Raw genomic sequence first — 109416 nt, 5'->3', positions numbered from 1 at the left:
GACGACGAGGTTCCGGCTATCGGCGAGGAGGACCCCGAGGACATCCCGAGCGCGTCGGACCTCTTCGACCCCGGGACGACCGGCCGCGTCGTCCTCATGCAGAACGTCGTTCCGATGCTGGCGACTATCGGCGCCTACCTCACGTTCCGCTTCGTCCCCATTTTCGGGTTCTGAGCGTTACAGCGTCCAGAAGACGGCGATGCCGCCGACCGTGACGAACGACAACAGCAACTGCAGCGGCATCCCGACGCGGACGTAGTCTCCGAACTTGTAGCCGCCCGGCCCGTACACGAAGAGGTTCGTCTGGTAGCCGACCGGCGTCATGAACGCCGTCGACGCCGCGAACGTCACCGCGAGCACGAACGCGAACGGGTTCGCGCCGACTTCCAGCGAGGCCTCGACGGCGACGGGAATCATCAACACGACGCTGGCGTTGTTCGAGATGACGCCGGTGATGAGACTCGTCGCGACGTAGAACACCCACAGCACGCCGATTGGGGGAAGGACCGTACCGGTCGCCGCGACGAGCGCGCCCAAGAGGTTCGCGCCGCCGGTCTGCTCTAAGGCGATGCCGAGCGGAATCACGCCCGCCAGCAGGAAGATGACGTTCCAGTCCACGGACTCGTAGATTTCGCCGGGGTGCAACACGCCGGTGGCGACCATCGCGACGACGCCAGCGAGCGCGGCCACGACGATGTTGACCGGGAGCAGCGTCGCCGCGCCGATGACGCCGACGATGGTGGCGACGGCGTACGGAATCTTCTCGGTGCGGTAGTCGGGCTCATCGGGCTCGTGCGCGAGGATGAAGTCCGGGCTCTGCGAGAGCCGGTCGATGCTGTCCTCGGGCGCCTGAATCAGCAGCGTGTCGCCGACGCGGAGCTTGAGTTCGTCCATGCGCTGGCGGACGGTCTCCCCGCGCGAGCGGTACGCCAACACGTTCGCGTCGTAGCGCCCGCGGAACGACGACGACTTCAGCGTCTCGCCGACCAGCGACGACCCCGACTGGATGACGAGTTCGACGAGCGTCTGGTCTTCTTCGGTGCTAGGCTCCAGTTCGGGGTCCGTCTCGGGCGCGCCCGTCAGCGCGAGGTCGTCGACGTTCGCGATGGCGGCCAGCGTCTGCCGGTCGGTCCGAATCGTGAGCACGTCACCGGGCTTGATGACCTTCTGCCCGATGGGCTCGATGAATCGCTCCCCGCCGCGCACGAGCTGGAGGACGTCGGCGTCGAAGCGCTGCTCGTCGATGGCCTCCGAGACGGTCTTCCCGACGAGCGGCGAGGACGCCTGCACGACGACCTCGCTGAGGTAGTCCTGCATGTCGTACTCCGCGAGATAGTCCTCCTCCGGGGGGACGCGCTCGGGGAGCAGCCAGTAGCCAATCGTCATCAGGTAGGCTGCGCCGACGACGAGCACGATGATGCCGAGGTGCGTGAACTCGAACATCGAGAACGCGTGGAGGGCGTCGATTCCCCGCGCCGTCCCGATGCGTTCGGCGGTCTGACTCGCGAGGATGTTCGTCGACGTCCCGATGAGCGTCAACATCCCGCCGAGCATCGACGCGTAGGACAGGGGAATCAAGAGCTTCGACGGCGATGTCCCGCCCTTGTGCGCGAGGTCGCTGATGACCGGCACGAGGATGGCGACCACGGGCGTGTTGTTGATGAACCCCGACGCGGGGCCGGTCGCGAGAATCGTCGACGCGAGCTGGCGGCGCTTGTTCGTGCCCGCGAACGCCGACATCCAGCGCCCGATAATCTGGACGACGCCCGACCGGGAGACGCCGTGGCTCAGGATGAGCATCGCCAACACCGTGATGGTCGCCGGGTTCGAGAACCCCGAGAGCCCCTCGGTGACGGTGATGTTCGTCCACGGCTCTAGAATCATCAGCGTCACCATCACGAGAATCGCGGTGACGTCCAGCGGCAGCGCCTCCGTCACGAACAACACCAGCGTCACCGCAACGAGTGCGAAGACGACTGCCATCTCGGTCGTCACCGGGGGAAGGTCCCCGAGCGCGGCGAGCGGCAGAGACGCGAACATGAGAGGACTGTCGGCGGTGGGTCACAACAGCCTGACGGTCGCTACGCTGGGCGCGAGAAAAACAACGGAGGGGTGAGTGTTGCGGCCGCCGCGTCGAGGAACGCCTCGGTTACGCGCCGGCTTCCTTGAGGGCGTCCTCGAGCTGGTCGCGCTGCGTGACACCGACGAAGCGCTCGACGACGCCGTCGTCGTCCTCGACGACGACAGTCGGAATCGAACGCACCTGGTACTCGTTGGCGACGTCTTCGTTCTCGTCGACATCGATTTTCTCGAAGGTGACGCTGTCGCCGTAGTCCTCCTCGAGGTCTTCGAGGATGGGGTCTTGCGTCTTGCAGGGGCCACACCAGTCGGCGTAGAAGTCCTTGATTGTGACAGTCATCGGTCCCTTCGTCCTTGCCCCGCGCCCCGCATAAGGGTTACTCACGGGACGGCGCTCGCCGCTTCACCGCGGAGAGCGCCGCGGCGCCGTTCCAGCGGCGAGCCGCCCGGACACGAAAGGTTTACGCGGGTTCGGGTCGGAGTCGGGTGTATGAGCAGTGGTGAGAACTCCGGCGGGCTGATGTCCAGCGCAGGACTAGTCCGGTACTTCGACTCCGAGGACCCGAACGCCATCCGCATCGACCCGCGCTCCGTGGTGGCGACGGGCGCGTTCTTCGGCATCGCCGTACTCCTCCTGCAGTTCTTCGCCTGACCGGACCCCGAGAGGCTTTTTCCGCGGCGGCTCGTACGCGAGTGCATGACTGTTAGCGCCGGCGTCGTCGCCGTGCAGGGCGACGTCTCCGAGCACGCGGACGCCATCCGTCGGGCCGCCGACGAGCACGGACTCGACGCCGACGTCACCGAGATTCGGCGCTCCGGGCTCGTCCCGGACTGTGACATCCTGTTGTTGCCGGGCGGGGAGTCCACCGCGATTTCGCGGCTGCTCGCCCGCGAGGGCATCGACGAGGAGATTCGCGCGCACGTCGACGCCGGGAAGCCGATGCTGGCGACCTGTGCGGGCCTCATCGTCTCCTCGACGGACGCCAACGACGACCGCGTGCAGACGCTTGACCTCGTGGACGCGACCGTCGACCGGAACGCGTTCGGCCGGCAGAAAGACTCCTTCGAGGCACCGCTCGACGTCGAGGGACTCGACGAGCCGTTCCCCGCGGTGTTCATCCGCGCGCCGCTGGTCGCGGACGTCGGCGACGGCGTGGACGTGCTCGCGGATTGGGACGGCAACCCCGTCGCCATCCGCCACGGGCCGGTCGTCGGTACGTCGTTCCACCCCGAGCTAACCGACGACTCCCGGATTCACGACCTCGCGTTCTTCCTGAACGAGGAGGCAAGCTTTTGAGCGTCCTCGCGAAAACATGGGCATGAACGCACACATCGACGGCGTTCGCGTGGCCGGGACGCCGGACGGCCCGCTGCCGGTCGTGCTCGTCGGCGTCGACGGCGAGGACGACGTGCTCCCCATCTTCGTCGGCTTCGAGGAAGCCACCAGCATCGCGCACGGGCTGGACGCCACGGACATCGGGCGGCCGCTGACCCACGACCTCACGCTGGACCTCGTCGAGGAGTTGGGCGGCCGCATCGACCACGTCACGGTGTCGGATGTCGACGGCGGGACGTACTACGCGGACCTCCACGTCGACACGCCGCGCGGCGACGCCGTCGTGGACGCCCGACCCAGCGACTCGCTGGCGCTTGCTGCGCGGACTGACGCCCGAATCGAGGTCGACGACGCGGTCTTCGAGGACGGCCGCCGCGACCCCGGCGAGTTCGACGACCTCGACGACATCCGCGAGGTGATGGCGGCGTGAGCGACGACCTGCTCCGCGAGCTGTTCGAGGTCATCGAGGACCGGAAAGAGAACCTCCCCGAGGACTCCTACACGGCGGAGCTGTTCACCCACGAGAAGGGCGAGAACGCCGCCTTGGAGAAGCTCGGCGAGGAAGCGACGGAGTTCATCCTCGCCGCGAAGGACGGCGACGAAGACGAACTCGCGCACGAGGGCGCGGACATCGTCTACCACATGCTCGTCGTGCTCGCCCAGCACGACGTGGACGCCGACGACCTGCTGGACGAACTCGAAGCCCGGCGGTAGTCGCCGACTAGTGTGGCTCAAGTAGCCGGGCACGAAGCCGGACACATGCACACCACTTCTGCGGACGGGACGGAACTCGAATACGAGACGCGCGGCAGCGGCCAGCCGCTCGTGCTCGTCCACGGCACCAGCGCGCGCGAGGAGAGTTTCCGCCGCCTCGTCCCCCACCTCGAAGACGACTTCGAGGTGGTGACCTACGACAGGCGCGGGCGCGGCACGAACCGCACGGAGCGAGCGAGCGGCGACTACGACCTCTCGAAAGAAGTAGCGGACCTGCAGGCGGTCGTCGAATCAGTCGAGGGGACTCCCGTCGTCTTCGGGCACTCGTTCGGCGGGCTGACCGCGCTCGAAGCCGCCGACGGGATGGCCGTCGACCGCCTCGTCCTCTACGAGCCGTCGATTCTGTCGGGCGAACCACACGGCGGTGACCTCGCGGCGCGAATCCGCTCCCGTGTGGCGGCCGGCGACCCCGCGGGCGGGGTCGAAGCGTTCTTCGAGGCCGTCGGCGCGAACCACCTCGTCGGCGGGCCGGTGGTCGAGCAGGCCGCCGAAATTGTGGACACTGTCGCCCGCGAAATCGACGTCGTGGAGAACTACGAACTCGGGGACCCGGAGACGGGCGTGCCGACGCTGCTGCTCGCCGGCGAGGACGGCCCCGACCACCTGCAGGCGGCCATTCGCGCGCTCACGGAGCGACTGGACGACACCGAGCGCGTGACGCTCGCCGACACGGGCCACCTCGGGAACAACACCGCACCCGAGCGAGTGGCGGCGGCGATACGCGAGTTCGCGGCTTAGTCCGCAATCAGACCGGCGACCGCGCCCGCAATCGCGCTGTCGACAGCGAGCAGGCCGAAGGCGACGAGCGCGAACGCGCCGAGACTGAGCGTGAGCAGTCCGGCGGGCAGCAGGCCTGTCGCCGAGAACACGACCCCCAGTACGAGCACGAGGATCGCGACAAGGACGCCGCCGAGCGCGCCCGCGAGGAGGCCGTGGACGGCGCCGCCCCAGACGCCGTCGTCGGCCATCCAGCCCGCGACGAACCCGCCGACGAGGCCGGCCGCCGCGTGCCCGATTCCCGGTAGCGCGAACGCGAACACGCCCAGTACGAACTCCACGGCGAACCCGGTGAGGACCGCGCGCCAGTTGACCATACGGGAGGAACACGAGCGAGACCGAAAAGCCTCGCGGGCGGCCGTCGGCGCCGATACGTGGCCTTTTACGTCTCGCAGGCCTACTCCGGGGTATGATTTTCGAGAACCTGCCGACGACACCGACGTCGGAGGAGCTCCTCGACAAGGCGTTCTCGCGGGCGGCCCGGGCCGGACGCGCGAAGGGCGGCTACGAGGCCCAAGAGTCGATGCTGCAGACGTCCTCGAACATCCTCGGGGACAACCTCCGCAACGTCGTGACGGCGTGGCCGGACTTCGACTCCGTCGACCCGTTCTACTACGAACTCGCGGACGCCGTGCTGCGCAGGGAGTTCGACGACGACCGGGGAATCGACGCGCTCCGCCAGCACCTCTCCGAGATTTCGTGGGCGGCGAGAAAGACCCACGACCTCGGCCGCGAGTACATCGGGAAACTGCCGCGCGGCGACACCGACTCGATGCGGAAGGTCCGCAAGCAGGGGTTCGCGCGCATGGGCTCCGTGATGGACCAAATCGAGGACGACCTCGACGCCGTGGGACGCGCCCGCGACGCGCTGAAGAACCTCCCCGAGATCGACCCCGACGACCCGACCATCGTGGTCGCGGGCTACCCGAACGTCGGGAAGTCGTCGTTCGTCAACGCCGTCTCCACGGCGAAAATCGAGACCGCCGAGTACCCGTTCACGACGAAAGGCATCGAGGTCGGCCACCTCGACGTCGAGCGCGTGCGCTGGCAAATCGTGGACACGCCCGGCCTGCTCGACCGCCCTGCCGACGAGCGCAACGAAATCGAGAATCAGGCCGTCTCCGCGCTCGCGCACGCCGGCGACGTCATCCTGTTCTTCGTCGACGCCAGCGAGACGTGCGGGTACATGCTCGACGACCAGCGCGCGCTCCGCGCGGAGGTCGCCGACCAGTTCGGCGACGTGCCGCTGGTCACGGTCTGCAACAAGGCCGACCTCTCCGAGGACGTGGCGGCGGACTGCTACATGAGCGTGCAGAACGGCGAGGGCGTCCAAGAGACGCTGGACGCGGCGGTCGAAGCGGTCGGCTACGAGCCGACGCTCCCCCACGAGGAGTGAGTCAGCCGGCGCGCTCGCGGTAGACGTACCTGAGTTCCAGTTCGATGTCGTGGTTCGTCGTCGCGGCGACGCGTTCGTTCAGTCGCTCGTAGAGTTCGGGGTAGTCCGCGCCGGGCGGCACCCCGACGGTGACGACGACGCGCTGTGGCTCGCGCTGAATCAACCCCTGTTCGTACTCGTAACTGGTGTCCAGCAGCGCGGCGTCCGCGTACTCCGACTGCGAGAGGGTGTCGCCGAGGGCGTCGTTGATGGCCTGTTCCTCGGTGGCCGACTGGTAGGACGTGTACGTGACGCCGCCGAGGAACGCCGAAAGCACCACGATGGCGACGGCGAGCGCGGCGCCGCGCTTCAACAACGCCGACCGCGCCTGTCCGACCTCGAAGAACCGCTGCGGGCGGTACCCCGAGTACCACAGCACGACGAGCGCCGCGAGGTTGATGGAGAGCACGTTCACCAGCACGAGGACGCCGGACCCGACGGCGAGCGTCGGGACGCCCCACGCGATACCGATGCCGACGGTGGCTGCCGGCGGAATCAACGCGACGGCGATGGCGACGCCCACCAGCGCCGAGGAGACGCCGGTCATCAGGCTGAACACGCCCGCGACGCCGGCGCCGAGCGCGACCACCAGCGAGAGGAAGTCCGGGCGCAAGCGCTCGCTGACCTCCGAGAGCGACAACACGTCTAAGCCGGGTGGGACGACGTTCGTGAACTTCACGAAGAACGCGAACGCCGCCGCGCCCACCACGGCGAGCACGACGCCGACCAACTGGAGGTAGACGCCGCGACGGAACAAGTCCTCGTCGTCGACGACGGTGCCGACGCTGGCGGACATCGCGGGCCCCAGCAGCGGCGCGATGACCATCGACCCGACGACCGTCGCCGGCGAGTCCAACAGCAGGCCCGCCGTCGCGATGATGGTGCTGACCAGCGTCATCACGACGTACGTGAGCCGCGACGGTGCGAGGTCCTTGGCGCGCGCGACGAGTTCCTCGCGCGCGATTTTGTCGCCGTTCTCCTCCTCCTCGGTGTAGCGCTCTTCGAGTTCGTCGAAGTGCCTGGAGACGACTGTCTCCGCGCTCAGGACAACCGTGTAGGCGTCCTCTGAGAGGCCCGCCGAGCGGAGCGCGTCCAGCGCGTCCTCGACGCCCTCGGTAGGTATCGGGAAGTGGACGACGGCGTTGTAGTCGCGGCCGCTGGTCTCGTCGCTGACCACGTAGTCGATACCCTCCTCGTCGAGCGCGTCGAGGACGGCCTCGCGTTTGCCCGTCGGAACGGTTGCCTGAACGAGTCGCACGACTGCGCGTTCACGCGGGCGAAAGAAAAGCGTTCAGGCGACGGTGTCAGGCGACGGTCGCGTTGTACGTCACGCGCACGCCGGCCGTGACCGTGACCGGCCCGGACTCCACGGACGTCCCGGACACCGCGGCGCCGGACGTGAACGCGGCGGTTTCGACGCGGTACGCGCGGTAGTCGGTGTTCGTCGAGACGATGGTGTGGGTGTCGGTCACCGAGAGCCCGCCGGCGTCGGCGAGCGTCTGCGCGCGCGTCTCGGCGTTCCCCATCGCGTTCGTGAGCGCGTCCTGGTAGAGGGTCTCGCGCTTCTCGTCGGAGAGCCCGAACGAGACGCCGTCGACGCGGTCGGCGCCGTTGTTCACCGCGGTGTCGATGACCTCGCCCGCCGCGTCGATGTCCTCGACAGTGATTTCGAACGCGTGCGTGCCGACGTACTGGCCGCGCTCAGTTCCCTCGGGCGTCCGTTCGATCTCCTGCCGGATGTCGAAGTGCGCGGTGCGGACGTTCTCCGAGGGGATGCCGTCCGATTCGAGCGCCGACCGCATCGTCTCGACGCGCTCGGCGATCTCGTCGCGGACCGCCGACGAGTCGTTCCCGGTCGCCGTCACCGCGACCCGGACGACCGCTTGGTCGGGGGACGCCTCGACGGTCCCGTCCGCGGAAACCGTAATCGACTGTCCGTCGGGCGCTGCCTGCCCGGCGGTCGCCGACCCGCTCCCGAGCGTCAACGCGCCGGCGACCCCGGCGGTCACCAGGAGGGCTGTACCGAGGACCGCAATCAGGACTGTTTGCTGTCGCATCACACGACCACCTACGACGCCACCCCCTATCAACCTCGCTCAGAGTGAAACCGTCGTTTGAGCGCGCGCCGGACGCGGGACTTAACCCCAGTGACCGGCTACACGCGGTATGTTCGACACCCGCCCCGACCGAAGCGACGAGGTCGTCCTCGTCGGCCGGTCGAACGTCGGTAAATCCACGCTCATGCGCGAGATTACCGGCCACAGCGTCGCGACCGGGCAGAAGCCCGGCGTCACCCGCAAACCCAACCACTACGACTGGGCCAGCGACGACTTCGTCGTCACCGACCTCCCCGGCTTCGGCTTCATGTCCGGCGTCGAGGACGACGTCCGCGAGCGCATCAAGACCGACGTCGTCCGCTACCTCGAAGACAACGCCGAGAACATCATGGTCGGCGTGCTCGTCCTCGACGGCAAAGCCGCCGTCGACATCATCGACCGCCACACCAGCGACGAAGAAATTCCCCACGTCGTCGAACTGTTCTACCTCCTCGAAGACCTCGGCATCGCGCCCGTCGTCGCTGTCAACAAGATGGACAAAGTCGACGACCGCGACGAACGCCTCGACGACGTCGCCGACCGCCTCGGCCTCCACCCGCCGTGGAAACAGTGGCAGGACACCATCGCCCCCATCGCCGCCAAACACGAACGTACCAGCGCCTTCGACGACGCCGTCCGCACCCACCTCGAAGCCGAGAAACGCGACGACCTCAAGAAGTTCTTCTGAGGTACCTTTTGCTGCGGTCGCGCGCCTCCGGCGCGCTCTCTGCTCACGGGCGCGGAGCGCCCGTTCGCACGGCCAGCGAGACCTCCGGTCTCGCTCGGCTGGCAAAAGCTACGCTAAAAGCGCTCCTCGTCGTTCGAAAGACGGCTCCGCCGTCTTTCGTGATGACGAAAGGCGCGAAGCGCCTTTCGAACCACTCCCTACGGTCGCTCGTCGGCCTCCACTCGTTCGCTGCGCTCACTCGTGGAGTGAACCGCGAGCGCCGTATGGCGCTCGCGGATGCTTGCTCGTCGGTTACGTAGGTTCAAGTAGGAGAGCGGAGCCACCCCTGCGCGTGACCTGACAGTCGCCGCGGGCCGGCGGACGCGGAACGGTGGCGGACCGGCTCGCGGATTCGAACGCCGCCTGCGAGCCACAGCCGTCGCTGACTCGTTCTGAGACGGGCGACTCGGGAGAAAGGCCTCGTCACAAGGGGCTCGGAGGGGGTAACTCCTCGTCACCGTCGCCCGGGAGTTCGGTAGGGGCTCCCGGGAGAAGAGCCTTTCACTCCCAGTCGGGCCAGCCGCGGTGCTCGTCGGTAACCGGCGCCAGCGCCCGTACGTGCCCGGGTGGCCGGCGTGTCCGGTACCGCCGGGGCTTTTGTGAGGGGCGTCGAAGGTCGAGTATGCACGCGTTCGCGGTGCCGGAGTTTCCGGAGGTGCGTTCGGGCGACAGTCTCGCTGACCTCGTGGCCGAGCGCGCCGAACTGGAAGACGGCGACGTCGTCTGCGTCGCCAGCACGGTCGTCTCGAAAGCGGAGGGGCGGACGGCGTCCCTGTCGGACTACCCGGCGGGGCCGCGCGCTCGCGAGGTCGCCGACCGACTGGCCGACGTCACGGGCGAACAGAAGGACCCGCGGTTCGCGCAGGCCGTCCTCGAAGAGTCCGTGGACCTGCTACTGGAGGCGCCGTTCCTGTTGACCGAGACCGCGTTCGGTCACGTCGGCGTGAACGCCGGCATCGACCGCTCGAACACGGGCGGCGCGGAACTGTTGTTGCTGCCCGAACGCCCCGCGGAGAGCGCGGAGCGCATCCGCGAGGGGCTGGACGCGGACGTCGCCGTCGTCGTGACGGACACGTCCGGGCGGCCGTTCCGGCACGGCCAGCGCGGCGTCGCGCTCGGCTGGACGGGGATGCCGGCTTCTCGGGACTGGCGCGGAGAGACCGACCGCGACGGCCACGAACTCGAAGTGACCGTCGAGAGCGTGGTGGACGAACTCGCGGCGACGGCAAACCTCGTCTCCGGGGAGGGCGACGGCGGCACGCCGGTGGTCGTCGTGCGGGAGTTCGAGTTCGGCGACCACGACAGCAGCGAGGAGCTGTACCGAGAGGTCGACGGTGACTTCGTGCGGCAGGCGCTCCGGGGGTGGGAGTATGCGCGGAATTGAGTTGACACCGGAAATCCCGGTTTCGGAGGTCGCGTCGCTGGCGGCGAACGCGGAGGCAGCGGGCTTCGACGCGGTGTTCGCGTCGTGTCACTACAACAACCGCGACCCGTTCGTGGCGCTCGACCGCGTGGCCGAAGCGACGGAGACCGTCCAGTTGGGTCCGGGCGTGGCGAACCCCTACGACACGCACCCCGTGAAACTCGCGTCGCAGGTGGCGACCGTCGACGAGGTGAGCGGCGGGCGCGCCGTGCTGGGGTTGGGCGCGGGGGACGCGTCGACGCTGCGGAACCTCGGCGTCGAGCGGGAGCGGCCGCTCCGGCGGGTGTTGGAGGCGATGAAGGTCTCGCAGGACTTGTGGGCGGGCGAGCGCGTCGACCACGACGGAACGTTCGTCGCGCGGGACGCCGGCCTGAACTACGAGGTCGGCGAGGTTCCGGTGTACGTGGGCGCGCAGGGCCCGCACATGCTGCGGATGGCGGGCAAGCACGCCGACGGCGTGCTGGTGAACGCGAGCCACGAGAAGGACCTCGCGTGGTCGGCCGACCGCGTCGCGGAGGGCGTCGAGGACCGCGTGGTCGACGGGGACGTGGACGTGGCGGCGTTCGCGTCCGTCTCGATTGCCGAGGACGCGGACGCGGCGCTGGAGGCGGCGCGGCCGCCGGTGGCGTTCATCGCGTCCGGTGCGGCACCACCCGTACTGGAGCGCCACGGTATCGACGCCGAGCGCGCCGAGGAAATCGGGGAGTTAATCGAAGCAGGGGAGTTCTCGGCCGCGTTCGCGGAAGTCTCCGAGCGGATGCTGTCGGCGTTCTGTATCGCGGGCGACCCCGAGGACGTTGCCGAACAGTTGGGGGGCGTCGGCGAGCACGTCGACAGCGTGGTGGCGGCGTCGCCGCTCGGCCCCGACCGGGAGAAGGCGGTGTCGTTGCTCGCGGACGCGTTCGACGCGGCGGGCGTCTAATTAGTGGCGCTGGGTGGCGGTGTCGGGGACCAGCGATTCGACGAGCGCGCCGAGCGCGAGCGCGCCGAAGCCGCCGGCGGCGAGCGTGACGAGGGCGCCGCCGACGAGGACGAGCGCGGCGGAAATCGGGTCCGTGGTGGCCGCGGTGAGGATGTTCTCGGCGAGCGAGACGGCGTTGTCGATGAACCAGACCATGTGCGGCCGTGTGTGAGCCGGTACCTTAGGTGCTCCGGGACGGTTATGTCGGTCCCCGCCGAACGAGCGGGTGTGTCCGACGACGCCACCATCGACGCGTTCACTCGCGACGAACCGGAGTCCGAACACGAGGACGCGGACGCGGCGCCGGTGACGAGTTCGTGGGGCGACGCGTCGGTCTGTGAGTCCTGCGGGGAGGCCGCGGGCCGGCGCTGGCTGGACGACGGCGAGCGCGTGTGTACGGCCTGCAAGCGGTGGTCGTGAACCGGCACTGTCGCGTGTGACCGAGAAACATACAAGTGATTGCTCTCCTACGGTCCCACAACTGACGACCGCCGCCCGGCGCTCGCACACCATGACAGATGCACACGACACCCACACCGTCGCCGATTCGCGGGGCGGCGCGACGACCGCGATGTCGGTCCCGGACGCCAGCGACCTCGCGGGCCGCGTCGTCGAGAACATCGAGACGGTCATCGTCGACAACCGCGACGCCGTCGAGCACGTTCTGACCGCCGTCCTCGGCGGCGGTCACGTCCTCCTCGAAGACGTGCCCGGCGTCGGGAAGACGATGCTCGCGCGGTCGGTCGCGCGGTCGTTCGACGGCGACTTCCGGCGCGTGCAGTTCACGCCCGACTTGCTGCCGACGGACGTCACGGGCGTGAACGTGTTCAACGAGAAGACGCGGGAGTTCGAGTTCCAGCCCGGTCCCGTGTTCGCGAACGTGCTGCTGGCGGACGAAATCAACCGCGCGCCCCCGAAGACGCAGTCGTCGCTGCTGGAGGCGATGGAGGAGGCGCAGGTGACCGCGGACGGGGAGACGCGCGCGCTCCCGGACCCGTTCGTCGTGGTGGCGACGCAGAACGCCGTCGAGCGCGACCGCGCGTACGAACTGCCGGTCGCGGAGCTGGACCGCTTCATGAAGAAGCTCCGGCTGGGCTACCCGGACCGCGAGGGCGAAATCGACGTGCTGGACCGCGCGGTCGGCGGCCACCCAATCGACGACATCGAGGCCGTGGCGTCGGTCGAGGACCTCCGCCGCGCCCGCGCCGCAACCGCGGGCGTGGAGGTCGCCCGTCCCGTCAAGGAGTACGTCACGGAGTTAGCGCGGTACACCCGCGACCACGCCGCGCTCGGCGTCAGCCCCCGGGGCTCGATTTCGCTCCTCCGGGCGTCGCAGGGCCGGGCGGTGCTCGACGGCCGCGACTACGTGGTGCCCGACGACGTACAGGCGGAAGCCGAGCCAGTGCTCGCGCACCGCATCCGCGCGGAGGCCGGTGGGACGCTCGGCGGGGAGCCCGCGCGCACGCTCGTGCAGCGCGCGCTCCAGCGGGTCGACGTGGAATAGATGGCGTCGACGAAGCTCACGCGCCGCGGGAAGGCGGTGCTCGCGGTCGCCGTGGTCGGCGCGGCGCTCGGGTACGCGTTCGGCGGCCGCAGCCTGAACGCCGTCGTCGTGCCGGCCGCCGCGCTCCTCGCGGTGACGCGGCTGTACGTCCACTCGTTCTCGGAGCCGACCGTCGAGCGAACCGCACCCAGCGAGGGCTACCAGGGCGACCGGCGGACCGTCGAACTGGTCGTGGACGCGGCGCGGCCGTACCCGGCGACGATACGCGACCGACTCTCGGACGGTCTGCGAGGCGACAGCGAGCGGAATTCGGAGACCGACGGCCGCACACTGACCTACGACATCGAACTAGCCGAGCGCGGCGTGGACTCCGTCGGGCCGTGTTCGGTGCGCGCGACCGACCCGTTCGGGCTGTGGACCGTCGGCTTCGTCGCGGGCACGCAGGAGCGAGTGACCGTGTTCCCGCGCGTTCACGCGCTCCGGGACACGGCGGCGCTGCTGTCGGGGTACGTGGGCGTGACCGACGACCGAGAGCAGTTCGCGGGCGTCCGCGAGTACGAGCGCGGCGACCCGCTGCGGGACGTCAACTGGAAGGCGTCCGCGAAGCGACCGAACGAGTTCGCGGTCACCGAGTACGCCGGCGAGGGCGCGACCGACCGCGTAGTGGTCGCAGCCGAAGCAATCGGGCCGCGCGCGGACTCCGTCGCGGAGGCCGCCGCGAGCGTGGCCGTTCACCTCCTCGACGCGGGCGTCGCCGTCGGCGTGGCGACCGCCTCAGGGAGCGTCGAACCCGCGCACGGCGACCCGCACCGACGGCGGTTGCTCGGCGCGCTCGCGGCGTTCGAGCGCGGGCGGCTCCCAACTCACCTGCGCGAGGACGCCGACGTGGTCGTGCGAGCGCCGGAGAGCGGCGAACACGTCGTGGTCACCGTCGGCGGGACGGACTACCGGTACGCGGAGTTCGTCGGTAGCGGCGCCGGACCGGAGCGCGCGGATCGCCGGGAGCAGCCAGTGGGCGGGGAGGTGTCGGCGTGAGCACCGCGCGCGTCCGGGCCGCTGTGGGCGGCGAGTGGACTGTCTCGTGGCGGAACGCGGCGACAGGTGGCTCCGTCGCCGTCGTCGTCGCGGCGTACCTCTCGGTCCTGTACAGCGTCGTCACCGTGGTCGGCGACCCGACGCTGTTCGTCGCGGTGGTGGTCGGCGCAGTCGCGCTGGCCGGCGTGCTCCGGGCGCTCCCGAGCGCGTACGCGGTCGGTCTCGCGGCCGCGATACTCGTGGGTGGACTGGCGCTGTACCTGTCGACGGTCCCACCGGCGTACCTCGACGCGCTGTCGCCGCTGCGCGTCGTCGAAGACGCGGTCGCGTTGCTGACCGGGTACTCGGTGTTGCGGATGCCCGCCGCGGGCGCGTGGGCGACCGCAGTCGCACCAGCGCCGACGTTCCTCGCAGCGTACCTCGCGCTCCGGGGCCAGCACGCGCGAGCGACCGGGGTCGCGGCCGCCACGCTCGGATTCTTCGTGTTGACCGGAGACAGCACAACGACCACGACGCTCGTCGGGGTGCTCGGCTCGGCGGGCGCGCTCGGGTTCGGAACGCTCGCCGAGCACGCCGCGAGCGCGCGACAGACGCAGGTGGTGACGGTCGTGCTCGCGGTGATGATAGTCGGGTCCGCGACGGTGACCGCGGTGCCGGGCGGCCAGTCGCCGCTCGTCCCGGCGTCGTCGTCGAATCCGAGCGCGAGCAGCCTCGTGAGCGCGGACAGCTACGTCGGCGTCGGCGGCAGCCTCGACCTCGACCCGCGCGTGCAGTTCGTCGTCGAAGCCGACAGTTCGTCCTACTACCGGGCGGGCGTCTACGACCGGTACACTGGCGAGGGGTGGGTGCGGACCGCAGATGTCGGTTCGGCGCCGCTCCCGGCGCCGACCGGGGAGCGCGTCCGCCAGCGCGTCACCGCCGAGCGAACGCTCGACGTGCTGCCGTCCGCTGCCGTCCCGCAGTCGGTGCGCGGCATCGACGCCGAGGTGAGCGAGGGCGGCCTCCTCGTAGACGGGCCGACGCTTCGAGAAGGCGACAGCTACGTGGTCGAGAGCCGGCGGCCGGTCAACGACTCCGCCGTCCTCACGCGCGAGACCGGAGAAGTGCCCGATAGCGTGGCGTCGACGTACCGCCAGTTGCCGGACAGCACGGACGACCGCGTGGTCGACCTCGCGGCGTCGCTGACCGCTGGCGCGGACTCGAACTACGAGCGAGCGGTCGCCGTCGAAGGCTGGCTGGAAGTGAACAAGAACTACTCGCTGGACGCCCCCAAGCCCGACGGTGACCTCGTGACGGCGTTCGTGCTCGGGGAGACGCCGGGCTACTGCACGTACTTCGCGAGCGCGATGACGGTCATGCTGCGCTCGCAAGGCGTGCCCGCGCGGTTCGTCACGGGCTTCACGCCCGGCCAGCAGGTCGCCGACGATGAGTGGGTGGTGCGGGGGCTGGACTCGCACGCGTGGGTGGAAGTGTACGTGCCGGACCGCGGGTGGGTGCGCTTCGATCCGACACCGAGCGCCGAGCGCACGAGCGTCGAGCAAGAGCGCGTGGAGGCGGCTCGCGACGACGGGACCGAGGGCGTCGACGCAGCGGGCAGCGAGAACGGCACGTGGACGCCGTCGGACGACACGACTACGACGACCACGACGGCGACCGACGAGACGGTCGTGAGCGGCGAGTCGGACGCACCGACGGAGCAGTCGGCGTACGGCGTCGGGAACCTCGAAGGCGGTGCGGACCCCGCGAATGTGACCGCACCGACCGGCCCGGACACGGCACCGGGCGGCGGTAGCGGCCCGACGCTCCCGCCCGCGTCGAAGCTCGTGGTCTGGGGCGTGCTCGCCGCCGGCGTCGTCGCTACGGCGCGATACACCGGGGCAACCGAGCGCGCGTACCGGGCCGTGTGGCTGCGTTGGCTGCCGCGCGGCGACCCGCGCGCGGAAGTCGAGGGCGCCTTCGAGCGCGTGGAGTACGTCCTCGAACGCCGGTACCGCGAGCGCGAACCCGGGGAGACGGTCCGGCGCTTCGTCGCGGACGTGGCGACCGACGAGCGCGCCCGCCGGGTCGCAGCCCTCCGGGAGCGAGCGCGGTACGCCGGTCGCGTCGACGCCGAGGACGCCGCCGAGGCGAGACGGCTCGCGCGGTCGCTGGCCGCCGAAAACAGCCGCCTGCCCGCCCCTCGGCGATAGTGTTTAATAGGCGGATTTCGTACGCACATCTGTAATGTCTGAGGTGTGCTCGACGTGCGGGTTGCCCGAGGAACTCTGCGTCTGCGAAGACGTCGCTAAAGAGTCCCAGCAAATCGAAATCCGCATCGACGAGCGACGCTACGGAAAGGAAGTTACCGTCATCGAAGGATTCGACCCCAACGACGTCGACCTCGACAGCCTGTCGTCGGACCTCAAGTCGAAGTTCGCGTGCGGCGGCACTGTCGAGGACGGCGAAATCGAACTCCAAGGCAACCACTCGGGGCGCGTGGAGGACTTCCTCCGCGACAAAGGCTTCAACGTCGCCTAACTCGCGCGTCGACGACCACCACTTCTCACTGCACTCGCGTCGACAGCCGCAGCGCTGGGCAGGACAAACGCGAAAACTACGACGTAGCGCTCAGAAGGGAGACTCGGTCGGTGATTCGGTGTCCGGGCCTTCGTCGTCGGATTCGCTGGCGACGACGTCGCCCTCCCAGCCGGTGATGCCGCTGGCGAGACTCTCGACGCGCGCGTCCTCGCCGAGGCCCTCGTAGGACTGCACGAGGCGCGCAGCCTGCACGCTGGCTTGGCCGTGCGGGCAGACCGTGACAACGCGGTCGGCGCCTTCGAGCCGGTCGACGGACTGTGGGAGTTCGCCGAACGGGATGTTCTCGCTGTCCGGGATGTGGCCGCGCTCGAAGGCCGCCCGCGGGCGGATGTCGACGACGCGGACGTCCTCGCCGTCGTCGAGGAGCGCTTCGAGTTCGTCGGCGGAAATCTCGCCGTCCATGTCCCTTCGGTGGGTCTGCGCGGAGTTACGGCTTGCGGTCGGGGAAACGGGCGAGTCAGAGGTAGCCATCGGCCTGCGCCAACAGCAAGCCCTCGATGGTGGCGTCGTTGGCGGGCGGTGCGCGCGCCACCGACAGGGCGTCCTCGACGGGCACGCGCTCGACGGAGAGGAATTCGTTGTCGTCGAGGTCGTTCCCCACTTCGGTCAGCCCCTCGGCGAAGACGATGCCGCGCTTGTGCCGGAGCACGCCCGTCGCCGTCCAGAACGACTCCAGAAAGTGGACGTCGTCGGCCTCGTAGCCCGTCTCCTCGCGGAGTTCGCGGCGGCCAGCCGAGACGTACGACTCGCGGTCCGGGGTGGGTGCGACGTCCGCTGTTTCTTCACTCGATTCCTCTACGATTCCTGCAACCAATTCCATGCACTGCTCGCGAATCGTCGGCCGGTACTGGTCGACGAACAACACGTCCCCGTCGTCGACGGCGACGACGACGACCGCGGGCGGGAGGGCCGCCCAGTAGTAGTCTTTCAGCGAGCCGTCGGGCTGTTCGACGCGGTCGTAGCCGCCGTCGTACCAGCTCGTCTCGTACTCGGTCACGGCGTCGACGACCGGCCAGTCGTGGTCGCGCATAGCCGGCCGTACGCGCCCGCCCACAAAGCCTTCCAGGGACGCAGGCCGCCGGGAACAGCCTTTTCCCTCCGAGGGGCGGACGAACACGCGAGATGAGTGGGGGAGAGCTCTCGAAGACGGCGGGACGCTATCTCAGTGCTATCCTGCTCGTGTCGGCCCGCGAGGAGCGACCCGCCAAGACCGGGGAGGTCGCCGACCGTCTGGGCGTCGACCCGTCGACGGTCACCGAGCGCGTGGCGGACTTCGCGGAGCGCGGCCTCGTCGACTACGAGCGCTACGAGGGCGCGACGCTCACCGGCGACGGCGAGGCGGTCACGCGAGAACTCATGTGGAAGCAGTGCCTCGTCGAGAACTTTACGGGCGACGACCTCGGTCTCGACGGCGTCGACAGCGCGTCCATCGGCGACGCACTCTCCGAGGACGCCGCTCGCGCGCTCAAGCACCACATCGACCACCCCTGCACGGGGCGGTGTTCGGCGCCCGACGCTGACTTCGCGGAGTGCTGTCCGGAGTTTCAGGTGTCCCGGTAGCTCAGAGCGCCGGCTCGTAGAATTTGCTGAACGCGATGCGGCGAAGCGTCGCGACGGCGGCGTCGGGCTCGTTCTGGAACGTCGTCACCACCAGCGCGTCCGCAAACGGGACGTAGTGCCACGCAGCGTTGTCCACCTCGCTGCTGCCGTTCTCGTGGACGTCTGCGTCCGGGTGGTCGGCTCTCGCAGCCTCGAACTCCTCGTAGTCGCCGACCGAGACTTCCAGCAGCGACGCGAACATAGCTTCGCGGGCGGCGCCCACGACGTCGCTGGTGACGCGCTCGTCGTACTCCTCCTTGGAGAGCTCCATCGCGCGAGCGACTTCGCGGGTGACTGTCTGTGCGGCCGGCCCGACGCCCTCGAAGCGCTCGCGGACCGCCGCTTCGGTCTGCGGTGCGAGTACGCCACGCGTCTCTGTCATACCCGTGCGGTCGGCCCGCACTCCCTACTGGGTTTCGGAGTCGTCGTCCTCGTCGGTGTCCGGGGCGGTGACCGTGGACTCGCGGAGCTCCTCGGTGAGTTCCTGCGCGTCGTCGAGAATTGCGGCGGCCTCCCCGGAGAGGTCGACGTCGCCGCGCTGTTCGACCGCCGGCATCTCGTGGCCGTGTGGCTCGGTCACCGTCTCGGTGTCCGTCTCCTCGGCGTGCGGCGTCACGTCGGGCGCCAGCGACTCGGGGTCGCGGTCCTCCCAGTCGGAGACGTTCTCGTCGAGCCACGACTCGTGGTCGCCGCCGCGGACCAGCGCCGTGAACGCGAGGTGGTTCGCGAGGTGTTCGCCGTCCGCCTCCTCGACGCCGCAGACCGGACACTCGTAGCCCATACGAACAGCGAGGTGCTACCGCGTGAAATACCCTACCCTACTCGCTCACGGCTGACGCCGTTCGCTCCGGTAGAGTAGGGCTTCCTGCTTCCACGACGCGCTTTGCAGATACAGGCGTATCCACAGGGAGCGCAGTCTCCACAGGCGTTCGTTCGGAGTGTCCCACTCCTACATCTTGTAGACCGCGAGAAAGAATGTTCCATGCCGCATTCGCGTCCCTGTCCGCCTCAAACCCGCAGGCGGGACAGGCGTGTTCACGGACCCACAACGGCTTGTCGGTCGAAACGCCGCACGACGCGCACTCTTTGGTCGTTCCTCTCGGGTTGACCGCCACGAAGTGCGTTCCTTCACGCTCGCACTTGTATTCGAGCAACAAGAGGAACGTCCGCCACGCGGCAGACGCAGTGTTGCGGCTGTTCGACGGACTTTCCATCATCTCCTTCACGTTCAGGTCTTCGACCGCCACGAGGTCGTACTCGCGAGCGTAGTAGTTCGAGAGTTTGTGCAAGAAGTCGCGGCGCTTCCGTCGGAGGTCCGCGTGACACTCCGCAACGCGCCGCCGTTGCTTCTCGTAGTTGTTCGACCCATATTGCTTCCGCGAGAGCTTCCGCTGCTCGCGCTCCAAGCGTTCACGCTCGTCGGAAAGATCGAGCGACCCGACCGCCGTGCCGTCGGTGTCGTGGGCGTACTTCAGAATTCCTACATCGATACCGACGCACTGATCGGGATTCTCAGGTGGTTCGGGCGGTTCACGGTCCATTTGGACGCCGAAGGTGGCGAACCACTCGCCTGTCGGTTCCTTCTTAACCGTGACCTGCTTGAGTTTCGCGTCGTCGGGGATGGCGCGGTGGAGCCGAATCGGGATGTCTCCGAGTTTCGAGAGTGACAGCACAGCCTGACCGCCCTTCTTGTCGAGCTTGAAGCCAGACTGACTGTACGTGAAACTCCGATACTCGCGTGGGGGCTTCCACTTGAGGTGGCCGACACCGTAGCCGTTCTCCTTGAGCTTGGAGAGGCCTTTCAGGTTATCGAACAGCCGTTCGACGACGGTTTGGAGTACCTTCGAGTAGACGTCCGAGAGGTCGTCCCACCATCCCTTGAGGTCGGGGAGTTCCGACCGTAGCGTGGTCATGGACGGCAGTTCACCGTGTTCGTCTTGGTACTCGTTGAGACGGTAGAGCGTGTGGTTGTACAGCTGCCGACAAATATCGCGGTGGCGGTCCAACTCCTCGTAGTGGGCGTTGGACGGCTTGAGGCGGTACTTGTAGGCGTAGTACATTCTACTCGCGTTGGTCTTCGACGTACTGTTTCAGCACATCTAGCGACACCTGCCCTGTTGAGATGAGGCAGTACGAGTCGTTCCAGAACGAGTCTCCCCACAGTTCGGTCTTCAGTTCGTCCGCGTACTCGTTGCGGATACGGCGAGCGGTCGCGCCCTTGACCGTGTTGATGAACTTCACGAGGTCCGTGGTGGGTTTCGCTCGGAACAGGATGTGGACGTGGTCGTCCTCGCCGTCGAGGTTCGTCAGTTCGACGCCGTAGTTGTCCGTGAACCCGCTGATGACCCCGCGAATGAATTGGGTTCGCTCCTCGGTGAGCACTCCGCGCCGATACTTCGTGGTGAGTATCAGGTGGTAGTGCAGGGAATACGTCGAATGCGCTCCCGAATCGAGGACGTACTCCATTGGGTTCGGTCAATACTATATTACCCTATTGCAAAACCGTTGTGATTGCGTGGGCCTGTAGGCCTGCCACCGAATTGTGTATGAGAACTGTGCGGCGCTGTATCCCCTCCCTGCTCGCGCCTCCCGTTCGGTCGGCGCTCGCTGAGGAAGGGGGCTTAGCGCCTCAATTCAGCTAAAACGCGTCACGGTCTTCGAGGTTCGCCACAAGTACGTAGGCGTCCTCGCCGTCGGAGTAGTACTGCGGGAGCGTGCGCAGGTACTCGAAGCCGTGGTTCTCGTAGAGGTTCATCGCAGGGTCGTTGCTCCGCCGGACTTCCAGTTTCACGCTGCGGACGCCCTGTCGCCCGAGCGCGACCAGCGAGCGCTGCAGCAGCGCCGCGCCGATACCCTCGCCGCGGCTGTCGGGGCGCACCGCGATGTCCTTGACGTGGCCCAGCGGCTGGCGGTGGTTCGGAATCGTGTCCGCGACGACGAAGCCGGTGAGTTCACCGTCCGCGGCGACGGGGCCGCCGGTCTCGCTGACGAGGAACGCGGGCGTCCCGACCTGCCGCTCGAACGCCGAGTACGGCCACGGCTGGTCGAAGACCTGTTTCTCGATGCCGAAGACGTCCAGCAGGTCCGCGCGGGTCGCCTGCCGGATAGCCGTCTCCGAATCGGGCGGGGCGACAGTCGTCACGCCACACCCTAAGCACACCGCGGATAAAGGAGCTACGGCCCCAGCACTCCGCGCGGCGCCGCTGCTGGGCGCGCAAAAACAAAGAGAGAGAGAAAGTCGAGAGCGTTAGTCGTCGGCGGAGCTCGTCGCGCCACTGTCGCCGTGGCGCTGCTTCGTCAGCGAGAGCTTCCCGCCGGCCGCGAGCGTGCGGCGCTCGCGTTCGGACGCGTCGAGGTAGGCGGTGGCCTCCCAGTCGTCGTTCACGCGGATGGTGAACTCCTCCTGGCCGGACTCGACGCCCTCGCGGGCGTCGTCGACGATTTCGACGTCGTCGCCCTGCTCGATGCGCTCGTAGGTCTCCTCGTCGATGGTGAGCGGAATCAGGCCGAAGTTGAACAGGTTGGCCTTGTGGATGCGCGCGAAGCTCTGTGCGAGCACCGCTTCCACGCCGAGGAACATCGGGCACATCGCCGCGTGCTCGCGGGAGGAACCCTGACCGTAGTTCTCGCCCGCGACGAGCACGCCGTGGTCGGACGCCTTCGCGCGCTCGGCGAACGTGTCGTCGATGCGCGAGAGCGTGAACTCCGAGAGCCGCTCGATGTTCGAGCGGAACTTCAGGATGTCGGAGGTCGCCGGGATGATGTGGTCGGTCGTGATGTTGTCGCCCATCTTCAGGAGCGTCTCACCGGAGACGTCCTCGTCGATGGGGTCTTTGACCGGCACACTGGAGATGTTCGGGCCCTTGATGAGGTCGTCGTCGATGGCCTCGTCGGGCGTGATGATGTCCGGGTCGTCGGCGCCGTAGCCCGCGGAGTACTTGTCCGCGAGTTCGAAGCCGGGCGCTTCGAGGTCGCCGAGTTCGTCGGCGAGGTCGCGCGGGTCCACGATTTCGCCGGTGATGGCCGCCGCGGTGGCGACTTCCGGCGAGCAGAGGTACACCGAGTCGTCCTCGATGCCCGAGCGGCCCTCGAAGTTCCGGTTGAACGTCCGCAGCGACACGGAGTCGCTGGCGGGAACGTGACCGATGCCGATACAGGCACCGCAGGTCGCCTCGGAGAAGTTGACGCCGGCCGCCATCATCTCGGCGGTCCAGCCTTCACGGGCGAGCATCTCGGAGGCCTGCTTGGAGCCGGGCGCGACGATCATCTCGGTGCCGGCGTTGATCTGACGGCCTTCGAGCATCTTCGCGGACGGCAGGATGTCCTCGTAGGCGCCGTTCGTACAGGAGCCGACGATGACCTGCTCGACTTGTTCGCCCTCGACCTCGCGGACGGGGACGACTTCGTCGGGCATCGACGGTTTCGCGACGAGCGGTTCGAGGTCCGAGAGGTCGACGACGATTTCGTCGGCGTACTCGGCGTCCTCGTCGGGGCCGAGGTCGACGAACTCGTCCTCGCGGTCGAACTGCGCGAGCCACTCCTCGGTCTTCTCGTCGGTCGGGAAGATGGAGGAGGTGGCGCCCAGTTCGGTGCCCATGTTCGTGATGGTGGTGCGCTCGGGCACCGAGAGCGTCTCCACGCCCGGACCCGTGTATTCGAGCACCTTGCCGACGCCGCCCTTCACGGAGAGGCGACGGAGGAGCTCGAGGATGACGTCCTTGGCGGTGGCCCACTCGGGGAGCTCGCCTTCGAGGCGGACGTTGACGACTTCCGGCATCTCGACGTGGTAGGCGCCGCCGCCCATCGCCACGGCGATGTCGATGCCACCGGCGCCGATGGCGAGCTGACCGAGCCCGCCGGGGGTCGGCGTGTGGCTGTCCGAACCGAGGAGCGTCTTGCCGGGTGCGGCGAAGTTCTCCTTGTGGACGTTGTGACAGATGCCGTTCCCGGGCCGGGAGAAGTACGCGCCGTACGTACCGGCCGCGGAGCGCAGGAAGCGGTGGTCGTCCGTGTTCTTGAAGTCGAACTGATAAGTCTGGTGGTCGCAGTACTGGGCCGCGAGCTCGGTCTGGACTTCGTCCATCTCGAGGGCCTCGAACTGCAGCCAGACCATCGTCCCAGTGGTGTCCTGGGAGAGCGTCTGGTCGATCTCGATCCCGATTTCCTCACCGGGCTCGAGGTCGCCCTCGACGAGGTGGTCGTCGAGGATTTTCTCCGTAATCGTCTGTCCCATAGCGTCCGAAGATGCACCTTCGAAGATTATAAATCCCGCGTGTTTCAGGAACGTCCAATTCTCCTATTACGCGGCCTAACACCTAATTTGAAGCGTGTGAACAATACTCACGAAAGATAATGCGAGTTCGGCGACATTACTCGCACTCGACGACGACGGGCTATGGACTGTCCTGGCGTGGGAATCGACAGAGCATAGGTCCGGGAGACAGACCCCAACGCCATGTACGAGAGCGGCGCATTCGTCGCCGAATACATCGAGCCACTCACCGAGGAACAGATCCAGCCGAACGGCGTCGACCTCACCGTCGAAGCCGTCTTCGAACAGCGCGAACCCGGCCGCATCGGCAAGGACGGGAAGACCATCGGCGACCGCCAGCCAGTCGACGTCGAGACCGTCGACGGCGCAGAGACGTTCACGCTGTCGCCGGGCGGCTACATCGTCCAGTACGCCGAGACCATCTCCATTCCCGAAGACCACGTCGGCTTCCTCTACCCGCGCTCGTCGCTGCTGCGCAACTCCTGCATGCTCAACACCGCCGTCTGGGACGCCGGCTACACTGGGCGCGGCGAGGGGCTACTGCAGGTCCACCACGAAATCGAGGTAGAGCGCGGCGCGCGCGTCGCCCAACTCGTCCTCGCGGACGCCGAGCACGCCGACACCTACGACGGCTCCTATCAGGGCGAGCGCGTCGAGTAGCCGGCGGGGGTATTTTGGGGGCTGCCCGCGAGCACCACAGCATGCACTGGCTGCGAGCGGCCGGCGCCGCCGCGACCGCCGCGGGCGTCGCGGGCTACGTCGCCGGCACCGCCGTCGCGTACCCGGGGCGGGCGTTCAGCGTCACCGCGCTCATCGTCGGCATCACGCTGTTGAGCATCACTACCGGCCGGGAGGTCGAAGCGTGACCGTCGACTGCGTCGTCTACACGGCGGACGGGCTCGCAGAGTGGACGGACCTCGAAGCCGCGCGGGACGCCCCGGGGACGACGTGGGTGCGCGTCACCGACCCCAGCGACGCCGAACTGGACCGCGTCGCCGCCGCCTACGACGTCCACGCGCTGGAGGTCGAGGACGTCCGCGGGGACGTCCGCCCGAAAGTCGAGGAGTTCGACGGACACACGTTCGTGCTCGTGAAGGCGGCGTCGCTGCAGCGCGGCGACGTCGCGTTCGCGGACGAACTGCATGTCGAACAGGTCGGCCTCTTCCTCGGGGACGACTGGCTGGTCACCGTCGAACCCGAACGCACCGACACCCTCGACGACGTCTGGGCGCGCGTCCACCGCGAGGAACCGCGACTCGCCTCGCGGGGCGCGGACTTCACCGCGTACCGATGTCTGGACGGCATCGTCGACGACTACTTCGCGATTCTGGACGACATCGAGGACGACATCGAGGTCGTCGAGGACGAAGTCGTGGATGCCGCCGGCGAGGACGTCCTCGAACGCATCAACGATCTCCGGCGGGATTTGTTGTCAGTGCGTCGGCTGCTGTGGCCGACCCGCGAAGCCATCGGCGTGCTCGCGCGCGGCGACCCCGAGCAGGTCGGCGAGGACGCCGAGAAGTACTACCGGGACGTCTACGACCACCTCGTCCAGCTCGTCGACCTCGTGGAGACGTACCGGGATTTGACCAGCGGCGCGCGCGACATCTACCTGAACGCGCTGTCGATGTCCACCAACGACGCGATGAAGAAGCTCACCGTCGTCGCCACCATCATCCTCCCGTTGACGTTCGTCGCGGGCGTCTACGGCATGAACTTCGAGCACATGCCCGAACTCGCGTGGGAGCACAGCTACCCCGCAGTGATGGTGGGCATGGGCGCGATGGCGCTGATACTGGTGGCGTACTTCCGCCGCGAGGACTGGGTCTAGGGTTCACGGACATCCCCGAACAGTTCCGCGAACGTGGCAGGAACGTGCGGTGGCTGGTCGGTGGTGTCGAACCCGGCGACGACGCGGGCGTCGTTGGCGGCCGTACACGACGTGAGCGCGTGCGCGAACCGGAACGCCGTCTCCGCGGGCGCGGGGTCGAGCAGCACGGAGAAGTCGTCGACGTAGACGGTCGTCTCGTCGTCCCACGCCGACAGATAGTCGTTGACGAGCACGCCGACGCTGGCGACGTCCGTGACCTCCGGGACAGTCTCGACAGCGCTCGTCGCAGCGGCGTCGAGGTTGTCCGGCGGATCGACACCCGCGTCGGGCGTCGCGGCGGCGGCCGCCCGCGAGTGCTCCCCGACACTCACGACGGCCGTGCGCTCGCAGTCGGCCCGAAACTCCCCGAGCCACGTTTCAGCGTCAGTCTCGTAGGTGATGCCGAGCGCGTTCGACGACGGCGGGACGCCGGCGTCCGTGGCCGCCGCGTCCGCACCCGCGACGAGGACGTGTGGCGAACCGTCAGTGGGCTCCTCCCCTCCCATTCGTGTTCACGTAATAACCTTACTCTACCAACATAAGGTTTGACATATGGTTTCACGGGTGACACGGGCTGAGGCCACCGCCACACTTTTCTCCGCAGCGCGCCCGTTCGCGATATGCGGCTCAAGGAGTCACTGAAGAGCAGTTTTCTGGCGGGAGTAGTGCTGGTAGCGCCGTTGGTCGCGACGCTCGTCATCCTCCGGTTCGCCACGGACCTGCTGGCGGGGCAACTCCAACCAATCGTCGAGGGGACGCGGCTCGCCACGTACACGGCGAACAACGACCTGCTCGCGCAGTTGCTCACGCTCGCGGTGTTGCTCGTCGCAGTCACCGTCATCGGCGCGTTCGCCAAGCGCCCAATCGGCCGGCGGGTGTTCGGGCGCACCGGCCGACTGGTGAACTTCGTCCCCGTCTTCCGCATCATCTACGGGAGCATCAAGCAGATGGCCAACTCCGTCTCCTCGCGCAGTTCGGACTTCGAATCCGCGGTGTACGTCGAGTACGAGCGCGACGGCCTCTACCGACTCGGCCTACAGACCGGCGACAGCCCCCGTGACGTCGCGGACGTCGCCGGCGAACCCGCGCACAACGTCTTCGTCCCGGGAAGCCCGAACCCCACGCAGGGCTCGCTGTTGCTCGTCCCCGAGAGCCGAATCTACGACGCCGATCTCAGCGTCCGCGCCGCCATCCGCATCCTCATGACGACGGGGATGGCCGACGGCTCCGGGAGCGACGCCATCGAACTCGACGACGACGAACTCACCGCGATGGGCGTGGCACCGGACGCCGACGACGAGAACTGACCGGAACCGACCGTTCACCACACCGCGGGCCGGCGGCGCCGGCTCGTCCGCTCAGTCGTCCGCTTCCGGCGAGAGGGCGAACAGCCCTCTCGGACCGGCGACGAACGACGCGGAGACGACTCCGAGGGTGGAGGACTTGAACGCGGGGGACCAGAAGCCATCGCTGTGCGGGTTCGACGCCCCCGCGAAGTGTCTTGTGACGGCCCCCGGAGTGGGCGCAGCCGAGGATTCCGAGAGCCGGTATCAGTCGTTGCGTCCGCTCGAACCCGTCGCTCGTCGGTCCCGGCGGACGCGGCGGAGGTAGACCGCGAGAGGAACGGCGACGAGTGCGACCGTGCCGACGGCGCGCACCACCGGCAGTTCGACTAGCGGCGGTGTACCCCGGTGCAGGAGCAGGAACGCGGTCTCGGCGACCGCTCCACTCACGATGAGAGCCAGCACAGCGCCCCACAGCCACAGTATCGCGACGCCGACCGCGTCGAGGTGCCTTGTTTTCACCGCGTGACCGAGCACCACGACGCCGGCCAGCACCGGCACGGCGAGCAGGACGCGAACCGGGTCGATTGCGAACAGCCCGGCGCCGAGCGTGAACGTCGCGAAGTACACGACGAGCGCGACGAGACGACGGGCCGAGCGGCGCCAACTCACACTCGCCCGATACGACGCACGGACAAGTAAATCGTTTGCCAGTTCCGACGGTCGCTATCGAATCGCTGAGAAGCGGGCGCGAAGGGCGTTTGTTCGACACACGAACGAATCGCCTTTCGGGCGTGAGACGGCCAAAACGTGGAAGCTGAGAATTATACCTGAGAAGTCCTAGCTGTCCGGCGAGTCGTTTCACGCGAAAAAGCCCCGTATCGGTCACTGCGTCCTTGCTACTGGACGAAGAGAAGCGGCGAACCGACGGCTGGCTACTCGTCTTCGAGCGCGTCGTAGACGCCGCGGTTCGCCTCCCGGTCGGCGGCCGCCACTCGCCGTACCAGTTCGTGGCGGATGTCCTCCATCACCGCATCGAGCGGCGACTCCGACTCGACTCCCTCTTCGGTCGCCATACCACCACTACAGGCCGCGTGTCGTTAATCCTTCTGGTCGCCCGAGTCGCCCGTCAACTGCTCGGTACCGTATTGCAGGAGGTCACCGCGCCACCGCTCGACCTCCCCCGCCAAGTCCAACTCCTCGGTGTGCGTGCGGAGATACTCTACTCGGCACTATCCATCGTGTTTAGTTTAGCGAGTTCCACCAGACGGCGAAGGCTTGCAACCACGATTCCGCTGTTGTTGGCTCGACGTGGCTGAAACTATTACTGAACGAGGAAGTCCGTCGTTTTATCTCTCGAAAAACACGTTCGACAGCATTCCGATTCCCATGACGAACGGTTTGGAATCGGAGCCCGACTCGCTGGAGTGCTGTTTTGAGGTGCTGGGCGTGATCAACTAGAAACACGGCATCTTCGACGTCGTGTTTCTCGCGTAATTCCTGCAGAAATCGTTCAGTCAACGCCGTTGTTGTCGTCGGAAACAGCCGTACGTGCAGGAATTTGTTCGAGTCTGGATTGACGGCAGCGTACAGCCAGTACTGCTGGCCGTCGATACGGATCACCGTTTCGTCAACCGCAACCTGATCCGGGCTGGCGTCGCTGGCGGGCTGTAGATCAGCTTTCTGTACCCAATCATGGACCGCTTTCCGCGAGCGTTGGACACCGAACTTCTCAAGTTCTTTTACTGTATTCGAAAGTGAGAGACCAGCCAAATGAAGTCGAATACCAAGCTGCATCAGCTCGCTCGGTGTCCGCTCGCGCTCCACAAAATCTAACTCGATCCAGTCGCTACAGCCACTGAGGCGAGTGGTTTCAGCCATAGACAGCAGAAATCACTCTCGCCTCACTTTTCAGCCTTAACTAAACACGACCGCACTATCCGTAGGAGCAATCATCTTCCTACCCACCGACGACTTCACCGCCTTGTCGAGGAGGCTAAGCGAGGATAGGTTCGCCCCCATCCACTGGTACAACGACACGGAATACTGCACCAGAACGACGAATATCAGCCCACCCATCTCCGGCAAAGAGTGGATAACTCAAAGAACGCGGCTAGTGCGCCAAATCAAACCGCAACTGCTGGTGGAGGCTCATCGTCGTCCGTAGCCACAACCTCACCGCCGGCTATTGACGCTACGATCCCGCCGACAGACCCCACGAACGACCGTCTAGTCGTCACGCTCCACCTCGTCGCGCAGCTCAAGAATGTGGTCGCGGAGCGCCACGAGCTGTTCCTTAGTCAGGTACGACGGATTGTTCCCCGACGGCGAGAACTCGTCAACCGTGTCCGCCAACCATTGCACAATCTCGCGATTGCTCATATCCGCGGACGCACGCACATTACACTCTGCACAAATCTCGAGGGCGTCACCCGGATCAGAGAACCGACGGACATCACGGTCAGACAAGTCCAGTCCGCAAACCGTTTCGTCTTCGCTGTCGGCGTCGACGACGTGGTACGTCAGGCCACCAGCGCCCAAGTCCAGTACGTACTCCTCACTATCCGCCTGTGACCGTTTGGGCGACGGCGAGTCCGGCTGCGTAGAGACCGTGTCCGGTGTGGAGTCAATCCAGTAGCGCACAGTGTCACCCGGAGCAACGCCGATCTGCTGACGTGCTTTGAGCGGGAGTGTGACGCTGCGTCCGTTGGAGTGCAGTTTCCGCTGGACGGTGGTCTCATCACCGTCGGCGTTTTGGACACGTAGCCAGATGTACTCGCCGGGCTTTGCGCCGCTTGCAGCGCGCTCACCGTCGGTGATGGTTAGCGTCCCATCGATTTCGTCTTCGACCTCCTTCGTCGACTCACGTAGCTCGAACTCACCGCAGTACACCATTTCTTCTTTCGGCGGTACGTCCTCATCTTTATCCGCTTGGGAGTCTAACCTTGCCATTGCTGTTACCTCTAAAGGTGCAGCAGCACACGGGCACGGAACACTTCAAACCAGATTGTGCCCGTGTGACCTAACACCTTGATATAGCTATTGCTGCGCGTAGTGCAAAAGTCCTGCGGTCAGGGGAACGCACAACGTAAGTTCGCCGGTTGTACGTGTGCCGGGCTTACGCACTAGAAATCGAGTGGTACTACTAAAAGGCAGACTAATCGCCGCTGAATTCGAAATCAACCACGCGCCACGACTCCTCGCGCCTACCAGCACGCTTCGCCACACGCGTGCGCCGGCAATCCCGCCGGCCGGCAACTAAGTATCCGGATTGCAATAGCAGTCGATACCGCGCGACGAAATCGGATCGTAACACCCGAAGCTGCGGAATCACGACACACAATCCACGCCGGTTAAAAGGAAACCGCGTGACCTCGGAGCCGTCACGTGGATTCCAAGTACGTTCGGGAATGACGGGCGCGAAGGGGACCAGTAATACGCTGTGACGAAATTCAGATACGCAGACGTACTTGCTCCGCTCGTGGCCTTAACTTTGGAGGTGGCATTCGCGCGGCGCAGCCGCGCGATTCACTCGCACGAGCGAAGCGAGTGCGAGAACGTTTTTAGCGTAGATTTTTACGAGGAGAGGTTCCCGCAGCGAGCGAAGCGAGCGAGGGAACCCGACGAAGTAAAAAGGTACACGGGCGCGAAGGGTATTCACCACGAACCCGTGCGCGGCGCACAGGAGGTTCTGGTTTAACCCTTCGACGGTCGCCGCTGGGGTGCGGTCTACCGACGCATGTCACTCGAACCAATCACCCCAGAACACGCGCTCGAACTGTACCTCCAAGACAAGGAAGCAGAATTAGCCCGTTCGACCATCTACTCGCACAAGTCCCGCCTCAGCTACTTCGTAGAGTGGTGCAACGAAAACGGGATTAACAACCTCAACGACCTCACCGGACGGAAAGTCCACGAATACCGCATCTGGAGACGAAACGTAGGGGACCTCTCGAAGCCCACGGAGAAAACCCAGATGGACACTGTCCGTGTGTTCCTCCGTTGGTGTGAGGCAATCGAAGCCGTCCCAGAGGACCTCTCCACAAAAGTCCAATCACCGGATATCACACCAGAAGAGAACACGCGCGACGTTACCCTCGAAGCTGAGGAAGCTGACCAAGTGCTGGCGTACCTCCAGAAGTACCAGTACGCCTCTATCGAACACGTCACGCTCACGCTGCTATGGCATACGATGATGCGGCGAGGAGCAGTCAAATCACTCGATCTCCGCGACTACAACCCAGAAGAGCAGTACCTCGACACGAAACACAGGCCCGACTCGGGAACACCCCTGAAGAACAAGAAGGAAGGCGAGCGAATGATCGCTCTTGACGACCAAACCTGCGAACTACTGGACGATTGGATCGAAGACCGTCGGCCGGATATAACCGATGAAAATGGACGGAAACCACTGCTAGCGACGAATTACGGGCGAATACACGAGAGTACGGTACAAGCCTATGTGTACCGTTACACGCGCCCGTGTGTATATCAAGCTAGCTGCCCGCACGGGCGAGACAAGGAAAACTGCGAGGCCCTACCTCGTGATGCAGCCTCAAAGTGTCCGTCAAGCGTATCGCCGCACGCGATACGTCGAGGAGCAATCACCCACCACCTACGTCAAGATATCCCGGAACGGGCTGTGTCGGATCGGGCGAACGTTTCGCTTGATGTCTTGGAACAGCACTACGATCAACGGAGCAAGCGCGACAAAATGGAGCAACGGCGAGAGTTTTTAGATGAAATATAGCTACAAAATCGCGTAAAGGATAGCCTAACAACCGAATATTCTGGAGAACGTTTCGTAGGCCATACAGAATTAAGTGTTTGGGGGCGAATGAGACGATGTGATGGAACACCCACGATCAGACGTGGCATCCCTCGAAGTTGAATTAGAAAAGCTCGAGGAGGATGTCCTAAGGGTGCTAGAAGAAAAGGGGCCGATGAAGATCTCCGAAGTTGCGGAGGAGTTAGATTGCAGTCACGATACTGTCCGGGAGGCGATGAATAACCTTTCGCGGAAACGGCTGGTGGCCTCTCTTCCCAGCTTTGAGTACGAGTACGTCGGCGAGCAGACTCAGCGAAAGCCTGCATAAATCCCAATCTGATTCTTAATGACGGTAGATCTCGAGGCCAAAGAGAGGTATGAGCGTCAAACAGACAGTTCAGAAGGAATATTTCGGTCTCCGTCTCGACGTGACCGAGACCGTGTACGATACGCGCGGGAATTTCGGCGGCTAAAGGGAGTGACGCAGGTAGCACGGGCAGATGAGTCATACCTTTATCATGACCGCCTTACTCACTCTCTCAAGGTTGCACAAGTCGCGAGTTCTCTTACTCGTATTATCCACCAACGCCACGATATCCAAGCGGAGTACACAGAAGGTCGGGAGTTCCCTAAGGGGGACTCAGGTCTAAAGACTAGCCTTGATCCCTACGTGGTAGAGGCTGCTGCTCATGCACACGATATCGGTCATCCACCATTCGGCCATGCAGGCGAAGATGAGCTAGACAGCCTCGTTAGAGAATATTCGAAAAATAACGGATCAGAAAAGGAAATCGGGTTTGAGGGGAACGCACAATCGTTCCGAATCGTCACGCGACTCGCAGATCATAGAGATCCAGAAACAGGCCTGAATCTTACTCGTGCCACACTTAATGGGATGCTAAAGTACCCATGGGGCCGGGATAAAAATGATAGCAAGTGGGGTTACTACCCTAGTGACCGGGCAGCCTTCAGTTGGGCACGGCGAGGACTAGGGGACTACCGAGAGACAGGGGCTTACGACGACCATCGTCAGACCTTGGAGGCGCAGATTATGGACTACGCAGATGACTTGACGTATGCTATTCATGATCTGATGGACTTCTACCGGGCGGGATTAATCCCGCTTCATGAACTGTTTCGAGAGGCGATTGACGAGGGGAGTAATGACTCGTCTACAGGCCCGTACGAACAGTATAGCGTCAGTTCCAGAGACCACCTTGATAAATTCGAAGACTACTTAGACGAGAATACAGAGGTGGACCCGAATTCCTTCGACGTGGCGGGTCATCTCGAAAATCTCGCCAAGGAGTTGTCCGGGTCAAATCGAGCGTTGGTTACGCCGTTCGAAAATACGAGTGCGGAGAGACAGGCACTCAGCGAGTTCACAAGCGGTCTCGTTGAACGTTACGTGGAAGCAGGACGAGAAACATCGCCCGAAGCAGTATTCGTCGAAAACGAAGACGGACGATGGAATCTCAAAAAGGAAGAGTATATAGATGAGATCCGGATGCTGAAAGCGATGACAGAGTTCTATGTCATCAGTAATCCAACGCTGATGCAGCAACAACATGGTCAGCGTCGGATTTTACGGGAACTCTTTGAAGCTCTGTATTCCGAGGCAAACCCAAAAGACCTCTCAAAAAGCATCATTCCTTCTCCCTTCCACGATTGGGTGAAGACCCATGATGATTCACCTCGGTCTAGAATTGTTGCAGATATCATCTCGGCACTAACGGAACGGCAAGCAGTAGCACTACACCGGCGTCTATGCGGAGATACCCCAGATGCCCTCCAGAACGACATCGTTGGGTGATTGCCTATCTTCATCAACCTACGCCAGAATCTGTTAGCCGTTGTAAATCTCACAAAGGCCGGGTTGCTACTATTGGACTCTCATAGATATACTGCGAATTGCTAGGACGATTAGTAATCTAGGTGAGGAGGGAACTAGCACCTAGTACCTAGCAAAGAGCCTTTCTCTCGCCCGTTTATAACAATCTCCGGCCCAAACCAAGGAATAGAGCAAACCCACCATGGCATTAGACGATTATGACTCGCCCGACCTACGCAATAACACCGTCAACCAAGACCCATCCGAATACAGTCTGATCTATGAAGTCCTCGATGAGGTATTCGATAGCGGCTACGTGGACTCCCTCATCAGGGACGAACTGGAAGAACAGTTCGAAGCAGCAGGTATCTCGGTAGAAGATGATGCGACCCTTCCTAACACACCATACTCATGGAAAGCCACAGAAGCCCTGAAAGAAACATGGCCGGTATTCGTAGCTGAGTATATTCTCTCCAACGAGGCACGGTGTGACCGTCAATACCAGCAGGCGGCGGCTCGCGCGACGGAACACTTGTCGTGCAGTGCAGCAGAAACGGTCAAAAGTGCGCTAACCCGACGGACGTTCTATAAACCGTACACCTATGATCACGAGCAGTATGGAACTATCGAGGTGTCCTCCCCGTCAGCAAAACTCATTCGCGATATATTGGATGAAATTGAACGGCTTCTTCGCACACGTGAGTCGGATGTCATCGAGTAAATCAAGGCGCAACACGACACCGACGTCTGCCAGCAAATACTCCAGTAGTTCGAAAATAGTGTGTGGATAGCCGCGTACCGGCTACGGAAGAAGCAGCTAGTCTAAATCTGCGATATTACGACAGCTAGCTCGTTTCTAACGAGTCTTTCTCAGGCTCCTCAAGTGGAAGATCGCGTTTATCCACATCAAGCTAGCTGTCCGCACGGGAGAGACGAGAAGCGTTGCGAAGCCCTTCCTCGTGATGCAGCATCAAAGCCCGTCAAGAGTTCTTAGACGAGATATAGGTCGCTCAACTACAGTTACCGTTGGCCGAGGTCGTGTACACGCTCGAAGTGCGTGACAACGGCTTCAGTCGCTGACTCACTCGTCGCCTCAATCTCGGCACCACACTTGGTGCAGTTCATATCCGGCTCGCATTAGCGTACAATAATAAACGAACTGAAGTCGATTAGAGAATGTCGGCTTTTGTGAAATGCGATTTGTGACGAAACAGCCGGTAAGTGGGGTTGTAATTGCCCGCCAAATAGTGAACACAGTCACCACCAGATATTCTAACGCCGCTTCACATCTGACAGATAATGACGAACGGATATCCTTCTGATTGGGATACGCGAAGAAAAGAGGTGTATCAACGGGATAATTATAAATGCCAGAACTGCGGTTCGAAGGGGGGATCGGGTGGCGATGCGGAATTGCATGCTCATCATATCGTCCCGAAAAGTAAAGGTGGAACCCATCAGAAGAGCAACCTGAAAACACTCTGTAGAGAGTGTCATAATGCTATTCATGGCAATAGCATGGCCCCCTCCGAGACAGAAACTCAGAAGGGCACTGAATGGCAATTTCCACTCTCTATTGAACGCTACCCGTACGCTGTTTCCGATGAAGTCCAGCTGGGCAACCAACTTATAAAGACGGTCAATATAATCGACAGCTTTGCCGATGATTTGGAGGAACTAGCTGAATACGCCAAAATGTTTGCCATGCTCTCGGAAGAAGATGAGTCTGACCGGTTAAACATCAAATTTCGGGAAGTAGTGGAGGAAGTCACGAACAACTTAGAAGAGTTTGAACAGGCGACTTCGGAAGTTCGGGACATCCCACTTCCGAATGAACATCAAGGACAAGCACCTCAAGAGGCGTATCAAAACCTCTCCAGCATATCTCACGACGTTCAAACGGCTGTCGCGGATCACCGCGACATTTCGGTCCGCGTTAAGGAGCAACGGAAGATCGCTCAATCAGATATTGTCGATCTTAATATGGCAAGTGATGAATTGGAGAGAGTTGCCGAGCAGTACATTAATGCGTCTGAGGAAGTCATTCAGTTTCTCCTGCGTACTATCAAGGAGAAAACTGCGACCCTTAGTGGAAAATGCAGTCAAGCCGTTGTAAACCAACCTAATAACTGTCCTGTCTGCGGTGAGGAGCTTCACCAGAAGAATCTAGAAAACGTCGCTGGGCAATACCAACTGACTCTCGCACGTTGCGAAGATTGTCAAACAGAGTGGGGTTTAACGGAAACGAATATGGAAGTGATACATAGTCAATATGATATGCAGGGATTGAAGTTAGTTACAAAGGTGGTGGAGGAAGCCTGTAAGGAAGGGTACCGGTTGCCAGAAGACGTTACCGAGTATCGGAGACTGTCGAAGGAGTATAATAAAGCCGGGAATAAAATTGTGGGCGGAGCCGTTCTTCTCGGTCTTGGAATAATGGGAATATCGTACGCGGCCGGGAGTCTCGTGTTGTTCGTCCTTCTCGCTATTGGGTTGTTAATTGCGTCAAAATTGATTGGTGACTATTATCTCCAGAAAACGATCGAAAAAGAGATGGCGAAAATAGCCACGCAACAGCCCTCCTAATCCGGCAAGAATATTATCATCAGCAGAAAGGACAGCTAGCTCGTTTCTGACGAGCCGTTCTTAGGCTCCTCAAGCGGGAGGTCGCGTTTATGCACAATCGCGAGGTTTGAATCGGTGTCTTGGGCGACCTGTATCCGGTCGAGAATTTCGCGTGCTGTATCGAGTTCGGTCGTCTCTTCGAAGTCGTCCTCGTCTGAACTTGCTCGCCCCTCACAGTAGGTGATATAGAATTTGAGTTGATAGTCCGTACCAATAGTCGTCCAGACGGTGTCTTCTGAGCCGGTAAGCTGTTCGCTCCACAGTTCGATGATTTCGCGGATTTCACTACGGCGCTCTTCAGGTGATGGGAGTCCACCGGCAACATCGCCAATTTGGTCTTCAACAATTTCCTCGAAGTCTTCCCGGCTCAGAAGAGGCGAATTATCCCACCCGTCTGGTGCTTTGCTTTCCATTTCCAAGAGATTGACTAGGTCTTCGAGTTCTTGGCGGTGAATGACAATAGGGTATCCCGGCCCGTAGGTGTGGCGTGGAAACCGTTCGTCACGCTCTGGCCGGGCGTCTTCGATACTGGTTCCATTCGGGGAGAGAAGATTGCGAATCCAACCCATTACCAAAATCATCCAGACGTAATTATATTAACTTTCTGTAGGACAGAATAATATAGATGGTGCGGGAGTTGTGTTTAGTTTGAGTGTTTTACCGGGGATTTTATGCACCTTCCCACTGCGTTTCAATTGATGTCATACCAAGACAAAGAAGCGATGTTTAATCACTTGGGGATGTCAGCCCCATCGGCTACTCTCAAGCAACTCTGGAAGGACGGCTATGTCCTTGTCCACTACGAGAATCAAACTTCATTCGATAAGGAAGACTACGACGAGGAACCACAAGACATCGAGGACCTGAATGACGCAATTACGGATGACGAGGCACATCTATGCCTTACACGTCTTGCCAATAGGCACGCAGGAACTACTGCGCGGAAGCTTGGTGTAATTCCGAAAGATGCGGATAAGCTCATAGTCGGCATTCCAGATGAATCACCCCATACACCAGAGATTATTTCGGATATTGAAACAGCCGAGTCACGGGTAGACGAGTTCGAATACGTGTATAAAGGCACAAAGCTCGAAGAAGATAGCCTGAAAGAGCTACGCGGTGCAGACTACTTCCTATCCGCATACGAGCCGCCATATACGTCATTCACTGCATGGCCGGTGGTCGAACATCAACTTCAAGCACTCATGGCCGGAGAATCACTCCCACCAAAGGACCCGGTCTCCTATGCTACGAACCAATTAGAACTTCTTTGTGAGGAGTACCTCCGACTTGTCGATCCAAGCTACTGCCCCCTCATGGATACTGGAGGGCCAACAGGAACCCACCAAGTGGACTTATTAGGCGAATCTGAGGGACGAACAGTCTACGGTGAAGTCAAAAACACCCAATCTCAGCCGGATACTGCTGTAGAGAAACTTGGTGAAATCGTGCGAGAACACCCCTCTAGTGAGCAAACTACCGTCGATACATATCTATTCACGCGAACACAACCAGATACAAAGGACGACGCAGTTACCGTCCTTTCGCTCCGTAGCGTTTTAGAAACACTGTGGGAACACGAACGGACTCGTCGTGTGATGGCTCGTATGACGGCGAACGACGCCACTAGCTAGTTCACCCTCCAACAAGACGAGGGATCATCCCGCGTCGGGAACTATACGCAGAGAATTAGCGGTGAATAGTAGTCAGGTGGACTCAGCGGTTGACTCGCCTTCACGACGTGCTTGGCGAATCCGCTGACGGCGGACCTTCATTTTCTCGTCCTCCGAACGCTTGTCATAATGTTTGACAAGGACTGGCTTGGATAGGTCACAGCGGTCCGCAAGGACGTCCTTCGGAACTTCCTGTTTCAGCTCGTCAGTGATATACCCACGCCGAAGTGCGTGTGGCGGAACCGAAGACGGGCACTGAGATGCTTTGTCCGCCGGTAGAGAGTCGCAGTCGGCCATATCCTCGCCATGGGGACACTCCTTCCCAATTTGGCACGGACGCGACCACTTATACACATATTTCCGGATCGTGGACGCCGCGATTCGTCCGTGAGTTGAGGCCAATAACGGTTCACGACCGTGATCGTCGGTAACATCCGGACGACGGTTTTCGAGATAGTCGTCGATAACGGCACAGAGGTCATCGGTGAGGAAGATACTTCGCTCACTGTCATTTTGCTGCTTTAGAGGAGTGTCTGTGTCCGGCCGGTGGCGGAGTTCAACACGAGGAACATCCTCCTCGGGATGATAGTCCCGGAGGTCAATCGAACGAGCGGCTCCGAGACGCATACCCGTGGACCAGAGAAGCGCCCAACAAACGTGTTCCACTGAGGCGTACTCGTACGTCTCGAGCCAGTCCAATATCTCCTCTGCGCGTTCTTCGTCCAGAGCTTGGACGCGTGAATTCTTGTTGTTGGTGTCGGGGGATGGGACTTTGTCTGAAAGCCCCTCGCGAACCATGTGGTTGCTCTCGCAAAACCCGATGAAGCTCCGAAGGATGTCCATCTGAGACTTGTCCGTCTGTCTGCTGAGGGAATCAACTTTCTCCGTCGCGTCCAACCGTCGCCACTGATGATAGTCCTCAAGGTCGAATCCGTCAAGTTCGCAGACGAACTCGATCTCGTTCTGATCACACCACTGCGAGAAAAACGCGAGTGCATACCGGTGTGTCTTGATAGTCGCATCTTGGAGTTCACCCCGTAGCGAACGGAAATACCGTCGGATGGCCTCAGCAGGAGGTTTTTCACGCAGTACGTCGTGACTCGGAGAGGAATGTTCGTTAGACATTATTGTATTAGTTAGTGGATACGGCAAGCGGCAGGGCTAGTAGACGGACGATGCTGGCAGACCGGTCGTCGAGATCGGACGCGAGAGTTGCTTGCATATTTGGCTATAGTTGTGACTGGTTGTCTTGCTTCAGACTGGGTGGTCAACTGGCTGTTCGGTACGGCAAATCAGGGCGCTCGCCCCGTATGCCGCCGTCCCACGACGGGACATCGAATCGTTCTGGCTATACACTAATAAGAGTACGCCCACCCCCACCCGATTTTTCCACAAGAGGAGACTCCATTCTACTGTTAGCGGAAGTGAATATTCCAGTCGCGGTACCGGACATTCATACACAACAGGTAACAATCCACACTCGCCGATGTCACGAGTCAACATCGAAATCCCAGACGACCTGCACGACAACCTCCGAGACGAAAGCGACGACTCCGGAACACCAATCAAGTACCTAATTATCGACGCTCTCGACAACGAATTCGGGAGCGAACAGGAGCGCGACGACATCAGTCACCAGTCGCGAAACATCTAGCTCTCCGACAGTAGCTGCTCGAACTGCGGGGCAATCTCCCCCCATAGCTCGCGATACCCGAGAAAGTGCGACGGCTCCACGCGAAATGCCACCGAGTACCCGTGAGCTAGCTGGCGGTCGAATTCACTGTGCGACCATACTGCCGAGTCAAGAACCCACCCGACGTGACTAATTTTGAGCGCGACGACGACGCGCTCCTCATCTGGATGCGTCCGGCATGCACTCATCAACTCTTCGAGCAACGGAGTTGGCTCTCCAACGATAACCCCAGCACGTGCGCGGTGATACAAGCTCTCCAGTAACTGGTCCTCGTCGGACATTCTTAGACCTCTAAATCATCGAAGACGGTCCGTGAGAGGTGTTCCAGCACGGCCAAATGGTTTTGTTTGGCTGCCTGCTCCAGCGTCATCTCACCGGCATCAGCAGCTAATGCAGTATTGAGCAGAGTTAATCGCCAGAGATTGTCATAATCACCATAGCGTGAATGTTCGCCCTCTATTTGCTGTGTCCGACGCTCAATCTCCTGCAACCGGTCATGGAGGTCTTTCATCTTCTCGCCCTGCTCAGCCACGAAAGAGTTGATGCGCTCATCTACCACCTCCTCAAGTTCTTCGACACGAGTCTCCGTCTTCGCAACCCGGTCATCAATCTCACTGTACGCAGGAAGTTCACGCTCACCATTCCGGGCCTCAAGCTTGTTGAGCCGCCGAATCACCGCTCCAAGACGTCCAGATATACTATCGAGACGGCTGGACAGCTGGACAATATCGTCATCATCGAGAGACTCTGCAAGAGCGCCTTCGCCTGCTGCTACCGACGTTAACTCCGACACCTCACGTTTGAGTCGGTTCATATCGGCCAAGAGAACCGCTAACCGACGTTCCTCGGAAAGCGCACTGAGATCATTCCGTTCCTCACGGAGGTCCTCGACGAGACTGTCACCGAAGAGGAGGTCGCACGCGTGATTCGTCAGATAGTATTCGTTGTATGGGACGCCGTTGTCGGCTGTCTGGTCGGATTCACGCTTCTCGATGAGGTCGGTTTTATCGGCACGATAGCTAATCTTCGACCCGAGGCTGTCCTCTCCAAGTAGAGGTTCGAGGTCGTCGCGGAGTTCTGGAACAGTCGCCGTACCGCCTGCGTCAGCTATCGCGAGGAGAACCATGCGGTCCTTCCATTTATCGAGATCAAGAGAGCCAGTCATAGCAGTCTCCGGTCGCATTCCAGCGAAAATAAAGCTGAATCCGAACCCCAAAATCACGGCTAATTAGCCGTGACGAGAGGGCGCAGCATCCCGACCAGTATACCCAATAGGGTCGGAAAGGGGTATCCGGAATTAGCGAAGAAGAGGGTGGCGGTTGTCACCGGACGCCAGCAAAAACTAGCTCTCGTTGTCTGTTTGCCCGTCCGAACGGTGGTGCTTGTATTCCCTTTCCACGGTAGGAAGCAGAACAAATGAACTGAATAAGGCATTAGCTACGATAGTTCTGGATTGGGTCAAATACACGATTGACTGCGTCCGAGTTCTACAACAAAGAATTGTCCGCTTCGGCTAAAGATGTATGGTGGCGTAGAGTATCGCGTTACGTAATGAAGCCGGAAATCCGGAGAACAGACACGTGGTCGTTCAACGGCGGACGAGACATCGTAGAGCGAAAGGGACTGAAACAGGAGTTACCAGCAATTGCGGAGGCGTATATCGAACACGGGGGAGGGAATCAGAACCTAAGTGAGCGACGAGAACTGCTCAATCCAGTTAACTGGGTGCAGGAGGTCTCTGTGAAGTTCGAGACGACAACGGATTTTGATCTAGTCTCGCGGCGAGCTAGCTTTGATGCGTACAAAGATGGGGTGGTCGTTGAACACGAAAGCGGGGAGCAGATGCGGGCTAACTGGCATCTGATGAAGATGGAAGCCGCTCACCGTGACCCGAGTGTATTCTCTAGCAAGAGAGTAGCTGATGTAGGTGTCTTGTTGATTCCATCCTACGTGAATTTCCCGACACTCGGACGTACAGAAAACGACGTTCAAGCGGTGTTAGAGCAGTACTTCAATTTCTCAATTCCACTCTTCGTCTGGGAATATCCGACCACGTAACACCCAAGCTAGCTGGGTACGGCGAGATAGCGGGAATGTCGATGAACGTCTCTAGTGGCTCTGTTGAAATTCTCAGCGTCTAACATATTTAACCCGACGTTGGCAAATACAGGGAAAGCAGTTATCGAAATGGGGATTGATCTATCCGAACGATGCCATTAGTGCCTGCTGGATATAGAGGCTGGGTCGGTCACAGGCTCTGAAACTATCTCTGGCTGATGGTTTCAACAAATTCGCTAGACCGAGAACTCCATCAACATCGGGGCATGGTCGCTACACTCGTAACCGTCGTGGTCGTACCAGCACCGCTCAGGGTTCAGTGACTCGGACGCGAAGATGTGGTCAATTCGCCTCGATTCGTGACTGGTGTCCTCGGTATCAAGGTCTCCATAACCGTGGACGTGCCTGAACGCATCCACCAATCCGACATCCGAAAAACCCGTCATGACATCCAGTTCTGCCGATATCCACCGCTCGCGGATGCTCTCTGGCTTATTCTCGCCCCACGAGACTACCGCCCCATCTGCTTGCTCGGCCTTAGGGATATTGAGGTCGCCCGCCAGTATGCACCTCTCCGGGTCGGACTTGGTGATTCGGGCGTAGACGTTCTCCAGTATCTTGATTTTCTCCTCCCCGTACATGCTCCCCGGCACGGTGCGGACGTTCCAGAGGTCAACCGATTGTCCGGCAATCTGGACCTCCGAATTGAGAATCTTCTCCGGGAAGTTCGTACTCCAGTCTTTCATCTCCGAGTTCTCCCACGGACCACTCCTGATGCTCGGACGCCGACGTTCGAGGTCTCCCACGTCCGCATTCTCATGGACGGCGGTGATTTGTCCGCTCGTATGGATGAACTCGTGGTGGGGAGGAACGTTGCTCTCACGGAGTTCCTGCCCCCAATCGAGCGTATCCACAATCTTGGTGTACCCCTGCTCTTCACAAAGCAGGTCCAGCCATAGTTCGCGCTGGACGGTTGTCACCTCGTTGAGCATCACGATGTCTGGCTGATCCAACTGCTCCCCGATGAACGACACCTGCTTTCTAATTCGGTCTTTGCTCCCCGCAGGCGGGACAGACCCCTGCACGTTCCACGACAAGAGTCTCACGACTGCACCGCCCCGATTGAGTCCGTCCCGGTCCCACGCTGGTTGGCCGCCGAAATCATACACCGCATAGGAACCCCATTCAGAACCTACCCTCTTAGAAATTTTTTCTTACCGACCTGAGTTCTATCGAAACCATCTCCGCTGACCAACTCGCGCCCTGTATTCAGCAGGATGCAGAGAACATCAACGAAACTTAGCAGAAGATTCGGTGGTACGTTCGCACACCAACCTAACGGATACTCCATCACCGATAGCGCCTAATTAATGGAGTTTTGATAGGACCTACTCTGACCTAATTCTCGATCCATGAAGTGAGTGACTAGCTGGCTAACCCCTAACCAGCAGCCGCTCAAACGGATTCCTACAGCAGTGCGCTGAACCACTTAATCAGACGATACACCGCCATAGAACCGGAATCTGTAGCCTGAATATCCACCACCCTTCCAAAATTATGCAATCTCCGAATTCGATCGAACGTCTCGACGCAGGCATTACCTTCCAACCAATTACCCCAGAATCCGACTCAACCATCGTTATCGACGATGTCGGGCCTACAGCCTCCGACTGGCTCCCTCGCTGCCTCAACAAACTCCTTCCCCATCTCGCCGACGACCTCCTCACCGTTTGTCAAGCCACTCTCGACCTTGACCCAACAAAGGGCTACGAGAAAGAGCTAGCTGAATTTCTCCAGAACAACAGTATGGAGGCCTACGGCGGAGAGTTTGCCCGGCTTCTCGCACGCTATACACTACGCTATCATCGACTGGAGAAGCTTGGCGATGCCCGTCAAGCGCAGAAAGCTAGTGCGGAATCTCTCCTCTCGAACTTCGCAACCGGCCGAGCGACCTACCTATTGGGCGACCCAACGTGGGAGGAATTCCAACGGGGATACGGAATCCTGTTCCTCATCCTCGAGAAAAACTTGGACGAGTGGACGCTCCCGCACCTCGTTTTCGACTTCGACGGTGACGAGTGGCTAGACTCGACTCATCCCCGCACACGTAATCGTTCGCTCCAATATCTGCTCGCACTTGGACGGGTTGCCCCAATCACCATCTGTACGACACCAGCCGTCGAACGGCGCATCCGCTTACGCCACGCCGACTGGATTGAGGCTGTTACCGAATATTGCAACCCGGCACACCGGCCGCCCCACGGTGTCGCATCTACACCCCTCCGGGAGGCCTACGACCAGCTCGTCACGATGAAGAGCCGAACAGGGAAGGTCAGCATCCTCATGCCGTTTGAAGACCGGTCTACCGCCCCACTAAGCCATCTCTACGGAGTTCTTGGAGATGCGTACTCCCGAAGTACAATCCGCCGATATGCAGGTGAGCTAGCTGACGACCACGAATTCCTCCAGCATACGCAGAACGGCAATACGACTCGGTATTCACTAACTACACGCGGAAGAGCTGCCATCGGCCTTGTTGACGACGATTCCAGCGAAATTCGGATACGGCATCCTCTGTCCCTGTCGGAGGAAGCCGGTTACAACTCGGCAGCATGTACAGTGTATGGGACGCGCCGCGACAAGACCGGGTTACAACCCGACAGGACGTACAGTGAAAACGAGGAGCGCCACACGGAGGGAGACCAATGACTACTCCCGAACAACTACTGGCCGAGACTGGGAGTGCTGGGGAGACGTCGAAGTTTGTGCAGTGGCTTCCGAAGTATAACGGGAGTTCGTGGCCGCTCCATGCTCGGGTGCTTGCAGCCGCTCAAAACGAGGGCGTGAGTTTCGTCGATTATCCGGTTGAGGAGTGGAATGACCCACGGGTGACCTATGTGAGTCTCCTCGATGATTCACTTGTTGTCTCGGTGCAGTATACGGGAGCGTTCCAGACGTTGTTACGGTTGGCGTCAGCTGTGTTTTCGGATAAGCTGTGGCGGACGGGATTGGCAGCTGATAACCTGTGGGCTACCTGTAGGGGCGGATTGGAATCTGAGGTAACGCGCGAACTCCTCCGGGACGCCAGACAGGTCGGCTATCTCCAGCAAGATGATTCGTATGAGTCATTCCGTGAGCGGGTGAAGACGGCACGGAATGGGTTGCGTGGTTCCCTTGGGACAGTATCGAGAAAGGGAGGAGCAGAACGGGCAGAGTTACTCAAAGAGGCTCACGGGTTGTTCGCGTCGGCTACAGCTCTTTACGATCATCTCGGGATTGATGTCGTGGTCGAGATTCGGGTTCCAGAACAGAATCGAACGCAAGACGATGAGTTTCTTGAGCTCTTGGCGAGGACGGTTCCGAAGCATGCCCTCTATAGTGGGCATAGTTTCTACAGGAATGTCTACGAGCCGGATTCGGCGAAGCGAGAGCAGACGGAACCGCTCGCGGAAGAACGGTTTCGGCAGGCAACGACGACCGTCTCGTGGGTAGTTGCTGGGAATCGAGTGAGTGGCTATGTCGAGCCATTACAGGCTCGGTTAGCGGCGTTTGATGAGGAGCATCGACAGGACGACCGGGACGACCATGTCCCGATGCGCCTGCCAATAATGGTCGCCGATACGTGGTCAGAGGATGGCATCAGAAAGGCAATCCGGGTAGCTCTGACGCGGAAGGGGCTGTGTCCGGAGCCAGATTCTATGACTATGCAGAATCTGGTCGGGTTCTTTGGTGGGTTAACGGGGTCTGTCTATGATGTCGTAGACGCGTTACTCCAGTTAGATGGGTCACTGGCTGACGAGATTGGATATCGGGGCATAATTGCGGGGTTAGCGTCGCTGCCAGCGAACCGACTGCTTCCGAGGCATTCACCGACAGTCGGCGTTTTGCTGAAAACGCTCCTCGTAGCGGACGAACCACTCTCTCCGACGGATGTTCTAAACCACGATTCGTTCACCAAGTCCCAAGGTTCCTACTACAATAATAAGGACAAGCTCGAGGCGTTCGGATTGGCCGAGGAGACAGCACAGGGCTGGGAGATTCAGCTGGACGAGTATTGGGATGAGTCAAAGGATGAATTACAGCTACGGCGGGCGAGTGAGGTCCTGTGGGACGCAGCAACCGAGTTGGACTGTGATATTGACTCCTCGCTGTTTGCCTTCCCTCCCGCGTTCGATAAACTGGCTAACGGGGACACCGAGCTAGTTCCGTGGGTTTCGACGGTGGCCGCGCTGAATTGGAAGCCTGTCGGAGACCATGACTCGGGTGTTGTTGTGCTGGGTGCGGATTATCCGCAGGCACGTCTCGGGGAAGATATCGAAGCCGCTGCCAACAGCTAGCTTACGGTTTCTATCGGGCTATTACACTCGACATGGTGGGGTGTCTCCGGGGGAAAGTGCCAGCTAGCTGCTGTCGTTCGTTCTCAGTGAGTTCCGCCTACGGTTTCTATATTCCTAGCAGAGAATGAAATTCCGTTCAATACAGGTGAGAAACCTGCCGAACAGTCCCAGTCAGAGATTCATGAGCTGTGAAGCGGGAAGTTATCGCGCCGTTGCGCGAGATCGGCGACCCGATTATCGACCTGAGCGACGAGATGCCCTACGAGATGCTGCACGAACTCGGCAAGCAGCTCTATCCGTGGCCGCAAGTACACTCACCGCTCGCTCTTCCTCGACGAACTGACCGACGAGGTCCACGACATCATCACCGAGCAAGCGGCCAAAGCCCCGGCAGTGACAGACGCGATTGGTATCTGGCCAATTGACGGGAACGTCGGCCACGGGCCTAACGCCGCCTTCGCGTGGGACGACAAGCAGTACATGGTGTCGATAGAGGGGAACTGGGAGGGTATCGAGAACGCGCCGAACCTCGAGTGGGCGCGTGAAACCGAACAGAAACTGCGCGGCGTGGCCGGTGAGGGGGCCTACGCCGGCTTCACGGGCGTCGAAGAACAGGGCTGGGAAGACTGGTCCGAGCAAGTCTACGGGTCGAGCTACGACCGGCTCGCAGCAATCAAGAATCAGTACGATTCGGAGAATGTGTTCCAACAGAACGTGAATATCGACCCAGACGACGCCTAGATATCGGTGGGCCGTCACCCCAGCAGCCACAACTCACGATATCATCCCCATCTACGAAAGTTGTACTAATAGGACACCGCGCGCTTCAGCGTGCGGGGTAGTGTCAAGTGCGTCTAAACTGTTCTGTACCGGCGTCCACTCTATGAGGGAACGCGGTACAATTCGATCTGTAGGCGTGCCTCGCCTGAGTCTGGGTCTGGAAATTCAATCGACCCGTGCGCGTTCTCGACAACCCACTTGATCAGCCAGAGGCCAAGCCCGCTCGAATGCTCTAACGGGGTCTCCTCGCCCTTCTCCAACGTATACCGTTCCAAATCCGGAATCGAGCCTTCGTTCTGAATCTCGATCTGGGCCATGTCTTCGTTCGGCGTCGAAACAGAGACGACAACGGTTGGAGAATCCGTCTCCTGATGGATAATTCCATTCTCAAGGGCTTCGCGCACCGCAACGTCGAGGTTCGCATCAGCAAGCACCGTTACGCCGTCCGCTCCGGAAAACTGGATGTCCGCAGCCGAATATTCGGCTGTCACTTCTTCGGCGGCTGACCTAATAAGTGGGCCAAGTTGCTGTGGTTCGACCGTCGTATCGCCGGTCGTTTGTTGGATGTAGCGGGCTTTCTCCGCTATCTCGATGACCGATTCAGCATGCTCGGTGGCGATCGCCAGTCGCTGGTGATTCTCGGCGGACAACGACTCCGTCTCGTCTAACAATTCAAGCGTCCCCTTCACGAGATTCAGGTCATTACGGATATTGTGCCGAAGCACGCGATTGACGATCCCTAACCGCTGTTCGCGTTCGTTGATGTCGCGGCGGGCGTTGGTCAGCGAGTACGCTTGCTCCAGCATCAGTGGCGCGTTCAACTCCGAGCTATCGGTCGAACGATAATCCTCAGGTGGGATGTAGAAGGGGTTCCTGCAGAGTTGGTTGCGGTAGACGATCTGTTCGTGAGTACGGAGGGCTTTCGCGGCCGACGTTCCGTTGAAGCGATCGAGGTCGTACTGGCAGAGTGCGGTAACGGGGAGGTCCGGGCAGGCGGCGTCGAAGTCTGCTTCGAAGTCGAGAATATGGTCGAACGACTGGTCGGTATGGAAACACCACGAGTTCTCGCCGGCGAGCCACAACCCATCGTAGCCCTCCGCAACGCTGGCGTTGGCCTCAGTTTCGAGCGTCGAAACCATCTTATTAGGGTCGAATCCGGATTCGAGGTAGACATCCTCAGCATCTCGAATGACGAGGTCGCCAGCGTTAATCCGTTGCTCGACGTCGATATTGGCTCGCCGGAGAGCCGATTTGATGTCGCCAGCGGTGTTGACATCAAGCAGGTAGACACAGCGGTGGCCAGACTGGAGACCTTCGACGAGGAAGGCTGTAGTGGCGGCCAACTGGGCTTCGTTCTCCCGGTAGAAGAGCGCGAGATGGCGTGGCAGATTATGAGACCCGAGTTCTGCCCGGAGGCCGGCAGGGGACGCTTGGCGCGTGGTCTCTGCGGCAGACTGCGCCTCGGGCCATTCCATCATTATCGTGCCTTCGAGACGAAGCCATAAGAACGGTGCTACTAGCCGACATGATGCTCCGAGCGGGTAATGACTCCAACGTGGTTTATATGCTGCGTGGATCGTCGTTCCTATTCTGAAAATCGCCAATCAGCTATCGTTATGGGGGTTTCATAACTCGCTGTGAAGATTCCGTTACGGACACTCGACACGCTGGGGAGTGTTCCCGGTGAGGACACCAGCTAGCTGGTTGCGTCCGTTACGTGATTTGCACGCTGTCTTATGGACACTCGACACGGTGGTATCCTATCCCCTTTACAGTCGCGAGCAGGGGTGTCCCTTTTTCAAACCAGTCTTCTCAGGCTTTGAGGCTCGTATGTAGAGTGGATTTACAGTCGCGAGCAGGGGTGTGGAAGAACACTCGCCACGGTGGAATGTACCCTATCCCATTTACAAACGCGAGGAGGTTATAGGGTTGCTTGGGGAGGATTCTTGTGTTTTAGGTCTTGTACTCGCTATAATTGAGTGATTTAGAAACGCGAGCCGGGGTGTGCGGAAGAACACTCGACACGGAGGTGTCCTATCCCATGTACGAACGCGAGCGGGAGAATCGGGTTTTCAAACCAGTCGGCTCAGGCTTTGAGGGTCGTGTGTAGAGTGGATTTAGAAACGCGAGCAGGGGTGTCGAAGAACACTCGCCACGGTGGAGGGGGTACTCCCTGTAAAGAACCCCTTATGGACTCTTGACACGGCGGGGTAAGTTTGTCAGTCGTGGCCCTGTGTTGAACCGATATGGTAGACCCAGACGAATACTATTCCGAAGACCCGGACTTGGACCACGCCGAGATCGCGCTCGTTAGGCAGGGGCTTCGGGAGCGGTTGGACGAGGAGGATTTCGAGAGTATTAACGTCCAAGAAGCGGCAGAGTTGGCGATTAATCAGGCTCAGGGCTTGCATACAATCCGGACAGTCGGGCAGGCCCTCGACACCGACCACAGCGTCGCGTTTGAGTGCGTCGCGGGAACGCACGAAGCCCTCGATCTCGAACCCGAGGTTGATGGATAGCCCTATCCCGTTTACAAACGCGAGCAGGGGTGTTCCGGTTTCTAGCCGCTCGTTTCAGGGGCCGAACTGTCGTATACCGGGGATTTACAAACGCGACGAGGGGTGGGGTATGGATATCTTGTCTCCGTCGGTACCGCTTAGATGCCGGCAGACTAACAACTCGATATGCCTGTCTCCGACGATGTTCTGGACGAGTTAGAGACTCGGTATCTTACTGACGACAATCCGCTCGATCTCCCGCACTATCTCGACTTGCTGGGTACGATGGCGGACCCGACTCGGTTCGCTATCCTCACCGAGCTGAACGAAGCGGGCAACGACGGGCGTTCACCGGCCGAGTTGGCAGACGCGCTCGACCTCAACGAGTCTTCTATTCGCGATCATATCGACGTTCTAGTTGAGGTCGGGCTTGCCAATCGGTGGCGCGAGGCCAATCAAAACCAGCCGGGAACTCATCTGCACTGCGAGATTAGCGGTTATGGACTCGCTGCCTTCGACGCGTTCGAGGAGCTGCTGGCAGCGGACCGGCGTGCAGCAGAATACTTTCGGAGCGACAGCTAGCTGGTGTTCCTTGTTCATGGCCTGATAGAACTAACTCGAAACGGGGAGGGGAAAGTACTCGCCACGGTGGAGGATACAGCAGGAAGCACCCCAGAATCCTTGTGAAGATTCCCTTACGGACACTCGACACGGTGGGGTGTGTGGGGGTTATAAAGAAATAGAACACTCGACACGGTGGTTCGGGGAGAGGTTACTGATCTCGAACGGCTCATGGTTTGTGAAGAGTCCCTTACGGACACTCGACACGGTGGGGGTGGGGCGCTAGGTGGTGTTCGAAACCGGTTATTGATCTTTCACAGGCTGTTGTGAGAGATCGGTTATGGAACACTCGACATGGTGGGGGGTGTGGAAATTAACGCGAAGCAGAAGCAAGTCTCAACCGTTCATCAGAGATTTCTCTAGGTATAGGCGCTCTATGGTGTCTAAACACTCGACACGCTGGGGTGTGTCTCCAACTATCCAGTCGTCGTAGAGCTAGCTGCAAATTCAATCCTAAATCCACGATTACGGCTATTTGATAGTCCCTATCCAGTGGTTACACTCGACACAGTGGCGGGTGTTCCGAAGAAAGCATCAGCTAGTGTCGTTACAGAAGTGTTCAGCAGCTGTGCAGTCCTCCTCAACAGACCACTAATGATGCGTATAATTAACGCCCATCATTAACGCCCACTATTAGCGGGCATTCACAGTGAGCAGTAATACTGTCAACTACTGATGAACAGTATTGAGGAGGAGTCTAAGGGGTAAATTTGGCTCTTTTTCCCGATTAAAGATGTCGCACTCGCACTCAGGTCTCACAAGAAACCGTATAGCACCAGTATCGACGACGAAGACTAATCGTGTTCGACGGGTTCTCTCCGGGACCGACGATCTAAGGAGAGTTTTACTGGTTGAGACGGTTGTACCGTTACAAACGTCTTAGACGTCCTTACCGGTTGTACCGTTACAAACGTCTTAGATTGCAGTACAACAAGACCTATCGAATACGAGCGTTGAGCGTCGTTCTGACCGCCTCACCGGTATTCCGACCAACGGAATCCCGAGAATATCCAAACAGCATGTACAGGAACCGCCAGCTAGCTGTCGGGAACACACCCCTCCTCGCGCTCGGACTACTCAACCGCTGTGCCCTTATCGTCGATGTCGTTGTGTCTGTACAGGATACCACGGTGTCATCACTGTCAAACCCACCCCACTGCGTCACGACCGTCATCGGAGCGAGGACGCTAGACGAACCAGCTAGCTTTGGAATAGGGTGAACCTCTGACACGCCATCAGACCACAATTCTGGGGTGGTGCAACGTATACATTTATCAACCCGACTGCCGAATCAAATTTTGACAAACTAGTAAGGGATTCGAAGAATGGTAGACAAGCAACTTCTGGTCATCGCTGGTGCTATTGCAGGAGCATTAGCAATTAGCATAACACTCCTTGGTAGAGTGTACGGGGTTTTTCTCGACAGTATTGGGGCTACGGGGGCGATAGTCCTTTCAACGATGGCGCTGACCCTCTATGCACTACTCGTTTTGTCGATTGACAATCGGATTAGAATTAATCAAATGAAAAGAGGTGATGAGAAATGAACCCAGATGATATTGTGGAAACCTTCGTTTCGACCATCCTCGTAGTAATAATGCTCGTCGTTGCGGTTACAATCTGGAACCAAGACATCGGTATGGTCTTAGTTGACCTTCTACCCCAATTTATCGAACTGGCGGTTTGGGTGTTCCTTGGTGTGATCATCGCAGTACTACTTGTTCAACTGTTTGAAAATTCCTGAAAACACAGGTCGGTCGAGAGCCTACTATCCATAGATGAGTTCCTGCACTCAACTATTAGCTATTTCACTGAAAGTAGAATCTGTCTAATAGGATTCCAAAATCAGGAGCAGCAGCGCTGGTTCCTCTATTCAATCGCGAGGAGATGGTACCCGTTGAAGAATACCGTAACTAAACTTCCTAAACCCACTAGTGCCATCGCTACTAGAAGCAAATCAGAATGGGTGTATTCAGCTTTGATACCTAAAACAGCGAATCCCAAGGCGATACACCAAACTAGAAGAGTCAGTGCCGCCGTCCACTTCCTCCAAAAGCTCTCAGGCACTACCTTACGACCCACATCTAAGGGGACTACATCTTCTGTTTGTCGTATATCGTCTCCGCTGAAGACTGAGTGCTGTAAATCCCACAAGATCATCGAGCCGGCAATAGACGCAAGTGAGAGATAGAACTGGATATCGGAGCCAGTGAGTGTGTGAAGATAACCAAGTACTATCGGAGGAAACCAGATTATCTGTCCTCTCTCTTCTCCGAACGTCCGAACTACCTGACTCAAGTCCATGTACTCCCCCACTCCTGATACTGTGAAACTCGTATCGGTGAAAGTGGGTTTCTGTATTTGCGCGAGGGGTCGCGCGTCGACGACACGCGTTCTCCGATAGTGGCCACAGATTCGATCTCGGCCGTGGCCACTAGACGCGACCACCGTCGTCTAGCTAGCTCGACTCGCCGGCTGATTCCTTCCGAACCCGGGAGTCCTACTTAAAGACAAGGCGTTGAGTTACCCGCTGGAACTAGGTATCTGGCGGTCGTGGCCACAAGCATGGGCGACATCCCGACCCAAGTTCGCGTGCGCACTGACCCCGACGACGGCTACGGTCACCGCTACGACGCCATCCAGCAAGCGAAGGCAACCTTCGACGTCGGGAACAATACTGAGGCAATCGTCAAGGCATGCGACCTCGCAGGAAATGTTCTTCCTCAAATCGAGGATGCTCTCGAAGAAGCTGATATCCGACCGTCGGAGAAGGAAAAGCTAGCTGAGAAGCTGAGTACACGGCAAATTTCAGTCGAAGTGGACACAGGACGTGTAGACCTCAAAAACGAATGATACCGTACTAGGGAAGGTGGGGTGAATTACTATTACCAGTAGTTTCTAGTACCGTTTATTTATTCAGAAGAGTGCCTGAAAATGGAACGGGTGAATCGGTGAGTCGGGGGTGTTTATCCAAGGTGGTTTTGGTGAGAGGAATAACGACTGAAGAGAATCCCTTTTTCAATTAGGAGTATTTCCAACCAGCCGGACTTCTTCGACGGAAAAAGCATCTGGGAGTGGTTCCAATCCAAGCCGGATGAGAATCGGCTGAGTGTCTGAATTCTCCGCCAATAATTCCATTACGTTGAGTTGGTCACGCTTCAGTTCTGCTCCAGTACCGGTTTTAATCTCAACCGGAAACTCGTATCGCCAACTTGGGTCGAGTTTACCCAACTCTTCTTTCAACTGTTCCCTCTCCTCACCAGATGGACGATAACGGGCTGTAATCACTCCATCTCGCTCCCACTGGTGGAGTGGTTTTTTGCGTCGGACTGATTCTTCCCCTTGGATTGAATCTTCGCTCTCGATCCGATACGTATAGTCATCAGACCGAGACTGAATTGTGAGGTCGTCTATGGTAACCCAATCTGGAGCTATTGACCGACACATTTCACGAATTAGCTGAGTAGCCGGCTCAGGTGGGGCGTACATAGCATCAAAAAGAGCTTCGCCAATCGCTCCAATATGGTTTGGAGTTAGTTCAATACGCTCTGGATTGTCCATAGCTCTTATTTTCGGCATTCGGTCTTAGGCTTTTGCAGGCACCTGACTGAAACGCCTATTCGGACGATATCTGGGTCTGTTGAGTGCTTACGCTAAGGCCAAAGCCTTTTTTCAAGGCCAAAATAAATCAATTCGATATGGGTGCAACTTTCGAGATTTATGAGGACTCTGCCGGACGGTATCGGTGGCGACTTGTACACGATAATGGGAATATAATTGCCGATGGCGGGGAGGGGTATACATCAAAAGAGAAGGCCCTGCAATCAATCAAGAGCGTACGTAACACCGCTCTCGATGCAGATATTAAAACGAAATAAACTCGTGAAAATGAATCGGGAGGGGTGAAAATGCCAATACAGCAGTTGCGGTTATATGATTTCTTAGTTGATGTTTTTCCGGGGCTATCAGCCATATATTTAATACAACTAATAATACCAGTTGGGGAATTACCGTTCAGAACCCCCTCTGCTAGTGGAATTTTGATTGCAGTAATTTTAGTTGGAGCTGGATATTTGATTGGGAGATTAATCCATTCTCTTTCTAGTACATTTTCCAAAATTTTGGATCATATCGTTCCTGCTGCCAAATACCCTCCGGGCGATTATTCCATCGGTAACAGATTATGGTATGAGTTTAGAAAGTCTCTCCCCGTGGAGGATAGAGAGAAAATAGTTGATGACTTTTTTGCTGATGATTGGGCCCCCGGGAGAGTAAATGGCCCCACCCTTCAAGTCCGTTATCCGTATGTTGATTTTGATATAATTCAAAATATTAAACGGAGGTTTGAGGAGGTATATAACTTCGATCCCGAAAATGCAGAAGAACGAACTATAAGACACTTCGCTTATTCCGAATTATATGATAGTCAAAGCCTATACGAGCGATATAATATATTGGCCACATTTTTTCGAAACATCGCCTTCACATTCTGGATCGCGTTTATAATAACACTCACCCAATACTTGATGTACTTATCTGATACTTCGGGGAGAAAAGTTCCTGTCCCTTGGCTACAAGAACAAAACTCGTGGATTTTGCTTATTTTCCTATTTGCTGTCTCAGTTATTTCATCACGCCAATTATTCAAATACTCTTTTAGAAGAAACCGTCATTTAGTGATTGATTTTTATAATACTATCACTGATTCTGATACTGAGTGATTGGATGAACATCCGGACATCAGGGTAGTCCGGTCTTGGTTTCGAAGTGACTCGATACAAGATACGCGCTCTCAATTAAGCAGGACAGCGAGTACATCGAAGGGAATTGGTAGAAGATTTGGCGGTCCGTTCGCATCTCTACTTACCGATTCAAGCGTTCCACTTTTCCAGTCAAACCGAATCAAGGCAACTACTGCTAAAGATCGTCCTCGCTGAAAATCAGCTTCACGCTGTTTTCAGTGAGCCACTGGTCTTTCGCCTGATAGTCCGGCACATAATCCGCGACAAGCTTCCAAAACTCCTCGCCATGATGCTGTTCAGTTAGGTGTGCTAATTCGTGGACGAGGAGGTAATCGACGACATCAGGCGGTGCCATGATAATTCGCCAATTCAGACTAAGCGTCCCGTTTGTCGAACAGCTCCCCCACCGTGTCCGTTGATTCCGCAGCTCTAATGCCTCGTAGTCCACGCCCATCTGTTCGGCGTAGTGGTCAGCTCGATCCGTGAGATAGTCTCGGGCACGACCACGGTAGAAGTTCTCCAGTACCTGCTCTACCGAGGACTGTTCAACCGCACTCTGGCGGAGTCGGATTGTGTCGTCCTGCACGGAGTGTTTCCGGCACGGCGCCACAACCAGCGTGCGGGGCTCCCCCAGATACGGAAACTGTTCCCCGGCCGCAAACGTTCGGTCAGGCACCTGCTCCCGGTGAGCCTCATACTGCTGCCGTTTGTCCACCACCCATGCCGCGTTCTCCTTGAGCAACGTCGCCGGTTGGACTTCCTCCGAATCAGGGAGGACAACAGTCACACCGTGAATATCGACATCAATCCGAGGCTCCGAGGCCTCCGTACTACGTTGGACATCGTACTCGACGGTCTTCCCCAAGAGGTCAATCGACCGTGAGTCGGCTTTAGCCATGATTTCGGATGAGGTAGTTCCGCATCACGTCGATGAAGTCGTCGTGATCCTGAATCAAGGACCCGAGATTACGTTCCTTCACGAGGACGTCTAGCAGAATACGCTCGATTTCAGCGATGGTCTGCTGGTTCGTCTGCCAGCCGTGGTAGCCTCGGTCCACGCGCTCACGGAATTGGGAGACGATCTCAGCAGCAATCTCTTCGGCCTGCTCTTCGGACTCGATTGCGTCTGGTGTCTCCTCGGTAAGATGGGTGTAGATTGCGAATTCAGCATCACCCATCCCCTGTTCTTCAGCTTCTTTCTCGACCTCAAGGACGTCCTCCTCAACTGATCTCAGTGCCTCAACAGCCTCGGGGTCGCTAATTTCGTCCCCTTGCCAGCGTTCGACGATATCCGTCACGCGTTCGCTTAGCCGCTTGTATCGAGGGTTCTGATTCTCCCGAGGGTGAAGGTGTTCGCGGGTTGCGTGGGCGATTTGGGACGCTTTCACGCCGGGATTCTCTAGTCCCTCGACGTCCTCAAGGTACTCTTCGCCCAGTTTGTACGTCGGGAAGTCACGCTTGATATCCGTAATCTCGACGTGGTCGTTGATGATATCCCGCGTCTTCTCGCGCATGTCTTCCTCCGGGGATTCATCGCCCGACGCCGTGCGTTTGAACGCGACGTGAATCCGGCTGAGCCACTTGTAGTCGTCCTCGATGCCTTCGCTGACGAGCCGGCCGTCTGGAGCGACTGCCTCGTAGAGGTTTTGCAGCCGGCGGAATCCTTGTTTGAACTCACGACGTTCCGGGTGAGTGCTGACACGCTCGACGGCCTCGTAGGTCGCCTCTTGGGTGTCCTCCTTCGGTATTCCATCGAAGATTCCCATCACCGTGTCTAGCTGGTCTACGAGGTCGTCGTAGAGGTCGTCCTTGTCACGGGCTGCGTACGCTTTCGTCTCGGCGTCGTAGTCCAACGCCTCGTCGATGTTCTCGAAGACGCCCTGAAAGTCCACGATCTCGCCGTTTTCCTTTCCTTCGGCAGGCCGGTTGGTGCGGGCGATAGCCTGCATGAGGTTGTGGTTTTTCAGGTTCCGGTCGAGGTACATCGTCTTCAATATCGGCGCGTCGAACCCCGTCAGGAGCATGTTGTGGACGACGAGGAGTTTCGGATTCTCGTCTTCCTTGAACGCCTTGACGATGCTGTCACGCTCCTCGGAGTCGGTGTGGAACTGCTGGATTAGCTCGGGATCGTCTTTCGTTGAGGTGTAGAGGACCTCGACCTCGTCCTCGCCACGCCGGTCGATGAGCCGTTCACCGTACATCGCGGCTGACCGGCGACTCGGCGTCACAACCATCCCCTTCCACCCGTTCGGCGCTACGTGGTCGCCATAGTGCTGGTCAATCTCCGCAACAGCACGATTGACCCGGGGTTCAATTTCTGCGAGCGTCGTCGCAGTCACGTTCTCGCGAATTGCCTCCCGCTTTTCGTCCGTGGTCATGCCACGGAATTCCTGCTCGAACTCTTCGTCTAAGCCCGCCTCGTCTATCTCCCACTCCATTTCGTGGCGCAGTGTGAAGTAGACGGGCAGAATCAGGCCGTCGTCGATACCCTGCTTGACAGAGTAGCGATGCAGGTAGTCCTCGTCTTCGGGCGAGAATTCACGGAACGTGTTGCGGTCCTCGTGTTTCTCTCCTTCACGGACAGGGGTGCCGGTGAAGCCGAAGTGATAGCAGTCGGGAAGCGCTGCTTCGAGGCGACTCCCGAGGTCGGCTTCCATGAAGCGGTGGGCTTCGTCGGACATGACGACGACTTCGTCGTTGCCTTGGACGTCGGGGTCTACGTCCTCGAATTTCTGGATCGTCGTAAGGACTAGCTGGCTTTGCCCCTCTTCGATGAGCTGCTGGAGGTGGTCGATACTCTCGGCTTCCGTCCACTGCTCCAACGAGAGGTTCGCTAGCTGGTCGCGCATCTGGCTGTTGAGCTTGTCCGTATCGACGATCACGAACACCTGCGGGTTCTTCGCGACAGTCGGCTGTGAGAGCAGATTCTCAGCAGCGTACAGCATGGTGAACGACTTGCCCGACCCTTGAGTGTGCCAGATGAGCCCGCGCTTGTGTTCACCCCGACGAACGCGGTCGAGGATACGATTGACCGCGTAATACTGCATGTAGCGCGGGACAATCTTCGCGTCACCACCAGCACGCCGCTCGTAGAACACGAAGTTCTTCAGCAGGTCCAGCAGCGTATCAGGATTGCAGAGCGCCTTCACCGCCTGCCGCATCTCGTTGTCGTCCTCGAACTCTGCCGGGGCGTCGTTCCACGGTTCATAGAACTCGCGGGGAGCGCCGACCGCACCGTAGCGCAGTTCCATCGTGTCGGCAGCGACGTTGAACAGACCGGGAACGAACAGCCGAGGGACGTCGTCCTCGTAGGCTTTGAGGTCGCTGACAGCGTCGTGCCAGTCGTTGTCCTGTGCGCGACTCTTCAGCTCCATCGTGACGAGCGGAATCCCGTTGACGAACAGAGTGACGTCCGGGCGAATTGTCGTCTCACGCGAGACAGAAAACTGATTGACCGCGTGGAAGCGGTTCTGTTCGGGATTCTCGTGGTCAATCAGGTCAACGTAGATGGTTTCGGTCGTGCCGTCATCGCGCTGGACGTTGAACGTCTTGCCCTTGGTGAGCAACTGGTAGAACGCGCGGTTTCCGTCCATCAGGTTCTCGGTGTCGAGGTCGCGACGAAGGGAAGAAACGAACTTATCGACGTTATCCTCGGTCACATCCTCGTTCAACGCGACGACCTGCTCGGCGAAGAGGTTCCAGTAGATGACCTCGTGGCTGTCGCGCTCGTAGGCCTCATCAAGAACGTTTGCACCACGGTCGCCGTCCTGTCCGTGTGTCTCCCATCCGATGCCGTCGAGCCACGAGAGAAGCGAGCGTTCGACGCCGCCCTCGGATGGGGTGCTAACCATACTGCGCGATTTCCTCGGGCACCTCTATGTTAGTGTCGGTCGTGCGGGCTGTTCCGGAGAGGAGGTCTTGCATCAGACCGTGCTTGAGTCGCTTTAGCCGCTCTTTTTCGTTCGTGTTCGCCTCCATCGTCCTCTCTATACTCTTTAGAATATCCACCATCTCCATTTGTTCATCGAGAGGGGGGACAAACACCTCGAACTTCTCAATCATAGATTGGGAAATATTCTGCTGGTGAGTTCCGGCGCTTAGAGCGGTGAGTTGTTTCTTTCGATGGATGAGTTGCTGGTGTAGGAGGTAGGAGTTCATCTCTGACTCGTCAGTGACGATTCCACAACAAGCCTGATTCATAGCCGCCTCCATTCCTAACCGGCCATTCTGCCCTAATGCACCGCCGTACATCGCAAACACGACTGTACCCTCGGGGAATAATTTAGCCGCTGACTCGTCCAGCCCCCGCGATGTTATTGTAGTTTTAGCAGATTCAACTAACCCGCTATTCAAGTCATCTGTTTTGACCCATTCAATATCTCCTCCATAGTACCCCTCTTTGTCTGTATTCGGAGTTCCACCAGAACCAATTCGGTCTGCTATCTCACGTACTGGCTTAACCTCCCAACTGGCCGGGATAATGCCATACTTCGTCTCTTGGAAATCATCATAACCACGAACTCCACGAGAGAATAAGTCTTGCATCGCCCCTTCTCTAAGGCGTTCTGTCTGTGCTATGACCTCCTCAGACTTCTCGATCGCCCGGTCAACCGTGGAGAGTACGGTGGCGATTTTGCGCTGTTCGGGGAGTGGTGGGAGTGGCAGAGAGAGCGACTTCACGAGGTCGGTGTTTAGATGAAGAACTGTTGAACCAGCACTAAACGCCCTCATTCGAGAATGAATATATTCAGTCTGGAGGAGATGCTCAATATACGGCAAATTCACGTCCTTGGTCTTCGGGCGAAGGATAGACAAATCCATAGAGGCCGCAATTTCTCTTTCTGACTCAAACTCTGGTACTCTAATCGAATACCCTACAATATCTCCATCTTGGGTAACATCTGTATTTGCGATTAGTAACTCGCCCGGCTCGACTATTTCTCTCTGGTTCACCTCTCCAGTATAGTATTTTATACTATCCTGATTGAATCCCCCTCCTTTGTTCACCGACTTTAACGTGAGAAATACCCGTCCTCCGTTATCCTCCTCGGAGAGGTGTTCCCCGGTATAATTATTTCCAGAAATGAGATTGAACAGGTCAGAAAGTTCTTCTGAGTCCCACTTCGGGGGAATATTAATCTCGATAGGGCCGAGTTCAAGATTTGAGGGGTTCTCCTCGTTCTTCACAAACTCGTCTAACGTAGCGTCCTCACTCATAGCTCAACGCCTCCAAATGCTCCGTCATCGTCGCCTCAATCTCATCCCGTTCAGCCTGTAACTCGCGTAACTTCGCCAGTTCCTCCGCCACATCAACATCCTCCTCCGGCTCTGTGGTATCGACGTACAGCGCGATGTTGAGGTTGTAGTCGTTCTCTCGAATCTCACCGAGCGACACCGTGCGACTAACGCGCTCTTCGATCGTCCACTCGCGGAAGTTCTCAACGATGTGGTCGAGGCCGTCCTCGGTGAGTTCGTTCTGGTTCGATAGTTCCTCGTAGAACGCCTCGTCTGCGGCGTGGATGAACTGTACTTCGCCCTCGCGTTCGGCGGGTTTGTCCGTGTTCAATACGAGGACTGCGGAGGGAATCGAATTGTTCTGGAATAGATTCTCGGGAAGTCCGACGATGGCCTCCACCATATCATTCTCAAGCATGTACTCCCGATACCGCGACTCGTGCTTGCGGAACAGCACGCCGTGAGGGATGACGATAGCGGCTTTCCCCCCTGCCTCATCGCGTTCGGGACGCTTCAACTGCTTCGCCATGTGCATGATGAAGGCGTAGTCGCCTCGGTCGGCACGTGGGAGTTTTTCGTGCCAGTCGAAGCGCCCGTACGGGTCGTCTTGGAGGTCGTCTTTCGCCCAATCAGCGGAGAACGGGAAATTAGCTAGCACACGGTCGAAGCGCGTCAGCTCGTTCTCCTCGTCGTTCGTGAAGGCAGGATTCGAGAGGGAATCTTCGCGCCGAATCTCGCCATCCAGTCCATGGATGGAGAGGTTCATCTTCGCAATCGCCGCAATATCCGGGTTGATTTCCTGCCCGGTGAACGTCAGCTTCGTCGGGTCACTACTCTGCTCGTCACGGTAGTAGCGCGCGGCCTCGATGAGCATCCCACCAGAACCCACGGTTGGATCGTGGAACGTCATTCCGTCCTCGAAGTCATCGACGAGGCGAACGCAGAGATTGACGATGTGCGGGGGCGTGAAGAACTGCCCACCGGACTTGCCCTCTTCTTCTGCGAAGTGGCGCACAAGGTCCATGTACGCCTCTCCGAGCATGTCTGGGGGGATGCTGTCGCGGTCGAGGTCGTGCTTCGAGAGGTGTTCGACTAGCTTGCCGAGACGGTCGTCGTCGAGCGCGTCCGCGTCGATGTAGTCCGCGCGGAAGACGCCAGCTAGCTCGGGGTTCTCTTCGGTGAGTGCGTCGAAGGCCTCGTTCAGGGCTTGATCGACGTTGTCGCTGACGGCGCGAATATCCGCCCACAGATAGCCTTCAGGAACGACCGGGATGTCGTAGAGGTTGTTTCGGCGGGCGAAGTCTTCGCCGTACTCCTCGACGTTCTCAGCGTACTGTTTTTCGAACTCATCGGAGATAGACTTGTAGTAGACCAGCGGCAGAATGTACTCCTTGTAGTCGGTCGGGTCAACGGCGTCGCGGATGATGTCCGCACACTTGAACAAGTGCGTTTCGAGGTCATCCAAAGAGAGAGGCATACCGTGTAGGTCCCTTCGGACCACTATATGTTCTGCGGTGAGCAGGACACTAACCGACGGCTATAATTCGGAGACGGAACGCAAAATCACGGCAATACTCCCTAGAATCAGCACGATTAGCAGAAGGAACATGCCGCCAGCGACGAAGGCCCCTGCATCATTACCAACTCCCTCAAACCCGAGGTCGGTAAGGAAGCTATCGACCATCCCACCTGCACTGAGTGCAGTGATGATGATAACAGCAAGAATGGCAAGCGCTGCGATTATGATTAGCCAAATCCACGAGGGAATCCCCTGATTTCCACCACGCCGATTCATTAACAATCTCGTAGTTTACGACGACGAAGTATCTTTTCCCTCACCTATTGCAGAATCTTCCGAAATAAGGACTAGGTGAGCCTAAGCGAGCGGATGAAGAGATATTCTGAAGGCCTAGTTTTATACTCTGACAGAACCATGCTAGAGTATCTCCCACTGAACCCGAGGCACCCTGAAACCACACGCCTCGTTCAGAAAACAAGCCGGGAGACCAACGACGCATGACTGACTCTGAACCCCCACAGTCTGTTCCAAACCTCGTAACCACAGCCGATGCACCGAGCGGATGCATCCCTCTGGTTGAACCGTACAACGCCCACCTCCAGTTTGTAGAAAACTGTCCGGAAGGCACGGTCGTTCTCGTCCGTATGAGTGATATTGAGCCATTCATCCGCCGGGGTGAAACGGCTTCAACGCTCTTCCCCGAGAAGGTCGCAGTAGCGACCACAACGACGGTGAATGACGAATATCTCGATGGGTTAGATTGGCAGCGTGAAGCCGAGCTAGTCCACAAATTCAATCCGACGTTCCACATCCCTTGCGACGTTCCAGTTTACGAAGAAACCGACCGCTCGGAACGTCGTGACCGTATTGAAGGATACCTCGACAGGACTGTCGCAGTGGCGCAAGAACTGGCCGGAACCGACATCGAACTCATCCCGCTACTGAAGGGTGTCAATATCGAGGAGTGGCAAATCGTTAGCCGCGTTTTCGACCTCCTCGGTGTTGAGTTCTATGCCTATTAGGTAGTGTTCAGATAAGCTGATTCCATGCGAAGCTGAACGATCTGAGCCAATCGTCGGCGGTATCTGCTGCGGCGTTGCTGAAACAGTTCGAGAACGATGAGGTTCGTCGTTTTATCTCTCGAAAGACACGTTCGACAGCATTCCGATTCCCGTGTTTTTCATATTGGAATCGGAGGCCGTGTCGTTGACAGGCGTCTTTCAGCGTGGGTGCACCATCAACGAGAAACACGGCATTATCGACATCATGTTTCTCGCGGAGGTCGGCGAAAAACGAGCGAGCAATCACGTTCGTACGCGTCGGCTCAAGCTTTGTATGGAGCAATTCGTTTGTTTCTGGATCGACAGCAGCGTACAGCCAGTACTGCTCGTTATTGAGTCGGATCACGGTTTCATCAACGGCAACGTGATCCGGACTCCGTCCTGACTCGGGCTGTAGGTCGGCTTTGTGAACCCAGTTATGGACGGTGGAGCGTGCTCGTTCGACACCGAATATCTCAAGTATAGAGACAGTATTTGAAAGTGAGAGTCCAGCAAGGTGGAGCTGAATACTGAGCTTCATCAGCAGCTGCGGTGTCGCTTCTCGTTCAACAAACTCTAAGTCGATCTGGTCTAAACAACCGCTGAGGCGGGCGTTTTCTGGCATGGACACCTGAAAACCGCACCGCCTCACCTTTCAATCCTTATCTGAACACCGCCGCCTATTACGGGACCCAGTATTTCCTCAGTGGTGCGGGATTCGGCAGCCTGCTGGAGGACCTCCGAAACGTCGTCTGCCAGATGCCCGACCGAGAAATATTCTTGATTGGGCTGCTCGCTCCCCAGATGTTAGAGCGACTTCCGCCACAGGTTGTAGCAGCATCTGGACTGCATCAGTGGCGGACGTGGGTTAGCCTCAGAGAAGTCCCTGCAATTGTCTCACGGTCGCGATATGAGTCGCTTCGAACAGAGGTCGCGTCGACATTAGGTGAGGGGCAGACTCCCCTCGGAGTTTGGACGGATAATTCCCAGAAGGAGGTTGTATAATATGGGCGACACACATCAAACCGGACACACGTACTCGGGTGGTGGTCGAGGATCGACGGACACCGGACAAATCGGCAATACGATTCGGAATACTATCCGAGAAGGGGACGAAGTAGACGAATCGTATCGCGATTTCGCTGAGGATAGCGGTCTGACCGACCGACAGGGCGAGACAATCTCCAACCGACGTGATGTCTTGGAAGAGATTCTCCGAGAAGAACTGGGTGTTCACGACTCCCGGCTTATCGGTTCTTTCACGCGGCGTACCGTGACTGGACCGATGACGGAAGAAACGGACGCGGACATGATGGTCGTTCTTGACGCGCAAGAACACCGGCACTGGATTGAACAGGAAAGTGGGCCGCGAAATTGCCTACGAGCGATTAAGCGTCGGATAAAGAGTGACCCCCGATTTTCCGAGACGGATGTCAAGATTGACCAGAATGCAGTTCAGGTGAAGTACCACGATTCCACCATCGAAATCGTTCCGGCATTCCGGTATTCCGAAGTCCCGCACGCGGAGCATCCACGGGATGGACTCAACTTGTTTAATGATGCCAGTGACGGGTACGCTATTCCAGACACCCACGGACAGGAGTCATGGATTGGGACGAATCCGAGAGCGTACAAGCAGCGCTTCGACGCACGAAATGAAGCGCATGATGGGCGAGTTGCCGGGCTAACTCGGGTGATGAAGAAATGGTCCGAGAACAACGATGTTCCCACTAAGGGATACGCGATGGAGGTGATGGTCTACAACTACTTCGCTGAAAAGGCCGAAACGGGCGGAGCAGTTCCAGAGAACTATCACGACCTAGCGCGAGACTTCGTTGACTCACTTCCGGAACGAGTTCGTGGCACTCCGCGAGAGCCCGTGTACGACGGCGCTGTCGATAACCACTGGAGTAGTGAGGAAAGGCAGGAAGCAGCAGAGAAAGCGAAGCGAGCTGCGCAAACACTTGAGGAAGCGAAGAGATTGAAGGAGCAAGGACGAACACAGGAGGCGAAAGAAAAACTTCGAGAGGAGTACGGTGAGGGGTTTCAGGACTGATATGGATGTCCTCTCTAACTCATAGGACTGTCTATGGAGACGATTGACGCCGAGGAACGGCGAGAGCGGGTTCGAAAGCGTACGCTAGACCAAGCATCGAGTGCATGGTACACGTACAACCAGCACTATAAAGCAGCTAATTTCTACAAATTCCTTAGTTTAGGACTCTCATCCATCATCGCAGTTATTGGCGGAGTTCTCTCGTATGGCCTAATCTGGGATGGCGTCCCAAATTGGCAGATGATTGTGTTAGCCGTCTCAGTATCGGTGGTTTCCGGGATACAATTAGTAGTTGAACCGGGTGAGAAGCGTGATCGTCTCCAAAATTCGGCTCAGCAATACCATGCCTTGTTTGATGACCTCGTAGATTTTCTGTCGTTGCGAGTTCCGTACGAGAACGACCGTGATGACGCAATCGTAGCGGAATATGAAGAGTTCCGTAAACGGCGGGAGGAGCTGAACGAAGAGATGCCAGACGTTAGCAGCGTCTGGTATCACTACCTCAAGTGGACAAAAGGGTCGAAAGGTATGCAGGAAGCCTTTGCAGACGATATCGCTGAGGAGCTATTTGAATAACAGACTGACAAATAATGCTTGACGACCTTATTTCTGCACTCCGGTATTCCCGGAACACGGATTCGAATTCTCCAAGGACAACACTCGGAAGAGGGCGAAATGTTGTTCGAAAGTATCTGCCGGTGATAGCCTGTTTGATGATACTGGGAATTGGGCTCGGGCTCTTGAAAGTTCCAGATGCTGCTCTGCTATCGGCATATTTGTCGGCACCCTTCGCTGTAGAATCACCCATAGTTCTTCGATCTCTCCCTCTTATTGGCCGACTTCTCCCACGGGCAACTATTCTGGTAGAAATCGGGATGAATGTCGGAACGGTTGGTTTCGGGCTCAGTTTGTCCGCTATTTTCTGGTGCCTTCGAAAAATCGGAATGCTATCTCTGACATGGTCTTGGTTCAGATCGCAGCGGTAAGATCGACTACGAAATGAAACGTCAGTAGTGGATACAAACGACACAGGAGATAGTGTATACTGGACTACGACTTACTGCGTCTTCTAGACTTATCCTAGATTGCAAGCACATCGTCGTCCACCTAATTAGGATGATTTGCTTTTGGATAATGGTCAGACTGGTTGATTATCGGCGTCCAGCGACTGCCCTCTCCTGCATAGAACGGCATGGTATTATGGTCGTTCGAAGGAACGCTCAGGTATGAGCGATTGGGAATCCCTATCCGACGAAATTCTCGCTGGAGCGGAATATACGAATGCTGAACGGGGATGGCGGAAGTCGGAGACTGGTGAAGAAGTAATCATCTACAGGGTCGAAGGTACTGGTATGGAGGAAGTCACGGACAAAGAATGGGCAGTCCAACATCCTGACGACGAAACGGGCGAACACACCCATTTCTTTGACGGCTTTGAGGAGGCTGAAGGGTTCGCAAAGGAGTTTGTCCAGTAACCCCCATCGGACAGAAGAGTACGTTAGCTAGCTGGCGTTATGCAGCAACCCAACCATACAGGCATGAACGACGACACTTCCGACGACGACCCCGACCCAGAGAACAGCTCTCCCCGTTCAGTAGCTGAAACCGCGTCAGCGTTAGAACTAGGGATTGAGCTAGACGACCACGACCCGCTCATGCAGGACATCGACGGCGTCACGATGCCACCCGCAGACGCCCCCGAAGACGACGAGAACTAGCTGTCCTCCGTGTCATCCGTACCATCAGACCGCCGAGGGTCGTCGCACCCGGACTCGATTATCCGCACAGCTGAGACCGCTGGCCCGTCATAAGGCCCATAACGCGTTAACGGCGAGTCGTCTCCATCGTCGTCATCCCCACTGCCGGGGTCGTCGTCGCTCCGGAAGTATTCATTCGCGCGCGTTTCGGCTTCGAGAAGTTCTTCAACGGCGTCGAGAGCGGCTAAGCCGTATCCCCCGATTTCGAGGTGCATGTGCGTTCCTTGTTCGCCCTCGTCCGAATCGCGCCACCGCCGGACGAGGTACCGTTCGGAGAGCGCGCCGATATCGTCGCAGACCTCGGATTCGTCGAGATCGAGCGCGGCGGCCAGCTCGTCGGGAGTCTTTCCCTCGTTGCCTGCATCCCGGAGTTCGTCGAGGAGGGCAAATCGCGTCGGGTCTGAGGCGAGCTTCAGAACGTCAAGGTAGCGCGGTAGGTCGAGCAAGTGGTCGTCGAGATACTGGTCCTCCAACCCGTCAATTACGTCGTCGGAGACAGGCATATCGACGTGTTAGTCCGCCGGCATCATAAGCCGTGACAACGCGACTAGCTAGACCGCGACCCCCACCCCGTCTCGCGAGTCTAAATCCCTCCAATTCAGACGATACACGACCTAAGAACAGGAATCAGATTCAGACACCGCCGTCAACATCGGCCTCGGGATCGAGATCGAGGGCTTCGTGTGTACCCGCGACAATTTCCCACGCAGATTTGTTTTCGTCGAGGCCGAGGGCCTGCCCGACCGTCCGGATAGTCTGTCGCCCCTGCGCCTGCTGGATAGTGAGCGCCGCCGCTTCCCCGACGTCTAGCTCCCCGAACGTCTCCTCGTCCAGTCGCCCCCGAAGTTCCTCCCGTACACGCGCAACCTCGTCGTCACCGAGGTCGGGGTCGGATTCGTAGTCGTCTGGGTCGACCATACAACACACCACGGCGTCATGACTGACAAATCCTACCCCACTGCGTCACGCCCGTCGCGACTGTCAAACCCACCCCACTGCGTCACGACCGACACCAGAACAAGTACCACCGAGAACAACGACCGTCAGAAGTACGCCAGCTAGACGACGTCGAAATTAAGCGTAGAAGCCGTCGTCGCCAAGAACAACACAATCCTTGGTTTCTCCCGTCCAACTCGATTCGACACCGAGGTCGTCGGCCGCTTCGAGGACGAGTTCAGCGGCCTCCTTGTCCGGGTAATTCACGAACATCGTTTCGGTCGCGGAACCCTGTGCAATCCATGTGAGGAGGATGTCAGCGTCAACGTCCGGAGTGCAGGCCCCGCAGCCGGTCGCGCGTCGGGAGACGTTCTTGTCGGAGAGGTCGTCAACGTGTTCGAGGACGTCAACAAACGCCTGCCGGACTTTATGGTTCTTCGTGTGGAGGCCGCAACTGTCGAGATAGCGGGCAGACTTGATGATTTCGGGCGATTCGTTCGTGGAGCGAGTTTCGATAGCGTTCATGGTTCTGTGCAATTCAGCGATTGAGGTTGATGGTTGTGTGCCATCACCTGCTCGTTCTGCTTATTGAAACTTAAATGCTAGCCACCTACTGAATCCCAAATTATCCCTAATACACACCATAGGAGTTTTGTATCGCCTGTTCTACTCTCGGGGAGGTTACCGAATACCTATTTAATGTTTTGGTCAATACGGCACCGACTCTGCGCTCATGACAATATCAGAAACGAAGTGTACTCGGCGTTTGACGGAGAGTCAACGATTCAGCAGACCACACTATAGCATCACTTACGAAGAGATATCTATCGCGGCTCAGCAGTGGAGTTACCTGTGAGTTCGATGCCTACGCACGAAGAACGAACACACAGCAGAGTCTATCAGAACGACCGGCGAGACTCACAGGTAGTTCGTCAGCTCCGGCACGATCGACCTCGTCGGTGGGACTAACTCTTCGATGATAGGGCAAACCCTTAGCCAAGAAAACCTACAAGCAGTAGATGCGGTTACGACGCGCTGAAAGTGGCCGCCGTCTGCTAGCACTCCTTTCGGTAACTCGTGGAAGCCACTCCCAAATAGAGGCGTCCACGTTTCTCGAAACACGAATTCCGCGTCTAGCTAGGTGATTCTCGGACTCACCAAGATATAGAACCACAACGTGGTTACACAGCACCATTCTGTTGATTTCTCTGAATGCTCTGAGAATCAACCGCTAAGGCACAAATACGGAAAGAATCAAAGTATTTCAGGTTCTCTCAAGTGGTATGCATGATTTAACTGGATTCCAACGTGACCTGCTCTACACAATTGCGGGACTAGACGAGCCGCACGGACTCGCAGTTAAAGAGGAACTGGAAGACTACTACGAGTCTGAGATTCATCACGGCCGTCTCTACCCAAATCTCGACACTCTCGTAGACAAGGGACTCGTCGATAAAGGTGAACTCGACCAGCGCACCAACTACTACACACTAACGCGACGAGGCCAGCGAGAGATTGCGGCACGTCGGGACTGGGAGCAACAGTACGTCGATCTCGACGACTAATTCTTCGTAGGCGGGGCTAGAGGTTCAGCAAGTCTTCGAGGCGTTCTCGGTTTTCTAATCCGGCCTTGATGAGCGCGGGATAGTAATCGCGGTTTTTCTCTAACGCAGTCCCGTGTGCGCGTTTGTGCTGGAGATTAAGCTCGTCGAAGGTCAGAGCCAATTCTTCGAGCTGTTCCGACGGGAGATACATCATCAGGTGGGGCCGGTCTTTCACCGTCCCAGTCTCGCTTTCTTCCGTTTTTACCGGTTCAGACGGTTTTACCGTTTTAGACGGTTTTTCTGTCTTTACCGGTTCAGACGGTTTTTCTGTCTGTTCCGTCCTAGACGTCTCAGGCTGTTCCTCAGTATTAGATGAGCTATCGTCGTCAGAGAAGCGCCCGTTGAGACGGTCAAAGTTAGTATCTCGTCCCGTCATGCTGCGACCTCCTCAAGCCGAGTTGCAATCGACTCGAATACGGCCTCCATATCGCAGTCCTCGCTATGCTGGTGAATCGAAACACCGGCACTCCATGCACGTTGCAGTGCGACCCGCTTGCGGACTTCCCAGACTGGGATTCCATCGAAGTTGTCGTCGAACCACTGCATCATCTCCTCGCTCTGTCCATCTGGTTCGACACGATTTGCGACGATTCCAATCTCCTTAATGGTCGTCTCAAAATTCTGTTCGAGGGTGGCCATCTGGCCGTGGACCAGCTCTAACGCGCGGATAGAGGTCGATTCCGCTAGCGCAGGAACCAGTGCATGCTCGCACGCGAGTAGGGCGTTGTCCGTGAGTTGTCCGAGCGACGGAGGGCAATCGACGAGGATGAAATCGTAGTCGTGGTTGAGGGAGTCGAGAGCTAGCTGGAGGCGGTGACGGCTACGCATCGCGGTCGTTAGCTCGGATTCAGCAGCGAACAAGTCGATATTCGACGGGAGAACGTCGAATTCTTCGTGCTGGTCAATCAGCTCGTTAATCTGGTCTTGGTCGTCGAGATCGAGCAGGACGTCGTGAAGGTTCGGTGACTCAGATTCATACTTCGCTTGTAGACCCAGTCCTTCTGTTCCGTGGCCTTGTGGGTCGAGGTCCACGAGTAGGACGTCGTGGTTACGGGCCGCGAGTGCCCCTGCAACGTTGATGGCGATGGTTGTCTTTCCGACTCCGCCTTTCTGGTTCGTAACCGCGATCTTGGAAGTCATTAGCTGCAAAAGGATGCAGGGGCGTCCCGGCGTTAGGAGTGACGCGTTTCAACCCGTATCTTTATCCGTAATTCACCGGTGCAAGACTCGTATCGCGGGTTTGGAGAAACACAGCTAACTAGTTACCGGATGGTCAACCTCACCTCACTCGGTTAATTCAGGTCGAATACTTTGACAGCAATCTTGACGGGTGTACCGGAGTTGATGTTGAATCGGTATACGTCGTGATTGTCGTAACCCGGAAGTTCTGTCTCAAACTGCTCGTGACTCTTTGTCGCCTTCTCCGCCTTCGCACGTATCTCGTTAAACCCCTCTCTCCTAGAGAACATCATCAAACATGCGTGTGAATCCCGGACCGTTAGATTCCCTATGAGTTGATCTATAGCGTCTATAAATTGTGCCTGCCCAGACCAGAACTTGCACTCCGCAACGAACAGATTCCGGTTCTCGTAGGGTAGTAGAATATCAGTTTTTCCACCTCGGTTGAAAGACTCACCCTGTGCAATCCCGGCATAGTGAGAGTTGATGCCTGCGAGGAAAATATCGCGGAGGGACTCTTCATCCAAATCACGAAGCCTCTCAGCAGATCGTTCGATATTCACTCCCAAGTCATCAATAATCCCGAGAACCTCCAAATAATGATTGTCTGGAAGTAGATTCAGAGAACTGCTGTCATCAGGTTTTGGAAGCTCGATACTCCGCTTCTTTTCAGGAACTATGAATCCCTGACTCTCCGAACCACCTGTATCGACACCGAGGTCCTCCATGACCTTTGTCTTGGTTTCAACCTCGTCTCGACGCCGTTCAATCGCTGAACGCGCCTTGTTTTCAGATTTCTCCCGCATCTGCCTGATGTCGGAATTGAGGTTTTCTACCCACCACCGGACATCATCCTTCCAGCCCTCGATATCAGAGCGAAGCTCTTCTTTCACCTCTTCTGCCTCTCTGTTCTGCGTCCGAAAATCGAAGTACCTCACAACTTCGCTACTTCTGAGTTTATCGTATAGTGGAGGGCTGAAGTTGAAGCTACTGGGCTTGTAACGGAACAGCTTCTTATCGCCGTCAAACTGGAACTTTACCTTCAGCCTCTCATATTTCCGAGTGGGTGTACCTCGACCAATATTTGGAATCCCAGCCCGGTTTCGAACTTCTTTCTCAACTTGCCCTCCGTCCTTTTTGATGACATCGTGAAGTTCAATCTGAGAGGGAGTATATTTTGAAGAGAAGATTATCGCTAGAGAGTCCGTACTGTTCTCATCTAACTCCTCAGAAGTGAGCGATGAGATTTCGTCCTTCATCTTATCCTGTTTCTTCCTTTTCAAATCGAGGAAATTGTGATCCAAGAATAGGGCACTCCGATTCCTTGCCATTACCAAGAGACCTATTGGTCCAACATATTGGTACTTCCCCTGAGTGACGGCTTTCCAAATTATTGCCGGGAATCAGATACTTCGATGCGCAAGCTAGCTTAGAACTGAATCACTCCCTTCCAGAAATCAGTTTTACTGTAACAAACGTCTTAGAGGTCATTACTATCTAAAACGGTTGTACTAGCTTCTTTGCTTCAACCGTCTCAGACAGTATAGTTTTTTACTGTTACAACTGGTTTGTACGACTTCTCTGATATGCTTGCCGAGCAAGAAAGACGTAACAAACCGGCACAAGGCGTTTTTCATCTGATTGCGCACGTCCACAACCAGATATATGTTTGAGGATACAGCATCCATAAAAGATGAATCTGGGGAAGGCAGTAGTGGCACTCCTTATTGTACTCGTGCTTGCAGTAGCAGCTGGGTCATACTATACGCCAAATACGTCCGGGGGAATGGCAGAGAGCCAAATAAAGGATTCCGACGGTGATAATCTAAATGATAGCTATGAATCCAAGATTGGGACCTCAAAATATTCAGCCGATACAGATGGTGATGGGCTTTTAGATAATTGGGAGGTGCAAAACTCATCTAGTGAAAAGAGTATCCCTGAGAGTGACCCCCTACAGAAGGACCTCTATCTCCAGATCAATTACGGCGAGAATGTTACCCACCTAACGGACTCCGAAATCCAGCAGCTAAAGGATTATTGGGCGGAGATGCCTGTGGCGAATCCGGACGGTACTAACGGGATTGATCTACATATCGACGATACACCCCCAGAGGGTGGAGACATAGTCACAGACTTTTCTTTGGATGGATATGGCGTAGGCTCAATTTCGTATAAAGAGCTGAGAAACCTAGCAAGAGCGTACTATGGTGGGGAAGAGTCTGTACAGGGGAACATTAGCGCAAATAGGCGGTGTGCATATCATCAGATGATTCTGGTTGAAAGTAGATTCCCATATAATAAGGGAGACAACTTTACCTATACACTTGGGAAGGCAATTCCCGGCGGGAAATTCTCGATAATCATGGGTGATTCGAAAGACGGCACCGTAATGATTGGTCCTAAACATCCCTCACGATTGTCCATAATGACGCATGAACTACTCCACAACGTAGCTGGTGGATACCACACGAACTCTTCCAGTTGGCTAGCACCGACAACACCGGGAATGGCGAGTCAACTGAGTGATAGAACGAAAAATGATCTAACAGACGGATTTAACGTGAGTTCCTGCGGATGAATCCTCGCCTGCAAGAGGAGTATACTAGTTCCATGCCGGTCAGTAGCTCTCCAGAGTGCTAGATTCTACATCGCCAAATTTGGACAGCTAACTACAGTCACAACGGTTACCAGTGGATTGCAATCGGGTCAATCACTATAGATTTCCCCTCCAAGATGAAGTCCTCCGGGTGGATTTCTGGAAGTTCAAACTCACTCTCGTTTTGTTCGTCCATCGAGTCTAGGACCCGTCCAACCAATTTTGCCCGAAACTCTGAGTTTTCGCTATCAGAGGACACAGAATCCATCATTCGAAGAGCCTCAATCAAGTCCCAAATCGTCTCCTCATCGTTGACTTCCCTGACACGGCCTAAGATCGTATACTCATTTTGACTCCGAAATTCTCGATCCGGATCAACCCACATATTTTGAGTGTCAACGGTTGTAGCGACACCCCACTGTCCGGTTGGAGCGTCAATTTCCAAGCCAATCCAACCATGATAGAGTAGTTGGTAAAACTGTTCTACTTGTCCAAGCTGAGACGCATTTTGCATTAACTGTGCAAAAACTCCACCACCCTGCGGGGCATCAGAGGTGGATTCAACGATGTACTGGAGCGCACTTAGAAGTGGATAGAGTGGGTCCGGCCGACAAGACCCTACGACTCGAACAAGCTCACCTAGTTCGATGTCCTCAATATCCGAATCACTGGTAAGATCGGTGATTTCAGGGTCGGTATGGTCGTTTTCAAAGGAGTCGATCAAGATGGAAAACCGGTACTGGTCGTTCACTCGCTTACTAACTTCCGACAGTTCACGTTCGGTCTCAGAGCTTGAACGTGCATGACTTCCGCCAAGATTTAGCAAGCTCCCGAGGTCTATACCTGCTCTACCTTCTGATTGAGAGCCCTCCTCTTCACTTTCTTCTGCTACGTCACGGACTGTTTCAGGGACAGCCATGAACATGGACGCCAAGAGTGAGTTAACTGCCCCCGAATCTAGATACACGAATTGACGAACATCACGGTTCATACCCGTGAAGATTGGTGATGGACAGATAAGATTAACCGAGAATCTATTCGATACGCTTTCCGAGCATCAATTTAGTGGCTCAATCCCGTGTGATTTCGAATGAAGGCGGAATAGATTCTGTTGAAACCATATTAGTCCAACACGATTTTCGATGAGTCTGCCGTTGGGTAGGAGACTTCATTTATTTGTGAATCGGACTATGCCCTCTTCCTAAGATGATACCTGATCGACTGGAGACTCATCTTGAGTCGGTAAACTACGAACCGGATTGGAACCACAGAGTAACATTACATATCACGGCGTTCATGTCCCACTCTGGTGATTTTTCGCCAAACACGATAATCTTCAATTGCGATCCCTTAGGCAGTAATTATTCTAGGGTTGTTCTGGAGGCAGAGTTCGAAGACCGATCTCAGTTCGGGGAAATTCGAGAATTCCTCGTTCATCACCTAAAGCAAGATGATCAGATTCACCGATCTCTTGAACTATCACTCAATAATGGGGTCAAAACTACTACGTCTCACAACGGGACTGTGAACAGGTCAGAAGGACTGGATGAACTCACAATTGAGGCTAATCATGAGAGGATTTCGTTTGGACCGTTAGGAACTATGTCTCCGGATATTTACTACTACGAGGAACGGGATGATTCCGGAGACGAGGATCGTCGGAACGCTGAGGAGCTGTTGGCATTTTTTGATGAAATTCGGTCATCTTCTGAAGCGGAATTAGATTCTGTACCGCTTCATGATGGAGAACTTGTCGAGCGCTGCTTGCCTCTATTTGAGCAAGAGAATTATCACGAGTGTACGCGACTCGCCGGACAGATATTGGAAGAACGCGTACGTGAAATCGCACCCGAGTCGCTTTCTGACTACGGAGGAAGTAAGCTCTTCAGGGAGGCATTTGCCCCGGATAATGGCGAAGTTCAAATTGCTTCAGACTCTGGTGAGCAGTCAGGGATAATGGCCATGTTTCAAGGAGTGTATAAAGGAATACGTAATCCTCTGAGTCATCGAACACCTGACCCAGAGGGTGAGGAATATCTTGATGGGTTAGATGCAACACAGGCGATGAATATCTTACACATAGTCGATTATCTTCTCACTACGCTCGACCGGAACATCCCCTCCAAGTAAGTACGAAGAGCGCACGACACTACTGACGAGGTTGATGCCACCAAGTGGATGGAATAGCGCCACAGCCGAGGATACCGACGACGAGAGTACACCGCCAGACGTAAATCCTACTCACAGGACCCGGTTAGCATAATTCATTAGCGAGTCTCGACCACACAAGAGAGTCGTCAACGGAGTCGTACTTACCTAACGTTTAACTCTCGGCGGAGTTTAGTTTAGATAACCGCACGAAGGCGGCGACCCCCGCTATGAGTTATAACGAATTCAAATGAGCCAGACGGACGTTCTTTATAAGGAACGTACTGCAGTCTGTTGATTTTGGATCGTTATGGAGAATGACGGGCGCGAAGGGATTTGAACCCCTGACATCTTGGTCCGGAACCAAGTGCTCTGTCCGCTGAGCTACGCGCCCTCGGCGTGTGGTAACGGGGGCGACGGTATAACGGTTGTGAGTCCTGGGCGGTCAGGCGGCCTCGGTGTCGTCGGCGTCGACGAGCGTGCGCTTCCACGTGCCGCGCGTGAACCACGCGGCGGCGACGATGGCGCCGGTGACGTTCCCGAACGCCATCCCGACCCAGATGCCGGTGGCGCCCCAGTCGAGCGCGAACGCGAACAGGTAGACCGTGAGGACGCGGCCGAGCCACAGCGTCACCATCGAAATCACCATCGCGGTCTTCGTGTTGCCGGCGCCGCGGAACGCCCCCAGGAGGACTTGGACGATGCCGACGAAAACGAACTCGATGGCCCGGATGCGGACGTACGTCGACCCGTAGTCGATGATGGCGGCGGCGTTCTCGGCGCCGGGGCTGAGGAACACGGCGACGATGGGGCGGGGGAAGACGGCGGCGGCGATGGCGATGACGAACAGCACGCCCGCCGCGAACTTCGCGGCGAGCCAGACGGCGCGTTCGGCGCGCTCGGTCTGCTTGGCGCCGAGGTTCTGTCCGACCATCGTGTTGGTGGCGCGACCGAGCCCCATCGCGGGCAGGAACACGAGCGAGATGAGGCGGTTACCGAGGCCGAACGCGCCGACGACGGCGGGCGGGAACGACGCCACCATCGCGGTGAGCGTGATCATCGCGAGCGCGCTCGTGGACTGCTCGGCGGCGCTGGGCGTGCCGACGCGGACGATGCGCGAAATCATCGAGAAGTCCGGCGCGAACTGCGACAGCGAGATTGCGGGGCCGGCGTCCGTGAAGAAGAGCACGTAGACGCCGATGACGGCGGCGACGAGGCGCGCGAAGATGGTGGCGACGGCGGCGCCCGCGATGCCCATCTCGGGGAACACCCACCACCCGAAGATGAGGAACGGGTCGAGGAAGACGTTGATGGCGACGCTGACGAACATCACGAGCATCGGCGTGCGGGTGTTGCCGTAGCCGCGCATCAGCGCGGAGAACACGAAGAAGCCGAACAGCGCGGGCATCCCGAGGAAGAACACCTCCATGTAGTCGCCGGCCAGCGGCACGACGACGGCGGCAGTCTCGGCCTGTGCGGGCAGCAGCCCGAGCATGTCCCGCGTGACGAAGTGGCCGACGATGCCGAGGACCGTCGCGATGGTGACGACGAACCCCATCGTCTGCGCGGCGACCTTCCCCGCTGAGCCCTCGCTGTCGGCGCCGGTGAACTGCGCGACGAGAATCGATCCGGCGGTGGTGAACCCGCCGCCGACGGAGATGAGGAAGAACACGAGCGGGAACGCGAGGCTGATGGCGGCGACGGCGTGCCCGGACAGCCGACCCAGCCAGAACGTGTCCGCGAGGTTGTACATCACCTGGAGGAGTTGGATGACAACCATCGGCCACGCGAGCCGAATCATCGGACCGACGAGGTCGCCCTCGGTGATGCTGCTCGTCGAGCGGGTTTCGGGCACTACGACAACGCACGCGGCGCGCCGTTTTGAAAACTCCGGCTCGAAGAAAGCCGGCAAACCGCACGCGTTGCCGGCGAACGAGAGAAGTCGCGGGAAGAACAGTGGCCGAACGCTACGGCGTCTCGTCCGTCTCCAAGGAGAAGGACGCGGTCGGGTGGGCGGTACACGTCAGCATGTACCCCTTCTCCATCTCGTCGTCGCTGAGCGTCTCGTTGTTCGTGTGCTGGATGAAGTCGTGGGAGTCGTCGCCGCTGGCGACGCGGCCACCACACGACAGACACTGACCCTGACGGCAGGCGTACGGGAGGTCCCAGCCCTCCTCTTCGCCGGCGTCGAGGATGCTCTCGTTGTTCGCGACCTCGATGGTCTCGCCCTCCTTGACGAACTCGATCTCGTAGTACTCGACTTCGTCCTCCGGGATGGATTCGGGGTCGAAGCCTTCCTCTTCCTCGCCCTCCTCCTCGAGTTCGCCTTCCGCGGCGCCGCCCGCGACCGCGCCGGCGCCGCCACCACCGCCGATGGAGCGGTTGTACGGCTCCGGGAAGTCAGTCTCCGGAACCGTCGACGCGCGCTGTTCGAGGACCTCGCTGGCGATGTCCTCGGGGACGGGCTTCGCGGTGCCCTTCAGGAAGTGGAGCCCGACGAGCGTGAGCGCCATCCCGAGACCGAGCGCCAGCCCCAGTGTGTTCACCATGCCCGGCGGTACGGAGAGGTTGCTTAACAGTATTGTGATTGCTCACCGCCCCGCTCCGGGCGAGTTTTGAGGCGGTGGCGCGAACGCCGCGGCATGGACGTCGCGATACTGCTGTACGAGGGGTTCGACGAGCTAGACGCCGTCGCCCCCTACGAGGTGTTCCGAACGGCCGCCGACTTCGGCGCGGACGTGGACGCGAGCCTGCGGACGCTCGTGCCGAGCGAGCGCGTGACTGCGAGCCACGGCCTCCGCGTCGAACCCGACGACGTGCTCCTCGGCACGCCCGACCTCGTGCTCGTTCCCGGTGGCGGGTGGAACAGCGTTGCGCCGGAGGGGCGACGAGGCGGAGACGGCACCGCCGTCGGAGCGCGTGACGACGCGGGCGCTCGGGCGGAAGTCCAGGACGGCACGCTCCCCGAACGCCTCGCCACGCTCCACGATGGCGGCGCGACCATCGCCACGGTCTGCACTGGCGCACTCATCGCGGCGGAAGGCGGCCTGCTGGAAGGGCGGCCCGCGACCACGCACGAATCCGCGAAGGACGACCTCGCCGACTACGGCGTCGACGTGCGCGACGACCGCTACGTCGACGACGGCACGATGCTCACGGCGGGCGGCGTCACCTCCGGCATCGACCTCGCGCTCCACCTCCTCGAACGCGAATGCTCGCCCGGCGTCGCCGAACAGGTCGCCGAAGAAATCGAGTACGAGAACAACTACTGACCGACTCGGCTGTTACTGGTCGCTCTGCCCGGCTCGCGGGCCGCTATCGTTCGTTCCGAACAGCCTCTGCTCGCGGGTCGCTGCGCTCTCCGCTCGCTATTTTCGTCGCTCTCGGTCGTTCGCTACGCTCACTCCTTCCGAGCGACCTCGTGTCGCCCGAACCCGTACCGCAGCCGGTTCGCCAGCCGCCGCGCGAACCGTCCCTCGCCGTCGCTGCTGGCGCGGGAGTCGAAGCGCTCCGCGAGCGCCTGATAGATGATGGGGAGCGGGACTTCCTGTTCGAGGCTCTCTTGGACCGTCCACGTGCCCGTAGAGCCGCCGGCGACGTGGTCAGCGACGTCCCCGAGGTCGTTGCCCTCCTCGCGGAACGCCTCCTCGCAGAGTTCGAGCAGCCACGAGCGGATGACGGCGCCGTTGTTCCACGTCTTCGAGACGGCTTCGAGGTCGAGGTCGTAGCGGCCCTCGTGGAGGAGTTCGAAGCCCTCGCCGTACGCCTGCATGAGCGCGTACTCGACGCCGTTGTGGACCATCTTCACGTAGTGACCCGAGCCCGCGGGCCCCATGCGGTCGTGACCGTCCGGGCCGGTCGCGACGGCGTCGAAGACGGGCGTGAGTTCGTCGTACGCCCACTCGGGGCCGCCGACCATCAGCGAGAAGCCGAGTTCCGCGCCCGCGGGGCCGCCCGAAGTGCCGCAGTCGAGGTACGCGAACTCGTGTTCGTCGGCGCGCCGCGTCGAGTCCTCGAAGTGGCTGTTCCCGCCGTCCACGACCACGTCGCCGCTATCGAGTTCGGGCGCGAGTTCGTCGAGCGCGGCGTCGACTGGGTCGCCGGCGGGCACCATCAGCCAGATGCGCTTCTCGTCGCCGAGCGCGGCCGCAAGGTCGGGAATCGATTCCGCGGGCGTCGCGCCGGCGTCGGCGGCGTCCTCGCGGGCGTCGGGGTCGATGTCGAACGCGACTACGTCGTGGCCCGCGTCCAGACACCGGTCGACGACGATGCGTCCCATGCGGCCGAGACCGATAACGCCGAGTTCCATACGTCGAACTCCCGGGCGCGGTAGGTAGTGGTTGCGATAAGCGCGGGGCGTCAGTCGCCGCTGGCGTCGCGGCGACCACAAGCCTTCAGGCCGCGCGCACTGAACGGCGTCGTATGCGTACGCTCCCGGTGGTCCTCGCGGTGGTGCTCGTGAACGACGCCGTCCTCCTGCTGGCGCTGGACGTGTCGGTGCCGACGTGGCTGGTCGTGTTCGGCGCCGCGCTCGCGCTGACGGTGCCGGTCGCGGTGGCCGTCGGCGCTGGCGTCGACCGGGAGACGCCGTCACGCGCGGAGTTACAGCGAGAAATCCAGCAGTTGCGCGAACGAGTGGCGACGCGGGAGGACGGCGAGCGAAGGGAAAACGATTAACCTTAGGCGAGCCTAAACTGTGCCCGTGAAACGAAGCGTCGTCGTCGACCGGACTGGCTCTCGGGGTGAGCCGTAGTGTCGCTCGAAGAGACCACCGCCGAGCGCGCGGACCCGGCGGGCGAGGCCGACGAGGCCGGCGAGGACACTCCCTCGGCGCTGTTCGGCGACGACCTCGAAGTGACGTACGCGACCGCCGACGAACCGGTCGTGACCTGCGACCGCGTCGACATCCCGGAGGGCGAGGTGACGGCGTTCGTTGGGCCGAACGGCAGCGGGAAGTCCACGCTGCTGAAGGCGCTGTCGAACCACCTCGACCGCGAGGCGGGCGCGGTGGTGCTCGACGGGAAGGACATCCAAGAGTACGGGCAGAAGGAACTCGCGCGCGAACTGGGCTTGCTCTCGCAGGAGAACACCTCCCCGGGCTCGATTACGGTCGAGGACCTCGTCTACCACGGCCGCTACCCCCACCGCGGGTTCTTCGACTCCGTGACCGACGAGGACCGGGAGGCCGTCGAGCGCGCCATCGACCTCGCGGGCGTCGACCACCTCCGCGAGCGCGAGGTCGGCGGGCTCAGCGGCGGGCAGAAGCAGTTGGCGTGGATCGCGATGGTGCTCGCCCAAGAGCCGGACGTGTTGTTGCTGGACGAACCGACGACGTACCTCGACCTCCACCACCAACTGCGCGTGATGGAGACCATCGAACGCCTCAACGAGGAGGACGGCGTCACGGTCGGCGTGGTCCTGCACGACATCGCGCAGGCCGCCCGGCGCGCGGACTACCTCGTCGCGCTCGAAGACGGCGAGGTCTACGACTGGGGGCCGCCGGTGGACGTGTTGACCGAGGAACTGCTCTCGGACGTCTTCAGCGTAGACGCCGCCATCTCGTACACGCCCGACCCCCAGATTATCCCGAAGGGGTCACTGGACTGAGGGCGGTTCCGGCCGCCGTGGCGCCCCGCAGGAGCGCGGAACGAAATCCTTTTGCGTCGTTTAGGCCACCCTAAACATAATGGACGCGACGACTCGCCGCCCGACCCCGCCCGGCGAACGAACACGCACGCGACGCCCCTCCCGGAGGAAGCGATGTCCGTAGGCGACGCCGAAGGCCTCCGCGACGGAATCGACCGCTCGCTGGTCGCTGTCGTCGCCGCGAGCATCGTCGTCGTGGCCGTCGGCGCCGTCGTGCAGGTCCGGTACGGCTCGTACTCGATGAGCCTCGAACAGGCGCTGAGAGCGCTGTTCGACACCGACGTGCTCTACGACCCGCGGTGGCTGCTGAAGTTCGTCGTCGGCGAGTCGCTGATGCGGACGATTACGGGCTTTCAGGGCGAACTCCCGGAACTGGCGACCAGCACCGTCGTCGTCTGGACCATCCGGCTGCCCCGCGTGGTCGCCGCAATCGTCGTCGGCGCGAGCCTCGCGGTGTCCGGCGCCATCTTCCAAGCGGTCACGCGCAACGAACTCGCCAGCCCCTACATCCTCGGCGTGTCCTCCGGCGCCGGTCTCGCCATCCTCCTGACGCTCGTCGTGTTCAGCGGGCTGAACGCCTACCTCCCCATCATCGCCGCGCTCGGCGGCGCGGGCGCGTTCGTGCTCGTGTACGCCATCGCGTGGCAGAACGGCACGAGCCCGGTGCGCCTCGTGCTCGCGGGCGTCATCGTCAGCACCGTCTTCACCTCCCTCCAGCAGGGGATGTTCTACTTCGCGGACAGCCTCGGCGTCGTCCAGAGTGCCATCGCGTGGACCACGGGGTCGCTGACTGGCGTCGAGTGGCGCCACATCCGGCCCGCGCTCCCGTGGGCGGTCGGCTCGGTCGTGCTCTCGCTGGTGAGCGCGCGCCAACTGAACGTGCTCGCGCTCGGCGAACAGACCGCGCGCTCGCTCGGCATGTCCGTCGAACGGACCCGATTCCTGCTCGCGGGCGTCGCCGTGCTCGCGGCCGCTTCGAGCATCGCCATCGCGGGCATCGTCGGCTTCGTCGGCCTGCTCATCCCGCACGTCGTCCGGAACATCGTCGGCAGCGACTACAAGCAGTTGATGGTCGGCTGTCTGTTCGCCGGTCCCGCGCTGATGGTCGCCGCGGACGTCATCGCGCGCCTCGCGCTCCCCGTCGGCCAAGTCCCGGTGGGCATCGTCACCGGCGTCGTCGGCGGCCCGTACTTCCTCTATCTGATGCGGCGCCAGCAGGACGTCGGCGAACTGTAGCGCGTACCGTTTTACTTCGTCGGGTTTTCTCGCTACGCTCGTCGCGGTGTCCTCACGAACGGAGTGAGTGAGGGTCGGTAAGCTCTGCTTGCCGGTGAAACGCGCGGCGAGACCGTGCGTCGGCGAACCGACTGTTCCGCCGGTGGGTTTTTGCAGTAGGCCGGCGGACGCACTCGTAACCGACCTGACATGGCCTCCGAGGACTCGGCTCCCGTAGTAACGAGGATTGTGCGATTCGTCCGTGGTGACGACCACTGGGTCACGCTCGTCGCCGCGGTTTCGGTCTTCGCGATAGTCGGAGTGACCACGGACCTGCAGTGGTTCTGGTTGGTGACTATCGGGATGGTCGTTTCCGGAGTCGTCGAACTCGCTATCAACAGTTTCTGACAGCGTCACACCCGCAGTGAGTGCTTCACAGCGGGTTGCCGACCCGCTGCGCGTCCTGCTGAGGAGCCAGCGGGCGGAGTTCGGCACAGCGTGAGACCGTGGCTCTCACGCTCGTCCGCGAAAGAGTAGCCGGGCGGCGCTCAGAAGTCGCCGTTGACGATGTTCGCGACGCGCTCGCGGTCGAACAGCTCCTCGTCGACGTCGTAGAGCTGCTGTGCGCCGCGCTCGGTGAGCACGAGGTTCGTAATCGGGCCCTGGTAGAGCGGGCCGCCGCGGTAGATGTCGCCGTTCTGGACGGCGGTGAGGTCGCTGGCGGTGGTGTCGTCTTCGAGGAAGGAGACGACCGTGTTCTGGAACTCTTCGGCGGTCTTGGCCTCCTGACCGCGCAACAGGAGGACGTCCGGGTCGATTTCGAGCAGCGTCTCGAAGTCGACTTCTGCGCGGGAGGCGTGGAAGTCGCGGACGTCGGTGTTCGCGAGCGCGTCGTTGACTTGGAGGTCGCGCCACTGCTTGAAGCTCGTCCCCTCGCTGATGAGGTACGGGGAGAACGACGTGGGTTCGTCGCCGGCCGCCCACATGATGGCGACGCTCGGGCGCTCGCTCTCGGCGGGCACGACATCGCTGACGTTCGACTGGAAGTCGTCGTGGAGGCTCTCGAAGGCCTCGTAGCGCTCCGTGCGCTGGAACACCTGCGCGAGCTTCTCGAAGGCCTCGTAGAGCGTGTAGTACTGGTAGTCCTCGTGCCACCCGTAGCCCCGCGAGAAGATGCTGTTGCCGAAGAACGGCCCGACGCCGTCCTCGATTTCGTCGATGTCCGATTGGTTCCAGCCGCTGAAGCGGTTGAGCAGGAAGTTCGGGTCGATGACGTGGACGTCGGCGTCCAGCGAGTAGAACAGTTCTTTGTCGACGCCGCCCTGATAGAGCGAGGTCATGCCGCTGGCGTCGACGGAGACGCCGTCGATGTCGTCGTAGTACCGGGTGTGGTAGCGGTTCGCGAGCCAGACGGCTTCCGGCGGTTCGCGGCCGAGCGCGACGCCCATGTCGGCCCAGCTACCGTTGTTCGCGACCCACGTCTCGGGCACGGCGTCGAACTCGACCTCGCCCATCGGCTCGATGGAGACGCTGTACGAGCCGTCGTCGGCGGTCGTCTCGTCGGAAGAACTGGTGGTCGTATCCGATGCAGTAGTCGGCTCGGTAGTCGACCCGTCGGACTCCGAGTTGCTGGTGCAGCCGGCGAGCAGGCCGGCGACGGTCGCTGCGGTTCCGGATTTGATGAACGTGCGTCGTCGCATACTCGTTTAGGTTAGCCTAAAGAATAAAAGCGCGTCGGTTTTTCGGCCAGCCTAAATAAGGGCGAGCGAGCGCCGTGTCACGTCACCACCCGGGACGGGAACCTTTATTGCCGCGCCTCCGCTCCGCTGACGTATGCGCGTCGAGCTCGCGGTAGTACGTGTGTAAGCCCTCTTCTCGTCACGACTCGCACGCACAGACACGCGACCGCGGCCGACGACCCACCCAGCTATGACGAACATTCCGGACAGCTACGACCCCGACCGCATCGAATCCGAGTGGCAAGACGACTGGCAGGACTCCGACGTCTACGAGTTCGACCCCAGCGACTCGGACACCGAGTACATCATCGACACGCCGCCGCCGTACCCCACCGGGAACCTCCACCTCGGTCACGCGCTCGGCTGGTCGTACATCGACTTCACCGCGCGCTTCCACCGCCTGCAGGGCGACGCCGTCCTCTTCCCGCAGGGCTGGGACTGCCACGGCCTCCCGACCGAAGTCAAAGTCGAGGAGAACCACGACATCCACCGGACGGACGTCTCCCGCGAGGAGTTCCGGGAGATGTGCGTCGAACACACCGAGGCCCGCATCGCGGAGATGAAACAGACGATGACCCAGATGGGGTTCTCGCAGGACTGGTCGGCGGAGTTCCGCACGATGGACCCCGAGTACTGGGGGCAGACGCAGTCGTCGTTCGTCGAGATGGCCGACGACGACATGGTCTACCGCGACGAGCACCCCGTCAACTGGTGCCCGCGCTGCGAGACCGCCATCGCGGACGCCGAAGTCGAGAACGTCGACCGCGAGGGCACGCTGTACTACGTCACCTTCGAGGGCGTCGGCAACGACGACATCGAAATCGCGACCACGCGCCCGGAACTGCTGGCGGCCTGCGTCGGAATGGCCGTCGACCCCGACGACGAGCGCTTCGAGGGCCGCGTCGGCGACACGTTCGAAGTCCCGCTGTTCGGGCAGGAGGTCGAACTGCTCGCCGACGACGAGGTCGACCCCGAGTTCGGGTCAGGCGCCGTCATGATCTGTACGTTCGGGGACAAGCAGGACGTCGACTGGTGGGCCGAGTACGACCTCGACCTGCGGTCGGTGTTCACCGAGGACGGCCACCTCACCGAGGAGGCCGGCGAATTCGGGGGTCTCACCATCGACGACGCGAAGGGCGAAATCGCGGACGCCCTCGACGACGGGGGCTACCTCAACGACACCGAGCCCACCGAGCAGAGCGTCGGCGCGTGCTGGCGGTGTGACACGCCCATCGAGATTCTCTCCAAGGAGCAGTGGTTCGTCGAGGTCGACCAGGACCTGATTCTGGAGAAGGCCGAGGACGTCGAGTGGATTCCCGAGCACATGCACGACCGCCTCGTCGACTGGGCGGAGGGCATGGAGTGGGACTGGGTCATCTCCCGGCAGCGCGTGTTCGCGACGCCGATTCCCGCGTGGGAGTGCGCGGACTGCGGCCACTGGCACATCGCCGAGGACGCCGAGACGCCCGTCGACCCCACCGAGGAAGACCCCGCGGTCGGCGCCTGTCCCGAGTGCGGCAGCCACGACTGGCGCGGCGAGACCGACGTCATGGACACGTGGATGGACTCCTCGATTACGCCCCTCCACATCTCCGGGTGGCCACAGGACATCGACTTGGACGAGTTCGAGCCGGTTGGCCTGCGCCCGCAGGGCCACGACATCATCCGCACGTGGGCGTTCTACACGCTGCTGCGGACGGGCGCGCTCACCGACGAGGCGCCGTGGGAGGACATCCTCGTCAACGGCATGGTGTTCGGTGACGACGGCAACAAGATGTCCAAATCCCGCGGGAACGTCGTCGCGCCCGACGAGGCCATCGAGGAGTACTCCGCGGACGCCGTCCGGCAGGCGCTCGCGCTCGGCGGCCAACCCGGCAGCGACGTCCAGTTCCAGTGGAAGGAAGTCACGTCCGCGTCGCGGTTCCTCACGAAGCTCTGGAACATCGTGAAGTTCGCGGGCGGCCACTTCGACGAGGACACGCCCGATGTCTCCGACCCCGCCTACCGGGACGCCGACCGCTGGCTGCTCTCGGAACTGACGCGGGTCGCCGACGAGGTCGAAGCCGAGATGGAGGCGTACCGCTTCGACGCGGCGCTGCGCCGCCTCCGCGAGTTCGCGTGGGAGGACCTCGCCGACGACTACGTCGAACTCGTCAAGGGCCGCCTGTACAACGGGCGACCCGGCGAGCGCGCCGCCGCCGAGAAGACCCTCTACACGGCAGTCACGTCCGTCGTCCGGATGCTGTCGCCGTTCAGCCCGCACGTCACCGAGGAAATCTGGAACCACCTCCCCGGCACGGAGGGCAGCGTCCACAACGCCTCGTGGCCCGACGTCGACATGCTCGACGAGGAGGCGGAGGTCGCCGGCGAGCACATCGCCGAGACCGCCAGCGAGGTGCGCGCGTGGAAGTCCGAGAACCACATCCCGCTCAACGAGTCGCTGGACCGCGTCGAACTCTACTTCGACCGCAGCGAGGAGGCGACGCTTGACACGTACGACCTCAGCGAGACCGTCAACGCCCCCATCAAACTCGTCGAGGGGCGCCCGGACATCGAACTCGTCCCCGTCGAGGTCGACGCCGACGAGTCCGAAATCGGCCCCGAGTTCCGCAGTGAGGCCGGCGCGGTGATGCAGGCCGTCGACGCCGCCGACCCCGCCGAGATTCAAGCGCAGATGCACTCCGGGGACGTCGTCACCGTCGACGCCGCCGGCGAGACGTACGAACTGGACGCCGACTGGCTGACCGTCGACGAGGAGTACCGCGCGCAGACCGGCGAGGAGGTCGCGGTCGTCGAGACGTCGTTCGGCACCGTCCTCGTCTACGAGTAGTTCCCCGCGTCGCCGGCCGGTACCCGACTGCTTTTTCTCTCGGCGGACGGCACGAGACGTATGGACCCCCGTATCGAGGACCACGCCGAAGTGCTGGTGGACTGGAGCGCGCGCGTCGAGGAAGGCGACGACGTGGTGTTGACCGTCGGGCCGGACGCCCACGAACTCGCCGTCGCCGTCGCCGAGAAGGTCGGCGAGCGCGGCGCGAACCTCGTCACGACGTACTCGTCGGGCGAACTCAACCGAGCGTACGCGCTCGCCCACGGCGACGGCTTCGACGAGGACCCCGACTACGAACTCGCACTCTACGAGAACGCCGACGTCGTGCTCATCGTCGGCGGCGGCCGCAACACCAGCGAGGGCTCGGACGTCCCCGCTGATGTCCGGCGCGCGAAGTCGAGAGCGCGGCAGGGAATCCGGGAAGCGCGCTTGGACGCCGACTGGGTGTCGACGGTCCACCCGACGCGGTCGCTCGCCCAGCAGGCGAACATGTCCTACGAGGAGTACCGGGAGTTCGCGTACGACGCCATCCTCCGCGACTGGGAGAGCCTCGCGGACCAGATGGCGAACATGAAAGAGATTCTCGACGCCGGCAGCGAGGTGCGACTCGTCAAGGCGGACACCGACCTCACGATGTCCATCGAGAACCGGACCGCCGTGAACTCCGCGGCGTCCGTCGCCTACGATTCGCACAACCTCCCCTCGGGCGAAGTGTTCACCGCGCCCCACGCCACCGAGGGCGAGGTGTTCTTCGACGTCCCGATGACGATTCACGGCGAGCGCGTCCAAGACGTCCACCTCACGTTCGAGGACGGCGAAGTCGTCGACTACAGCGCCGCGCAGAACGAGCAGGTCGTCGGCGAGATTCTGGACACCGACGACGGCGCGCGCCGCCTCGGCGAACTCGGCATCGGGATGAACCGCGGCATCGACCAGTTCACCGACTCCGTTCTCTTCGACGAGAAGATGGGCGACACCGTCCACCTCGCGCTCGGCCGAGCCTACGAGTCGAACTACCCCGAGGGCCACGAGGACGAAGCCAACGACTCGGCCGTCCACGTCGACATGATTACCGACGTCAGCGAGGACTCCTACATGGAAGTCGACGGGGAGGTCGTCCAGCGCGACGGGACCTTCCGGTGGGAAGACGGCTTCGAGGAGTGATGTTCCGAGACGCCTGCGAGTCCGTGGCGTCGGAGTTCGTCGCTCGGCCAATCGACTTCACAGTGGAGTTCGAGGTGCAGGCGCGGCTCTACGAGGAGTTGCGTCGACGCCTCGCCGACATCGACGCTCTCCGGACGAACGGGAAACACCCCTCACTGACACACACCAGCGACGGGTACAAGCGGGCGTACTGGACGACCATCGAGTCAAAGTGGCGGGAATCGGACGCCCTCACACGCGTCCATCCCGAACTGACCGTACAGGAGAACGAGCGAATCGACCTCGCAGTCCTCGGAGAAACTGTCGACGCAGTCGAGTGGCACGACGGCTCGAAGCGGTTCTCGGCGTCCGACCTCGACGCCGCGTTCGAGGTGAAGTACGTGAAGAACAAACCGCGGTTCCCGACGACGGCTGCCGCGTCCGAGTTGGCGGCACTCTCGGACGACGAACTGCGGGACGCCTTGGACGTCGAGGAGAACAGCCTCGGTCCGGATTTCGAGGAGCTAGCGCGCCTGCCCGACGACGTTGAGACGTTCCTGCTGCTAGTCTCGAACAAGAACTACCTCTACTGCCCACCGGTGACGGAGGGCGAACGGGCGCACAATCGAGCATACGAACGGCTGGGCCGCATAGCCCGGGAGTGGCTGACTGCCACCGGGGAAGCGGCCGACACTGCAGTCCTCTACGCGACACCGCGACAGTACCAGTGGTTCGTCGAACCGTAGTCCGTCACGTTCCCCTCGGTGTTTATCCCTCGCCGCCGTGTCACTTCTTAGAGAGACACAATGTCCGTTCTCAACTCCGTCGGCGAACTCGTCGGCAGCGTCATCGCGGTGGCGCTGCTGCTCGCGCTCGCGGTAATCAGCTTCTTCGTCACCATCTTCATCGTCGACGCGGGCGCGAGTCTCGCCGGACTCAACCCCGGCGACGACTTCGTGACCCTCGCGGCGGCGGTGCTGACCGCCGGCGCCATCGTCGGCGGCGCGACCCCGCTGACGGCGATTGCCGGCACCGAGAGCTCGTAACGCTCCCGTAGCCGTTTTCCGTGTTTTCAGCGCCGAGAACCGTTCGGAAGATACACCGGCTGTCGGACAGCGACGCTCTGGGTCGATATTTCACACCCGGTAGCGGTTGCTGTCTTTTTCAGCGTCCTGCCGAACGCAGTGAGGCAGGGCTCGAGAGAGCGAGCTCTCTCGGTGTAGATTTTTGCGGAGTCGCGATGCGACTCCGCAAAAAGGGACGAGCTGGAGGGGAGTAAGCCCCCTTCTGTTCGGCCTGGCATTCGGCTGAGCGTCCACACGGCCCCTTGCGGGTGCGTCGGGCTACCTTGCGCGCGTGGACTTGCACCGGCGGGGATTAGCCGTTCCATCGCTCCCCTCTCTTCAGCGAACGGGAGTGCCGTTCGCCTCAACGCGGCAAAGCCGCGCGGTTCGCGGCTGACGCCGCTCACCTGTAACGTGACCGACGTTCGTCGGTCACGCCTCCCTCGGCGGGTTAGCTTCCTCCCCTCGCGGGTCGGGTCGCACGCCTCATCGGTCCGAGAGGGACGTGTCGTCTCTGTTCCAGTGCCGACGGTCTCCCGTCCCGGATTTGCATCCGGCCGCCTGCCCGAACGGGTGGGGGGACTTTCCTCATGCCTCGCGGCACGGGAGCCAGGCTCCCTCTGCTCGCCCGTACTAGGAGTGCCGCGGGGTTAAGGGGTGCGATTGGGTCGGCTGTCGGAGCCAGCGCCGACGAACCCTGCAGTATTCAACCTTGTGGCTAGCGGAATTATACGAATTTGTCATCAATCACCCAACTGGTATGTGGAGAAACGGCTCACGTTTGGCGATTCGGTCGTGCTGTGCAGCCGAGGTGAAATCCTTCACGGTTCTCGCCCACGAGGGGAAGCCTTCAAGTTAATCCTTGCCATAAATAGACTCGTATGGCCGAGGCCCAGTCAGTAGTACTTTCCTTCGAGGACGGCGCTCGGACGGTTGAACTAGCACGCGAATCCGTCGAGGCGTTCGTCCGGAACGGCCAGCGCGAGCAGCCCGGAAGCATGCGAGACGCCTTCTACAACCGAACGAGCGCGTTCGTGCGACTGGAGTCGACCCACGGTCGCGGCCGACTCCGGGGCTGCGCGGGCGCTCAGGAGTCCGCCCGCGACCTCGGGAGCCGCGACCAGCAGCTCGGACACGCCATCGTCGAGGCGTCAATCAAGGCCGCCTCCGACGCGTCGTGTGGCTCGGAAGTCGAGGCCGCGGAGCTACCGAACCTTCGCGTCTCCGTCTGCACCGTCTCGAATCTCGTCCTCACGGACGACCCCGTCGACGACATCGAACTCGGCGTCCACGGCGTCGCCATCGACGGCGACGGCAAGCACGGCTGGATGTATCCGACGCTGCCCGTCGAGAACGACTGGAGCGTCTTCGAGTATCTCGACCGAACCTGTCGGAAGGCCGGCCTCCCGAACGGCGCGTGGGAGAACGACGACGTGATGGTCACACTGTTCGAGGGACAGGTGTTCCGAGAGACCGGCGAGGACGTCGAGGAGCCCGTCGAAGAGCTCACCGCGTAACGGGACCTGTTACTCCGCGGGGTTTCGGAAGTCGACACGCTCGGCGTCGTCGAGCGCGCGGTCGGCGGCGTCCTCGATGCTGAACGACCGGACGAGTTCGCCGTCCCGAATCAGCGGGTCCAGCAGCGACGTGCCGTCCGTCGGACCGGGGCGAGCGGCGAGGCCAATCTGGTGGCCGCCGTCGCGCGTTCGGTAGACGTCCTTCTTCCCGGAGAGTTTCCCGCGCTTAGCCGCGGGTTCGCCGTCGACTGCCACGATGTCGAGCGCGAAGTCAACGGGGTCGGCGTTCGAGACGTAGCTGCCGACGCCGAAGCCGTCCGCGACGTCGCGGAGGTGGCGGAGGTCCGCCGGGCCGAGGCCGCCGCTGAGGAACACGTCGACGTCGCCGTGGCCGCGCGCGTCCAACTCCCAGCGAATCTCGCGGACGATGTGCCGGAAGTCGCCGCGGCGCGACCCGGTGGTGTCGAGGCGGACGCTGTCTAAGTTGTCGCCGAGTTCGTCGATGGCGCGAAGCACCTCGTCTTTCTCGTCGCTGTACGTGTCACAGAGCGCGACCCGCGGCACGGACTCGTCGACGGCGTCGTCGAACGCGCGCCACGCCGCCTCCTGATTGCCGCGCCCGAAGCAGATCATGAGGGCGTGGGGCATCGTCCCGCCGGCTTCCCGACCGAGAACGTCGCCGGCGGCGAGGTGGGAGAAGCCGTCGAGGCCGCCGACGAGCGCGGAGCGTTCGACCATCGCCGCAATCGAGGGGTGGACGTGGCGCGCGCCGAAACTCAGGACCTGTGATTCGGGGGCGGCGTGCCGGGTTTCGAGCGCGCCCGTGGCGACGCCGGAGGCGTGCGAGAGGAAGCCCAAAAGCGACGTCTCGTAGCGCGCGAAGTCCAAGTAGTCGCCCTCGATGCGGAGGACGGGGCCGCCGTCGAACAGCGTCCCCTCGGGCAGCGCGTCGACATCTACGGGGAGGCCTTCGAGGAGGTGGGCGGCGTCTTTCACGCCCGCGAGCAGTTCGAACTCCCCGGTCGGGAACTGGTCGGCGGTCACTTCCGCGACGACGCTGGGGTTCCTGTCGGCGAACTCCAGGGTCGTCTCGGTGCGCTCGAAGTAGGCGTCGGTCGCGCGCCCGCTCTCGATGGCTTCGGGGGACACGACGTCGAAGGTCACGCGACCACCCGGCGAGTAGCCTGCATGCGTCGGGGTAGACTCGCCCGGTCGAAAAAGCCTCTCCTCGCTACTGCGAGTGGACGTCGCCGAGGTCGCCGGGCGTCGGCGCGTTCACGATGGTGACGTCGCTCCCGGAGCGAGTGACGCGGAACGCGTCAGCGAACTCGCTCTCGCCCTCGGGGATGCGCCAGACGCCGTTCGAGCGCTCCTCGCCGCCCCAGTACTGGAGTAGCTGGCGGTACGTGCGCGCGAACTCGCGGGCGTCGCCGTTCGAGTCGAACGCGAGCCGCCACGTGTACGCCGTCTCGTTGCCGTTCTCGTACACCCAGAGCTTCTCGCCGTCCCAGCCCTCGACGGGCGTGGTCGCGTAGTTGAACGGCGAACTCCGGACGATGTTGCCGTTCTCGTCGAAGTTCCGCGGCTCTAGGATGGCGTTCTGCGGGTGGCGGTCCTGCTCGAAGAGTGGGTATCCGAACATCGCTGTCAGCCCGCCGACACCGACTTCGCCGTAGGGCGCGCGGCCGCCGGGCGTGACGCGCTCCCACGAATCGGCGGAGCGGTCGGGCAGGGAGACGTCACTGGGCTGGTCGCTGCCGTACTTCTCGGGCTGGGCGACCTGCTCGGAGGACGCCGGCGGGGAGTCGTAGACGTCCGCGACGGCGCTCCAGCCGCCGTCGTCGTAGATATGCTCGACGAACGCCGACCCCGCGCTGTACGGGAAGTACTTCATCATGTAGACGCCGAGGTGGATGCTCCCGCCGCCACCACCGCCACCGCCCGCGGCTTCGGGCGTCGCACACTCCCACTCGTCGCCGCAGCGCTGGCTGTACTGGCTGTCGAGGAAGCTCGCTTCACCCTCGATGAGGCCCTTGTGGGCGTTGGCCTTGTCGCGGGTGGGCGAGGAGAAGTTCGGGTCGAAGTTCCGGAACTGCAGCGCGTGCATCAGTTCGTGGCCGAGCGTGTTCTCGTCGATGGTCGGCGTCTCGGACTCCGAGATGACGACGATGCGGTCGTCGCGGGGCGTGTAGAACCCGAGGACGTTCGATCCGCGATTCTCGCTCTGGACGTCCAGCGAGTCGTCGCGCTCGCCGACGAGGAACAGCGCCTCGAATTTCACGTTGTCGAACGTCGTTGCCGCGTCGCTGGCGTTGCCGGACCCGGCGTACTGTCCGCGGTACGTCGACCGCGAGATGACGTCGACGGGGACCGGCGAATCGAACTCGATGCCGCGGAGCTGTTCGACGCGCGCCATCGAGCGGTTGACGACCTGCTGTCGTTCGGTCTCGTTGAGGCCGTCCTCGACGGTCACCGGGAGGGACTCGTTGTGCCAGTAGCCGCCCTCCCAGCCGAGCGCGTCGCCGGCGGGGTCGGCGTAGTCGAAGTCGCTCGCCGCCGGTGTGGTCGTCTCGACGGAGTCACCGCCGCCAGTCACGGCGGGGGACTGGCAGCCCGCGAGGACCACCAGCGCGACGAACGCCACGGCCAGAGTTCGGCGTGTCATTACACGCGGTTCGGTCTGGACGGGGTAAAACGCTACGCACAGTCGCGCCGCCCGCGGGTCGGCCAAACGGCTTAGTGGGTCGCCGTCGAGCGCTCGCACATGGAGTTCGACCCCGAGCGAACCGCGGTCGTCGTGGTGGACGTCCAGAACGGGTTCTGCCACCCCGACGGGAGTTTGTACGCGCCCGCCAGCGAGGCGGTCGTCGACGACGTGACGAGTCTCGTCGACCGAGCCCGCGACGCGGGCGCGAGCGTCGTCTACACCCGCGACGTCCACCCGCCCGAGCAGTTCGAGGACAACCACTACTACGACGAGTTCGAGCGCTGGGGCGAACACGTCGTCGAGGGGACGTGGGAGGCCCAACTCCACGACGACCTCGACATCCGCGACGAGGACTACGTGGTGGACAAACACACCTACGACGCGTTCTACGAGACCGGCCTCGACGGCCACCTCGACGCGCACGGCGTCGACGACCTGCTGGTCTGTGGGACGCTGGCGAACGTCTGCGTGCTCCACACCGCGGGGAGCGCGGGCCTGCGGGATTACCGGCCGGTGCTCGTCGAGGACGCGATTGGCTACATCGAGGAAGAACACCGCGAGTACGCCCTCGACCACGCAGACTGGCTGTTCGGGGAAGTCGTCGACCGCGGCGACGTGGCGTTCGCTTAGTGGAGCGAGCCGCCGTCGGGGTTCGTCCGACGGACGATGTAGAGCGCGCCGACCAGCACGGCCAGCAGCGTCGCGAACCCGAGCGACGTCAACAGGGCTTCTTGGGCGGCATGGTCGCCGGGGTGGAAACTGATGACGCGGCGCGTGACCGCGATGATGCCGGTGATGATGACGATGCGGACGACGCTCTCCTCGCGGGTGTACGCGACGACCGTCTGGTAGATTTCCACGATGATGAAGAGGAGGAGGACGGTGTCGATGAGCGCGACGACCTCACTGGTCTGCGTAATGGCGCCAGTCCGGACCAACTGGAAGATGTTCAGTCCGAGGTCGAAGACGCCGACGGCGAACAGCAACACGAGGACGTACGCGGCGACGATTTCGACCGACTGGATGAGTCGCTCGGTGATTCGTACGTGGTCGTCGACGTCCATGGGCCGGCGTACAGACGGCGGGACAATAAGCGCGCGGGCGAGTCTGCTACGAGACGCCGACGGTGACCCGGTCGCCGACCGCGAAGTCGTGGTCGGGCGCGACGAGTTTGACGCCGAGGCGGTCGGCGCCGAGCCACAGCGAGAGCCCTCGAATCTGCTCGCCGTTCGCCGTGACCGTCACGTCCCGCCACTCGATAGTTCGGCCATTCGTGACATCCGCGACGGTCGTACCGAGGAACGAGACTTCGCTGTCCGTCTCCGGGCCGAAGACGCCGCCGTCGTCGTAGTGCGGGAGTCCGCCGTCGAGGACGCGCCCGTCGTCGGTGGCGACGCCCGCGAGCGCCTCGCCGGGTGCGGGGTGTTCGGGCGCGTCGAGGAGCGCGTACGTCTCCCCGACTTCGACGACATTTCCGGTGCCGTCCCACGGGACGGCTTCGACGGGCGCGTCGAGTTCGAGCGGGAGCGACCCCGAGGCCCGCACCGCGTCGGCGTCGCGCTTGCGGAATCCGAGGTGAACGTGGTTGGCGACCCACGGCGCGAAGAAGCCCGAGCGCACCAGCCGCCCGAGGTCGTCGCCCACGTCGACGGTATCCCCGGGTTCGACGGCGGGCGCGACGTGGAGGATGCGCGCGAGGTAGTCGCCCGTATCGACGACGATGAGGTGGTCGTGGTCGGCGGCGTACGGCTTCGACGGACAGCGGACGGTGCGGGTCTCCACGACTTCACCCGCGACCGGACTGGGGGCGCGGGTTGCACGGCCGGCTGACCCGCCGGCCGCGCGCTCAGGATAGAGGTCGACGGCACACCCGGCGTCGTGGGCGGGGTACGGCGAATTGTAGAACGACGCGCGCGGGTAGCGTGCGAGCACGTCGCCGTCCAGCGTGACCATACCCGCGAATCGGACCGTGAGGATTTACCGCCGTCGGTCGAAGGGACCGGTATGCGCGTGCTCCGCGGGCGAGCCGACAGCCCGGATGCCGACCGCGCGGCGACCCGGCGGCTCCTCGATTGGGTCGCGGAGACCGGGGAGCCGGCGGTTCGCGTGTGGGCGCCGGGTCGCCAACTCGCGTTCGGCCGCCGAGACGCCAACAGCGACGGCTACGAGGCGGCGCGCGAGGCCGCACGAGAGCACGGTTTCCCGCCGGTCGAGCGCAGCGTCGGCGGGCGCGCGGTCGCGTACACGGAGACGACGCTCGCGTTCGCCAGAGTCACGCCAGTCGAGGGCGTCCGCACGGGCCTCCAGGAGCGCTACGACGCGATGGTCGCGGACGTCATCGACGCGCTCGCGGCGGTCGGCGTGGACGCCCACGAGGGCGAACCTCCAGACTCGTTCTGCCCGGGCGACCACTCCGTCTCCGCGGACGGCAAACTCGCGGGCATCGCCCAGCGCGTGACGAAGGACGCCGCACTCACGTCGGGCGTGCTGGTCGTCGACGACCGCGACGAGATGGCCGACGTACTCGCAGACGTCTATCCGAAATTGGGGGTGCCGTTCGACCCGAAATCGGTGGGGAGCGTTGCGGCAGCAGGGGGAGACGCGGAACGCGTCAGGGACGAATTGGAGAGCGCGCTCGTCGGTAATGCAGAGGTCGATGTGGAACGGCTATCGTGACGAGCCACAGCATCACCAGTTGTCACAGCCGGTAGGCCTGGCGGTCGCCGGGAGAGCATAGCTCTCCCGAGGCCTCGGAAATCGGAGATTTCCGGCGGATTGAAAGGGCGAGGCGCGCTCGCGGCCGAAGGCCGTGTGCGGTCCGCGACCACTATCCGCGAAGCGTAGCGAGCGGATATGTCGCGGAGCGTGCGCGAGCGCGCCGAGGGCTTTCTAGGAGGCGGCACCGAGTAGCGAGCGGTGAGTACGTCTCCGCAGTACTTAGGCCGGTGCCTGAAGACGACCACGTATGCGAGTAATCCGGAACGCGACGCTGGCGGACGGGCGGGAGCGCGACGTCCGCATCGCGGACGGCCGCATTGACGCGGTGGGCGAGGAACTCGACGGCGAGACGCTCGTGGACGCGACAGGCAAGCGCCTGCTGCCGGGGATGATAGACGCGCACGTACACTTCCGCCAGCCCGGGTACGGGCACAAGGAGACGTGGGAAACGGGGTCGCGGAGCGCGGCGGCGGGCGGCGTCACGACGGTCGTCGACCAGCCGAACACGGAGCCGCCGACGGTGACGGGCGCGGCGTTCGACGAGAAGGCCGAGTACGCGACCGACTCGCTCGTGGACTGGGGCATCAACGGCGGCGTGACGGCGGACTGGGACCCCGAGACGCTGTTCGAGCGACCGCTGTTCGCGCTCGGGGAGGTGTTCCTCGCGGACTCGACGGGCGACATGGGCATCGACGCCAATTTGTTCGCGGACGCGTGTCGGCGCGCGGCCGAGGAAGACGTCGTCGTCACTGTCCACGCGGAGGACGCCGACCTGTTCTCGGAGGACGCCAAATCCCGCGACGACGCGGACGCGTGGAGCGCGTACCGGACTGCGGAGGCCGAGGAGGCGGCCGTCGAGCGCGCGGTCGGCGTCGGCGGGAACGTCGGTGCGACGATTCACGTCGCGCACACGTCGACGCCGGAGGGCGTTGACGCGGCGCGGGCGGGCGGCGCGACCTGCGAGGTGACGCCCCACCATCTCTTCCTCTCTCGGGACGGCCTCGACGAGTTGGGGACGTTCGGGCGGATGAACCCGCCGCTGCGAAGTGAGGAGCGCCGCGAGGCGCTGTTCGAGCGACTCGCGGACGGCCGCGTGGACGTAGTAGCGACCGACCACGCGCCACACACGCGCGAGGAGAAGGACGCGAGCATCTGGGACGCGCCCTCGGGCGTGCCGGGCGTCGAGACCGCGCTCCCGCTGCTCGTGCAGGCCGCCAGCGAGGGGCGACTGAGCTTCGAGCGCGTTCGGGACGTGACCGCCGCCAACCCCGCCCGCATCTTCGACGTGCCGCAGAAGGGGAAAATCGAGGCGGGCCGGGACGCCGACCTCGTGCTCGTCGACCCCGACGACTCTCAGGAGATTCGGGGCGACGACCTGCACTCGAAGTGCGGGTGGACGCCGTTCGAGGGGATGGCTGGCGTGTTCCCGGAGTTGACGGTGGTCCGCGGGACGGTCGTCTGGGACGGCGAGGCGTTCGTGGACCACGACGGCGAGAACGTCCGCGCCTGAGGACTGCCAGTACGGCTTAGTGGCGCGGCGGCGACCACACCGGTATGCGAGTCGTCGTCGCGCTCGGTGGGAACGCGCTCGCGCCGAGCGGCGAAGCCACGATAGCCGCCCAGCGCGAGCGAATCGAGCAGACAGCCGACGAACTCGGCGCGCTCCACGGGGACGGCCACAGTCTCGTCGTGACCCACGGGAACGGCCCGCAGGTCGGCGCGTTGCTCCGCCAGCAGGAGGCGCCGGACGCGCCGGAGCGACCGCTCGACGTGCTGGTCGCGGAGACGCAGGCCCAGATCGGCTACCCGCTCCAGCAGGCCGTCGACGAGCGCGTGGACGCCAGCGCCGCGTCCGTCGTCACGCAGGCCGAAGTCGACCCCGACGACCCGGACTTCGACGACCCGTCGAAACCAGTCGGTCCGTACTTGAGCGCCGAGCAGGCCCGCGAGCGCGACGTCGAGACGGCGGAAGTGACGACGCCCGAGGGCGAGACGGCGTACCGGCGGGTCGTCGCGTCGCCCGAACCGACGCGCGTCGTGGAGGGCGAGCGCGTCGAGAGCCTCGTCGCGGACGGCGCGCCGGTCGTCTGCGGCGGTGGCGGCGGCGTCCCGGTCGTCGTTGAAGACGGAACAATCGAGGGCGTGCCGGGCGTCGTCGACAAGGACCACACGACGCGTCTCGTCGCCGAGCGCATCGACGCGGACGTGCTGGTGATGGCGACGGACGTCCCCTGCGTCTACGCGGACTTCGGGACGCCCGACGAGTCACGCATCGAGGACGCGACCGCCGCAGAACTGCGCGAGCGCCTCGCTGCAGGCGAGTTCGGCGAAGGAAGTATGCAGCCGAAAATCCGCGCGTGCCTGCGGTTCCTCGACGCGGGCGGGTCGCGCGCGGTCGTCGCCGGTACCGACGACGTCGCCGCCGCGGTCGCGGGCGACGCCGGCACGCAGATTCGACCGGGCTAGACGCCGAGCGCGACAGACGCCGCGGCGGCGGCGAACGCCCAGCCTGCGCCCGCCCACGACAGCACGAAGAACGCTTCGCGGGCGCCCGCTTCGGTCCACGCGGAACTCACGTCGAGGCGGTTCTGCACGCCGTCGAGCGTCTCGCCGAGGCCGACGGCGGTCGCCCACGCGAACATCCCGAACCCGAACACGAGCGCGCCGAGCGCGAACGCCGTGTCCGTGGCGCCCTTCGGGGACGTGACTGCGAGCAAGACGAGCGAGACAGCGACGCCGACGGCAGCGCCGCGGAGCGTCCAGCGGGCCGCGCGAGCGCCGAGTTCGCGCAGCGTCCGCGGGTCCGCGTAGGGGTCGTCAGTCAACGGCTTCCCGCATCCGCGGGTCGAGGGCGTCACGCATGCCGTCCCCGAGGAGGTTGAACCCGAGGACGGTCAGCGCGAGGAACAGCCCGGGGAAGAACGACCACCACCACGCCCCCGAGAAGAGGCCGTACTCGACGCCGTTCGACAGCATCATCCCCCACGTCGGTTCGCCGGGGCTGGCGCCGAACCCGAGGAAGGACAGCGCCGCGATGTCGATGATGGCGAGGCCGAAGTTCAGCGTCGACTGGACGGTGATGGGCGCGAGACAGTTCGGGAGCACGTGGCGCACGAGCAGCCGGGGGTCGGTCGCGCCGAGCGCGCGCGTCGCCTCGATGTACTCGTCCTCTAAGACTTTCAGCGCGGCGCCGCGGACGACGCGGGCGAACCGCGGCGTGTACACGAGCGTCAGCGCCGCGACCGCGCGCCACAGGCCGAGTTCGTCCGGGAAGATGGTGACGAGCGCGAGCGCCAACAGCAGCGACGGGAACGACAACAGGACGTCCATCGTGCGCATGATGACGTTGTCCGTGAGGTCGCCGTAGTACGCCGCGATGATGCCGAGGCCGACGCCGAGGACGGTCGACGCGACGACCGTGACGGTGCCGTACAGCATCGCGTACCACGCGCCGTACAGCACGCGCGGGAAGATGTCGCGGGCTTGGCCGTCAGTACCGAACGGGTACTCGACGCTCGGTGCGGCCTCGGTCGGGTTCGTGCCGAACTCGGTCAGCGTAATCGCGCTCAAGTCGTACGCGAACCGCGCGTAGATGGCGACCGCGAACACGGCGACGATGAGCGAGATGCCGATGACCGCCAGCCGGTTCGACAGCAGTTCGGAGAGGAACGGGCTCGCGCGGAGCCGCTCGACGATGCCACGGTCGACGTCGGGGGTCTGGGTTTCGGTGCTCATTGTTCGATGCGGGGGTCGAGGACGGAGTACGTCACGTCCACGAAGAGGTTCACCAGCGTGTACATCACCGCGAACACGAGCACGGTGGCCTGCACGACCGGGTAGTCACTCTGGTTGATGGCGCTGACCAGCAGCGTGCCGATGCCGTTGATTTCGAAGACGGTCTCGGTGAGGACGGCGCCGCCGAGCAGCGCCCCGAACTGGATGCCGATGATGGTGATGACGGGGATGAACGCGTTCCGGAGGCCGTGCTTCATCGTCGTAATCTTCTCGCCTTGGCCCTTCGCGCGGGCGGTCCGCATGAAGTCCTGCCGGATAACTTCGATCATCGACGACCGCATCATCCGCGAGATGAGCGCCATCTGGTAGATGCCCAGCACGACGATGGGTAACAGGAGGTGGCGGAACGCCGAGCGGAACGCGGGAATGTCGCCGGCCAGCAGCGTGTCGACGAGGATGAAGCCAGTGGTGCTGTCGATGAAGTGCGCGGAGCCGATGCGCCCGCTGGTCGGGAGGACGCCGAGGAACTGCGCGAACAACAGGATGAGCAGCGGGCCGCTCCAGTAGATGGGGATGCTGATGCCGCTGAGCGCGCCGATGCGCGTGAGGTGGTCGGTCCACGTGTCCTGTTTGACCGCGCTCAGAATGCCAAGCGGCAGGCCGAACAGGAGGCCGGCGATTTGGCCCAGCACCGCGAGTTCGATGGTGATGGGGAGGCGGTCGGCGAGAATCTGGCTGACGGGCGTGCCGCGCTGAATCTGGTAGGACTCGCCGAAGTTGAACGTCGCGGCGTCCCCGAGGAACCGGACGTACTGCTGCCAGAGTGGGTCATTCAGTCCGAGGTCCGCGCGGACCTGGTTGACGAACTCCTGGCTGGCTCGGTTCCCAGCGATCGAGACGGCGGGGTCGCCCGGCGAGAGGTGGAGAATCGCGAACACGACGGTCGCCACCCCGAACAGCACGGGGACGAGGAGCAGCAACCGTTTCGCGATGAACCGCTTTGAGACCATTACGCGAAGGGGAGAGTGCAAGAATTAAAAAGGTCCCGTCGTAGCGACGGACCTCTTGGCTATTCCAGTTCGACGAGGTCGAGGTGCGGGCCGCCGATAGCGGAGATGGGGTAGTTGGTCACGCTGTTGCTGACCCCGCGCACCTCCTCGGCGTAGTCGATGTACACCCACGGCGCTTCGTCGTGGGCGATCTGAACTGCGTCCTCGTACAGTTGCGCGCGCTCGTCCTGCGCGGTCGTCGCCTGCGCCTCCTCGACGAGGCTCATGTACTCGCTGTTCGCCCACGCCGAGCGGTTCGACGTGTTGAAGCCCTCGGTGTCCCACGACACCCAGTCCTGGCCCTCGGGGACCTCGCACTGCGGGTGGAGGAGGACGTAACAGAAGTTGTCGGGGTCGGCGTTGTCCGTGTACCAGCCCGCGAGGCTGGCGTCGTGGCGCCCCTCGGACGTGTACGTGAGGTAGTCAGAGAACTGGCGGTCGTCGATGGTGACCTCGACGCCGATCTCCGAGAGGTTCGACCGGATGGTCTGGGCGGTCGGGAGCGGCGCGGGGTTGTAGCCGCGCGGGTTCTGGAACGTCGTCAGTTCGAACGAGAAGCCGTCGGCGTAGCCGGCTTCTTCGAGCAACGACTGGGCCTGTTCGGGGTCGTGGGGGTACGGGCTGAGGTCGTCGTTGTGCCCGAACAGCGCTGGCGGAATCGGCTGGTCGGCCTGCGTCGCGATGCCCGAGTAGATGTTCTCGACGATGGACTGCGTGTCGATGGCGTAGCTGATTGCCTTCCGGACGCGGCGGTCGCGGAACGCCTCGACGCGGGACATGTTGAAGCTCATGTACCCGATGTTGATGCCCTCGACTGTCTCCACGGAGGCGCTGTTAGAGTTCTCGACGGTCCCGATGGTGTCGGGGTCGAGGCCGTCGATGATCTCCATCTCGTTCTCGACGAGCGCCTGCGCGCGAGTGGAGTTCTGTCCGCGCGTGAGGAACAGCACTTCGTCGACGTTCGCGCTGTCGCCCCAGTAGTCGTCGAACGCGGTGAGCTGGATGCGGTTGTTGGCGTCGTCGAGCTGGGAGAGTTCGTACGGCCCGGTGCCGACCATCTCCTCGTCGAGGTTGACGTCGCCCTCGATGGCGTCCTTGGAGATGACGACTGCGACGAACATCGCGAGGTTCCGGAGGAACGGCGCGTACGTCTGCGTGAGCGTGATGTTCAGCGTGTAGTCGCCGTCTTTCTCGACGCTGTCGATCCAGTTGCCGAGCGTGAACGGCCCGTACGCGGACGCGTCCTCGAAGTGGTACTCGTAGTCCTCGTCGACGAACCGGCGGTACGTCGCGATGAAGTCGTCGGCGGTGAACTCGGAGCCGTCGTGGAAGGTCACGCCTTCGCGGAGCTGGAGCGTGACGGTCGAGCCGTCCATCGTCCAGTCGGTCGCGAGCGACTCGGTGAGCGCGGCTTCGCCGGGCTGGAACCCGATGAGGCCCTCGTAGGCCTGGTTGGTCACTTTCGCGACTTCGCCGCTGGTCGTGTTCTGCGGGTCGAGCGTGTTGGAGTGCGAGCCGCGGCCGTAGCGGAGCGTGCCGCCGCCGCTACCGCCGTTACCGTCGTCGGTCCCGTCCGTGGTACCGTCACCGTCGCCACCGTCGCCGTCGCCACCGAGACAACCGGCAACGGAACTCGTCGCGGTCGCAGCGACGGTCGCGGTGCCGGCGGCCTTCAGGAAGCTACGCCGTGAGACCTGGCTGTCATTACCTGCCATGAGAGCACTCGCGGCGGCGATGCAAATAATACTATCGGATAGTAGTGGTGTAACCGGCACACGTCGCGGGGGTCCGGGTCCGTCGTGTTTCGGTCGTGGTGAAAATTACCCCGAACGCGGAGCGCGACCGGTCAGTCGGCCGATTTACTGGCTGCCCGAGAACAGGTGGCACGCCGCCGGATGGTCGTCGTCACCGAGATGTGGGTCCTCGCGCTCGCAAACGCTCTCGAAGGTTTCGCGGAGGACGGCCTCGGCGCGCTCCCAGTCGCCGTCGACGAGCGAGTCGAACGACTCCTCGACGGCGTCGCGCGCCCGACCGGAGAGCGGCCCGTCGAAGAACTCCGCCCGGAGGACCGCGTGGAGGTCGCTCCCGCCGTCCGCGACCGCGCGACCGCCGGCGTCGCCGGCGGCCTGCTCGCGGGCCGCGTCGAGGTCGATGTCGCGGGCTTCGACGCGCTGCCGGTAGAACATCACCTCGCGGTAGCGCTCCTGCTCGATGTCGAGGTCTTCGGGCGGAATCACGGACGGGCACCGCGTGCGGAAGTGACACCCCGACGGCGGGTCGATGGGCGACGGAACGTCCCCCTTGAGGATGGTTCGGTCGCCGGTGTCGGCCCGCGGGTCGGGTTCGGGAATCGCGGAGAGCAACGCGTTCGTGTAGGGGTGTTTGGGGTCGCCGAACAGCTCGTCCGTCCCGGCGACCTCCACGATTTCCCCGAGGTACATCACCGCGACGCGGTCGGAGATGTGGCGCACCACGGAGAGGTCGTGCGCGATGAACAGGTACGTCAGCCCGTACTCCTCCTGGAGGTCCTCCATGAGGTTGATAATCTGGGCCTGCACAGAGACGTCCAGCGCCGACACCGGTTCGTCGGCGACGATGAAGTCCGGGTCGACCGCCAGCGCCCGCGCGATGCCGACGCGCTGGCGCTGCCCGCCCGAGAGTTCGTGCGGGTAGCGGTCGTACTGGTTGGGGTCCAGCCCCACCTCTTCGAGGAGTTCGACGACGCGCTGGCGGCGGTGTCCCTCCGCGAGGCCGTGAATCTTCAACGGCTCCATCACCGTCTGCCCGACGGTCATCCGCGGGTCGAGACTCGACATCGGGTCCTGGAACACCATCTGCATGTCCTTGCGCTTCTCCCGGAGTTCGGTCTTCGAGAGGCTCCCGAGGTCCTCGCCCGCGAACACGACCGTGCCGTCGGTTGGGGGGTTGAGGTGGAGGAGCGCGCGCCCCGCGGTGGACTTCCCGCAACCGGATTCGCCGACGAGGCCGAGCGTCTCGCCCTCGTGGACGTCGAGGCTGATGCCGTCGACGGCCTTCACGCTGGGTTTCTCACCGGGGAAGAAGCGGTCGAGCCAGCCGTCCTGCTGCTCGTAGTACTTGCGCATCTCCGTGAGTTCCACGAGCGGTTCGCCGACCTCGTGGTCGGTCTTCGAGGAGACGCCCTCGACACCGTACTCGTCCTCGTCGAACTCGGGGAGGACGCACTTCGAGCGGTGGTCGACGTCCTCGGGGCCGTGCTGGAGGAACGGAATTTCGCCCTCCCGGCACTCCGGTTTCGCCCACGGGCAGCGGTCCGCGAAGTGGCAGCCGTCGGGCATGTCGATGAGGTCCGGGACGTTGCCCTCGATTGGCGTCAGGCGCTCTTTGTCCTCCGTGGGGATGGACTCCAGCAGCGTGTACGTGTACGGGTGGCTGGGGTTGTGGAAGATTTCCTCGACGGGACCCTCCTCGACGATTTCGCCCGCGTACATCACGGCCACGCGGTCGCAGGTCTCCGCGACCACGCCGAGGTCGTGGGTAATCATCAGCACCGACATCCCGAACTCCTCTTGGAGGTCGTCGATGAGGTCCAGAATCTGGGCTTGGATGGTCACGTCCAGCGCCGTCGTCGGTTCGTCGGCGACGAGGAGGCTCGGCCGGCACGCCAGCGCGATGGCGATGAGCACGCGCTGGCGCATCCCCCGGAGAACTCGTGGGGGTACTCGTCGAGGCGCGTCGTCGCCTCCGGAATCCCGACGTCGGTGAGGATGTCGACGACGTCCTCGAACACTTCCTCGTCGTGCTCGCGGCCGCCGATTTTCGGGAGGATTTCGCGAATCGCGTTCAGCCACGTGTCGCGTTTGCGGTCGCCGTAGCGGTGGAGGCGAAGCGACTCGGCGACCTGCTCGCCGACGGTCACCGCGGGGTTCAGCGACGTCATCGGGTCCTGGAAGATCATCCCCATCTCGCCGCCGCGAACCTTCCGCATCGCCTCCTCGGGCGCCTCGGTGAGGTCGAGGACGCCGTCGGTCACGTCCACGTCGCTGGCGTCCGCGCCGCCCAAGAGTTCGGCACGCGCGTCGTCGTCGACGTAGACGAACCCGTCGGCGGCGTCCTCGACGGCTGTTTCGAGCGCGTCCGCGACGACAGACTCGGTTGCGCCGTCAGCGAGGCGGTCGGCGGCCTCGCGCAGCGCGTCCGCGAGGTCCGCCGGGTCGTCGTCGCCCGCGAGGTCGTCGGCCATTCCGCGGAGTTCGGCGGGCGCCGACTCGACGCCCTCGCCGACGCGGAGGTCGGCGACGATTTCCCAGACGGCGTCGACGAGTTCGAACGGGTACGGCACGACGCTCCCCCCGAAGTCGCCCGCGAGGTCGGCGGCGAGGTCGGGCGCGCGGAACGTCACGCGGCCGTCCACCACGTCACCCGGGTCGTCGACGAGGTCCATCGCGGACAGCGCCGTCACGCTCTTCCCGGAGCCGGACTCCCCGACCAAGCCGACAGTCTCGCCCTCCTCGATGGTGAGGTCGATGCCGTCTACGGCCTTCACCGCGCCGCGTTCGGTCTCGAACTGCGTCCGCAGGCCGGAGAGCGACAGGAGATCAGTCACTGGGCAAAATTCGCGGTCCACCCAAGAAATAGCTTGCGGGACTTGGGCAACGCTTATCCCCGGCGCCGCCCGCGTCACAGACATGAACGGAGACCCCGCCAGCGACGCCCCGACCACCCAGCCTACCGATCAGGGCTGGCAGGCCGTCGTCGAGGACATGGCGGCGACTGCCGACGCGTACCGAGAGCGCGGCTGGACGACGCTGGAACTCCACCCCGGCGACTCGGTGCTCGTCGACTCGGAGTCCCGCACCGGCCTCGACGTGTTGCTGCCGGGCGACGAGTACGAGGACCTCGAAGCGCTGGCCGACGACGCGTCGTTCACCGACGTGGACGTGTTCCGGGCGTCCGAGGGCACCACGACGTACCTGCTCGTGGTGGAGAAAGACCCCGACAGCGAGACGGCGGTGTTCGTGCCTGCGTACTACGACGAATCGTCGGCGGAGAAACTCGACACGGTTCGCGCGAACGGCGAGCTACGGCTGTTCTGCCGGCGGCTGAACGACGACTACGTGGAGTTCGTCCACGAGAACGTCGCGCCGTTCCTCTCGGAGCGACCGGACGTCTAGTCGTCGGCGCTGGCGTCCGCGTCGATGGTGTGCCCGCAGTTCGGGCACTCCGTGCCGTCGTGGCGCAGTTCGTCACTGGCCGAGCGCACGTCCCGCATCACCGACGAGATGCGCTCCTCCGCCTCTAACTCCTCCTCGACGGCGAGGTCGACGCCCTCCACTTCGAGCAGGAACTTCGCTACCTCCGTCACCTCGTACATCAGGTCGTCGAGTTCGTCAGCGGTGAAGAACCCCGACATCGCTCCGTAGAGGAACGTCGCGCCCGCCATCCGGACCTTATCCTCGAACGCCGAGCGAGCCTGATTCACGGCCTGCGGGCTGTACGTGTCCGTCATGAACGGCACCAGTTCGGGGAGGTTCTCCCCGATTTTCGTCATCTCGACGCCCGTCTCCGTGCGGAAGTCCGCGCACAGCCGGGCTATCGCCCACTCGCGGGCGGTGATGTACGTCCGGTCCCGGAGGAACTCGTTGACGCGGTCGTACTGCGCGCCGTCCATCTTCGAGAACCGCGCGTACTCGCGGACGTCCTCGGGCACGTCGGCGGTGTCGTCGGCCTGGGCCGCCGCGGACTCGACCGCCGGCGTGAGGTCCCAGTCTGCGGGAGAAGCGCGTTCGGGCATGGAGTACGGTTGCCGTGTTGAGCGCAAAAGCGTGTCGCCGGGAACTTCGAACGAAGTTCCCGAACGGACGAGCGGGGAACGCAGTGACCCGCGAGTCCCGGCGAGGAGCCGAACGTAGTGAGGCTCCTCGTTACGGCGAGCGGGGAGCACGTGCTCGACCGAAGGGAGAGCACGGAACGGAGAACGGCGAGCAACGCGAGCCGTGAGCGCAGCGACCCGCGAGCGGCGTGGGGCGTCGCGTAGCGACGGCGCGCGGAATCGTCGAGCGGCGACCGTCGGGAGCCGCGAGCGGTGCGGGGCGCCGAGTGGGGCGTCGGTCACTCTGTGCTCAGAATCCCGCAGTTCACGGCTCCCTGCGGTCGCCGTTCACGTAGTCCGGGATTCTTCGCTCCGCTCAGAATCCCGCAGTTCGCGGGTCGCTTCGCTCCCCGCTCACGTGTTCGGAGATGGTTCCCTGCCGGTCACCGTCTCCCGGTTCACGGCTCCCTGCGGTCGCCGTTCACTTATTCGGAGGCGACTCGCGTTGCTCGTCGCCTCCCAGCCGAATCCTTTTACTCGGCGGCGCTGACAGTCCGACTATGAAAGTGCTGCTGGGCATCGGCGGTGCAGACGACTCCCTCGACGCGCTCCACGAGACGGTCGAGCGAGCGGTCGAGACCGGCGACGAGGTGACGGTGGCTGTCGTGGAGAACCCCGACAGCGACCGGTCGCCCGACGACCTCGTGGACGTGGCTCGGGAGACGATGACCGACGCCGGGCTGGAGCCGGACGTGCGACAGCTCTCGGGCGACCCGGGGAGTAGTATCGTGCAGTTGGCCGAGTCCGAGGAGTTCGACCAGATCGTCCTCGGGGGCGGCCAGCGCAGCCCGATGGGGAAGATTCGCCTCGGAAATATCGCGGAGTTCGTGTTGTTGAACGCACGCGTGTCCGTGAAGTTGGTGCGTTAGCATGAGCGACGAACGCGCGTACCCCAACGACGTTTCGGGCGAGTTCCCGCGGCCGCCGCGGGAGTTCGAGGACGGCGAGGGTCGCCCCGTGGAAGTGCGGGCGTGGGAGGGCGAACACGGGCCGGGCGACGACGCCTTCGAGGCGGTCGTGGAGATGTACGTGGAGTTCGACCCGGCGGACCGCGCGCAGGGCGTGCCGCCGGTCGGCGAAGACCGCATCCGGGAGTGGCTGGCGAACCTCTTCGAGCAGGACGGCTACGACGTGCTGGCGTGGCACGGCGACGAGGTGGCGGGGCACGCGACGCTCGTACCGGACAACGAGTCGACGTACGAGCTCGCCATCTTCGTCCACCAGGACTTCCAGGGCGCGGGCATCGGCACGAAACTCATCGAGGCGCTGTTGGGCCACGGGCAAGAGCAGGGCGCGGAGTACGTCTGGCTGACCGTCGAGCGGTGGAATCGGCCGGCGGTCGCGCTCTACGAGAAGGTCGGCTTCGAGACGGCGGCCGCCGAGAGCTTCGAGATGGAGATGGCGATTCGGCTGAACTGACGGGGTTCGGGTACTATTTTGACCGGCGCACCGGAACGACCGGCTATGTCGCTTCAATGGTCCGACGAACAAATCTCTCGGGCGAACCGATTCACGCTCCACGTGGTGCTCGTGTGGGTGGCGCTGGTCACGCTGCAGGCGGTGCTGGCGCCGACCGGCCCGATTGGAGTTGTCTTCGGAGGTGCGTTCGCGCTCGGCGCGACGTGGCTGCTCGCGCACTCGTTGTTCTCGCAGGTCGACGAACTCGTGAAGACGAGAATCGAGGAGGCCTCAGACTGAGAGGACGGGCTGGCTGGCGTACAGCAGCACGTACTCGGCGGCTTTCTCGAGGACGTCGCCGGTGTCGTCGCGCATGCCCTCTCGGGGGATGGTGAGGAAGTCGGCGTCGACGTCGGCGGCGCAGTCGAGGATGACGCTGCCGGGGTGTTGGAGTTTCCGCGTCGTGGAGAACCCGTACGCGATGGTGGAGTCGACGTGGACGTCCGCGGGCGCGAGTTCCTCGACGTCCGCGAGGAACGTCCTGGTCTCGTCGGCGAGTTCGGGTTCGTCGATTTCGCCGGCGTGGATGCCGCGGCTGACCGTCTCGCCGAGGACGTACAGGGCGTGGGCGTCGGCGTCGTAGCGGTCTGCGACCGCGAACGCGTACTCGGCGGCCGTGACCGAGGCGTCGGTCCCGTCCACGGGCACGAGCACGGTGTCCACTTCGAGGGTCATGGATGCGTCTGCGCGGGCGGGCTACTAAAGCGCTCCGCGTGTGGGAGCGCACTGCCGCGTGGGTTTAAGGGGCGCGGGCGCCCAGCGTCGAGTATGATAGAGACGGTGGTCATCGCGACCGACGGCTCCGAGAGCGTCGGTCGCGCCGTGGCGGTCGCGCTCGACTTCGCGGAGCGCTTCGACGCGGAGGTTCACGCGCTGTACGTCTTAGAGGAGAGCGAGGTCGAGAGCGCGCCCGAGGAAGTCCGCGAGGAGATGCACGACGCGCTCGAAGAGCGCGGCGAGAACGCCGTCGAGAGCATCGCCGCGGACGCCGCCCAGCGCGTGACGACGGCGGTCCGAGAGGGGCGGCCGGCCGCGGAAATCAGCCGGTACGCCCGCGACGTGGACGGTGACGTGGTGGCAACGGGGACGCGGGGCCGCCACGGCGAGAACCGGTTCCTCATCGGGAGCGTCGCCGAGCGCGTCGTGCGGACGTGTCCGGTGCCGGTGTTGACGGTGCGCCAACTCGACGACTCCGAGGAGTGAGGAAAGCGGCTGTCTGACCCAACGCGGACTTTTTACTGCGGCCGCACGGCCGTGTAGTCGATGCCTTCCACGAGCCGCCGCCGGTTCCTCGCGGCAGCCGGCACGACTGGTATCGCAGCCCTCGCCGGGTGTAGCGCGTTCGACGGCGGCCTCCCGGACGTGAACACCGGGAGCGGCCTGCACGCGGACACGAGTCGCGCGCTCGACGACGAAGCCGTGTATCTCGCGGGCGACACCGGCGACCTCCCCGAACCACCGAAGACAGCGCCGGCAGTCGCGGGGGCGGACATCGTACTCGCGACCGCGAGCGCGGACCGCGGAGACCTCGTCCGAGCGCTTCGTGCGGGCAAGCCCGTGGCGTTCGGGGCCGGTGACGTACAGGCCGCGCTCCGCAGCCTACTCGAAGCCGTTGGCGGCGAGTACACGTTCGGCGTCGAGGCGGTTCGCGCGCGGCCCGTCGAGACCGTCGTCGCGGTGCCGGGCGGGAACGACAGCGTCGAGACGTACACGTTCGTCGACGACGGCGGGTGGCCGGACCCCGTGCTCGACCCGCTCGGGTGGGCGCTGGTCGGCCGCGTGCCGGAGTGCCAGACGGGCATGCCCGAGTCCCCAGCTGACGACCAGTACGAGTACGCGGGCGCGGCGCACGTCGTCGGACGACTCGGCTCCGGGGAGGCGTACGCGTCGCGGACCGTCGCGTCCGTGAACGACCAGGAGAGCGAGCGGTTCGTGCGCTTGCGGACGACCCTGCACGCGGCGGCCAACGACGGGTACGCCGTCGAGGTAGCCGCCCGCGAGGCGGACTTCCCGGACGACCAGCGCCTCGCCAGCGTCTATCCGAACCCGCACACACGGGACGGCGTGCAGGTCGCGAACGTCTCGGACACCACGCGCAGCACGTTCGCGGTCGAAGCGACGCCGGCCAGCGACCGCGCGCGCAGCGCGCTGACGGCCTGCGGCGGCCTGCTGACGGAGGGCGGCCTCGCGTACGACCACCGCAGTAGTTTCCAGTGGAAACGCGACCGCCTGCTCGGGAGCGACCGCCACTACGCGAGCGCGACGGGGCGCGGCGAGTGGCGTCTCGGCGCGTGACG

120 protein-coding genes, 1 tRNA gene, 1 other RNA gene and 1 pseudogene (1 of these 123 only partly in view) are annotated in these 109416 nt (G+C 61.5%); 66 read left to right on the top strand and 57 right to left on the bottom strand.

Annotated elements, in window-relative coordinates:
* Positions 1-174, top strand: the 3' portion of a protein-coding gene (locus AVZ66_RS00560) for an inorganic phosphate transporter (protein WP_058980784.1). It extends 1008 nt beyond the left edge of the window; 174 of the gene's 1182 nt are visible here — the last part of the coding sequence; its start codon lies off the left edge, out of view; its stop codon occupies positions 172-174.
* A gap of 3 nt (positions 175-177) precedes the next feature.
* Here the strand turns inward: AVZ66_RS00560 and AVZ66_RS00555 are convergent, their stop codons facing one another.
* A complete protein-coding gene (locus AVZ66_RS00555; RefSeq protein ID WP_058980782.1) occupies positions 178-2040 on the bottom strand; it encodes an SLC13 family permease in 1863 nt (620 codons plus the stop codon).
* Positions 2041-2149: 109 nt separating this feature from the next.
* Positions 2150-2419, bottom strand: coding sequence for a thioredoxin (gene trxA, locus AVZ66_RS00550; protein WP_058980780.1), 270 nt, complete (start codon positions 2417-2419; stop codon positions 2150-2152).
* Between the two features lie 150 nt (positions 2420-2569).
* Between trxA and AVZ66_RS00545 the strand changes: the two genes are divergently transcribed.
* From AVZ66_RS00545 to AVZ66_RS00525, 5 genes are read left to right on the top strand one after another with little or no spacing between them, the layout of a single operon-like run.
* Positions 2570-2731, top strand: a complete 162-nt coding sequence (locus tag AVZ66_RS00545; RefSeq protein WP_058980779.1) for a preprotein translocase subunit Sec61beta — start codon at positions 2570-2572, stop codon at positions 2729-2731.
* A gap of 45 nt (positions 2732-2776) precedes the next feature.
* Positions 2777-3376 carry a pyridoxal 5'-phosphate synthase glutaminase subunit PdxT gene (gene pdxT / locus AVZ66_RS00540; protein WP_058980777.1) on the top strand — a complete coding sequence of 200 codons (600 nt, stop codon included), beginning with the start codon at positions 2777-2779 and terminating at the stop codon, positions 3374-3376.
* A gap of 22 nt (positions 3377-3398) precedes the next feature.
* On the top strand, positions 3399-3845 hold the full coding sequence (locus AVZ66_RS00535; protein WP_058980775.1) for a bifunctional nuclease family protein: 447 nt from the start codon (positions 3399-3401) through the stop codon (positions 3843-3845).
* Positions 3842-4129, top strand: a complete 288-nt coding sequence (gene hisE / locus AVZ66_RS00530) for a phosphoribosyl-ATP diphosphatase (RefSeq protein ID WP_058980770.1) — start codon at positions 3842-3844, stop codon at positions 4127-4129. Before AVZ66_RS00535 ends, hisE begins: the two co-directional genes overlap by 4 nt.
* Before the next feature lie 45 nt (positions 4130-4174).
* A complete protein-coding gene (locus tag AVZ66_RS00525) occupies positions 4175-4927 on the top strand; it encodes an alpha/beta fold hydrolase (RefSeq protein ID WP_058980768.1) in 753 nt (250 codons plus the stop codon).
* Here the strand turns inward: AVZ66_RS00525 and AVZ66_RS00520 are convergent.
* Positions 4924-5283, bottom strand: coding sequence for a DUF5518 domain-containing protein (locus AVZ66_RS00520; RefSeq protein ID WP_058980766.1), 360 nt, complete (start codon positions 5281-5283; stop codon positions 4924-4926). The genes AVZ66_RS00525 and AVZ66_RS00520 overlap by 4 nt on opposite strands.
* A 92-nt stretch (positions 5284-5375) precedes the next feature.
* Between AVZ66_RS00520 and AVZ66_RS00515 the strand changes: the two genes are divergently transcribed.
* Complete coding sequence (locus AVZ66_RS00515) at positions 5376-6362, top strand: NOG1 family protein (RefSeq protein WP_058980765.1); 987 nt, start codon at positions 5376-5378, stop codon at positions 6360-6362.
* Position 6363: 1 nt separating this feature from the next.
* On the opposite strand, the gene AVZ66_RS00510 is transcribed toward AVZ66_RS00515, so the two are convergent.
* The gene (locus tag AVZ66_RS00510; protein WP_058980764.1) at positions 6364-7659 is read right to left on the bottom strand and encodes a TIGR00341 family protein; all 1296 of its coding nucleotides are present in this window, start codon (positions 7657-7659) and stop codon (positions 6364-6366) included.
* Positions 7660-7705: 46 nt separating this feature from the next.
* On the bottom strand, positions 7706-8458 hold the full coding sequence (locus tag AVZ66_RS00505) for an SIMPL domain-containing protein (protein ID WP_058980761.1): 753 nt from the start codon (positions 8456-8458) through the stop codon (positions 7706-7708).
* Between the two features lie 109 nt (positions 8459-8567).
* Between AVZ66_RS00505 and engB the strand changes: the two genes are divergently transcribed.
* The 3 genes from engB to AVZ66_RS00490 all read left to right on the top strand — a co-directional run bounded on the left by engB (position 8568) and on the right by AVZ66_RS00490 (position 11569).
* On the top strand, positions 8568-9185 hold the full coding sequence (gene engB, locus AVZ66_RS00500) for a GTP-binding protein EngB (RefSeq protein ID WP_058980760.1): 618 nt from the start codon (positions 8568-8570) through the stop codon (positions 9183-9185).
* Between the two features lie 661 nt (positions 9186-9846).
* A complete protein-coding gene (locus tag AVZ66_RS00495; protein ID WP_058980757.1) occupies positions 9847-10608 on the top strand; it encodes a coenzyme F420-0:L-glutamate ligase in 762 nt (253 codons plus the stop codon).
* Positions 10595-11569 carry a 5,10-methylenetetrahydromethanopterin reductase gene (locus AVZ66_RS00490; RefSeq protein ID WP_058980755.1) on the top strand — a complete coding sequence of 325 codons (975 nt, stop codon included), beginning with the start codon at positions 10595-10597 and terminating at the stop codon, positions 11567-11569. The genes AVZ66_RS00495 and AVZ66_RS00490 overlap by 14 nt, the downstream gene beginning before the upstream one ends.
* Here the strand turns inward: AVZ66_RS00490 and AVZ66_RS00485 are convergent, their stop codons facing one another.
* On the bottom strand, positions 11570-11764 hold the full coding sequence (locus AVZ66_RS00485; protein ID WP_058980753.1) for a hypothetical protein: 195 nt from the start codon (positions 11762-11764) through the stop codon (positions 11570-11572). It abuts the gene before it with no gap.
* A 72-nt stretch (positions 11765-11836) separates the two neighbouring features.
* Between AVZ66_RS00485 and AVZ66_RS00480 the strand changes: the two genes are divergently transcribed.
* The 5 genes from AVZ66_RS00480 to yciH all read left to right on the top strand — a co-directional run bounded on the left by AVZ66_RS00480 (position 11837) and on the right by yciH (position 16664).
* A complete protein-coding gene (locus AVZ66_RS00480) occupies positions 11837-12028 on the top strand; it encodes a hypothetical protein (RefSeq protein ID WP_058980752.1) in 192 nt (63 codons plus the stop codon).
* A gap of 91 nt (positions 12029-12119) precedes the next feature.
* Complete coding sequence (locus AVZ66_RS00475; protein WP_058980749.1) at positions 12120-13112, top strand: MoxR family ATPase; 993 nt, start codon at positions 12120-12122, stop codon at positions 13110-13112.
* Complete coding sequence (locus tag AVZ66_RS00470; protein ID WP_058980748.1) at positions 13113-14147, top strand: DUF58 domain-containing protein; 1035 nt, start codon at positions 13113-13115, stop codon at positions 14145-14147.
* Complete coding sequence (locus AVZ66_RS00465; RefSeq protein WP_082678732.1) at positions 14144-16336, top strand: DUF3488 and DUF4129 domain-containing transglutaminase family protein; 2193 nt, start codon at positions 14144-14146, stop codon at positions 16334-16336. The genes AVZ66_RS00470 and AVZ66_RS00465 overlap by 4 nt, the downstream gene beginning before the upstream one ends.
* 34 nt (positions 16337-16370) lie before the next feature.
* Positions 16371-16664, top strand: coding sequence for a stress response translation initiation inhibitor YciH (gene yciH / locus AVZ66_RS00460; RefSeq protein ID WP_058980746.1), 294 nt, complete (start codon positions 16371-16373; stop codon positions 16662-16664).
* 90 nt (positions 16665-16754) lie between these two features.
* Here yciH and AVZ66_RS00455 read toward each other — a convergent pair whose 3' ends face one another.
* Together AVZ66_RS00455 and AVZ66_RS00450 are read right to left on the bottom strand one after the other, a co-directional pair.
* Entirely contained in the window at positions 16755-17126 is a 372-nt protein-coding gene (locus AVZ66_RS00455) for a rhodanese-like domain-containing protein (protein ID WP_058980743.1), read from the bottom strand.
* 55 nt (positions 17127-17181) lie between these two features.
* Positions 17182-17754 carry an NUDIX hydrolase gene (locus tag AVZ66_RS00450; RefSeq protein WP_058980742.1) on the bottom strand — a complete coding sequence of 191 codons (573 nt, stop codon included), beginning with the start codon at positions 17752-17754 and terminating at the stop codon, positions 17182-17184.
* Positions 17755-17846: 92 nt separating this feature from the next.
* Between AVZ66_RS00450 and AVZ66_RS00445 the strand changes: the two genes are divergently transcribed.
* Positions 17847-18284: a metal-dependent transcriptional regulator gene (locus tag AVZ66_RS00445; RefSeq protein ID WP_058980740.1), complete on the top strand. Its 438-nt coding sequence runs from the start codon at positions 17847-17849 to the stop codon at positions 18282-18284.
* A 1-nt stretch (position 18285) separates the two neighbouring features.
* Here the strand turns inward: AVZ66_RS00445 and AVZ66_RS00440 are convergent, their stop codons facing one another.
* The 6 genes from AVZ66_RS00440 to AVZ66_RS00415 all read right to left on the bottom strand — a co-directional run bounded on the left by AVZ66_RS00440 (position 18286) and on the right by AVZ66_RS00415 (position 23556).
* A complete protein-coding gene (locus AVZ66_RS00440) occupies positions 18286-18705 on the bottom strand; it encodes a DUF5809 family protein (protein WP_058980738.1) in 420 nt (139 codons plus the stop codon).
* Between the two features lie 24 nt (positions 18706-18729).
* Entirely contained in the window at positions 18730-19104 is a 375-nt protein-coding gene (locus AVZ66_RS00435; RefSeq protein WP_058980736.1) for a DUF5810 domain-containing protein, read from the bottom strand.
* Positions 19105-19141: 37 nt separating this feature from the next.
* On the bottom strand, positions 19142-20383 hold the full coding sequence (locus AVZ66_RS00430) for an RNA-guided endonuclease TnpB family protein (RefSeq protein WP_058980735.1): 1242 nt from the start codon (positions 20381-20383) through the stop codon (positions 19142-19144).
* Position 20384: 1 nt separating this feature from the next.
* A complete protein-coding gene (gene tnpA, locus AVZ66_RS00425) occupies positions 20385-20789 on the bottom strand; it encodes an IS200/IS605 family transposase (RefSeq protein WP_058980733.1) in 405 nt (134 codons plus the stop codon).
* A 172-nt stretch (positions 20790-20961) separates the two neighbouring features.
* Positions 20962-21465, bottom strand: a complete 504-nt coding sequence (locus AVZ66_RS00420) for a GNAT family N-acetyltransferase (RefSeq protein ID WP_058980731.1) — start codon at positions 21463-21465, stop codon at positions 20962-20964.
* Positions 21466-21570: 105 nt separating this feature from the next.
* Complete coding sequence (locus AVZ66_RS00415; protein ID WP_058980729.1) at positions 21571-23556, bottom strand: aconitate hydratase; 1986 nt, start codon at positions 23554-23556, stop codon at positions 21571-21573.
* 222 nt (positions 23557-23778) lie between these two features.
* Here AVZ66_RS00415 and AVZ66_RS00410 point away from each other — a divergent pair, with 222 nt between their 5' ends.
* Genes AVZ66_RS00410 through corA form a run of 3 tightly spaced genes read left to right on the top strand, consistent with a single transcriptional unit; the run spans position 23779 to position 25426 of the window.
* The gene (locus AVZ66_RS00410) at positions 23779-24255 is read left to right on the top strand and encodes a deoxyuridine 5'-triphosphate nucleotidohydrolase (RefSeq protein WP_058980727.1); all 477 of its coding nucleotides are present in this window, start codon (positions 23779-23781) and stop codon (positions 24253-24255) included.
* A gap of 41 nt (positions 24256-24296) precedes the next feature.
* Positions 24297-24461 carry a hypothetical protein gene (locus AVZ66_RS16515; protein WP_197407700.1) on the top strand — a complete coding sequence of 55 codons (165 nt, stop codon included), beginning with the start codon at positions 24297-24299 and terminating at the stop codon, positions 24459-24461.
* Complete coding sequence (gene corA, locus AVZ66_RS00405) at positions 24458-25426, top strand: magnesium/cobalt transporter CorA (protein ID WP_058980725.1); 969 nt, start codon at positions 24458-24460, stop codon at positions 25424-25426. The genes AVZ66_RS16515 and corA overlap by 4 nt, the downstream gene beginning before the upstream one ends.
* Here the strand turns inward: corA and AVZ66_RS00400 are convergent.
* On the bottom strand, positions 25423-25971 hold the full coding sequence (locus tag AVZ66_RS00400) for a hypothetical protein (RefSeq protein WP_058980724.1): 549 nt from the start codon (positions 25969-25971) through the stop codon (positions 25423-25425). The genes corA and AVZ66_RS00400 overlap by 4 nt on opposite strands.
* A 114-nt stretch (positions 25972-26085) precedes the next feature.
* On the opposite strand from AVZ66_RS00400, the gene AVZ66_RS00395 reads away from it, so the two are divergent.
* Positions 26086-26772: a DUF502 domain-containing protein gene (locus AVZ66_RS00395; protein ID WP_058980723.1), complete on the top strand. Its 687-nt coding sequence runs from the start codon at positions 26086-26088 to the stop codon at positions 26770-26772.
* Between the two features lie 243 nt (positions 26773-27015).
* On the opposite strand, the gene AVZ66_RS00390 is transcribed toward AVZ66_RS00395, so the two are convergent.
* The 4 genes from AVZ66_RS00390 to AVZ66_RS00385 form a co-directional block, all read right to left on the bottom strand.
* On the bottom strand, positions 27016-27420 hold the full coding sequence (locus tag AVZ66_RS00390; protein WP_058980722.1) for a hypothetical protein: 405 nt from the start codon (positions 27418-27420) through the stop codon (positions 27016-27018).
* A 263-nt stretch (positions 27421-27683) separates the two neighbouring features.
* Positions 27684-27824, bottom strand: coding sequence for a hypothetical protein (locus AVZ66_RS16510; protein ID WP_197407699.1), 141 nt, complete (start codon positions 27822-27824; stop codon positions 27684-27686).
* Between the two features lie 169 nt (positions 27825-27993).
* Positions 27994-28629 carry an IS6 family transposase gene (locus tag AVZ66_RS15560; RefSeq protein ID WP_058984526.1) on the bottom strand — a complete coding sequence of 212 codons (636 nt, stop codon included), beginning with the start codon at positions 28627-28629 and terminating at the stop codon, positions 27994-27996.
* 348 nt (positions 28630-28977) lie between these two features.
* Positions 28978-29700, bottom strand: coding sequence for a hypothetical protein (locus AVZ66_RS00385; RefSeq protein ID WP_058980721.1), 723 nt, complete (start codon positions 29698-29700; stop codon positions 28978-28980).
* Between the two features lie 787 nt (positions 29701-30487).
* On the opposite strand from AVZ66_RS00385, the gene AVZ66_RS00375 reads away from it, so the two are divergent.
* From AVZ66_RS00375 to AVZ66_RS00355, 5 genes are all read left to right on the top strand, one after another.
* Positions 30488-31498, top strand: coding sequence for a site-specific integrase (locus AVZ66_RS00375; RefSeq protein WP_058980718.1), 1011 nt, complete (start codon positions 30488-30490; stop codon positions 31496-31498).
* A gap of 100 nt (positions 31499-31598) precedes the next feature.
* Entirely contained in the window at positions 31599-31844 is a 246-nt protein-coding gene (locus AVZ66_RS00370) for a GntR family transcriptional regulator (RefSeq protein ID WP_058980716.1), read from the top strand.
* 18 nt (positions 31845-31862) lie between these two features.
* On the top strand, positions 31863-33329 hold the full coding sequence (locus AVZ66_RS15555) for a deoxyguanosinetriphosphate triphosphohydrolase family protein (RefSeq protein ID WP_082678731.1): 1467 nt from the start codon (positions 31863-31865) through the stop codon (positions 33327-33329).
* A gap of 220 nt (positions 33330-33549) precedes the next feature.
* Complete coding sequence (locus AVZ66_RS00360) at positions 33550-34068, top strand: hypothetical protein (protein WP_058980709.1); 519 nt, start codon at positions 33550-33552, stop codon at positions 34066-34068.
* A gap of 578 nt (positions 34069-34646) precedes the next feature.
* Positions 34647-35933: an HNH endonuclease gene (locus tag AVZ66_RS00355; RefSeq protein ID WP_082678730.1), complete on the top strand. Its 1287-nt coding sequence runs from the start codon at positions 34647-34649 to the stop codon at positions 35931-35933.
* Positions 35934-35968: 35 nt separating this feature from the next.
* Here the strand turns inward: AVZ66_RS00355 and AVZ66_RS00350 are convergent, their stop codons facing one another.
* Positions 35969-36541, bottom strand: coding sequence for a hypothetical protein (locus tag AVZ66_RS00350; protein WP_058984596.1), 573 nt, complete (start codon positions 36539-36541; stop codon positions 35969-35971).
* 129 nt (positions 36542-36670) lie between these two features.
* Between AVZ66_RS00350 and AVZ66_RS16075 the strand changes: the two genes are divergently transcribed.
* The gene (locus tag AVZ66_RS16075) at positions 36671-37606 is read left to right on the top strand and encodes a hypothetical protein (RefSeq protein ID WP_157575565.1); all 936 of its coding nucleotides are present in this window, start codon (positions 36671-36673) and stop codon (positions 37604-37606) included.
* Between the two features lie 72 nt (positions 37607-37678).
* Here the strand turns inward: AVZ66_RS16075 and AVZ66_RS00345 are convergent, their stop codons facing one another.
* Positions 37679-38770 (bottom strand): site-specific integrase, encoded by a 1092-nt coding sequence (locus AVZ66_RS00345; protein WP_058980705.1) that lies wholly within the window; start codon positions 38768-38770, stop codon positions 37679-37681.
* Positions 38771-39131: 361 nt separating this feature from the next.
* On the opposite strand from AVZ66_RS00345, the gene AVZ66_RS16070 reads away from it, so the two are divergent.
* Entirely contained in the window at positions 39132-39299 is a 168-nt protein-coding gene (locus tag AVZ66_RS16070; RefSeq protein WP_157575564.1) for a hypothetical protein, read from the top strand.
* On the opposite strand, the gene AVZ66_RS00340 is transcribed toward AVZ66_RS16070, so the two are convergent.
* Positions 39296-39619: a hypothetical protein gene (locus AVZ66_RS00340; RefSeq protein ID WP_058980703.1), complete on the bottom strand. Its 324-nt coding sequence runs from the start codon at positions 39617-39619 to the stop codon at positions 39296-39298. The two genes, AVZ66_RS16070 and AVZ66_RS00340, sit on opposite strands and share 4 nt — an antisense overlap.
* Before the next feature lie 2 nt (positions 39620-39621).
* Positions 39622-40503: a hypothetical protein gene (locus AVZ66_RS00335; RefSeq protein ID WP_058980701.1), complete on the bottom strand. Its 882-nt coding sequence runs from the start codon at positions 40501-40503 to the stop codon at positions 39622-39624.
* Positions 40504-40889: 386 nt separating this feature from the next.
* Here AVZ66_RS00335 and AVZ66_RS00330 point away from each other — a divergent pair, with 386 nt between their 5' ends.
* A complete protein-coding gene (locus tag AVZ66_RS00330) occupies positions 40890-41396 on the top strand; it encodes a hypothetical protein (RefSeq protein WP_058980699.1) in 507 nt (168 codons plus the stop codon).
* A 236-nt stretch (positions 41397-41632) separates the two neighbouring features.
* Here the strand turns inward: AVZ66_RS00330 and AVZ66_RS00325 are convergent, their stop codons facing one another.
* Complete coding sequence (locus AVZ66_RS00325; RefSeq protein ID WP_197407698.1) at positions 41633-42481, bottom strand: endonuclease/exonuclease/phosphatase family protein; 849 nt, start codon at positions 42479-42481, stop codon at positions 41633-41635.
* A 472-nt stretch (positions 42482-42953) separates the two neighbouring features.
* Between AVZ66_RS00325 and AVZ66_RS16505 the strand changes: the two genes are divergently transcribed.
* The 3 genes from AVZ66_RS16505 to AVZ66_RS00310 all read left to right on the top strand — a co-directional run bounded on the left by AVZ66_RS16505 (position 42954) and on the right by AVZ66_RS00310 (position 46474).
* Positions 42954-44105 carry a hypothetical protein gene (locus tag AVZ66_RS16505; protein ID WP_058980694.1) on the top strand — a complete coding sequence of 384 codons (1152 nt, stop codon included), beginning with the start codon at positions 42954-42956 and terminating at the stop codon, positions 44103-44105.
* A complete protein-coding gene (locus AVZ66_RS00315; protein ID WP_058980692.1) occupies positions 44102-45733 on the top strand; it encodes a hypothetical protein in 1632 nt (543 codons plus the stop codon). Before AVZ66_RS16505 ends, AVZ66_RS00315 begins: the two co-directional genes overlap by 4 nt.
* 393 nt (positions 45734-46126) lie before the next feature.
* Entirely contained in the window at positions 46127-46474 is a 348-nt protein-coding gene (locus tag AVZ66_RS00310) for a BBE domain-containing protein (protein WP_058980690.1), read from the top strand.
* A gap of 140 nt (positions 46475-46614) precedes the next feature.
* On the opposite strand, the gene AVZ66_RS00305 is transcribed toward AVZ66_RS00310, so the two are convergent.
* A complete protein-coding gene (locus tag AVZ66_RS00305) occupies positions 46615-47991 on the bottom strand; it encodes an MEDS domain-containing protein (RefSeq protein ID WP_058980685.1) in 1377 nt (458 codons plus the stop codon).
* A 768-nt stretch (positions 47992-48759) separates the two neighbouring features.
* On the opposite strand from AVZ66_RS00305, the gene AVZ66_RS00300 reads away from it, so the two are divergent.
* From AVZ66_RS00300 to AVZ66_RS00290, 4 genes are all read left to right on the top strand, one after another.
* Positions 48760-49032, top strand: coding sequence for a hypothetical protein (locus AVZ66_RS00300; protein ID WP_058980683.1), 273 nt, complete (start codon positions 48760-48762; stop codon positions 49030-49032).
* A 165-nt stretch (positions 49033-49197) separates the two neighbouring features.
* Positions 49198-49593 carry a helix-turn-helix domain-containing protein gene (locus tag AVZ66_RS00295; RefSeq protein ID WP_058980681.1) on the top strand — a complete coding sequence of 132 codons (396 nt, stop codon included), beginning with the start codon at positions 49198-49200 and terminating at the stop codon, positions 49591-49593.
* Positions 49594-50957: 1364 nt separating this feature from the next.
* Complete coding sequence (locus AVZ66_RS16060) at positions 50958-51179, top strand: hypothetical protein (RefSeq protein WP_157575563.1); 222 nt, start codon at positions 50958-50960, stop codon at positions 51177-51179.
* Positions 51176-51376 (top strand): hypothetical protein, encoded by a 201-nt coding sequence (locus AVZ66_RS00290; RefSeq protein WP_058980679.1) that lies wholly within the window; start codon positions 51176-51178, stop codon positions 51374-51376. The genes AVZ66_RS16060 and AVZ66_RS00290 overlap by 4 nt, the downstream gene beginning before the upstream one ends.
* Positions 51377-51501: 125 nt before the next feature.
* Here AVZ66_RS00290 and AVZ66_RS16055 read toward each other — a convergent pair whose 3' ends face one another.
* Positions 51502-51936, bottom strand: coding sequence for a hypothetical protein (locus AVZ66_RS16055; protein ID WP_157575562.1), 435 nt, complete (start codon positions 51934-51936; stop codon positions 51502-51504).
* 261 nt (positions 51937-52197) lie between these two features.
* Here AVZ66_RS16055 and AVZ66_RS00285 point away from each other — a divergent pair, with 261 nt between their 5' ends.
* Positions 52198-52485: a hypothetical protein gene (locus tag AVZ66_RS00285; RefSeq protein WP_157575561.1), complete on the top strand. Its 288-nt coding sequence runs from the start codon at positions 52198-52200 to the stop codon at positions 52483-52485.
* A gap of 165 nt (positions 52486-52650) precedes the next feature.
* On the opposite strand, the gene AVZ66_RS16050 is transcribed toward AVZ66_RS00285, so the two are convergent.
* Complete coding sequence (locus AVZ66_RS16050) at positions 52651-53193, bottom strand: hypothetical protein (RefSeq protein WP_157575560.1); 543 nt, start codon at positions 53191-53193, stop codon at positions 52651-52653.
* A 137-nt stretch (positions 53194-53330) separates the two neighbouring features.
* Here AVZ66_RS16050 and AVZ66_RS15550 point away from each other — a divergent pair, with 137 nt between their 5' ends.
* Together AVZ66_RS15550 and AVZ66_RS16045 are read left to right on the top strand one after the other, a co-directional pair.
* On the top strand, positions 53331-53510 hold the full coding sequence (locus AVZ66_RS15550; RefSeq protein WP_082678728.1) for an HVO_2922 family protein: 180 nt from the start codon (positions 53331-53333) through the stop codon (positions 53508-53510).
* 30 nt (positions 53511-53540) lie between these two features.
* Positions 53541-54353 (top strand): hypothetical protein, encoded by an 813-nt coding sequence (locus AVZ66_RS16045; RefSeq protein WP_157575559.1) that lies wholly within the window; start codon positions 53541-53543, stop codon positions 54351-54353.
* Positions 54354-54549: 196 nt separating this feature from the next.
* Here AVZ66_RS16045 and AVZ66_RS00275 read toward each other — a convergent pair whose 3' ends face one another.
* The 5 genes from AVZ66_RS00275 to AVZ66_RS16040 are packed head-to-tail and all read right to left on the bottom strand — an operon-like array spanning position 54550 to position 61404.
* Positions 54550-55272, bottom strand: coding sequence for a M48 family metallopeptidase (locus AVZ66_RS00275; RefSeq protein WP_058980673.1), 723 nt, complete (start codon positions 55270-55272; stop codon positions 54550-54552).
* The gene (locus tag AVZ66_RS00270) at positions 55265-58225 is read right to left on the bottom strand and encodes a type I restriction endonuclease subunit R (RefSeq protein WP_058980672.1); all 2961 of its coding nucleotides are present in this window, start codon (positions 58223-58225) and stop codon (positions 55265-55267) included. The genes AVZ66_RS00275 and AVZ66_RS00270 overlap by 8 nt, the downstream gene beginning before the upstream one ends.
* Positions 58218-59591, bottom strand: a complete 1374-nt coding sequence (locus AVZ66_RS15545; RefSeq protein WP_082678727.1) for a restriction endonuclease subunit S — start codon at positions 59589-59591, stop codon at positions 58218-58220. Before AVZ66_RS15545 ends, AVZ66_RS00270 begins: the two co-directional genes overlap by 8 nt.
* Positions 59584-61086, bottom strand: coding sequence for a class I SAM-dependent DNA methyltransferase (locus AVZ66_RS00260; RefSeq protein ID WP_058980668.1), 1503 nt, complete (start codon positions 61084-61086; stop codon positions 59584-59586). Before AVZ66_RS00260 ends, AVZ66_RS15545 begins: the two co-directional genes overlap by 8 nt.
* 60 nt (positions 61087-61146) lie before the next feature.
* Positions 61147-61404: a hypothetical protein gene (locus AVZ66_RS16040; RefSeq protein WP_157575558.1), complete on the bottom strand. Its 258-nt coding sequence runs from the start codon at positions 61402-61404 to the stop codon at positions 61147-61149.
* Positions 61405-61625: 221 nt separating this feature from the next.
* Between AVZ66_RS16040 and AVZ66_RS00255 the strand changes: the two genes are divergently transcribed.
* Positions 61626-62150, top strand: a complete 525-nt coding sequence (locus AVZ66_RS00255) for a hypothetical protein (RefSeq protein ID WP_157575557.1) — start codon at positions 61626-61628, stop codon at positions 62148-62150.
* 7 nt (positions 62151-62157) lie between these two features.
* Here the strand turns inward: AVZ66_RS00255 and AVZ66_RS15540 are convergent, their stop codons facing one another.
* Positions 62158-62793 carry an IS6 family transposase gene (locus AVZ66_RS15540; protein ID WP_082678726.1) on the bottom strand — a complete coding sequence of 212 codons (636 nt, stop codon included), beginning with the start codon at positions 62791-62793 and terminating at the stop codon, positions 62158-62160.
* Between the two features lie 381 nt (positions 62794-63174).
* Between AVZ66_RS15540 and AVZ66_RS00245 the strand changes: the two genes are divergently transcribed.
* The 4 genes from AVZ66_RS00245 to AVZ66_RS00230 all read left to right on the top strand — a co-directional run bounded on the left by AVZ66_RS00245 (position 63175) and on the right by AVZ66_RS00230 (position 65942).
* Complete coding sequence (locus tag AVZ66_RS00245) at positions 63175-64224, top strand: CBASS oligonucleotide cyclase (protein ID WP_157575556.1); 1050 nt, start codon at positions 63175-63177, stop codon at positions 64222-64224.
* A 33-nt stretch (positions 64225-64257) separates the two neighbouring features.
* The gene (locus AVZ66_RS16035; RefSeq protein ID WP_157575555.1) at positions 64258-64800 is read left to right on the top strand and encodes a hypothetical protein; all 543 of its coding nucleotides are present in this window, start codon (positions 64258-64260) and stop codon (positions 64798-64800) included.
* Between the two features lie 650 nt (positions 64801-65450).
* On the top strand, positions 65451-65699 hold the full coding sequence (locus tag AVZ66_RS00235) for a hypothetical protein (RefSeq protein ID WP_058980659.1): 249 nt from the start codon (positions 65451-65453) through the stop codon (positions 65697-65699).
* A 63-nt stretch (positions 65700-65762) separates the two neighbouring features.
* On the top strand, positions 65763-65942 hold the full coding sequence (locus AVZ66_RS00230) for a hypothetical protein (protein WP_058980657.1): 180 nt from the start codon (positions 65763-65765) through the stop codon (positions 65940-65942).
* Here the strand turns inward: AVZ66_RS00230 and AVZ66_RS00225 are convergent.
* The 3 genes from AVZ66_RS00225 to AVZ66_RS00215 form a co-directional block, all read right to left on the bottom strand.
* Positions 65939-66484 (bottom strand): helix-turn-helix domain-containing protein, encoded by a 546-nt coding sequence (locus AVZ66_RS00225; RefSeq protein ID WP_058980655.1) that lies wholly within the window; start codon positions 66482-66484, stop codon positions 65939-65941. The genes AVZ66_RS00230 and AVZ66_RS00225 overlap by 4 nt on opposite strands.
* A 130-nt stretch (positions 66485-66614) precedes the next feature.
* The gene (locus tag AVZ66_RS00220) at positions 66615-66899 is read right to left on the bottom strand and encodes a hypothetical protein (RefSeq protein ID WP_058980653.1); all 285 of its coding nucleotides are present in this window, start codon (positions 66897-66899) and stop codon (positions 66615-66617) included.
* A gap of 156 nt (positions 66900-67055) precedes the next feature.
* On the bottom strand, positions 67056-67442 hold the full coding sequence (locus AVZ66_RS00215) for a hypothetical protein (protein WP_058980651.1): 387 nt from the start codon (positions 67440-67442) through the stop codon (positions 67056-67058).
* A gap of 758 nt (positions 67443-68200) precedes the next feature.
* Between AVZ66_RS00215 and AVZ66_RS00210 the strand changes: the two genes are divergently transcribed.
* Positions 68201-68482, top strand: coding sequence for a PadR family transcriptional regulator (locus AVZ66_RS00210; RefSeq protein WP_058980649.1), 282 nt, complete (start codon positions 68201-68203; stop codon positions 68480-68482).
* A gap of 16 nt (positions 68483-68498) precedes the next feature.
* On the opposite strand, the gene AVZ66_RS16825 is transcribed toward AVZ66_RS00210, so the two are convergent.
* The 3 genes from AVZ66_RS16825 to AVZ66_RS00195 form a co-directional block, all read right to left on the bottom strand.
* Positions 68499-68897 carry a hypothetical protein gene (locus AVZ66_RS16825; protein WP_157575554.1) on the bottom strand — a complete coding sequence of 133 codons (399 nt, stop codon included), beginning with the start codon at positions 68895-68897 and terminating at the stop codon, positions 68499-68501.
* Positions 68894-69661, bottom strand: a complete 768-nt coding sequence (locus tag AVZ66_RS00200) for a ParA family protein (RefSeq protein WP_058980647.1) — start codon at positions 69659-69661, stop codon at positions 68894-68896. The genes AVZ66_RS16825 and AVZ66_RS00200 overlap by 4 nt, the downstream gene beginning before the upstream one ends.
* Before the next feature lie 152 nt (positions 69662-69813).
* Entirely contained in the window at positions 69814-71031 is a 1218-nt protein-coding gene (locus tag AVZ66_RS00195) for a hypothetical protein (RefSeq protein WP_058980645.1), read from the bottom strand.
* 362 nt (positions 71032-71393) lie between these two features.
* On the opposite strand from AVZ66_RS00195, the gene AVZ66_RS16025 reads away from it, so the two are divergent.
* On the top strand, positions 71394-72281 hold the full coding sequence (locus AVZ66_RS16025; RefSeq protein WP_157575553.1) for a hypothetical protein: 888 nt from the start codon (positions 71394-71396) through the stop codon (positions 72279-72281).
* A 106-nt stretch (positions 72282-72387) separates the two neighbouring features.
* Here AVZ66_RS16025 and AVZ66_RS00190 read toward each other — a convergent pair whose 3' ends face one another.
* On the bottom strand, positions 72388-73290 hold the full coding sequence (locus tag AVZ66_RS00190; RefSeq protein WP_058980644.1) for a hypothetical protein: 903 nt from the start codon (positions 73288-73290) through the stop codon (positions 72388-72390).
* A gap of 215 nt (positions 73291-73505) precedes the next feature.
* On the opposite strand from AVZ66_RS00190, the gene AVZ66_RS15535 reads away from it, so the two are divergent.
* Entirely contained in the window at positions 73506-74429 is a 924-nt protein-coding gene (locus AVZ66_RS15535) for a TIGR02391 family protein (RefSeq protein WP_082678724.1), read from the top strand.
* Between the two features lie 339 nt (positions 74430-74768).
* Here AVZ66_RS15535 and AVZ66_RS00180 read toward each other — a convergent pair.
* From AVZ66_RS00180 to AVZ66_RS00170, 3 genes are all read right to left on the bottom strand, one after another.
* Positions 74769-74841: transfer RNA gene (locus AVZ66_RS00180), tRNA-Arg, on the bottom strand.
* 51 nt (positions 74842-74892) lie between these two features.
* Entirely contained in the window at positions 74893-76248 is a 1356-nt protein-coding gene (locus tag AVZ66_RS00175; protein ID WP_058984594.1) for an MATE family efflux transporter, read from the bottom strand.
* A gap of 166 nt (positions 76249-76414) precedes the next feature.
* A complete protein-coding gene (locus tag AVZ66_RS00170) occupies positions 76415-76996 on the bottom strand; it encodes a 2Fe-2S iron-sulfur cluster-binding protein (protein ID WP_058980640.1) in 582 nt (193 codons plus the stop codon).
* Positions 76997-77089: 93 nt separating this feature from the next.
* On the opposite strand from AVZ66_RS00170, the gene AVZ66_RS00165 reads away from it, so the two are divergent.
* Complete coding sequence (locus tag AVZ66_RS00165; protein ID WP_058980638.1) at positions 77090-77719, top strand: DJ-1/PfpI family protein; 630 nt, start codon at positions 77090-77092, stop codon at positions 77717-77719.
* A gap of 128 nt (positions 77720-77847) precedes the next feature.
* Here the strand turns inward: AVZ66_RS00165 and gnd are convergent, their stop codons facing one another.
* Complete coding sequence (gene gnd / locus AVZ66_RS00160) at positions 77848-78756, bottom strand: phosphogluconate dehydrogenase (NAD(+)-dependent, decarboxylating) (protein WP_058980636.1); 909 nt, start codon at positions 78754-78756, stop codon at positions 77848-77850.
* 113 nt (positions 78757-78869) lie between these two features.
* Here gnd and AVZ66_RS00155 point away from each other — a divergent pair, with 113 nt between their 5' ends.
* From AVZ66_RS00155 to AVZ66_RS00140, 4 genes are all read left to right on the top strand, one after another.
* The gene (locus AVZ66_RS00155; RefSeq protein WP_058980635.1) at positions 78870-79124 is read left to right on the top strand and encodes a hypothetical protein; all 255 of its coding nucleotides are present in this window, start codon (positions 78870-78872) and stop codon (positions 79122-79124) included.
* Between the two features lie 75 nt (positions 79125-79199).
* Positions 79200-80054: an ABC transporter ATP-binding protein gene (locus tag AVZ66_RS00150; protein ID WP_058980633.1), complete on the top strand. Its 855-nt coding sequence runs from the start codon at positions 79200-79202 to the stop codon at positions 80052-80054.
* Positions 80055-80207: 153 nt separating this feature from the next.
* On the top strand, positions 80208-81329 hold the full coding sequence (locus AVZ66_RS00145) for an iron ABC transporter permease (RefSeq protein ID WP_058980631.1): 1122 nt from the start codon (positions 80208-80210) through the stop codon (positions 81327-81329).
* Positions 81330-81518: 189 nt separating this feature from the next.
* Positions 81519-81716 (top strand): hypothetical protein, encoded by a 198-nt coding sequence (locus AVZ66_RS00140; protein ID WP_058980629.1) that lies wholly within the window; start codon positions 81519-81521, stop codon positions 81714-81716.
* A gap of 140 nt (positions 81717-81856) precedes the next feature.
* On the opposite strand, the gene AVZ66_RS00135 is transcribed toward AVZ66_RS00140, so the two are convergent.
* Positions 81857-83008, bottom strand: a complete 1152-nt coding sequence (locus tag AVZ66_RS00135) for an ABC transporter substrate-binding protein (RefSeq protein ID WP_058980627.1) — start codon at positions 83006-83008, stop codon at positions 81857-81859.
* Positions 83009-83237: 229 nt separating this feature from the next.
* Here AVZ66_RS00135 and AVZ66_RS00130 point away from each other — a divergent pair, with 229 nt between their 5' ends.
* Genes AVZ66_RS00130 through AVZ66_RS00115 form a run of 4 tightly spaced genes read left to right on the top strand, consistent with a single transcriptional unit; the run spans position 83238 to position 88066 of the window.
* Positions 83238-85877 carry a valine--tRNA ligase gene (locus AVZ66_RS00130; RefSeq protein ID WP_058980625.1) on the top strand — a complete coding sequence of 880 codons (2640 nt, stop codon included), beginning with the start codon at positions 83238-83240 and terminating at the stop codon, positions 85875-85877.
* Between the two features lie 60 nt (positions 85878-85937).
* Entirely contained in the window at positions 85938-87041 is a 1104-nt protein-coding gene (locus AVZ66_RS00125) for an aminopeptidase (RefSeq protein ID WP_058980623.1), read from the top strand.
* Positions 87041-87766 (top strand): hypothetical protein, encoded by a 726-nt coding sequence (locus tag AVZ66_RS00120; protein ID WP_058980621.1) that lies wholly within the window; start codon positions 87041-87043, stop codon positions 87764-87766. The genes AVZ66_RS00125 and AVZ66_RS00120 overlap by 1 nt, the downstream gene beginning before the upstream one ends.
* A gap of 60 nt (positions 87767-87826) precedes the next feature.
* Positions 87827-88066 (top strand): hypothetical protein, encoded by a 240-nt coding sequence (locus AVZ66_RS00115; protein ID WP_058980619.1) that lies wholly within the window; start codon positions 87827-87829, stop codon positions 88064-88066.
* 217 nt (positions 88067-88283) lie between these two features.
* On the opposite strand, the gene rnpB is transcribed toward AVZ66_RS00115, so the two are convergent.
* An RNA gene (gene rnpB, locus AVZ66_RS13545) (RNase P RNA component) lies at positions 88284-88709 on the bottom strand.
* Positions 88710-88965: 256 nt separating this feature from the next.
* Here rnpB and AVZ66_RS00110 point away from each other — a divergent pair.
* The gene (locus tag AVZ66_RS00110) at positions 88966-89601 is read left to right on the top strand and encodes a TIGR00296 family protein (protein ID WP_058980617.1); all 636 of its coding nucleotides are present in this window, start codon (positions 88966-88968) and stop codon (positions 89599-89601) included.
* Positions 89602-89610: 9 nt separating this feature from the next.
* On the opposite strand, the gene AVZ66_RS00105 is transcribed toward AVZ66_RS00110, so the two are convergent.
* Positions 89611-90765, bottom strand: a complete 1155-nt coding sequence (locus AVZ66_RS00105) for a nicotinate phosphoribosyltransferase (RefSeq protein WP_058980615.1) — start codon at positions 90763-90765, stop codon at positions 89611-89613.
* Between the two features lie 67 nt (positions 90766-90832).
* Positions 90833-92266, bottom strand: coding sequence for an Hvo_1808 family surface protein (locus AVZ66_RS00100; protein WP_058980613.1), 1434 nt, complete (start codon positions 92264-92266; stop codon positions 90833-90835).
* Between the two features lie 99 nt (positions 92267-92365).
* On the opposite strand from AVZ66_RS00100, the gene AVZ66_RS00095 reads away from it, so the two are divergent.
* The gene (locus tag AVZ66_RS00095) at positions 92366-92938 is read left to right on the top strand and encodes a cysteine hydrolase family protein (protein ID WP_058980612.1); all 573 of its coding nucleotides are present in this window, start codon (positions 92366-92368) and stop codon (positions 92936-92938) included.
* On the opposite strand, the gene AVZ66_RS00090 is transcribed toward AVZ66_RS00095, so the two are convergent.
* Together AVZ66_RS00090 and AVZ66_RS00085 are read right to left on the bottom strand one after the other, a co-directional pair.
* Entirely contained in the window at positions 92935-93372 is a 438-nt protein-coding gene (locus AVZ66_RS00090) for a phosphate-starvation-inducible PsiE family protein (protein WP_058980610.1), read from the bottom strand. The genes AVZ66_RS00095 and AVZ66_RS00090 overlap by 4 nt on opposite strands.
* Positions 93373-93418: 46 nt before the next feature.
* Positions 93419-94261: a hypothetical protein gene (locus tag AVZ66_RS00085; RefSeq protein WP_058980607.1), complete on the bottom strand. Its 843-nt coding sequence runs from the start codon at positions 94259-94261 to the stop codon at positions 93419-93421.
* A gap of 51 nt (positions 94262-94312) precedes the next feature.
* Between AVZ66_RS00085 and AVZ66_RS00080 the strand changes: the two genes are divergently transcribed.
* The 3 genes from AVZ66_RS00080 to AVZ66_RS00070 all read left to right on the top strand — a co-directional run bounded on the left by AVZ66_RS00080 (position 94313) and on the right by AVZ66_RS00070 (position 97492).
* Positions 94313-94984 carry a biotin/lipoate A/B protein ligase family protein gene (locus tag AVZ66_RS00080; protein ID WP_058980606.1) on the top strand — a complete coding sequence of 224 codons (672 nt, stop codon included), beginning with the start codon at positions 94313-94315 and terminating at the stop codon, positions 94982-94984.
* Positions 94985-95273: 289 nt separating this feature from the next.
* Entirely contained in the window at positions 95274-96536 is a 1263-nt protein-coding gene (locus AVZ66_RS00075) for a dihydroorotase (protein WP_058980603.1), read from the top strand.
* A gap of 44 nt (positions 96537-96580) precedes the next feature.
* The gene (locus AVZ66_RS00070; RefSeq protein WP_058980600.1) at positions 96581-97492 is read left to right on the top strand and encodes a hypothetical protein; all 912 of its coding nucleotides are present in this window, start codon (positions 96581-96583) and stop codon (positions 97490-97492) included.
* On the opposite strand, the gene AVZ66_RS00065 is transcribed toward AVZ66_RS00070, so the two are convergent.
* From AVZ66_RS00065 to AVZ66_RS17000, 5 genes and pseudogenes are all read right to left on the bottom strand, one after another.
* Positions 97489-97851, bottom strand: coding sequence for a hypothetical protein (locus tag AVZ66_RS00065; RefSeq protein ID WP_058980598.1), 363 nt, complete (start codon positions 97849-97851; stop codon positions 97489-97491). The two genes, AVZ66_RS00070 and AVZ66_RS00065, sit on opposite strands and share 4 nt — an antisense overlap.
* Positions 97844-98761, bottom strand: coding sequence for an ABC transporter permease (locus tag AVZ66_RS00060; protein ID WP_058980596.1), 918 nt, complete (start codon positions 98759-98761; stop codon positions 97844-97846). Before AVZ66_RS00060 ends, AVZ66_RS00065 begins: the two co-directional genes overlap by 8 nt.
* Positions 98758-99771: an ABC transporter permease gene (locus AVZ66_RS00055; RefSeq protein WP_058980594.1), complete on the bottom strand. Its 1014-nt coding sequence runs from the start codon at positions 99769-99771 to the stop codon at positions 98758-98760. Before AVZ66_RS00055 ends, AVZ66_RS00060 begins: the two co-directional genes overlap by 4 nt.
* A gap of 59 nt (positions 99772-99830) precedes the next feature.
* On the bottom strand, positions 99831-101525 hold the full coding sequence (locus AVZ66_RS00050; RefSeq protein WP_058980592.1) for an ABC transporter substrate-binding protein: 1695 nt from the start codon (positions 101523-101525) through the stop codon (positions 99831-99833).
* A 144-nt stretch (positions 101526-101669) separates the two neighbouring features.
* Positions 101670-104395, bottom strand: a pseudogene (locus AVZ66_RS17000) (dipeptide ABC transporter ATP-binding protein).
* Positions 104396-104477: 82 nt separating this feature from the next.
* On the opposite strand from AVZ66_RS17000, the gene AVZ66_RS00040 reads away from it, so the two are divergent.
* The gene (locus AVZ66_RS00040; protein ID WP_058980590.1) at positions 104478-104963 is read left to right on the top strand and encodes a hypothetical protein; all 486 of its coding nucleotides are present in this window, start codon (positions 104478-104480) and stop codon (positions 104961-104963) included.
* On the opposite strand, the gene AVZ66_RS00035 is transcribed toward AVZ66_RS00040, so the two are convergent.
* Positions 104960-105610: a DUF5806 family protein gene (locus AVZ66_RS00035; RefSeq protein ID WP_394326151.1), complete on the bottom strand. Its 651-nt coding sequence runs from the start codon at positions 105608-105610 to the stop codon at positions 104960-104962. The two genes, AVZ66_RS00040 and AVZ66_RS00035, sit on opposite strands and share 4 nt — an antisense overlap.
* A 551-nt stretch (positions 105611-106161) precedes the next feature.
* Between AVZ66_RS00035 and AVZ66_RS00030 the strand changes: the two genes are divergently transcribed.
* The 3 genes from AVZ66_RS00030 to AVZ66_RS00020 are packed head-to-tail and all read left to right on the top strand — an operon-like array spanning position 106162 to position 107359.
* Complete coding sequence (locus AVZ66_RS00030) at positions 106162-106530, top strand: universal stress protein (protein WP_058980586.1); 369 nt, start codon at positions 106162-106164, stop codon at positions 106528-106530.
* Between the two features lies 1 nt (position 106531).
* Positions 106532-107080: a GNAT family N-acetyltransferase gene (locus tag AVZ66_RS00025; RefSeq protein WP_058980584.1), complete on the top strand. Its 549-nt coding sequence runs from the start codon at positions 106532-106534 to the stop codon at positions 107078-107080.
* A gap of 45 nt (positions 107081-107125) precedes the next feature.
* On the top strand, positions 107126-107359 hold the full coding sequence (locus AVZ66_RS00020; protein ID WP_058980582.1) for a hypothetical protein: 234 nt from the start codon (positions 107126-107128) through the stop codon (positions 107357-107359).
* Here AVZ66_RS00020 and AVZ66_RS00015 read toward each other — a convergent pair.
* On the bottom strand, positions 107351-107794 hold the full coding sequence (locus AVZ66_RS00015) for a universal stress protein (protein WP_058980580.1): 444 nt from the start codon (positions 107792-107794) through the stop codon (positions 107351-107353). The two genes, AVZ66_RS00020 and AVZ66_RS00015, sit on opposite strands and share 9 nt — an antisense overlap.
* Positions 107795-107887: 93 nt before the next feature.
* On the opposite strand from AVZ66_RS00015, the gene AVZ66_RS00010 reads away from it, so the two are divergent.
* Together AVZ66_RS00010 and AVZ66_RS00005 are read left to right on the top strand one after the other, a co-directional pair.
* Positions 107888-108322, top strand: coding sequence for a universal stress protein (locus AVZ66_RS00010; protein WP_058980577.1), 435 nt, complete (start codon positions 107888-107890; stop codon positions 108320-108322).
* A 60-nt stretch (positions 108323-108382) separates the two neighbouring features.
* The gene (locus AVZ66_RS00005) at positions 108383-109414 is read left to right on the top strand and encodes a hypothetical protein (protein WP_197407697.1); all 1032 of its coding nucleotides are present in this window, start codon (positions 108383-108385) and stop codon (positions 109412-109414) included.
* The last annotated feature ends 2 nt before the right edge of the window (positions 109415-109416 follow it).

The organism is Halobacterium sp. CBA1132 (assembly GCF_001485535.1).
GTDB lineage: Archaea > Halobacteriota > Halobacteria > Halobacteriales > Halobacteriaceae > Halobacterium.
This window is presented reverse-complemented; position numbering and strand designations above follow the sequence as displayed.

Bases quoted from the DNA above. Each gene is read 5' to 3' on its own strand.
- AVZ66_RS00555 (WP_058980782.1), bottom strand. From the start codon at position 2,040: ATGTTCGCGTCTCTGCCGCTCGCCGCGCTCGGGGACCTTCCCCCGGTG.
- trxA (WP_058980780.1), bottom strand. From the start codon at position 2,419: ATGACTGTCACAATCAAGGACTTCTACGCCGACTGGTGTGGCCCCTGC.
- AVZ66_RS00545 (WP_058980779.1), top strand. From the start codon at position 2,570: ATGAGCAGTGGTGAGAACTCCGGCGGGCTGATGTCCAGCGCAGGACTA.
- pdxT (WP_058980777.1), top strand. From the start codon at position 2,777: ATGACTGTTAGCGCCGGCGTCGTCGCCGTGCAGGGCGACGTCTCCGAG.
- AVZ66_RS00535 (WP_058980775.1), top strand. From the start codon at position 3,399: ATGAACGCACACATCGACGGCGTTCGCGTGGCCGGGACGCCGGACGGC.
- AVZ66_RS00525 (WP_058980768.1), top strand. From the start codon at position 4,175: ATGCACACCACTTCTGCGGACGGGACGGAACTCGAATACGAGACGCGC.
- AVZ66_RS00520 (WP_058980766.1), bottom strand. From the start codon at position 5,283: ATGGTCAACTGGCGCGCGGTCCTCACCGGGTTCGCCGTGGAGTTCGTA.
- AVZ66_RS00515 (WP_058980765.1), top strand. From the start codon at position 5,376: ATGATTTTCGAGAACCTGCCGACGACACCGACGTCGGAGGAGCTCCTC.
- AVZ66_RS00505 (WP_058980761.1), bottom strand. From the start codon at position 8,458: ATGCGACAGCAAACAGTCCTGATTGCGGTCCTCGGTACAGCCCTCCTG.
- engB (WP_058980760.1), top strand. From the start codon at position 8,568: ATGTTCGACACCCGCCCCGACCGAAGCGACGAGGTCGTCCTCGTCGGC.
- AVZ66_RS00495 (WP_058980757.1), top strand. From the start codon at position 9,847: ATGCACGCGTTCGCGGTGCCGGAGTTTCCGGAGGTGCGTTCGGGCGAC.
- AVZ66_RS00490 (WP_058980755.1), top strand. From the start codon at position 10,595: ATGCGCGGAATTGAGTTGACACCGGAAATCCCGGTTTCGGAGGTCGCG.
- AVZ66_RS00485 (WP_058980753.1), bottom strand. From the start codon at position 11,764: ATGGTCTGGTTCATCGACAACGCCGTCTCGCTCGCCGAGAACATCCTC.
- AVZ66_RS00475 (WP_058980749.1), top strand. From the start codon at position 12,120: ATGACAGATGCACACGACACCCACACCGTCGCCGATTCGCGGGGCGGC.
- AVZ66_RS00470 (WP_058980748.1), top strand. From the start codon at position 13,113: ATGGCGTCGACGAAGCTCACGCGCCGCGGGAAGGCGGTGCTCGCGGTC.
- yciH (WP_058980746.1), top strand. From the start codon at position 16,371: ATGTCTGAGGTGTGCTCGACGTGCGGGTTGCCCGAGGAACTCTGCGTC.
- AVZ66_RS00455 (WP_058980743.1), bottom strand. From the start codon at position 17,126: ATGGACGGCGAGATTTCCGCCGACGAACTCGAAGCGCTCCTCGACGAC.
- AVZ66_RS00450 (WP_058980742.1), bottom strand. From the start codon at position 17,754: ATGCGCGACCACGACTGGCCGGTCGTCGACGCCGTGACCGAGTACGAG.
- AVZ66_RS00445 (WP_058980740.1), top strand. From the start codon at position 17,847: ATGAGTGGGGGAGAGCTCTCGAAGACGGCGGGACGCTATCTCAGTGCT.
- AVZ66_RS00440 (WP_058980738.1), bottom strand. From the start codon at position 18,705: ATGACAGAGACGCGTGGCGTACTCGCACCGCAGACCGAAGCGGCGGTC.
- AVZ66_RS00435 (WP_058980736.1), bottom strand. From the start codon at position 19,104: ATGGGCTACGAGTGTCCGGTCTGCGGCGTCGAGGAGGCGGACGGCGAA.
- AVZ66_RS00430 (WP_058980735.1), bottom strand. From the start codon at position 20,383: ATGTACTACGCCTACAAGTACCGCCTCAAGCCGTCCAACGCCCACTAC.
- tnpA (WP_058980733.1), bottom strand. From the start codon at position 20,789: ATGGAGTACGTCCTCGATTCGGGAGCGCATTCGACGTATTCCCTGCAC.
- AVZ66_RS00415 (WP_058980729.1), bottom strand. From the start codon at position 23,556: ATGGGACAGACGATTACGGAGAAAATCCTCGACGACCACCTCGTCGAG.
- AVZ66_RS00410 (WP_058980727.1), top strand. From the start codon at position 23,779: ATGTACGAGAGCGGCGCATTCGTCGCCGAATACATCGAGCCACTCACC.
- AVZ66_RS16515 (WP_197407700.1), top strand. From the start codon at position 24,297: ATGCACTGGCTGCGAGCGGCCGGCGCCGCCGCGACCGCCGCGGGCGTC.
- AVZ66_RS00400 (WP_058980724.1), bottom strand. From the start codon at position 25,971: ATGGGAGGGGAGGAGCCCACTGACGGTTCGCCACACGTCCTCGTCGCG.
- AVZ66_RS00395 (WP_058980723.1), top strand. From the start codon at position 26,086: ATGCGGCTCAAGGAGTCACTGAAGAGCAGTTTTCTGGCGGGAGTAGTG.
- AVZ66_RS16510 (WP_197407699.1), bottom strand. From the start codon at position 27,824: ATGGCGACCGAAGAGGGAGTCGAGTCGGAGTCGCCGCTCGATGCGGTG.
- AVZ66_RS15560 (WP_058984526.1), bottom strand. From the start codon at position 28,629: ATGGCTGAAACCACTCGCCTCAGTGGCTGTAGCGACTGGATCGAGTTA.
- AVZ66_RS00385 (WP_058980721.1), bottom strand. From the start codon at position 29,700: ATGGCAAGGTTAGACTCCCAAGCGGATAAAGATGAGGACGTACCGCCG.
- AVZ66_RS00375 (WP_058980718.1), top strand. From the start codon at position 30,488: ATGTCACTCGAACCAATCACCCCAGAACACGCGCTCGAACTGTACCTC.
- AVZ66_RS00370 (WP_058980716.1), top strand. From the start codon at position 31,599: ATGGAACACCCACGATCAGACGTGGCATCCCTCGAAGTTGAATTAGAA.
- AVZ66_RS15555 (WP_082678731.1), top strand. From the start codon at position 31,863: ATGACGGTAGATCTCGAGGCCAAAGAGAGGTATGAGCGTCAAACAGAC.
- AVZ66_RS00360 (WP_058980709.1), top strand. From the start codon at position 33,550: ATGGCATTAGACGATTATGACTCGCCCGACCTACGCAATAACACCGTC.
- AVZ66_RS00355 (WP_082678730.1), top strand. From the start codon at position 34,647: ATGACGAACGGATATCCTTCTGATTGGGATACGCGAAGAAAAGAGGTG.
- AVZ66_RS00350 (WP_058984596.1), bottom strand. From the start codon at position 36,541: ATGGGTTGGATTCGCAATCTTCTCTCCCCGAATGGAACCAGTATCGAA.
- AVZ66_RS16075 (WP_157575565.1), top strand. From the start codon at position 36,671: ATGTCATACCAAGACAAAGAAGCGATGTTTAATCACTTGGGGATGTCA.
- AVZ66_RS00345 (WP_058980705.1), bottom strand. From the start codon at position 38,770: ATGTCTAACGAACATTCCTCTCCGAGTCACGACGTACTGCGTGAAAAA.
- AVZ66_RS16070 (WP_157575564.1), top strand. From the start codon at position 39,132: ATGTCACGAGTCAACATCGAAATCCCAGACGACCTGCACGACAACCTC.
- AVZ66_RS00340 (WP_058980703.1), bottom strand. From the start codon at position 39,619: ATGTCCGACGAGGACCAGTTACTGGAGAGCTTGTATCACCGCGCACGT.
- AVZ66_RS00335 (WP_058980701.1), bottom strand. From the start codon at position 40,503: ATGACTGGCTCTCTTGATCTCGATAAATGGAAGGACCGCATGGTTCTC.
- AVZ66_RS00330 (WP_058980699.1), top strand. From the start codon at position 40,890: ATGAAGCCGGAAATCCGGAGAACAGACACGTGGTCGTTCAACGGCGGA.
- AVZ66_RS16505 (WP_058980694.1), top strand. From the start codon at position 42,954: ATGCAATCTCCGAATTCGATCGAACGTCTCGACGCAGGCATTACCTTC.
- AVZ66_RS00315 (WP_058980692.1), top strand. From the start codon at position 44,102: ATGACTACTCCCGAACAACTACTGGCCGAGACTGGGAGTGCTGGGGAG.
- AVZ66_RS00305 (WP_058980685.1), bottom strand. From the start codon at position 47,991: ATGATGGAATGGCCCGAGGCGCAGTCTGCCGCAGAGACCACGCGCCAA.
- AVZ66_RS00300 (WP_058980683.1), top strand. From the start codon at position 48,760: ATGGTAGACCCAGACGAATACTATTCCGAAGACCCGGACTTGGACCAC.
- AVZ66_RS00295 (WP_058980681.1), top strand. From the start codon at position 49,198: ATGCCTGTCTCCGACGATGTTCTGGACGAGTTAGAGACTCGGTATCTT.
- AVZ66_RS16060 (WP_157575563.1), top strand. From the start codon at position 50,958: ATGGTAGACAAGCAACTTCTGGTCATCGCTGGTGCTATTGCAGGAGCA.
- AVZ66_RS00290 (WP_058980679.1), top strand. From the start codon at position 51,176: ATGAACCCAGATGATATTGTGGAAACCTTCGTTTCGACCATCCTCGTA.
- AVZ66_RS16055 (WP_157575562.1), bottom strand. From the start codon at position 51,936: ATGGACTTGAGTCAGGTAGTTCGGACGTTCGGAGAAGAGAGAGGACAG.
- AVZ66_RS00285 (WP_157575561.1), top strand. From the start codon at position 52,198: ATGGGCGACATCCCGACCCAAGTTCGCGTGCGCACTGACCCCGACGAC.
- AVZ66_RS16050 (WP_157575560.1), bottom strand. From the start codon at position 53,193: ATGGACAATCCAGAGCGTATTGAACTAACTCCAAACCATATTGGAGCG.
- AVZ66_RS15550 (WP_082678728.1), top strand. From the start codon at position 53,331: ATGGGTGCAACTTTCGAGATTTATGAGGACTCTGCCGGACGGTATCGG.
- AVZ66_RS16045 (WP_157575559.1), top strand. From the start codon at position 53,541: ATGCCAATACAGCAGTTGCGGTTATATGATTTCTTAGTTGATGTTTTT.
- AVZ66_RS00275 (WP_058980673.1), bottom strand. From the start codon at position 55,272: ATGGCTAAAGCCGACTCACGGTCGATTGACCTCTTGGGGAAGACCGTC.
- AVZ66_RS00270 (WP_058980672.1), bottom strand. From the start codon at position 58,225: ATGGTTAGCACCCCATCCGAGGGCGGCGTCGAACGCTCGCTTCTCTCG.
- AVZ66_RS15545 (WP_082678727.1), bottom strand. From the start codon at position 59,591: ATGAGTGAGGACGCTACGTTAGACGAGTTTGTGAAGAACGAGGAGAAC.
- AVZ66_RS00260 (WP_058980668.1), bottom strand. From the start codon at position 61,086: ATGCCTCTCTCTTTGGATGACCTCGAAACGCACTTGTTCAAGTGTGCG.
- AVZ66_RS16040 (WP_157575558.1), bottom strand. From the start codon at position 61,404: ATGAATCGGCGTGGTGGAAATCAGGGGATTCCCTCGTGGATTTGGCTA.
- AVZ66_RS00255 (WP_157575557.1), top strand. From the start codon at position 61,626: ATGACTGACTCTGAACCCCCACAGTCTGTTCCAAACCTCGTAACCACA.
- AVZ66_RS15540 (WP_082678726.1), bottom strand. From the start codon at position 62,793: ATGCCAGAAAACGCCCGCCTCAGCGGTTGTTTAGACCAGATCGACTTA.
- AVZ66_RS00245 (WP_157575556.1), top strand. From the start codon at position 63,175: ATGGGCGACACACATCAAACCGGACACACGTACTCGGGTGGTGGTCGA.
- AVZ66_RS16035 (WP_157575555.1), top strand. From the start codon at position 64,258: ATGGAGACGATTGACGCCGAGGAACGGCGAGAGCGGGTTCGAAAGCGT.
- AVZ66_RS00235 (WP_058980659.1), top strand. From the start codon at position 65,451: ATGAGCGATTGGGAATCCCTATCCGACGAAATTCTCGCTGGAGCGGAA.
- AVZ66_RS00230 (WP_058980657.1), top strand. From the start codon at position 65,763: ATGAACGACGACACTTCCGACGACGACCCCGACCCAGAGAACAGCTCT.
- AVZ66_RS00225 (WP_058980655.1), bottom strand. From the start codon at position 66,484: ATGCCTGTCTCCGACGACGTAATTGACGGGTTGGAGGACCAGTATCTC.
- AVZ66_RS00220 (WP_058980653.1), bottom strand. From the start codon at position 66,899: ATGGTCGACCCAGACGACTACGAATCCGACCCCGACCTCGGTGACGAC.
- AVZ66_RS00215 (WP_058980651.1), bottom strand. From the start codon at position 67,442: ATGAACGCTATCGAAACTCGCTCCACGAACGAATCGCCCGAAATCATC.
- AVZ66_RS00210 (WP_058980649.1), top strand. From the start codon at position 68,201: ATGCATGATTTAACTGGATTCCAACGTGACCTGCTCTACACAATTGCG.
- AVZ66_RS16825 (WP_157575554.1), bottom strand. From the start codon at position 68,897: ATGACGGGACGAGATACTAACTTTGACCGTCTCAACGGGCGCTTCTCT.
- AVZ66_RS00200 (WP_058980647.1), bottom strand. From the start codon at position 69,661: ATGACTTCCAAGATCGCGGTTACGAACCAGAAAGGCGGAGTCGGAAAG.
- AVZ66_RS00195 (WP_058980645.1), bottom strand. From the start codon at position 71,031: ATGGCAAGGAATCGGAGTGCCCTATTCTTGGATCACAATTTCCTCGAT.
- AVZ66_RS16025 (WP_157575553.1), top strand. From the start codon at position 71,394: ATGAATCTGGGGAAGGCAGTAGTGGCACTCCTTATTGTACTCGTGCTT.
- AVZ66_RS00190 (WP_058980644.1), bottom strand. From the start codon at position 73,290: ATGAACCGTGATGTTCGTCAATTCGTGTATCTAGATTCGGGGGCAGTT.
- AVZ66_RS15535 (WP_082678724.1), top strand. From the start codon at position 73,506: ATGATACCTGATCGACTGGAGACTCATCTTGAGTCGGTAAACTACGAA.
- AVZ66_RS00175 (WP_058984594.1), bottom strand. From the start codon at position 76,248: ATGATTCGGCTCGCGTGGCCGATGGTTGTCATCCAACTCCTCCAGGTG.
- AVZ66_RS00170 (WP_058980640.1), bottom strand. From the start codon at position 76,996: ATGGTGAACACACTGGGGCTGGCGCTCGGTCTCGGGATGGCGCTCACG.
- AVZ66_RS00165 (WP_058980638.1), top strand. From the start codon at position 77,090: ATGGACGTCGCGATACTGCTGTACGAGGGGTTCGACGAGCTAGACGCC.
- gnd (WP_058980636.1), bottom strand. From the start codon at position 78,756: ATGGAACTCGGCGTTATCGGTCTCGGCCGCATGGGACGCATCGTCGTC.
- AVZ66_RS00155 (WP_058980635.1), top strand. From the start codon at position 78,870: ATGCGTACGCTCCCGGTGGTCCTCGCGGTGGTGCTCGTGAACGACGCC.
- AVZ66_RS00145 (WP_058980631.1), top strand. From the start codon at position 80,208: ATGTCCGTAGGCGACGCCGAAGGCCTCCGCGACGGAATCGACCGCTCG.
- AVZ66_RS00140 (WP_058980629.1), top strand. From the start codon at position 81,519: ATGGCCTCCGAGGACTCGGCTCCCGTAGTAACGAGGATTGTGCGATTC.
- AVZ66_RS00135 (WP_058980627.1), bottom strand. From the start codon at position 83,008: ATGCGACGACGCACGTTCATCAAATCCGGAACCGCAGCGACCGTCGCC.
- AVZ66_RS00130 (WP_058980625.1), top strand. From the start codon at position 83,238: ATGACGAACATTCCGGACAGCTACGACCCCGACCGCATCGAATCCGAG.
- AVZ66_RS00125 (WP_058980623.1), top strand. From the start codon at position 85,938: ATGGACCCCCGTATCGAGGACCACGCCGAAGTGCTGGTGGACTGGAGC.
- AVZ66_RS00120 (WP_058980621.1), top strand. From the start codon at position 87,041: ATGTTCCGAGACGCCTGCGAGTCCGTGGCGTCGGAGTTCGTCGCTCGG.
- AVZ66_RS00115 (WP_058980619.1), top strand. From the start codon at position 87,827: ATGTCCGTTCTCAACTCCGTCGGCGAACTCGTCGGCAGCGTCATCGCG.
- AVZ66_RS00110 (WP_058980617.1), top strand. From the start codon at position 88,966: ATGGCCGAGGCCCAGTCAGTAGTACTTTCCTTCGAGGACGGCGCTCGG.
- AVZ66_RS00100 (WP_058980613.1), bottom strand. From the start codon at position 92,266: ATGACACGCCGAACTCTGGCCGTGGCGTTCGTCGCGCTGGTGGTCCTC.
- AVZ66_RS00095 (WP_058980612.1), top strand. From the start codon at position 92,366: ATGGAGTTCGACCCCGAGCGAACCGCGGTCGTCGTGGTGGACGTCCAG.
- AVZ66_RS00090 (WP_058980610.1), bottom strand. From the start codon at position 93,372: ATGGACGTCGACGACCACGTACGAATCACCGAGCGACTCATCCAGTCG.
- AVZ66_RS00085 (WP_058980607.1), bottom strand. From the start codon at position 94,261: ATGGTCACGCTGGACGGCGACGTGCTCGCACGCTACCCGCGCGCGTCG.
- AVZ66_RS00080 (WP_058980606.1), top strand. From the start codon at position 94,313: ATGCGCGTGCTCCGCGGGCGAGCCGACAGCCCGGATGCCGACCGCGCG.
- AVZ66_RS00075 (WP_058980603.1), top strand. From the start codon at position 95,274: ATGCGAGTAATCCGGAACGCGACGCTGGCGGACGGGCGGGAGCGCGAC.
- AVZ66_RS00070 (WP_058980600.1), top strand. From the start codon at position 96,581: ATGCGAGTCGTCGTCGCGCTCGGTGGGAACGCGCTCGCGCCGAGCGGC.
- AVZ66_RS00060 (WP_058980596.1), bottom strand. From the start codon at position 98,761: ATGAGCACCGAAACCCAGACCCCCGACGTCGACCGTGGCATCGTCGAG.
- AVZ66_RS00055 (WP_058980594.1), bottom strand. From the start codon at position 99,771: ATGGTCTCAAAGCGGTTCATCGCGAAACGGTTGCTGCTCCTCGTCCCC.
- AVZ66_RS00050 (WP_058980592.1), bottom strand. From the start codon at position 101,525: ATGGCAGGTAATGACAGCCAGGTCTCACGGCGTAGCTTCCTGAAGGCC.
- AVZ66_RS00040 (WP_058980590.1), top strand. From the start codon at position 104,478: ATGAACGGAGACCCCGCCAGCGACGCCCCGACCACCCAGCCTACCGAT.
- AVZ66_RS00030 (WP_058980586.1), top strand. From the start codon at position 106,162: ATGAAAGTGCTGCTGGGCATCGGCGGTGCAGACGACTCCCTCGACGCG.
- AVZ66_RS00025 (WP_058980584.1), top strand. From the start codon at position 106,532: ATGAGCGACGAACGCGCGTACCCCAACGACGTTTCGGGCGAGTTCCCG.
- AVZ66_RS00020 (WP_058980582.1), top strand. From the start codon at position 107,126: ATGTCGCTTCAATGGTCCGACGAACAAATCTCTCGGGCGAACCGATTC.
- AVZ66_RS00015 (WP_058980580.1), bottom strand. From the start codon at position 107,794: ATGACCCTCGAAGTGGACACCGTGCTCGTGCCCGTGGACGGGACCGAC.
- AVZ66_RS00010 (WP_058980577.1), top strand. From the start codon at position 107,888: ATGATAGAGACGGTGGTCATCGCGACCGACGGCTCCGAGAGCGTCGGT.
- AVZ66_RS00005 (WP_197407697.1), top strand. From the start codon at position 108,383: ATGCCTTCCACGAGCCGCCGCCGGTTCCTCGCGGCAGCCGGCACGACT.